The organism is Clostridium sp. Marseille-P7770 (assembly GCF_902143525.1).
Taxonomy (GTDB): Bacteria; Bacillota; Clostridia; order Lachnospirales; family Lachnospiraceae; genus Pilosibacter.
In genome coordinates, this window is the sequence record NZ_CABFVC010000004.1 from 172,603 (window position 1) to 287,945 (window position 115,343).

Consider the following 115,343-nt stretch of genomic DNA (forward strand, 5'->3'; position numbering starts at 1 on the left):
GAATTGTATCCTTTCTGGAGTGCCGGAGCTGTAGATTTCTTTACAGCAGTCTCTCTACCTTTTCTTACTAACTGGTTAAATGTTGGCATTCTTTTCACCTCCTGTGATATTGACTGTTGGTTGCTGCTTTCAGCCTTTATGCGCGCAAAAAAACGGGACGTACCCGATGCACGCCCCATTATTATATACAGAGATTTTCCGCATGTCAAGGTGAAACCTTAAATTTTCTTTGAAAATACGGCATTTTCCGACCATGACACGCCTGGATGAGTTGTCTCATTTTTAACCTTTGTGATTTTTGCTGTTTTTGTCTGTTTTCCAAGCGGATTTTCCATCATTTTTATCTCTCGGGATCATCCGTTTCCTGCCCCATTCCACAGCCGCACATCCCGGGCATGCGCCTGTGTTGTCAGGTACCGCATCCATGGTCCAGTACCATGCTGCCGTTCACAGTATTTTCTTACTATTATTTTTCTCCCAGGCAGAACATGTCCACCGTCACATCTGCAAGGAGATTTCCTTTCTCATCTGTCACCTCACTCCGCACGATCGTGATCGTACGGCCACGGCGGACCAGGATCCCCTTCGCATGGACAGTCCCCTCCGATACGTTCCGGATAAAATTCACATGTGCGCTCTGAGTCACATACTTCTTTCCATCTGCTCTCGCCGTCAGTCCCGTGACCACATCTGCGAGTGCGTAGAGCATTCCGCCATGTACCATTCCCATCAGGTTTGTGACGCCATGTGTGATCTTCATGCTGATCTCGCTGCACTCCGGTGAGATCTTTTCGATTTTCATATTCGTATATTCCATAAAGGGATTATTTTTTACATATTCGTCCGGATCGATCCCGTACTGTATCTTTTCACTCATTTCTGCCTCCTGAAATTCTGTCATAACGTGCTGCGCAGTTTTCTGCTGTCATGAAACACGCATGTTCATCTGCTGTCTCCGACTGCATTTTATCATATGTAGTTCTTCCATGCAAGAACCGGAGAGGAGATCCGGCTGTAGATCTCCTCTCCGGGCATTCTCAATCATCGACTGCCAGAAGACCTGCAGTCCGAAGGCTTGCCAGTAGGGCATTCAGCTGAGCTACCACATCTTCCGTGCTCGTCGCGTCTGCGACCGGAGCTGCCGCTGTCACAGTTCCTGCCGGGCCTGTTGGACCAGTTGCTCCCGTTGGGCCTGTCGCCCCTGTTGGGCCTGCCGGGCCGGTTGCTCCAGTCGGTCCTGTCGGGCCTACCGCTCCGGTTGCCCCTGTTGGACCGGTCGCTCCCGCCGGACCCTGCGCTCCTGTCGCTCCTACCGGACCTGCCGGGCCTACTGCTCCAGTTGCTCCTGTTGCTCCCACCGGACCCTGCGCTCCCGCCTCTCCAGCCGGGCCTGCTGCTCCGGTTGCCCCTGTCGGTCCCGTCGGACCTACTGCTCCGGTCGCTCCTGTTGCTCCCACCGGGCCCTGTGCTCCCGTCTCTCCGGCCAGGCCTGTCGGACCCGTCGCTCCCACCGGACCCTGCGCTCCTGTCGCTCCAGCCGGACCTGCCGGACCTGCTGCTCCGGTTGCTCCGGTTGCTCCTGTTGGACCCTGCGCTCCTGCCTCTCCAGCTGGGCCTGCCGGGCCTACTGCTCCGGTTGCTCCGGTTGGACCAGTCGCTCCTACCGGACCTTGCGCTCCTGTCGCTCCCACCGGGCCCTGCGCCCCTGTCGGACCAATCGGGCCCTGCACACCGTCATATCCGGGGAATCCCTGCGGGCCGGTCGGTCCCTGTGGCCCTATCGGACCCATCGGGCCTGCTGGTCCCATCGGCCCCGGGCATCCCTGCGGACCTCTCGGCCCCGGGCATCCCTGCGGACCTCTCGGCCCCATCGGACCTCTGCAGCAGCAGTTTCCACCCGGCCGTCCGCAGTTTCCGCCGCATCCCGCGCCCTGGCATCCATTTTCACAGCGATTTCGCTCCCCTATACAGCCGGCATCACGATAAGGATCATAATCCATATTTCTCATATCTGAATCTCCTTCTCCTTATTTTTCACGAATATTCCGTAACCGGATATCCGTTTACTATACTTTATGCTGCCCGTCCATATTCGTTCCTGCTCTCTTTATTGCTCCATCCGCGGCCTTGATCCTGCCGCAGCATTTTTATTTTCTCATTCCGATCCGTGCAAAATATTCCCGGTTTTTTCTGCACGCTTCCGTCCCCGGATGGCATCGTTCCGCCAGCTCGTTATACCAGCACGCTTTTTTTCTCTCTCCCATCCGGTCAAGGCATACGCAAAGCTGGAGATACGGAATATACCCGCGGTATTCCGGCATGATAAATCCTTCCTCCCCGGCCAATCTTCCCGTTTTCAGTGCCTGGCGGTACCAGAATTCCGCATCCGCATACCGCTTTCCGGAAAAGAACCACCATCCAAGATCACAGCAGAGTTCCGGTCCCGGAATTCCTTCCCGCAGACCCATGAGCAGAAAAGAAAGTGCCTCATCCCGCTTTCCCAGCTGATACATGCAAAATGCCCCGTGCCTGCACGCGTCTATCCGGTCGATGTGCCAGCCGTCAGACCTTTCCAGATAAGTCAAAAACACACCGGCCGCCTCTTTATATCGTTTATGGTAATACAGTTCCTTTCCATAATAATAGTGTTCACGCGCAGTCAGGCCCGCGATTTTTCCCTTCTCCCGTATCATCTTTTCAAAGATCCTGAGATTGCGGTCTGGATCTCCCGTCCCGATCTTCCGATGTTCGATCAGAATATCTTCCCGCACTGTCTTTCCAAACGGTTCGATCACCTCATGGATCCGCCCTTTCCATACCGCTCTTTCGCATCTTCTCAGAAGACGTTCCCGATAAAAGAAAAATGACGGACTTCCGCTTCCGTCATATCCAACCGCATATTTCATCATCACCACGTCCGGTTTCTCCTGATCCAGACGCATTTTTAGTTTCATCAGTTTCTTTTGCTCTTCTTCCGTGATCACATCATCCGCATCCAGCCAGAAAAGATAGTCTCCCGTTCCTTTCTGAAACGCAAAATTCCTCGCCGCCGCAAAATCATCGATCCAGGGAAAATCATAGATCTGATCCGTAAACAATGACGCAATTTCCTTTGTTTTGTCGTTTGAACCGGTATCGACAATGATGATCTCATCCGCAAAATCTTTCACACAGGAAAGGCATCTTCCAAGGACCTGTTCTTCATTGCGGACGATCATGCATAAACTGACAGAAGCCATACATTCCCTCTGTTGTCCCTTTTTATCAATATATGAGATCCTGTAAAATCTGTCCGAATATTTCATATTTTATACCGACAGCTCTCTTAAAGTTCTCTCATGTTGTGTGAATCCATTGTGTGAATCCATCTGCCCCCGGCGCACCGTATATAAACAGGCGCTGCCTGGATCCATAAGGATTCAAAGGCAGCGCCCGTTTTCTCCGGCATTATTTCCGGCATTCACTCTTCATTTGTATTTATTGCAGGTTTGTCCCGTCTGCTGTCTATCCGCAGAGCCCAGACTGATGTACCGTTTTTACTCCTGCTCCTCACCTGTCAGATCCAGAAGATTCAGCTCCTCAAATCCGTCTGTGGACGGGAGTTCAAAGAGAACTTCCTTACCCGGATTCTTGCAGTCCATGTTCATGTCGATCTTGTAGTTCATCACATCGACCTCAGATGTCTCCATATCTGTAATGTTCATTGTAACATCCATGAAGATCTTCATGTTCTCGTAGTAGCCATCTTTGTTGATCGTCATCTCGCCGTTTGCCTCGTTGACCTTCATGTCCATGCCAACACCGAGAGTCGCATATGTCTCTGCTGTCGCACCGGTGATCGCCTGGATCACTTCATTGATCTTATCTTCGTTGATGCTGTAGGCAAGTTTCTTTGTATCGCCGTTCTGATACATTCTTAGACCTTTGATCGCATCCGTACCCAGGTTCATATCGAGCTGGGTCGCCTGCTTTGCAGCATCTTCCAAAGACATCGGCTGCTTATATTTAATTCCCATCATGTCCACATACATGTTGCCGCCCGTATAGAACATCTCGATCGGCACCTCTGTTCCCAGTGTATTGGATGTTCCGTCGCAGAGGAATTCGATGTTTCCGTCTTCCGTCTCCCTCATCTTGATGTTCATGTCCATAGTCATATCCAGAGTTTCATCAAGATAAGATGTTGTAATCCGGTAGTTCACATCGATATTTTCGCTCTTGAGCGTTTCATTTAACTGCTGCGCTTCCTCGTAAACTTCCATGGCCTCCGGAGCATTCTCTTCCACATCAGTCGGGACCGACTTCACCTGGGTTACACCGTTTACGCTCCACGCGCCATTCTTGTCGATCTCATAACCGTCCGCACGACCGTAATCAGTCATCGCATATCCGGTATTTCCGAAATAATAGCACTGTGCCCAGCCGTCATGATCACCATCCAGCCAGTACCAGCCGTTTCTACAGTAGGAACCGTCATCATTCTGGTATTTCCAGCCGTTCATGTCTTCCTGCCACTCACCCGCAAATGCAGGGAACGAGAGTGCCATTGCAAGCGGCATCGCAGCTGTCAGGACCATTTTCCACTTTTTCATAAGAGAGACCTCCTTGTTTTTACCGTCCGGACGCTTTTCCGGCGCAGGACCTTTTTCGCCTGTATCTTCAGGCAGCATCTATTGACAGTATAACAAGTTCCGCTCTCTTCCGCAATTCATTTGTCTGTCGGATTTATTTTTTTCCGTAATTCTTCAGGATTCTGTTATCATTTCTTTCCTATTCCGTATACGACTGCTCCGCCTGGATCACCGCATAATAGTTGCTCCACTTCTCTGTGATCAGCTTCGCGATCCCTTTCTTTACTTCCTCGTTTGTCTTTTCATATTGGAACGGAACGGCTGCGTCGAAGATCAGGTTCGTATGGGTTGGTCCCTGCACCATCCGGAAATCGTGGATCGTGACACCCGGGAAATTTTCCCGGATCATCTCCACGACCTCTTTTTTCGTCTCGTTAATCTTCTCGTCATTGACAACGATCGGGTCCATATGGATCACAGCTTCACAGCCGAGTTTTCTCTTTAATTCTTTCTCGATCCTGTCGATCACATCGTGGATCTCAAAAATATCGCTGTCACCGGATACTTCCCCGTGCAGGGAGATCATGCGTCTTCCCGGGCCGTAGTCATGTACCACAAGATCGTGGATCCCAAGGATCTCCGGATGCGCGAGTACGATGGACTTGATCTCATCGACAAATTCTTTTGACGGTGCCTCTCCGAGGAGTGGATTTAAAGTATCCTTCGCAGCGCCATATCCCGCGTAGAGAACAAAGCATGCAACCAGACATCCGCACCATCCGTCCACGTTGACTCCCGTCGCATACGCGATCCCCATCGAGACCAGGACTGCCGTTGTCGCGATGGAGTCACTCATACTGTCCATCGCTGTCGCCTTCATCGTCTCCGACTGGATCTTCGTTCCCACGGAACGGTTATAGAAGAACATATATGCCTTCACGCAGATAGAGACAATGAGGATTCCGACCGCCAGAGCGCTTGTCTCGACCAGTTCCGGATGAAAGATCTTCCCGACCGATGTCTTTAAGAGCTCAAATCCCATCAGGATGATGATCATGGAAACGCCGAAGCCGGACACATACTCGATCCTACCGTGTCCGAACGGATGGTCCGCATCTGCCTTCATGCCGGAAAATTTGAACCCCACCAGGGAGATAAATGATGATCCTGCATCTGACAGGTTGTTAAACGCATCCGCCGTGATGGCGATCGATCCGCTGATCACTCCCGCCAGGTACTTGCCGGCAAACAGGCAGACGTTGAGTGCGATCCCGACGATGCTGCAGAGCATTCCGTAGGCGCGGCGCACATTGCCGTCTCCGACCTGATCTCTGTTTTTTATAAATAAGCTCGATAATATTGTAATCATATAAAACACTCCAATCAGTCTGCACTTTGCATACAGACTATAAAACATAAGCCTGAAATTCAGGTCGAACCATCATAAGATCCGCAAATGAAAGAAATCCTTCCAGATATCCCCTGGTAAAAGTTGCCTGTCTCTAACCTTCCGTATACTCAAACAGCGAGGAAAAACATGATCTCTCATGTTCTCCTCGCTGTTTGAGTATGCATCAGCCTATGGGAAAGTTCCTGTTTCCAGGAACTTCCCCACAATATAAACTTGTCTGTTCTGAAAACCTGCACGATCGCCTGTTTTCATAAAGCTTTACACATTATAATCGATTATTCATCAACTTCCTGTGTGTCATCCTCGTTGAGAATGATCTTCTCAGCCTCTTCAATCGGAGCTTCTGTCTCCTCCTGCGGCTCAGCAGCAGTCTGAACTTCCGGCTCCGGCTTCTTCTCCTCGATCTCGCCGGTGCTGAGCTTGATGTTGCGGTAACGCTTCATACCGGTACCAGCCGGGATGAGCTTACCGATGATAACATTCTCTTTCAGACCGATCAGGTGATCTACTTTGCCGTTGATCGCAGCCTCAGTAAGAACCTTTGTGGTCTCCTGGAAGGATGCAGCGGATAAGAAGGAATCGGTTGCAAGGGATGCCTTTGTGATACCGAGCATGACCTGTTTGCCTTCTGCCGGCTGTTTGCCTGCAGCGATGAGCTCCTCGTTCATCTCGTTGAAATCAAGAACATCCATGGATACGCCCGGAAGAACGTCGGAATCGCCGCTCTCCTCGATACGGATCTTCTTTAACATCTGACGCACGATCATCTCGATATGCTTATCGTTGATCTCTACACCCTGTAAACGGTAAACACGCTGTACCTCACGGATCATGTAATCCTGTACGGCACGAACGCCCTTAACCTTTAACAGGTCGTGCGGGTTGATGCTACCTTCTGTGAGAACGTCACCGGCCTCGAGAACCTGTCCGTCCGTAACTTTGATTCTGGAACCATACGGGATCAGATAAGTCTTGGAGTTTCCGGTCTCCGGATCAGTAACGATGATCTCACGTTTCTTCTTGGTATCTTTAATTGTGACAACACCACCAAATTCAGCAATGATCGCAAGTCCCTTCGGGCGTCTTGCCTCGAAAAGCTCCTCGACACGCGGAAGACCCTGTGTGATATCGCCGCCGGCAACACCGCCGGAGTGGAATGTACGCATGGTTAACTGTGTACCCGGCTCACCGATGGACTGTGCGGCAATGATACCAACAGCCTCGCCGACCTGTACCGGCTGACCTGTCGCCATGTTCGCACCATAACACTTGGAGCAAACACCGATATGGCACTTACATGTCAGGACTGTACGGATCTTAACGGTATTTCTGCCGAGCTTCTCAAGAACCTTGATAACGGCTGCGGCACGTTTCGGTGTACACATATGGTTTGCCTTGACAACAACTTCTCCGGTATCCGGATCTGTGATCGTCTCAGCGATATATCTGCCTGTTAATCTCTCCTGGAGAGTCTCGATCGTCTCTTTACCGTCTGTAAAGCCTTCGATCTCCATGTACGGGATCGTTCCTTTTCCTTCGCAGCAGTCTGTCTCACGGATGATGAGATCCTGGGATACATCGACAAGACGTCTTGTCAGGTAACCAGAGTCGGCTGTACGAAGAGCGGTATCGGACATACCTTTTCTCGCACCATGTGCGGAGATGAAGTACTCAAGTACGTCAAGACCTTCACGGAAGTTGGACTTAATCGGGAGTTCGATCGTGTGACCGGTTGTATCCGCCATAAGTCCTCGCATACCAGCAAGCTGCTTGATCTGCTTATCAGAACCACGGGCTCCGGAGTCCGCCATCATGAAGATGTTGTTGTATTTATCAAGACCTGTCAGAAGGTCATGTGTTAACTGGTCATCGGTTGCTTTCCATACATCGATAACTTCTTTGTAACGTTCTTCCTCTGTGATAAGACCACGGCGGAAGTTCTTCGCGATACGGTCAACCGTTGCCTCAGCGTCCGCAAGGAGCTGTTTCTTAGTTGCCGGGACAGTCATATCGGAAATGGATACGGTCATAGCGGCTCTTGTGGAGTACTTGTAACCGATCGCCTTGATATCGTCCAGAGTGATCGCTGTCTGGATCGCTCCGTGTGTATTGATGACTTTCTCGAGGATCTGCTTTAACTGTTTCTTCTTTACGAGGAAATCGATCTCCGGCTTTAACTCGTTGCCCGGGATCGTTCTGTCGACAAATCCAAGGTCCTGCGGGATGATCTCGTTGAAGAGGATACGTCCTACAGTTGTATCAACGATGCCTGTCATCGTTCTTCCGTCCGGAAGTGTCTTTGTCACACGGACTTTGATTCTCGCATGAAGAGTAACGGCTCCGTTCTCATATGCAAGAAGTGCTTCGTTCGGGCTCTTGAAGAACATGCCTTCGCCCTTTGCGCCCGGTCTCTCCTGTGTCAGATAGTAGATACCGAGGACCATATCCTGGGAAGGAACTGCTACCGGACCACCATCGGACGGTTTTAACAGGTTGTTCGGGGAGAGAAGAAGGAAGCGGCACTCTGCCTGTGCTTCCATCGTCAGCGGAAGGTGAACCGCCATCTGGTCTCCATCGAAGTCCGCGTTGAATGCGGTACAAACGAGCGGGTGAAGCTTGATTGCCTTACCTTCTACAAGGATCGGCTCGAACGCCTGAATACCAAGACGGTGAAGAGTAGGGGCACGGTTTAACATAACCGGATGCTCTTTGATTACATCCTCGAGAACATCCCAGACCTCTGTCTGAAGACGCTCGACCATCTTTTTCGCGTTCTTGATGTTGTGTGCAGTTCCGTTTGCAACGAGTTCCTTCATAACGAACGGTTTGAAGAGCTCGATCGCCATCTCTTTCGGAAGACCGCACTGGTAGATCTTAAGTTCCGGTCCAACGACGATAACGGAACGTCCGGAATAGTCAACTCGTTTACCGAGAAGGTTCTGACGGAAACGTCCCTGCTTACCTTTTAACATGTCAGAAAGGGACTTTAACGCACGGTTGCCCGGTCCTGTAACCGGTCTTCCGCGTCTGCCGTTATCGATCAGGGCATCAACAGCCTCCTGGAGCATTCTCTTCTCGTTGCGGACGATGATGTCCGGAGCGCCGAGTTCGAGAAGTCTTGCGAGACGGTTGTTACGGTTGATGATTCTTCTGTATAAGTCGTTTAAGTCGGATGTCGCGAAACGTCCGCCGTCGAGCTGTACCATCGGGCGGATATCCGGCGGGATGACCGGGATCACGTTCATGATCATCCACTCCGGTCTGTTTCCGGAGCTGCGGAATGCATCAACAACCTCAAGGCGCTTGATGATTCTCGCTCTCTTCTGGCCAGAAGCCTCCTGAAGAGCTTTTCTCAGCTCTTCGGAGTCTTTATCCAGATCGATATTCTTTAAAAGTTCCTGGACTGCCTCAGCACCCATTCCTACGCGGAATGTGCCGTAGCCGTACTTTTCAACAGCATCGCGGTACTCTTTCTCGGAAAGGACCTGCTTTAACTGAAGTCCGGTATTTCCTGCATCCAGAACGATATAGGAAGCAAAGTACAGAACTTTCTCGAGGACTCTCGGGGAGATGTCCAGGATCAGACCCATACGGCTTGGGATACCTTTAAAATACCAGATATGGGATACCGGAGCGGCAAGCGCGATATGTCCGATACGCTCACGGCGCACGCTGGACTTCGTTACCTCAACGCCGCAGCGGTCACAGATAACACCTTTGTATCTGATTTTCTTGTATTTACCACAATGGCACTCCCAGTCCTTGGTCGGTCCAAAGATTCTTTCGCAGTACAGACCGTCCTTCTCCGGTTTTAAGGTTCTGTAGTTGATGGTCTCCGGTTTTTTAACCTCACCATGGGACCATTCCAGAATCTTTTCCGAAGAGGCAAGTCCGATACGGATCGCGTCGAATGTCATCGGCTGATAAGTTTCATTTGTCTCAGGCATGAACGGTACTCCCTTCTAATTATTTGTCGTCATCCTCGGTATAATCGTCATCGACATAGTCGTCTTTGGCACCGTCGTTTGTATAGTCATCGTCTTCCACATTGACAAGCTCGTCGCCCTTGAATTCCTGTTTCTGGAATCCGTAGTCGGATAAGTCTTCCTTATCGTTGTAGCGGCGGTCTCCCTCGATGATGGAACGAAGATCGTAGTTTGTATCAGAGTAGTCGATGTTCTCAGACATATCGACTTCCTCACCATTGTCACGCAGCACTCTTACATCCAGTCCGAGAGACTGTAACTCTTTTAAGAGTACCTTGAAGGACTCCGGAATACCCGGCTCCGGAATGTTCTCGCCCTTGATGATCGCCTCGTAGGTCTTTACACGTCCAACAACGTCATCGGACTTCACTGTCAGAATCTCCTGAAGTGTGTAAGCCGCGCCGTAAGCCTCAAGAGCCCAAACCTCCATCTCACCGAAACGCTGTCCGCCGAACTGTGCTTTACCACCGAGCGGCTGCTGTGTAACGAGTGCGTATGGGCCTGTGGAACGTGCATGGATCTTATCGTCAACCAGGTGATGCAGTTTCAGGTAGTGCATGTGTCCGATCGTAGTCGGGCCATCGAAGTATTCGCCTGTACGTCCGTCGCGGAGCTGTACCTTACCGGTACGGCTGATCGGAACGCCCTTCCAGAGAGCACGGTGATCAAGGTGCTCACCGAGATATTCCATAACCTCCGGACGAAGGATCTCTTTATACTTCTCCTGGAATGCATCCCATTCCATGTTTACATAATCGTTTGCAAGCTCCAGTGTATCCTGGATATCATTCTCGTCTGCGCCATCGAATACCGGTGTGGAAACATTGAATCCAAGTGCCTTTGCTGCAAGGCTTAAGTGGATCTCAAGGACCTGTCCGATGTTCATTCGGGACGGCACGCCTAACGGGTTTAATACGATATCGAGCGGACGTCCGTTCGGAAGGAACGGCATATCCTCTACCGGAAGTACACGGGAGACAACACCCTTGTTACCATGACGGCCGGCCATCTTATCACCAACAGAAATCTTACGTTTCTGAGCGATGTAGATGCGGACTGTCTCATTTACGCCAGGAGCAAGCTCGTCGCCGTTCTCTCTTGTGAAGAGTTTTGCGTCGATGATGGTTCCGTATGCGCCATGCGGTACTTTTAAGGATGTGTCGCGGACTTCTCTTGCCTTCTCACCGAAGATCGCACGAAGAAGTCTCTCTTCAGCTGTCAGCTCGGTCTCTCCCTTAGGAGTTACCTTTCCGACTAAGATATCACCGGCACGGACCTCAGCGCCGATGCGGATGATTCCGCGCTCATCCAGGTCTTTCAATGCGTCATCGCCGACACCCGGAACATCTCTTGTGATCTCTTCCGGTCCTAACTTGGTATCACGGGATTCGCATTCATATTCTTCAATATGAACAGATGTGTAGACATCGTTCATAACAAGTTTTTCACTTAACAGGACCGCATCCTCGTAGTTGTAACCTTCCCAGGTCATGAATCCGATTAACGGGTTCTTACCAAGTGCGATCTCGCCATCCTTTGTGGACGGTCCGTCTGCGATAACCTCGCCTTTCTCTACATGGTCGCCCTTGTAAACGATCGGCTTCTGGTTGTAGCTGTTGGACTGGTTGCTTCGTGAGAATTTGATCAGGCGGTAAACGTCGCGGTTTCCGTCGGAATCTCTCTTGATGATGATCTCGTTGGAAGCGGAGCGTTCAACAACGCCGGCATTCTTAGCGACTACGCAGACACCGGAGTCAACGGCAGCCTTGCCTTCGATACCGGTACCAACAACCGGAGCTTCTGTGGAAAGCAGCGGTACAGCCTGACGCTGCATGTTGGATCCCATCAGGGCACGGTTCGCGTCATCGTTCTGTAAGAACGGGATCATGGAAGTAGCAACGGAGAATACCATTCTCGGGGATACGTCCATGAGGTCGATCTGTTTCTTCTGGAAGGAGGAAGTCTCCTCACGGAAACGACCGGATACGTTGTTGTGGATGAAGTGGCCTTCCTCATCGAGCGGCTCATTCGCCTGTGCTACGATGTAGTTATCCTCTTCGTCAGCTGTCATGTAGACAACATCGTCGGTAACACGCGGGTTAGCCGGATCGCTCTTGTCTACGACACGGTACGGAGCCTCAACGAAGCCGTACTGGTTTACCTTCGCATAGCTTGCGAGGGAGTTGATAAGACCGATGTTCGGTCCCTCAGGAGTCTCGACCGGACACATACGACCGTAGTGGGTGTAGTGTACATCTCGAACCTCGAATCCTGCACGCTCTCTGGACAGACCACCCGGTCCTAACGCGGAGAGACGTCTCTTATGCGTAAGCTCGGATAACGGGTTGTTCTGGTCCATGAACTGGGACAGCTGGGAGCTTCCGAAGAACTCTTTCACTGCTGCAGTGACCGGTTTGATATTGATCAGGGACTGCGGAGTGATTCCGTCGATGTCCTGTGTTGTCATTCTCTCACGTACAACGCGCTCCATTCTGGAGAGACCGATACGGTACTGGTTCTGAAGGAGCTCTCCGACTGCACGGATACGACGGTTTCCAAGGTGGTCGATATCATCCTTTACGCCGATGCCGTACTCAAGGTGCATGTTGTAGTTGATGGAAGCAAGGATATCTTCCTTTGTGATGCATTTCGGAACAAGCTCGTGGACGTTGCGGCGGAGTTCAGCTTTTAACTCTTCCTCGTCATCCCCTGCTTTTTCCAGAATGTCTTTTAATACCGGGTAATATACTAACTCTGTGATACCTACTTCTTCCGGATCGAAGGACACATATGCGGAAAGGTCAACCATAAGGTTGGAAAGGACTTTCTCCACGCGCTCTTCTGTCTGGATCCATACATACGGGATCGCAGCGTTCTGGATCGCGATCGCCTGATCTTTTGTGATCGCTTTTCCTGCTTCCGCAAGGATCTCGCCTGTTTCTGTATCAACGATATCCTCGGACGGAATCTGTCCGACGATACGGTTCTTCATATGAAGCTTCTTGTTGAATTTATATCTGCCGACCTTTGCGAGATCATATCTTCTCGGGTCGAAGAACATGCCGTTTAACAGGCTCTCAGCACTGTCGACAGACAGCGGCTCGCCCGGACGGATCTTCTTATATAACTCAAGGAGACCATCCTGATAGTTGTCGGACGTATCCTTTGTGAAGCTTGCGAGAAGCTTCGGCTCCTCACCGAAGAGATCGATGATCTCAGCGTTTGTACCATATCCGAGCGCACGGATCAGGACAGTTACCGGGACCTTTCTGGTACGGTCTACACGTACATAGAACACGTCGTTGGAATCTGTCTCATACTCTAACCATGCTCCACGATTCGGGATTACGGTACAGGAATATAATTCTTTACCGATCTTATCGTGATCGATACCATAATAGATACCAGGGGAACGTACCAACTGGCTGACGATAACACGCTCTGCACCGTTAATAACGAAGGAGCCGGTATCTGTCATTAATGGCAGATCGCCCATGAAAATCTCGTGTTCATTGATCTCATCTTTATCTTTGTTGCAGAGTCTCACCTTGACTTTCAAAGGTGCGGCGTAAGTTGCATCACGCTCTTTGCACTCTTCGATCGTGTATTTGATGTCATCTTTGCAAAGCGTGAAGTCTACAAACTCCAGGCTAAGATGTCCAGCAAAGTCAGCGATCGGAGAGATATCGTCAAAGACCTCTTTCAGGCCCTCGTCGAGGAACCACTGATAAGAATCCTTCTGGATCTCGATCAGGTTCGGCATCTCAAGAACTTCTTTCTGTCTTGAGAAGCTCATTCTTACGCTCTTGCCGGACGGCACCGGACGCATTCTGCTTTTCTCCATTTGACGTTTCACCCCTGTTTTCTTTCTCTATAATCAATAACTAATTTTGGGCATACTGGTACCATATGCACATGATACCACAATAGTGCACATTTCATACTACCATGGGGTTGTCAATCTGTCAAGCACTTTTTTACAAAGTTTTCCTACTCTACGCTTGTATAATACCCCGGCGCATACATCTGAATCGAGTAGAAATCATCCCCTGACGGGCTTTCTTTACTTGCAAAAATCTCCGGTCCATAAGCTGTGGTAAATCCGTTGACACTGTCATCTGTCTTACTAACGATCATATCCTCGGTATTGATCAGTTCCTGATATACCTCCTGTCCGCTTAGATCCGTATCCAGATAGCCGAATTCCTGGAATGTGGCTTCCAGCACGTCCACGATCTGGTAGAAGGCCTCCTCATCGCTGCTGTAGGCACCGATCCCATGGAGATCATCTGTTGCCGTGTCGGCGTAGATGGTAATGCTTCCCACATACTCCCCGTCACGGCTCAGATAACAGGCCTGATCTGTGTTGTACCAGCTCATATCGTCCGAAGCATAGTTGTAGCTGTATGTGTCCTCCAGCGACCACTCAGAAAATCCGTACTGCGGCAGGAGCCGGTCCAGGGCGGCCGTCACATCCGCAAGCTGGGCGTCATAGTGACCGTAGTTTGTACAGTTTGTTCCGATGGCCCGCACCTCCTCGTCGGAGAGCTCGCCCTCCCCAAGGACCTCCACGGCGTTGGAATCGGCAGAGGACCAGAGATCGCCGCTGGACGAGTCAAAGATGTTCTCGATCCCGTAGATCGATTCCCGGATCGCATGGGTGATAAGGAACAGCAGGTTTCCGCCGACGGAAAATACCAGCCAGATGATCACGACGATCAGAATGCCGGTAAACGGCTTCTTCCGTCCACGTTCGGAGTTTACGCGGTCCATGATGTTCTTCGCGGACTGGCTGCTGTAAGTTCCACTCTGGCAGGTATCTGCCTGGCTGCGGTACTGTTCAAGCTGGCTCTTCATATGTTCGAACGCATTCCGCTGTCCCGTCATCCGGTTTCCCATATTCTGGAATGGATCCGCTGTCTTCTTCTCCCGACTTGTCTTTTTCTTTCCGCCCTGTATTCTGGTTGATGTCCCATTCCCTTTAAATATGCCCGCGTACGAATCTGTGCTGGATGCGCTGCTTCCAGGGTATTCGCTTCCGCCATCATGGTACAGGCAGTCTGACTCATGTTGTGGATGTCTCTCATTTAAATAGTAATCCACATCCTGTACATATGGATGCCACACGATCCTTTTGCATCCGCTGCAGTATAGACCCGATGTCATTTTCTGGTCGCAGTATGGACAATATCTCTGTTTCATCCGTTGTTCCTCCTGTCGGTATTCCTCATTTCAGGTCATTTTAATTTTGTATTTTAAGCCCAACAGCTAAATTTCTATCCTCATTTTAACATAGGTTTCCGGTGCACACAATCGAGATTTCACATCGTCAGCCCAATACCTGATTCTTGTTACAGTACACGGGCACTCCTTGCCCGCGCACTGTAACAGGATTTTGCCGATGCTCCGCATTCCGAATCGGCAAAATCCACTACCACCACTGTATTGTACGGAATTTTCAGTTCAGAAAATTCCTACCCATGAAAAGTAACTGATTCTTTTCCCAAAACGAAAAAAGACTCAGAGCAGCCACTTTGCATGGTCTCTGAGTCTTCTCACACTGATATACTGCTTTTACCGGTTCAGGATCTCCATAAATTCTTCCCCTGTGATTGTCTCCTTCTCGAGAAGATATCCGGCAAGTTCGTTTAATTTTGCTGCATGGTCTCTTAAAATTCCCATTGCCTTCTCGTACTGTGCCTTCACGGTAGCGATCACCTCGTCATCGATGGCTTTCGCTGTCTCCGGTGAGCATGCGAGGGAGGTGTCTCCGCCAAGGTACTGGTTCGTCACGGTCTCAAGGGCAACCATACCGAACTGGTCGCTCATACCGTAGCGGGTCACCATAGCGCGGGCAAGCTTTGTGGCCTGCTCGATATCGTTGGAGGCACCGGTCGTGATAGAGTGGAACATAAATTCCTCCGCCGCACGGCCGCCGGTCAGGGTTGCGATCTTGTTAAGTGCCTCCTCCTTACTCATAAGAAGGCGCTCGCCATCCTCCACCTGCATCGTATAGCCGAGAGCACCCGATGTTCTCGGAATAATTGTGATCTTGTGGACCGGAGCGGAATTGCTCTGGCACGCTGCAACGAGGGCGTGGCCGATCTCGTGGTAAGCGACGATCCGGCGTTCATTTTCAGAAACGGACGCATTTTTCTTCTGGTAACCGGCAATAACGGTCTCAACGCTCTCCTCCAGATCAGCCTGGGATACAACGCGGCGTCCCATGCGGACGGCACGGAGCGCGCCCTCGTTGATAATGTTCGCAAGCTCGGCACCGCTGGCTCCGACAGTTGCTCTCGCGATGGCGTTAAAATCAACGGACTCATCCATCTTGACATCTTTTCCATGTACCCGCAGGATCGCCTCACGGCCTTTGAGATCCGGAAGTTCCACCGGAATTCTTCTGTCGAAACGGCCTGGTCTTAAAAGAGCCTTATCAAGGGTCTCCGGACGGTTTGTAGCCGCCAGGATCACAACACCCTTTCGTCCGTCGAATCCGTCCATCTCTGTAAGGAGCTGATTTAAGGTCTGCTCACGCTCATCGTTTCCGCCCATGCCGCTTCCGTCACGCTTTTTACCGATGGTATCGATCTCATCGATAAAGACGATACACGGAGCTTTCTCATTTGCCTGTTTGAAGAGGTCCCGGACCTTCGCGGCACCCATGCCGACGAACATCTCCACGAACTCAGAACCGGAGATCGAGAAGAACGGGACATGCGCCTCACCGGCAACTGCTTTTGCGAGCAACGTCTTACCTGTTCCAGGAGGGCCCACGAGAAGCGCTCCCTTCGGAAGTGTCGCACCGATATCGGCATATTTCTTCGGATCATGAAGGAAATCAACGATCTCCTTTAATGCGTCTTTCGCCTCTTCCTCTCCGGCAACATCCGCAAATGTCACGCCGGTCTCGCTCTCCGCATAGATCTTCGCATTCGATTTTCCGAACGTCATCGCGTTTCCGCCCATCCGCTTTGCCATACTGCGGCTTAAGATCTGTCCGATCGCGATCATGATCACAAACGGAAGGATCCAGTTGGTGAAGAACGACATGATCGCAGATTCCTTCTGCGGGATCACCTTATCAAAGGAAACTCCCTTGCTGTACAGACGCTCCGTAAGATCCGGATCGTCCCAGAGACCTGTCTTGTAGATCTGCTCTTTTCCGCTGCTGTCCTTTGTAACGAATACAATCTCACCGTTTGCGTCATCCTTCTCAACCTGTTTGACCTGTCCATTATCGACCATGGTCAGGAACTCATTATAGCCAACTTCCTTTACCTGCTGCTTCAGCGCAGACGGGAATACGATTCCGTTCAGGAGAACCGTCATCACAAGGATCATAATCATATAATAGAAGAATCCCTTGAACGTATTCAGGTTGTTCGGGTCCGGCTTTTTTCCGCCGTCTTTTGTACCCATATGTTTTCCTCCTTAAATAGTCTGTCCTGCATCCGTCCTTATCGCCAAAAAATATATCGGACCGCGGACAGGAATTTCTGCCTTTTCACATGCTGTTATCAACGGATCATGTGTCACAAATGACACCCTGTCATCTTGTGTGATTTTTATCCTATCTCAGGCAGCCCTGAAAGTCAATGGAATTTATGGAAGTTTCTGAAATATTATATTTTTTTTAGAAATTCTTTTGTCATTTTTTCATGGAGCGGAATTCAAAAAATCAGCTTGACAAACACTCTTTTCCGTACTATGATACCCATAACAAAACAAGAAAAACCGTTGAGAAAGAGGAGTACATTTTCGATCGTGTTTTCACAGAGAGCTGCAGGCGGTGGGATTGCAGTATGGCACTGGAAATGGAATGGACTTTCGAGGGCAGTCCTGAATTTGAGTATGGACTGACGGCTACCGCAGTCGTTAAAAGAGCGGCGTATATGTTGGTATACGAGAAAAGCGGACCGAAAGGTCAAGTTGAGTGGCACCGCGGATATGAAATTCGTCTCAAGCATCAGATTTTAAATCGATATCTGATCCTTGGGATTTTTTTATACCTAAAAGGCCTGCCGACGGCAGCTCCCTACAGATGTATGGCAGCAAAAATACATGCTCTGTACAAGATATCCCACACCACGGCACCTTCGCTCCACACCTCCAACAACTACTGGACCGCATGACCGGATCGGAAAGACCCGGAATGCAGTTACGAATCATCTCAATTAAAAAGTAGAAGAGGAGAACAAAATTATGAAAAAATCGATCAAAGCAATCATCGCAGCAACATTCACCGCAGCACTTCTCGCAGGCTGCTCTTCAAACACAGCTTCCACAACGACTGCCGCTGAGACGACAGCTGCCGAGACAACAACTGCCGAAGCAACAACTGCAGGATCCGCAGACGCAGCGGATACCACTCTCGCAGACGGCTCCTACACGATCGGCATCAACCAGTTCGCAGTTCACGGATCTCTCGACAACTGCCGGGAAGGTTTCATCGAAGGTCTCGCCGAGAACGGATTCGTGGAAGGCAAAAATCTTACCGTATTAGAAGAAAACGCACAGGCTGACCCAGGGTTAGCAGCACAGATCAGTACAAACTTCGCAGGACAGAACGTGGATCTCATCTGCGCGATCGCGACACCGAGCGCACAGAGCGCATACAGCGTCGGCAGAAAGAATGATATTCCGGTCATCTATACAGCAGTTACCGATCCGGTCGCAGCAGAACTTGCAAACGCAGACGGAACACCGGTCGGCGAAGTGACAGGAACAAGTGATAAGCTTCCGGTTGAACAGCAGCTCGAAATGATCCGCGCGATCCTTCCGGATGCGAAGAAGATCGGTATCATGTATACAACAAGCGAAGTAAACTCCGCTTCCACACTCGCAGAGTATAAGGAAAAAGCTGCTGATTACGGTTTCGAGATCGTTGAGTCCGGCGTTTCCTCCACAGCAGACATCCCGCTGGCAGCTGACAGCCTCTTAGAACAGGTTGACTGCTTAAACAACTTAACGGACAACACCGTCGTTGCTTCTCTTCCGCTGATCCTTTCCAAAGCAAACGCAAAGAACATCCCGGTATTCGGAAGTGAGATCGAACAGGTCAAGATCGGCTGCCTCGCTGCAATGGGTCTCGATTATGTTGATCTTGGAAAGCAGACAGGACGCATGGCTGCCGAAGTCTTAAAGGGCGAGAAAAAAGCAAGCGAACTGAACTTTGAAGTCATCGAGGAAGCAGCTTTCTACGGAAACTCCAAAGTCGCTGAGGATCTCGGGATCACATTCCCGGAGGACCTCTCCAAGAATGCAAAAGAATTATTCACTGAGATCACCCAGTAATAATTCAAACAGACACAATGTCAGGAAGTCCGGCAAAGCATTTCATCCGCTTTGCCGGACTTTGCACCAGAATGTAACTGTAAAAGTAACTGTTCAGCAGGGCTGAACACCCACTGCAATAACCGCGATAAAATACAGGTTATTGATTTTCGGAGGATAACATGGCAATCTTATTAGGAATCTTTGAGGAAGGGCTGATCTACGCGATCATGGCCCTGGGCGTATACATCACCTACAAGATCCTGGACTTTCCGGATCTTTCGGTCGATGGAACATTTCCCCTGGGCGCAGCGCTGACCGCAGGGCTGATCGTGAAAGGCATTTCCCCGGTGTGGGCATTACCGCTCTCTTTCTTCGCAGGCGTGCTCGCCGGATGCGTGACCGGCTTTATTCATGTAAAATGCAAGGTCCGCGATCTGTTTTCTGGTATCATTGTCATGACCGCTCTCTACTCCGTAAATCTCCGGATCGCCGGAATGAAAGCCAATCTCCCGTTCCTGTCCCAGGATACGATCTTCGACAATGAATGGACGAGAAACAGCCTGCCGGCATCCGTGAGACCGTACATCGTTGTGATCATTCTTTCAGTGATCGCCCTGATCTGCAAATTCGTCCTCGACTGGTACTTAAACACGAGATCCGGATATCTGCTCCGGGCAGCCGGAGACAATGACGCTCTCGTAACCTCTCTCGCGGAGGACAAAGGCCGCGTGAAGATCATCGGTCTTGCGATCGCGAACGGCTTCGCAGCTCTCGCCGGAGGAGTTCTTGCTCAGAAGCAGGCCTTCTTCGATATCTCCATCGGAACCGGAACCATGGTCTTCGGTCTCGCAAGCGTCATCCTCGGAACCCAGCTGTTCCATCGCTTCGGAAAATTAAAAGCGACCACCGCGGTCATCGCAGGCGCGATCCTCTACAAGGCATGCGTCGCTTTCGTCATTTCCATGCGCATCGTAAAAGCAACTGACCTGAAACTGATCACTGCGGCGATCCTTCTTCTGATCCTGATCATCAGTGATTCCATGAAGAGAAAGGGGGCACATCATGCTTGAATTAAAGAACATCAATAAATATTACAATGCAGGCACCGTGAACGAAATGTGCCTCTTTAAGGATTTCAACCTGAGCATCGCCGACGGCGAGTTCGTCTCCGTAATCGGCAGCAATGGATCCGGAAAGACTTCCATGTTAAACCTGATCTGCGGCAGCATTCCGGTCGACTCCGGAACGATCACGATGGGCGGAGTCGATATCACAAAGATGCCGGAGTACAAGCGCCAGCGCCGCATCGGCCGCGTCTACCAGCACCCGGCAATGGGAACCTGCCCGAACATGACGATTCTGGAGAATATGGCACTCGCCGATAATAAAGGAAAACCATTTAACCTGCTGCCTGGGACAAACAAGTCCCGCATCGATTTCTACCGCGACCAGTTAAAGATCTTAGGACTCGGTCTTGAGGATAAGATGGGCGTGAAGGTCGGCGTTCTCTCCGGCGGCCAGCGCCAGGCGATGGCACTTTTGATGTCCACGATGACCCCGATCGAATTTCTGATCCTCGATGAGCACACTGCAGCCCTCGACCCGAAGACCGCCGACATCATCATGGAACTCACAGGAAAGATCGTTGCGGAGAAACACCTGACAACGATCATGGTCACCCACAATCTCCGCTTCGCAGTCGAGTACGGCGACCGTCTCCTGATGATGCACCAGGGACATGCGGTCATGGACAAAAAGGGCGAGGAAAAGGCGAACACGAAAGTGGATGATATCCTCGACATGTTCAACGCGATCAGTATCGAGTGCGGAAACTGATCGGGAAATATCAAAAATCCATTCCAAATCGGCTTCACCGATGGGATTTTTGCCTTCAGGCCTGTGTTTTATTACGGTCAGCGCAGCAAGTGCGCAGACCTACTGACCAGTTACAAAGTATCAGTAAAATCCAGTTACAATACACACACTGAAAATCCCCACACACGGTAACGAAAAAGAGCGATGAACTCCGGGATCCGACATCAGATTCCAGAACTCATCGCTCTTTTTACTTTATAACTGTTCCTGTGCTTTTCTCAGCTTCTCGAGAATCCCAGCGTCTTCTCCAGCTCTTTCTTAAACGCCAGCACATCCACGGCAAGTTCCGCGATCCGGGCATCCGTCATCCGGCTCACCGGTGCAGAGATGCTCAGGGCGTAGACCGGTTCTTTATGGTAATCCGGAATGCTGACCGCGATGCAGCGGACGCCTTCCTCATTCTCCTCATCATCCATCGCATATCCGACCTTCCGCACTGTCCCGATCCGTTCCATGAGATCCTGAAACTTTGTTACAGTGTACGGTGTCAGGGACACGATCTCTGAGCTGTTCCAGATCTCTCTGATCTCCGGATCCGGCAGCTCCGCGAGCAGCGCTTTGCCGACGCCGGAGCAGTACAGGGGGATCCGGCTTCCGACTCTCGATACCATCCGGATCGAGCTGACGTTGGATTCCACTTTATCGATATACACGGCCTCCGTTCCCTCTCTGCGGACGAGATGGACCGTCTCTCCGGTCTGCTCCGACAGTTTCTTCAGTGACGGATGAACCAGAGAAGCCATGTTCGTCTGTTCCAGGATCTTGCCTCCGATCTCCAGGAACTTCAGAGACAGCGCGTATTTCAGGGATTCCTCGTCCTGCCGGATATAGCCCATATACTGGAGGGAAGTCACGAGCCGGTGCGTCGTGCTCTTATGGAATCCGAGCTGCGCGCTCAGATCCATGATCCCCATCGGACCATTCTCCGCCAGACACTCGATCACCTGGAACAGGCGCTCTGCGACCTGGATCGGATTTTTTCCTGTTTCTTCCATTCTTTCTGTTCTCCTATCTACCCCGACAGTTCAGTTTTCTGTCAGGTATTTACACGCTTCCCCGTAACTGTTCAGTAGCTACCACAACGGTATCATACGGAATTTTCAGTTCAGAAAATTCCTATCCGTGAAAAGTAACGTTCAGTACCCTCACAGTTACGATTTTTCTTAATAAGACTCTGTGTCCGGAACCCGGTCTGAAAAATGACCAACGGATCCCGAGCACCGGCCCGTCATTTATATGAATCGTGTTTTCTTTGTCATTTCCACGAACTCTCTGTTCGTTCTTGTTCGTGCGAACATGTCCAGGATCTTCTCCACGGACTCCTCCGCTTTCATGGAGTTTGTCGCCTTGCGGACGATATCCACAGCTTCCGCCTCCTCGCTTGTGAGCAGGAGATCGTCGCGGCGTGTACCGGACTTTAAGATATCGATTGCCGGGAAGATCCGCTTCTCGGAGAGCTTGCGGTCGAGTACAAGCTCCATATTGCCGGTACCTTTAAATTCCTCGTAGATAACGTCATCCATACGGCTTCCGGTATCGACAAGTGCGGTTGCAAGGATCGTCAGGCTTCCGCCCTCTCTCATATTTCTCGCTGCTCCGAAGAAACGCTTCGGCATGTGGAGTGCCGCCGGATCAAGACCACCCGAAAGAGTACGTCCGCTCGGCGGAACGACCAGGTTGTAGGCTCTTGCAAGTCTTGTGATACTGTCTAAGAGGATCATGACATCACGTCCATGCTCTACCAGACGTCTCGCGCGCTCGATGACCATCTCAGAGACACGTTTGTGGCGCTCCGGGAGCTCATCAAACGTAGAGTAGATGACTTCCACGTTCGGTCCCACAACGGATTCCTTAATGTCTGTAACCTCCTCCGGGCGCTCATCGATCAGAAGAATGATCATATGCATATCCGGATAGTTGGTCGTAACTGCTTTTGCAACCTGTTTTAATAAGGTTGTCTTACCTGCTTTCGGCGGGGATACAATCAGACCTCGCTGGCCTTTACCGATCGGAGCAAGGAGGTCCATGACTCTCATCGCTGTCGTATTTTTTCCACCTCTGACTTCCAGATTCAGTCTCTGGTTCGGGAAGATCGGGGTCAGATCCTCAAAGTTCGGGCGGTGCTCCACAACACTCGTCGGATAGCCGTTGATCGTCTTTACATAGAGAAGTGCCGCAAATTTCTCTGTCGCGGATTTCACTCTCCGGCTTCCGCGGATGATATCGCCGGTCTTCATGTTAAAGCGGCGGATCTGGGAAGGTGCCACATAGACATCGTTATCTCCCGGAAGAAAGTTCTCACAGCGGATAAATCCGAAGCCATCCGGCATGACCTCTAAAATTCCGTTTGCCTCGATCCCGCTGTCGAGATCCTGAAGATCTGCCTTCGGTTCCGCGGTATAACTCTGAGCACCCTGGTTTCTTGTCTGGTAACCAGTCTGATAGGTTCTTGAGCTCTCCTGAATTCCCTGGGCATCCGGCATGCCGCCCTGAGTCTGGCGGTCCTGATAGTTTCCCTGAGTCTGGGAATCCTGCGCAGATGACTGCCCCTGGTAAGCATTCTGACGGTCCTGGTAGCTGCTCTGGCGGTCCTGGTAACTGATCTGGCGATCCTGATGACCACTCTGACGGTCCTGATAGCTGCTCTGACGATCCTGGTAATTACTCTGGCGATCTCTGTAATTGTTCTGACGGCTCTGGTAGCTGCCCTGCCGGTCATTTCTCATCTGGCGCTCCCCACGCTCCTGACGGTCATTTCTCTCATATCGTTCCGCACGCTCGGTTTTCTCCGGACGCCCCGTGCGGTCCTGGAAGACCGCCGGTCTCTCCGATGCCATTTTCTCCTGTCCCGCACCTCCGGAAACATTTCCAGCAGCCGGCGCTTTCTCTTTCTGCGCTGCCGCCTGCATCGATGCTGCCGTATTCTCTCTATTTTCATTATTTTCTGCCGGTACTTTTGCGCCGCCGGCACTTTCCGCCGCCTCACAAAGGCGATCGATCAATTCTGCTTTTCTCAAGCCGCTGATATTCCTGATTCCCTGGCTCTTTGCCAGCTCTTTTAACTGGGTCAGCGGTAATGTTGCTAATTTTTCACGCATAATAATACTCCTTCATCCTTATTCCGGTTTTATCATCTCGTTGGGAATCAAAAAAGATCATAACAGCCTCCCCGTCTCCGGATCCGCTGCCTTGGAACCATTAGATTTGAAACTTTTCTCCGATCGGATCACCGCATTTCAGCGATATCGGAGGACTTTTTCGAAACTTCCCGGGAGCAAAGAAGCAAGTATCGTTTCCAATACTTTCCTCCCAGGCTGTTCTGATGAGTATATCTCATTATAACGCACACATAAAAAAATGGAAAGAGGAATTTTCAGTTCAGAAAATTCCTACCCGTGAAAAGCAGCTTCCCGCTTTATAAACTCCATATGCTCCCTGATCTTCTTTTCATACCCATTCTCCGACGGCTCATAGAATCTCATTCCTTCCATCCCGTCCGGCAGATACTGTTGGGTGACATAATGATTCGGATAGTCATGTGCATATTTATAGCCGAGTCCATGTCCCAGCTTCTCCGCGCCTTTGTAGTGCTTATCCTGAAGATGCGCCGGAACCGGCATCGTCCGCATATTCGCTACAGCCTTCATCGCATTCTGGATCCCCACACAGGCCGCATTGCTCTTCGGAGCCGTCGCGACATAGGCGGCCGCCTGGGAGAGGATGATCTGGCTCTCCGGCATTCCGATCCGCTCCACCGCCTGCGCCGCGCTCACCGCGACCACAAGCGCATTCGGATCCGCATTTCCGACATCCTCGGAAGCGCAGATCATGATCCTGCGGGCAATAAACTTCACATCCTCACCTGCATACAGCATTCTGGCCAGGTAATAGACCGCCGCATCCGGGTCCGATCCACGCATGCTCTTGATGAATGCAGAGATCGTATCGTAGTGGTTATCCCCGTCATGATCGTAGCGAACCACCCGTTTCTGGATACATTCCGCCGCGACATCGATCGTGATATGGATCTTTCCGTCCTCCGACTTGTCCGTCGTGAGAATTCCGAGCTCGACCGCATTTAACGCCGCTCTCGCGTCCCCGTTTGCCACATCCGCAAGGAAATCCGCCGCCTCATCCGTGATATCGGCTCCATAAGTTCCCATTCCTTTTTCCGTATCATAGACAGCCCGGATTACCAGTTCCCGGATATCCTGCTTTTCCAGCGGTTTTAGCTCGAAGATCCTGGATCTGGAAAGAAGCGCGTTGTTCACCTCAAAATACGGATTCTCCGTCGTCGCTCCGATCAGCGTGATCGTCCCGTCCTCCACGAACGGCAGGAGATAATCCTGCTGCGACTTATTAAAGCGATGGATCTCATCCACGAAAAGGATCGTCTTCTGTCCGTACATGCCGATCGCATCCTTCGCATTTTTCACGATCTCTTCCATATCTTTTTTTCCGGCAACAGTGGCGTTGATCTGCTCAAAGCGCGCACTTGTCGTATGCGCGATCACCTTTGCGAGCGTCGTCTTTCCTGTTCCGGGCGGCCCGTAAAAGATCACCGATCCCAGCTTGTCCGCCTTGATCGCACGGTAAAGGAGTTTATCCTTTCCGATAATATGTTTCTGACCGACCACCTCGTCCAGAGTCGTCGGGCGCATTCTGGACGCGAGGGGCGATTCCTTCTCCATCGTATTTTGTCTCATATAATCAAATAAATCCATGAAAACTGCCTTTCCCGAATGTTTTAATCGACCATCAGTTCGTCTACTGTAACAAAAGTATACCCTTTCGCCGTAAGGTTGTCAATGATCCGGAGCGCAGCTTCCACGGATGTCCGGAACTCATCATGCATCAGGATGATGTCCCCGTCCTCCGTATCTTTTAAGACTTTTGCGGTCACTTTTTCCGTGTTCTTCAGACGCCAGTCGATGGAATCGACATCCCAGAATACCGGGATCATGTCCACCGCCTCCTCCAGCTTCGCATTCCAGCTTCCGTATGGCGGGCGGACGTACTCCGGCATGACTCCGGTCACTGCCCGGATCTTCTCCCCGGTTTCACAGATTTCTTTTTTGGCATCCGAAAGCGGTTCTTTCGTGAGATCCTTATGTGTCATACAATGGACACCGATCAGATGGCCATCCTCCGCCATCTGCTTTACGAGATCTTCCTTTCCGTCAATGCACTCGCCGACAAGAAAAAAGGATGCACGGATCCCGCGTTCCCTGAGACCGTCCAGGAGCGGCTTTGTGTATCTGGAATTCGGACCATCATCGAATGTGAGCGCCACGTATTTTCTCATATCGGTCTCCTTCTCCCGTACCATGTCCGATTTTCCCGCTGCAACTTCTCTCTCTTTTCTGCCGTTTCTTTTTTCCTGCTCCCCTGACTCCCTCTCTTCTTTATTTCTTTCATGATACACGTCTCCCTTAAAATCCTTTTCCGCACCTTCTCCTTTCCACATCCGCAAGGTCACGCCGCACAGGATCAGATCCACAACCAAAATTGTCAAAAACAGAATGATGTTCTGTCTGAATTTCATTAATACCTCCCGACCATCTGTTTTTCCATCTCATTTTTCATTGATCTGCCGTCTTAAAAAGAACGAATGAAATCCTCAAAATCCGCCGATATTGTGTAATATGGAATGTTCCATCCAGAAACTTTCTGCCTGCGGAGGAGGCAAACCATCCTCTTCTTTCTATAAATATATGCGCATGATCGTTTTCCTTTCCTCTCCCACCAGAAAATGCACATGACACCTCAAAACAGACAGAACCCCTGAAACAGCGATATTGGGGATCGTCTGCCTCAGGGGTTCTGCGCTCAATATGTATCATCTTTTCCCTTATGGGGATCACGGCCGGAAATGCGGATTTTTTCGCTGTGGCGAGGCAGCGGGCCCTTCGGCCTTCCATTTCTCCTGCGGGCATCCATTCCGCAGAAAAACCGGTCTTTATCACATCCACCACGATGTGAATCTATCAAAGTGGGGGAATCTGCAAATTCAGCCAGACAACTTTGCAACTTTCAAAAGCCGGACATCGTTGTCCAAGTGGGTGGGCTCGGGATCCCTGTGAGTGGATCCCGGGTCCGGAAAAGGATGGGTACAATAACTAAAAATTAGTTTGTTTATCTTCCTTTTTGTTTTTGTGTTTTTATTATAGGCCATACTTCATAGAATGTCAATCATTATTTCAAACTTTTTGTATGAAAAAATGTTATATAATTGACAAACAGTTTGTTATATGATATTCTGAGACCAGTTAAAAGTTTCAGAGGTTTGTTCGCCTCTGGTTTGTTAATATTTTCACGTAGTGTTCCGGCGGTGCATTTCGGGGGGAATGCCTGATCCGGTATCTGTCTCCATGGAGGTGCATTTATGGAAATTTCCAAGTATCTTGATTTCGACTTTTTGATCCGTTTTCTGGAAGGTCTCCAAAAATTTCTCGGTGAAAACAGTGAGATCTTAATTCACGACTACCGGAAAGGTTACGATCATACGATCGTCTATGCTTTAAACGCTGCGCTCAGCGGACGCGATGTCGGCGGTTCTCCGAAAGGGGGAATGATCACGCAGTTCGGAAAAGATATCGAACCTCTGAAGGACAGTCTCCAGACTTTCTCAAACGGTCAGAAAGATCAGTTTTACAAATCCTTCACGACCCTGATCCCGGATGAGAACGGCAAGATCATCGGAGCTGTCTGCGTAAATCTCGATGTCTCCGACTTTTTAAATGCCCAGCGTGCGCTCCATGCGTTCGTCCAGTATCCGATGACCCACCATGCGCCGATGAGTGACAAAGACGCGCTTGCGACCAAGAATGTGGACGATATCCTTCAGTACTATATGAATCAGGCGGAACTCCTCGTCGGAAAGCCGATGGGACTCATGAATAAAGAAGAAAAGATCCGCGCTCTGGACTATCTCGACCAGAAAGGTGTCTTCAAGATTTCCAAGACGAGCGTGCTCCTCTGTGAGACGCTGAAGGTTTCAAAATACACGCTTTATAATTATCTTGAGGAGGCGAGAAGCAGCCGAAATACTGCTGATGATTCACAGTAATTATTTCAGATTCTATCTGCATTTTAAGATAGCAGGGTCAAAAGTCGGAAATCCGATGCAAGCTTGCCTGCAAGAGCTTATTTTCCGTAATCTCGCCCATGGCCTTTGCGATGTCGCGGAAGCGGTTCGCATTGCCGATCAGGTTGAACTCTTCCACATGCGGGAGAAGGATCGCGTTGCAGACACCGTGCGGGCGATTGTACATACCGCCGAACTGGTGAGCCATCGCATGGACATATCCGAGGGATGCGTTATTGAATGCGATACCTGCGAGATACTGTCCGTAAGCCATCTTGTCGCGGGCCTTCATGTAAACTCCGTTTGCAACTGCTTTCGGGAGATACTGGGTGATCATCGTGATCGACATCAGCGCTGCCGCATCGGTCAGCGGGTTTGCATTCCTTTTTGTTTTGCTCTGACGTCATGTTATCACGGACATATGTCTTTGTTAAGAGGATTTTCAAACTTTTTGTTTGCTATTTTATTTTTATGTTACAAATAGTTTGTTTTTGTCGTAATAAACAGGACTGTCCTGCCAAACCATCTGCTGCCGGCGGCAGCTCCTACCGCGGAAGTACCTGGATATCAGGAAACAGCAATCTCCGATATCGAATGAACTCTTCTCATGAGGATATTTTCAACGCAGAAAAAGCGCATTCTGTCTGTCATTGCTAATGTTGTAATGACAACAGAACACGCTCTTCCATTGCAGTTTTCTATGTCTATCTCAACAGATCCTGCCTGTTAAAATACGTCGTATGCAGCAGCTTATGCGCTTTCTCGCTGCACGGCTCCCCGAGGTATGTCTCGTAGACGCGCTTTACCGCCGGATTCTTGTGGGAAAGGCGGATCGGGAGGTTCTTTTCGGCCTCGTAGATGGCTTTCTTCCGCTCTTCCATGATCTTCCAGGTCTTCGGCGGATTTCCGCCGCCGCCGATGCAGCCGCCCGGGCAGGCCATGATCTCGATAAAGTGATAATCAGCCTTTCCCTCTTTTATCTTTTCCAGAAGAATCTTCGCATTCTTGATTCCATGAGCCACCGCCACACGGATCTCCGTGCCGTTCAGATTCACAGTCGACTCCTTGATCCCCTTAAATCCGCGCACATCCGTATACTCCAGGCGCGGCATCTCCTGTCCGGTCACAACCGCATAGACTGTCCTGAGTGCCGCCTCCATAACACCGCCGGTCGCACCAAAGATCAGGCCTGCCCCGCTTCCCTCGCCGAACGGATCGTCGAACGGGGTATCCGGAAGTTCAGAAAAATCGATCCCGCCCGCACGGATCAGGTTTGCGAGCTCCTGGACCGTGATCGAGATGTCGACATCCTGATATCCGCTGTCACGCATCTCCGGTCTCGTACACTCAAACTTTTTCGCCGTACACGGCATGACGGACACGCTGCAGATCTCGCCAGGATCAATGCCTTCCCGCTCCGCAAACCAGGTCTTGATCATCGCCCCGAACATCTGCTGCGGAGATTTCGCGGTGGAGAGGTGATCCGTCAGGTTCGGCGCATACGTCTCACAGTACTTGACCCATGCCGGACAGCAGGATGTGATCATCGGCAGAGTTCCGCCGTTTTTCAGGCGGTGCAGAAGTTCCGTTCCTTCCTCCATGATCGTCAGATCTGCGGAAAAATCGGAATCAAACACTTTATAAAATCCGAGACGTTTTAACGCAGACACGAGTCTTCCGGTGCTGACCACGCCCGGCTTTTCCCCGAGTGCCTCCGCAAGTGTGATCCGGACAGACGGGGCCACCTGGATGATCAGCTTCTTTCCGAGCTCCTTCTGCTTCATGAGCCCGTATGTATGGTAATGGACTGTCAGGGCGCCCGTCGGACATACCTGGACACACTGGCCGCAGCCGATACAGTTCGTGTCTGCGAGCTTCTCGCCGTAAGCCGGAGCAACTAACGTATGGAAGCCGCGATTTTCCTTCGAGAGGACGTTGATCCCCTGAATATCGTTGCACATCTCAAGACATCTGCCGCAGAGAATACACTTCTGAGGGTTTCGCATGATTGCCGGGGAAGACCAGTCCTCCTCCTGATGGCGGATCTGTGTGTCATAGCGGATATCGAGGTGCATGCCGAGATCCTGAGCGACCTTCTGGAGATCACATTTTCCGCTCTTCGGACAGACGAGACAATTCTGCGGATGTCTTGCAAAGATCAGCTCCAGGATATTTCTGCGCGCCTTCAAGACCTTCGGGGACGCCGTCTGAACGACCATGCCCTCAGCGACCGGGGTGCTGCAGGCAGTCGGAAGAAGTCTCTGTCCTTCCACCTCCACCACGCAGATGCGGCAGACCGCCTTAATGCTCAGGTCCTCATGGTAACATAATGTCGGAATATGGATACATGCTTTTTTCGCCGCCTGAAGGATCGTCGTTCCCTCTTCCACCTCAACAGGCTGGCCGTCTATGATCAGATGGATCATCGGTAAATTCCTCCTTTCCCGCTGCATACCGGACAGAAATCTTTATCAATATGGTGCAGATATGCGTTCCGGAAGTTCTGAATGCTGGTGCGGACCGGGACCGCCGTAGAATGGCCGAGTCCGCAGAGCGCAGTGAGCTGCATCGTCTCTGTCAGCTCGTCGATCTTTTCGAGATCCTGGATCGCGCCGTGTCCCTGGGCGATGCGGTTCACAAGATTGTAGAGCTGCTGACCGCCTTCCCGGCACGGGGTGCATTTTCCGCAGGACTCACCGCGGAAGAAATCAAGGTTGTTGAGCACGATGTCGACAATACAGTTCCGGTCGTCGATCACGAGGATCGTTCCGCAGCCGAGTCGTCCGCCTGACGCAGACACCGAGTCGATATCCAGGTTCATGTCGATCTGATCCGCATTGATGATCGCGCCGGAGGTACCGCCGGTCTGGACGCCTAAAAGCTTATGGCCGTCCGGGATGCCGCCGCAGACTTCATAGATGATATCTTTTAAATTCACACCCATCGGAAATTCAAAGACACCTCTCCGGACCACGTTGCCGCAGACCGTGAAAAGCTTTGTTCCCGGGCTGTTTTCCGTTCCGATGGACCGGTACCACTCCGCTCCGTTTTTGATGATCGGTGCGAGGTTTGCAAGAGTCTCGACGTTGTTTAACATTGTCGGTTTTCCGAACAGTCCGTGGATGCTCGGGAATGGCGGACGGAATCTCGGCTCCCCGCGTTTTCCTTCGATCGATTCAAACAGGGCTGTCTCCTCACCACAGACATATGCGCCCGCGCCGGACCGGAACTTGATTTCAAAATCATACCCGCTCCCCATCATGTTCTTTCCGAGATATCCGAGCGATTCCGCATGGAGCAGGGCCGCCTGCATGACCGGGAAAAGATACGTATATTCCGCGCGGAGATAGATGTAGCCGACATGGGCGCCGACCGCTTTCCCGGCGATCGCCATTCCCTCAAAGATCGAGCACGGGTCTGTCGACAACAGGATCCTGTCTTTGTTTGTTCCAGGCTCTCCTTCATCTGCATTACAGACGATGTAGCGGACCGGATCCGCCGCATTTGCCGTAAACTGCATCTTTCTCCAGGTCGGGAATCCCGCTCCGCCGCGGCCGCGAAGTCCCGCTTCCTTCACCGTCTCGAGGATCTCCTCCGGGGTCATCGCGAGCGCTTTTTCGAGAGCTGCAAATCCGCCGTTGTCCGCGTATTCCTGCGCATTTTTCGGGTCAATTTTTCCACGATTCTTTAAGAGTACATGAACTTCCTGCATGATCTACACATCCTCTCTGATATATTGTTTGATGATCTCCCGGACAGATTCCGGGGTCAGGTTTCCGTATGCCCGGTCATTGATCATGATCGCCGGGGAGATCTCGCAGAGTCCCAGGCACGGGCAGTATTCCAAGGTAAACCTTCCGTCCTCAGTCGTCTCGCCGATCGAGATTCCGAGCTGATCCTCGATGGCCTCCACGATCTCCTTCGCTCCGTGGACATGGCACGGGGCGCTCTTGCACATGCGGACGATGTATTTGCCCTGAGGTTTCACCGAAAGCATCGCGTAAAAGGTTACAAAGCTGTAGACCTGGTTCATCGGGATGTTCATCTCCCTTGCGATGACACTGGCGACCGCTTTTGAGAATGCCGGCACAACCTTCTGCGCCCGGATCAGGACTGTCATCAGCATATCCGGACGGTCTTTATATTCCGCCGCGATCGCAGCTACCTGTACAAGCTTCGACGCCGGCGTCTTGTAAACATAACTGTCTCTCTCCATGTTGCTTCCTCCCATCTGCATTGAGTCCTCGCCCACTGCTTGTCGCTTTACGCAATAGAAGCAAGGGACTGCCTTGATTCTTCAAACTAAATATTTGTGTGAATTACTTATTGTCTGATTTTATTTCGCATTATATCGCGGACATATGTCCATGTCAAGAGGATTTTCATACTTTTTGTTTGTTATTTTGTTGTCGCATTACAGTTTGTCTGGTTTTTATCAAACACTCCGTCGCAAATCTATCCCTTCCGGTTCCGGGATCCTGTCGGTTCTCACACAAAATCCCGCAATTGACGAACCCAAAAGTTGCCGCTATAATAGCGTTAATTTAAAACGTCTTATCGCATATCCGATTTCATTAAAACAAACGGAACCGAAAACGCCGGCATCGTATTAGCTGGCGGTGTTCTCCCGATCGAAGCACTGAACGCAGCAAAGGGAACCGCATGGGCAGAGGACATGATGAGCCTCATCCAGAAACAGTAGATCCCGGGACTTACCAAATGGTACAACGAAGGCAGCAAAGAAGAGCTTGCAGCAATTCCATGACTCATTACGAATGACAAAGTTGTATACGGACCGCTCTACCGCAACCCGAAGCGCATCTTCGGAATCGTTCTCAACTATCTCGACCATGCCGGAGACATCGGCTGCGCAGCAACTAGGCCGGAACGAATGCTTAACCGGTAAACAAAACAGGATTTCTTTGCAGGGCATGCTGCCGGCGGCTTCTGCGGATGGCCAACAGCAAAACGAGAGACAGGATCTGGTTTTTACCGGATTCTGCCTCTCGTTCTTTATAAAACAGCATTTCCCATTCTTTATCAGAATGCATATCACAGTTACATCTTTCTCTTGCTTCTGTCTTACTCTCCCATACAGTAAAACGTAAACTCTCCCTCTGCCAGCACCTTCCCGGTTTCCGACTCCATCACCTGGGATTTTGTGAAGCAGACGGTTTTTCCTCGCTTCGTGATCTTTGCGACTCCGCGGAGCTTCTTCGCGCTGCTGCCGCGGAGGAACCGGAACGAACTGTCCAGTGTCACGTATTTTCTTCCGTCATTCCTCGTCACAAGTCCTGCTGCGATCTCCGCCATCACAAACATCAGTCCGCCGTGGACTGTCTGCATGGCATTTAAGGAATCCTCCGTAACCTCCGCACACACTTCGGCTGCGTCCTCGGACAAAGCGACTGCGCGGATGTTGTTGTGGATCATGAATGGATTGGTGCGGTTTACGCGCTCCATCTGTTCTACGAATGTTTCTTTTGGCTGTTTTTCTGTATCCATCTTATTCCTCCTGCTGCTCTCTTCGTATTTTTGTGCTGAATGACATGATCTCATCTATTTCGTACAGTTCGCCGCATCGATCGCGATCGCCAGCATGAGCGCCATGACCTCATCCTTCGGATCCACGATGTCGATCACATAGGTATCGCCCCATTGAAACGGCTTTTTTGAAATATGGACCGCCACACAGCACGCCTCATAGACATCATATTCCCACGCCAGAAAGTCTCCCTCACACCGCCATCCGTTGTAATCCAACTCATAGCGCGGCTTGAAAAAGGAAAATTCTTTCTGAACACTTCCGGCCTCTTTTCCTCCGATTTCGATATCAAAACACGGCAAAACCGCAAACAGCCGCTGTTTCACCATGCCGACTTCCTTTCCACTCTTATCATACACGTGGATCTGATGCCCCAGCGCAAAAAATTCCGCTTTTACGAAATACTTTGGGTTCTCATGTTCATCATAGACGTCATAGGTATCGGTCCATGAGAAGACTCTTTGTTTGATCAGTAACTGCATAGTGGCCTCCTTTCCGACTATCTGTTTGCATCCCATCTTGCAAATACTTCCTCCACCGCCGCCAGATATTCCGGCACATGCTGCGATTTACGGATCTTTTTGGCGAGTTTTTCGCTGTCCGGCACTTCTGCCAGCATGTAGCTCCAGAGATCTTTCATCCGGAACAGAAGATTCCGGTCGCCGGACATGGTCTCGCGGTAGTGTTCAAAGAGGGCGTCATGGAACTCGCGGATCCTCGGCAGGATGTCCCCTTTGTTTCTATTCCCTTGAGTCTGTAACTGCCCATCTGCTTCAAAAATCCTAACTCCGTTTTCAAGACGATCCGTACAAGCTTCCGTCTCTTCCTGCAAGATCATCTCCGCCAACGCCGGATTCCGGATCAGTCCTCTTCCGATCATAACCGTCCCGACTGTTGGAAACTTTTCCCGAAATTCTTTTGTCTTCTCCACCGTAAACAGATCCCCGTTATACACGACCGGATTTCTGCTCTCCTTCAAAATGTCTGCAAATACATCGAGATGCGGGGTTCCTTTATAAAATTCCTTCTGGATCCGGGGATGGACCGTCAGTTCATGGATCGGGTAGCGGTTATAAACCTGCATAAGTTCCGGCCACTCTTCCACCTCATTCTTCCCGATCCGTGTCTTTACCGAAACGAGGAATTCACCATTCCGCACTGCTGCGTCTGAAAACACCTCATCAAAAAAGCGGTCCAGATCATCCGGGTAGAGAAGAAATCCGGAACCTTTCTTCTTTGCCGTGACCGTTCCGGACGGACATCCGAGATTCAGGTTGATCTCCCGGTATCCCATCTCTGAGAGTTTCTTCGATGCAAGAAGAAAATCCCCAGCCCTGTTTGTCAGGATCTGCGGAACGACCGGTACCCCGGCATTGTTTTCCGGCAATACATCCCTCATCTCCTTCACGCTCATCCCCTGTTCCGGTCCCGGCGCCAGAAACGGAGTAAAATATTTCTCCACACCGCCAAAATATTTGTGGTGCAGGTTTCTGTATGGATAGGTTGTAATCCCCTCAAGCGGGGCAAAATAGATATGCATGTCTTATGTTCCTCGTATCGTTCGTTTGATTTTTCATTATCGTACCACATTTTATTGCTACAGGCAAATTTCTCTCCTTTTCTCTGGAAAACCTGTCCCATTTCCACTATACTATAGGTACACGGAAAGATCATCTTTCCGCTACCACAGCACTTTCCTTCTGCGGACCTTTCCTGAGCAACCTCCGCAGAACTGTTATGGCAACATGCGCTTGGCTTGAATATTTTTGGAGGTGTTTTCGTTATGACAGATTTAAGTATTCATGAATTATCCCTTGGATTCGCTCACGATAAACAGATGCTGACCGATTTTCTCGCAAAGCATCATTTAAATTATGAAGATGATATCGAGGCGGCATTCGGCGTGTTCGATGCCGATGAGAATCTGACCGGCTGCGGATGCTGTGCCGGGAATCTTTTGAAATGTTTTGCGGTCGATGAAAGTCTGCGCGGGCAGAATGCGCTCGGAAGTCTCGTCTCCCGCCTTGTGGAAAACCGCTTTGCCGCCGGTCATTACGATCTTTTTGTCATCACCCGGCCGAAAAATAAGGTACTCTTTACCTCCTGCGGATTCTATCCGTTAGCGGAGACAGAGTCCGTTCTGATGCTGGAAAACAAGAAAAATGGACTCGACAATTTCTATAAAAAGTTTCTTGCCGGGACCGAAGATTCCGACAACATCGGCTGCATCGTCATGAACTGCAATCCGTTCACAAAAGGCCATCTTGCACTGATCACCTACGCGGCCAGAGCCTGCGACCTGCTCCACATCTTTGTGGTCGAGGAAAACCGCTCCCAGTTCCCGTTTGCGGACCGCCTGCGCCTTGTCCGCGAAGGAACCGACCACCTTGCGAACGTCATCGTTCATCCGTCCGGCCCATATATGATCTCCAATGCGACCTTCCCGACCTATTTCTTAAAGGAAGGCGAAGACGCCGCAAAGATCCAGAGTGAGCTCGATATCACCCTGTTCGCCTCCCGGATCGCACCGCTTCTTCATATTAAAAAGCGCTTTGCAGGGGAAGAACCGTTCGATCCGGTGACGAGAAATTATAACGAAGCCATGATCCGGATCCTGCCCCGCTATGGGATCTCCTTCATAAAGATCGACCGGATCACCACCGAAGGCCCGGACGGAAAACCGGAAGTTATCAGCGCTTCCCGCGTCCGCAAGCTCCTCGCCGAGCATGGCGTAACGGATGAAGTACTTTCCCTGGTGCCGGAATGTACTGCGAAGTATCTGAAAGAAAAGTTTTCTGCTGAAAGTACACACTAAGGCAGGAATCCGTTTCAAATCGGCTGCGCAGACGGGATTTTTGCCTTCAGACCTACTGAACAGTTACTTCTTTTACAACATGGGAGGTATCCATGAACCTGACCGACGTGATCACCGGCACTCCGGTGACTTCCGAAGAACTCCGCGCCGCAAGAGACCGGCGTATACTGAAAAAGTGGGAGCTGCTCTCCGCAGGAGACGGCTCCTGCCTTGTGGAATTTTCCTTAAATATTGCCGGAGCGGTGAAAGTGTTTCCTTTCTCCCGTGCCGCGTTTCGCGAGGAACTCCGGGAATTGCAGGAAAAACTCGGCCGCTTCTCCATAAAAAATACAAAGATCTGTGAAGAGCCAACCGGCGATCACGCCTTTTTTCTCCTGGATTCCCCGGAAATCCCGGTCAAACAGTTTCTCGTCTCCATCGAGGAGAGTCATCCGCTCGGCCGTCTCTTCAATCTCGATGTGTGCGGACTGGACGGAGTTTCCGTAAAGCGGCAGGATCTTCATCTCCTTCCCCGCACCTGTCTGGTGTGCGGCGGGGATGCGAATACCTGCCTGGCCCAAAAACGCCATTCCATGGAACTCATCCAGTGGCAGACGGCAAAACTCTTTAACGATCATTTCAGGGACCGCTCGGCAGATCTTGCCGCCTCCGCAGCGGTCCGCGGACTGCTCTACGAAGTATCCACAACCCCGAAACCGGGACTTGTGGACCGGAACAACTCCGGTTCGCATTCGGATATGGACTTTTTTACATTTCTGGACAGCAGCGCTTCCCTGATCCCATGGTTCCGGGAATTTTTCTGTCTCGGGTGGGACCATGCAGACGAGGCGGACGAACAGATCTTTGAGCGGCTCCGCTATGCCGGGCAGCGCGCGGAGACCGCCATGCTCTCCGCCACGCACGGGATCAACACCCACAAAGGTCTTGTCTTCGCCTCTGCGATCCTCTGCGGGGCGCTGGGAAAAGTCCATGCAGGAAAGAGTCTGCCGCTTCCGGCCGGGGAAGTTCTCAGCGAATGCAGGAAGCTTGGAAGCTGTTCACTCGGTGATCTGGCAAAACTTTTCAATCATCAGAACAAGTCGTCCCACGCTTCTTCCATTGATGTGAACTCGCAGGATAGCCGGGGTTCTATGCCGATGGACACCAAAAATCATCCCCCACAAGCTGAACCATCCGCCTTGTCGAACGGCGAGCGAATCTTCTCCGCCTACGGAATCCAGGGAGCCAGAGGAGAGGCTGCTGCTGGTTTTCCTTCCGCTGTCCGGATCGGACTTCCGGCACTCAAAAAATGGCTTGCCGCCGGTTTTTCCTTAAACGATGCGGCCGCCATGGCACTCCTCACCCTGATCTCGGAGGCCGATGACACCAACATGGTGCACCGCGGCGGTCCGGAGCTCGCAAAAAAAAGCAAAGAGCAGGCAAAACACCTGCTCTCTGCTGTCACGAATGATTCATTCAAAGAAATATTGTCTTCACTGGACGAACAGTACATCGCCATGCACTTAAGTCCCGGCGGATGTGCTGATCTCCTGGCCGTCAGCCTGATGTTCCATTTTCTGGAAACATGCGGGATGATCAGCCCTGTTATTTCATCGTCACTTCCACACCGTCGTCCTCCGTCCATGTGATCTCGTAGGTGTCCGCTGTGTAAGTGAATCCCTGGATCTCCACCGATGCAGTGTCGATCTTCTTTAAGGAAACCGTAAAATCCGTACAGTCATCCGTGTCCTCTCCCACATATTCGTAGAGGAGACTGTCCGGATCATTCGGTTTCTTCATCAGATCTCCCGAAATCGCTGACAGGCGATCCAGGCTGATTGTTCCGGAAAGACCGTACTCCGCCTCGCAGATCTTCAGTGCCTCCGCGATCCGGTGTCCCTTTTCATAAGCTACCGCGTTCTTCGCGCGCTCCACATATCCATTGTAGACTCCGATGCTCACAGATGCAAGGATCACCATGATGACGATGACTACCATCAGTTCCACCAGGGAATATCCGCCCTGATCTTTTTTCTTTCGTTCTCTGAAGTTTCTGAAATCCCATATTTTCTTCGTCATACTCTGCCCCTGCTTTCTCTCTGCCCGGAGCAATCCGATGACGCGCCTATTCTGTTGTCACGAAACCTGCTTTTTCATGTTCTCGCCCCGGTTGATCTTCATCGTTACAGTTTGTTTATAACATATGGTCATATCGCATTCTATTGTCCGAATTCCGTCAATCATTTCGATTCCAGCACTGCCATCGCGATCTTTTCCGGTGTGATCGGCAACTCATAAAATCTTGTCCCTGTTGCATTGTAGATCGCGTCCGCAACTGCCGGGAGCGGGGTGTTGATCACGACTTCACCGATCGATTTCGCGCCGAACGGTCCCTCATTCTCATAGCTCGACTCAAAATCGACCCGGATCTTTCCGATATCCACGCGGGTCGGGATCTTATACTGCATCAGGGAATTTTCCGCGAGCTTTCCAAGTTTATTGTAGGTAATATTTTCCGTGAGCGCCATTCCGATCCCCTGCAGGATCCCGCCTTCCGCCTGGACTCTCGCAAGGTTCGGGTTCACCGGCGTTCCGCAGTCGACGGCGGCGGCATAATCGATGATCTTCGCCTCACCTGTCTCAAGATCCACCTCGACCTCCGCGGCTCCGACCATAAACGGCGGCGGAGAGATCGGGGAGCTGTTCGTCACGGTCGCCTCGAGAGCGATCCCATTTCCGCACATGGAGGCGGTGGCGATATCTGCAAGGGAAACCTGCTGTTTTTCTGCTGAGCCTAAATTCTCAACATTTTCCGGCTGCGGATTTGAATTCTCTCGTTCGTCCACGACATGGATTCCTGCCGCTTTTTCCGGATCGACCGCACTTTTTTTCTCTCTCCGTACAACCTTCCCGTCAAACACGACCTCATTCTCCGGGCAGTTCATCATCTGTGCACCGAGTTTGCAGATCTGTTCCCGAACCTGCAGTGCACACTTTTCGACCGCTTTTCCCGTGACATACGTCGTACTGGACGCGTAGGAACCGGAATCATACGGCGAAGTATCCGTGTCCGCGCCGAACACCGTGATCTCATCGACAGAGCACTCGAGAACCTCCGCCGCGATCTGCGCCAGGATCGTATCACAGCCGGTTCCCATATCGGCTGCACCGATCGACAGCGTGTAGAATCCGTCGTCGTTCACCTTGATCGTGGCACTTCCCACATCGACGGACGAAATACCGGATCCCTGCATCGCCATTCCCATGCCGACCGCGCGGACCTTTCCGTTGCCCATATCGCGGACCGGATATTTTTCGTCCCAGTGGATCATCTCTTTCACACGCGCAAGACAGCGATCAAGCGCACAGCTCGTATTGACCTGACCGTAATAGGCCGGCATCACGTCGCCCTCTTTGATGATGTTCTTCTCGCGGATCTCAAACGGATCCATGTGAAGCTTCGCGGCAAGTTCGTTCACCGCGGACTCCACCGCGAACAGTCCCTGTGTCGCCCCGTATCCACGGTACGCCCCGGCAGACATCACGTTCGTGTATACAACATCACTCACAAACCGGAATGCCTTCGCCTTCCCGTAGAGCGGGATGGATTTATGCCCGGAAAGTCCGACCGTTGTGGGACCATGTTCCCCGTAAGCGCCCGTGTTGGACAGCGTGTACATGTCGATGCCGTTGACGATCCCGTCCTTACTTGCACCGAGACGCACATGGACTTCCATCTCATGGCGCGGTGTAGAGGCGGTCATGCTCTCCTCGCGGGTAAAGATGATCTTTGACGGTTTCTTTGTCATCCAGGTCACATAAGCCGGATAAACCTCGCTGATCGATGTCTGCTTCGCACCGAATCCGCCTCCGATCCTCGGCTTGCTGACGCGGATCATGGACTTCGGGATATGGAGCGCATTGGCGATGATCCGGCGGCAGTGGAATACGATCTGGGTGGAGCTGACCACGTTGAGGCGTCCGTAAGCGTCGATCGTACAGAACGTCCGGAATGTCTCCATCATCGTCTGCTGACATGCCTTCGTGTGATAGACATGGTCGATCACAACATCGCTCTCCCTCAATACTTTCTCGATATCTCCCTCTCCCGATTCGTCATGGGCGCACAGATTTCTCTTATTGTCCGCCCCGACCGGAACAAGACTCTCCCAGTTGTCCTCCGGATGCACCAGGATCCTGTTGTCCTTCGCCTTCCTGAAATCAAGGAGCGGTTCCAGGACCTCGTACTGGACTTTGATGAGCTTTAATGCCCGGTCCACGCATTTTTCATCGCGACCGGCAACGATCGCGACCACATCCCCGACGTAGCGGACATGCCGGTCAAGCAAGAGTCTGTCATACGGACTCATCTCCGGATATGTCTGTCCTGCCTGCGTGTACCGCTTCGCGTCCTGCGGGATATCTTCCCAGGTATAGATCGCCTCAATCCCGTCCACTTTCATCGCAGCCGTCTTATTCAAGGAAGTCACGATCGCGTTCGCATGCGGGGAGCGCAGGAGTTTTACGATCAGACAGTCCTTCGGAGTGATATCGTCCATGTATACAGGCTGTCCGGTCACAAGCTGCATCGCGTCCTTTTTTCGGACAGGTTTATTTACATATTTCATAACTTTCGTCCTCTTTCTGTATTTGTAACAGTCTCACATCATTTGTTCTGCGTGTTGTCACGGTCCGACCGTCACACGCGCGCCTCACCGGACCGTCACCCGTTCTTTTCTTTCTTCCATGCGAGAAATGCCTGGATACCGCGAAGCTGTCCCTCGTAGCCGGAGCAGCGGCATAAGTTGCCCGCCAGATACTCCTTGATTTCCTCCGTATCCGGATATTCGTTTTCCCGGAACAGCGCCAGCGCGTTCATAATGAAGCCAGGATTGCAGAATCCGCACTGCTCGGCGCCCTGATCCGCGATAAAAGCGCCGAATTCCTTCGCTTCGTCCTGAAGTCCTTCCAGCGTCGTCACACTTCTTCCGTCTGCCCGCGCCGCAAGAACGGAGCAGGAAAGCACCGGCTTTTCATCTAAAAATACCGTGCAGAGCCCGCAGTTCGACGTCTCACATCCGCGCTTTACACTGTAACAGCCGTGATTCCGCACAAAATCGATCAGAAGAAGGTCTGCGTCGATCTCCTCCGAGATCTTTTTTCCATTTAATGTTATCGTGATGTTCATGTATGATTCCTCGTTTTTATCTGTTTCCAGTTTCTTTATGCTCCATAACGGACTGAGTTTCTTTCAGTCAGACAAAGCTTTCTTCTTTCAAACCGTTCTTCATCCGTCTGTTCTTATTCCCCCAACTTACATACCGCTCGTCTCACCAGCACCCCGGCCAGATGGTTCCGGTACTCCGCGCTTCCTCTCGTGTTGGAGCCGGTCACGATCTGTTCTTTTACACACTTGGCAGCATACTCCGCGATGTTTTCCACATTTTTGTCCTTCATATCCTCATTGGACAGCTCAAAGAGAACCGCTTTTCCCGGTCTTGCCCCGATCGCAAACCGGTATCCGGCTTCTGTCTTTGCCGCGGCACAGGTGAGGACCGGAAAATCGGTCTGCGTGTTGCGGACGGACTGGTAATCAAACGATGCCGCTTCTTTTTTTACGATCAGCCGGACCAGGATGTCCCGGTCATACGGCATTTTTGCGTACTCTCTCAACGGAATGATCCCGCCTTTGTAAAGCTCCACATAGCTGTCCATCGCCAGAAACATCGTCAGCACGTCGGAAAATCCGTATCTTCCGTAAATACTTCCTCCGACCGTCGCGAGATTCCGGAACTGGACGCCGACGATGTGACGCACCGACTCCCGCACAGCGCCGTCCGTATACCCGTTAAGTCCCGAATCAAGTTCCAGATCTCTCAATGTGACCATGCAGCCGATCCGGAACTCGTCCTCCGTCTCCTCGATCGTGTCAAGTCCGAGTCCGGACAGGTCGATCGCCGTACCGATCTGCATCTTTCCCATCTTCAGCCAGACCATGCCGCCCAGGACCCGGTTGCTCTTTTTCTGGTTTAACTGCCACGCCTCTTCCAGGCTTTCCGCTTTTTTATATTCCCTGATGACTCTCATACCATTGCTCCTCATGATCCCTCAGAATATGCAGTTGTTCCCGCCTTTTCCTGCTCTCAAAAAAGTCCGGATCCCTGTATTCTGAAGCGTTCTTCAAAAATTACTTTTATTTTAACATACTTTCTGCTATAATTCCGTTATAGTTGGAAAAATACAACGATATTCCAGCAAAAAAAGATCGAAAGAGGACAAAAGATTATGAAAAAAAATCTCAAACAGCTCTCCGCTCTGCTCTTAGCTCTCGCATTATCTGTGAGCGTAACTGCATGTGGAAGCAACACCGCATCAACAACAACTGCTGCCGCTGAGACGACCGCAGAATCCACCGAAGCAGCTTCTGAATCCGCTTCTGAGACTTCCGAGGCCGCTGCCTCCGACATGGAAGTCACCTATCCGGTTACCATCACTGACCATCTCGGCCGTGAGGTTACGATCGAGAAGCAGCCGGAATCCTTTGTCAGCGGCTACTATATCTCCACAAGCCTGATGATCGCGCTTGGTCTTGACGACAAGTTAGTCGGCGTCGAGGCAAAAGCGGACAAAAGAAATATCTATAAACTCAGCGCTCCGGAGCTCACAAGTCTTCCGTCCGTCGGAACCGCAAAAGAGTTCGATCTGGAAGGCTGCGCAGCATTAAAGCCGGATCTTGTAATTGTTCCTGTGAAATTAAAGGATTCCATCCCGGCAATGGAAGAGCTCGGTCTCACCGTGATCGCTGTCAATCCGGAGGGTGACGCAAAGCTGATGGAGACGATCGACATGATCTCCACCGCAGCAAACGTAGTAGAAAAAGGACAGACACTCGAATACTGGATCTCTGATACCACCGCAGAGCTTGTCCAGTCTCTCGAGGGAAAAGAAACTCCGTCCGTATATCTTGCAGGAAACAGCGCTCTGTTACAGACTGCTGGTCCGGAAATGTACCAGTCCACTCTGATCGAGCATGCAGGCGGCGTCAATGCAGCTTCTGAGATCACAGATACCTACTGGGCTGATACTTCCTACGAGCAGATCCTTTCCTGGAACCCGGATTACATCATTCTCGCAGCTGATGCAGACTACGATGTGGACTCCGTTCTGAACGATTCCGCTCTTGCTGACTGCACAGCCATAAAAGAAGGACATGTTTACCAGATCCCGAGCGACATCGAGGCACTCGATTCTCCGGTTCCGGCAAGCTTTTTAGGAAGCTACTACGTCGCTTCCGTTCTTCACCCGGACGTTGTAACTGAAGACGATTTCAAGACAGCAGAGAAGAATTTCTATGAAACATTCTATGGATTCACTCCGGAAAGTGCAAACTAACTCAACCCGAACCATGGCAATCTTAACACTGGCGATGACTTTTGTGGTCATCGCCTTTGTTTCTGCCCTGAGTACCGGAAAATATCCGATCACATTATCTGACCTGGCCGCCGGGGATCCGATGGCGCTCCGTACCTTCACGGTTCTCCGCCTGCCGCGCGCTGTCATGGGACTCGTCGGCGGTTTTGGACTCGGGATCGCAGGATTCGTCTACCAGACGGTCTTCCGGAATCCGCTGGCATCCCCCGACATCATCGGTGTCTCCTCCGGAGCCAGTGCCGGTGCGGCTTTCGCGATCCTGTTCGTCTCCGCCGCCGCGCCGTCCACAACGCTCTTCGCATTTTTCGGTGCTCTTCTCGCCGTCTGCCTTTCCCTCGGGCTCACCGCTCTCTCCCCGGTCCGGGACCATTCTTCCATCGTTCTCGCGGGGATCGCGGTCCATGCTCTCGCGCAGACCGTTCTCATGCTCTTAAAGCTCATGGCAGATCCGGAAAAACAGCTCGCCTCGATCGAATACTGGATCATGGGAAGTCTCTCCGGCGTCACCGCATCGAAGATCCCGTTTCCGGTCGCGATCATCCTGAGCTCCTCCGCACTGGTCTTCCTGCTCCACCGCCATCTTCTGGCACTCTCGGTCCGTGAGGATGAAGCCCGCATGCTCGGCGTATCTGTCCGGAAAACACGTTTTTTCATTCTTTTTCTCGCTACACTCACCGTCGCAGCCGCCGTCAGTGTGACCGGACTCATCAGCTTCGTCGGTCTTCTCGCTCCGCACACAGCAAGACTTCTGACCGGTCATAACCGGAAGTCCGCATGCTTTCTCAGCGGTCTCATCGGGGGGTTCCTGCTCCTGACCGCGGATATTCTTGCAAAGTCACTCGCCGCAGTGGAGCTTCCTGTCAGTATCTTTACCTCGCTCCTCGGAGCGCCGTTTTTGATCTATCTGATCCTCTCGGAAAGGAGGCGCTGATCATTATGTCTGAATATTTTTCCATTCAGGACCTCTCCGTCTCTCTGGGCGGTCATCAGATCCTGGATCATCTTTCCCTTTCAGTTGAAAATCCCGGGCATATGATCGCGCTTCTCGGACCGAACGGGAGCGGAAAGACTACCCTTTTGCGGGCCATATGCGGAGAGCTTCCCCACAGTGGCCATGTTCTCCTGAACAGGCAGGACCTCACAGCTCTCTCTCCAAAAGCTCTCGCAGGACTCGTAAGTTATATTCCACAGCAGAGCGGGATCTCCATTTCCATGAGTGCGCTGGATGTCGTGCTCATGGGATTTTACTCCCGGTTGAAACTCTTCGAACAGCCGTCTGCCAAGATGCGGGAGGCAGCCCTCCAGGCGCTCGCTTCCGTCGGAATGGACGATTTTGCGAATCGGGATTACTTAACACTCAGCGGTGGGGAACAGCAGCTCGTGATCCTGGCGAGAACACTCATTGAAGATACTTCGCTCCTGCTCTTTGATGAGCCGGACAGTTCGCTGGACCTTGGGAATAAGTACCGGATGATGGGGCTGATCGCAGATATCGTACAGGCGGCACAGGGCGGTAGATCTGCTTCCCCTGCCTTTTTTCCCTATAAAAAAGAACCTGTCTCGACACATTCTCACATTGGGCCCGATTGTTTGCAACAATCTCACTCTTTGCGTGAATGCACATCATTGGCATGTAGCGCCGATGAACCAGGTGGGCTATCTTACTCAACCGGAAAAATTCTCACAGAAAAAACTGCAATTCTCTGTCTCCACGATCCGACACTCGCACTCGCATACTGTGATATCCTGCTGCTCCTAAAGGACGGCACGCTGATTCACACGCTGCATCCGAAGACGGATCCTGTCTCCGTCATGGAGCAGGCTTTTTCTGAGATCTACGGGGAGGTGCGTCTGGTTCCGCTTCCTGATCCATCAAAATGCGCAGGGAATCGACTCGTTCTCCTGCCGGTTTTATAGCTATAGCCCCGTGATCCTGGTTGTATTTTCCATAAAACCGGCTCATGATCCTGTTCATAGGAAACCTCTGGATTTTCCTCATGATCCCTGCGCACCATACCACTGATGTACCCGAAAGAAGGTGATCTTTTCATGAAATCTGACATCCGCGTCTTTCTATGTGACAACGACAATCTCCGCTTCTTCGGCGAAGGTCCCTGCCGTCTACTCCATCTGATCGAGGAGACCGGTTCGCTGCGGGCAGCAGCACTCTCGATGGGGATGGCATACACAAAAGCGCTCCATCTCATGAAGCGTGCGGAAAAGAATCTTGGTTTTTCACTGACCGCCAGAACGATCGGCGGAAAAGGCGGCGGCGGGAGTGTCCTGACACCGGAAGCAAAGGAGTTTTTACATGATTATGAAACCTGGCGGAACGCCTGCATTCAGAGCAGCCGCGAGTTCTATACTCAGATCTTTTCTAAATATAGCCGAAACAACAGCGGCGCAGACGGCGGAAGAGAATTCCCTGGGAACTGATAGCGATCCGGTTCCGGTCAAAAAGCGGCATCTGATCATCACCGGAAGCCGCGGAAGCGGGAAGAGCACACTGCTGCGGGAGATTCTGGCATTGCCGGAGTTTCCGGCTGATACGATTTCCAGTGAAATATCTGAAAATCTCCGGAATGCGGTCTCCGCCACCTCCTCTCTGCCTGGATCCTGCCTGCCGGTGTTTCACGGATTGGAAATACATACCTCAGACATTCCGTTTTTGCCTGGTCAAGCCGAATCCCGCCTGCAGATGTTTCCCGGCTTTACAACACATGCTTTCAAACAGGACCGCGTTGAGCTGACTGACAATCTGACCGGAGAAACCTCGCGGATCGGAATTTACCGTCCAAAGTTCTCTTTCCATGCCTTTCCGGCAGATTCTGATTCCGGGAAATCGGCGGCTTCATCCGCTTCTTCCGGCAATCAGATGGCTCCGGATCTCAACGGTTTTCTCGGCGGCGGTCTTGCTTCCATAAAACGGGCGATCGACTCTCCCGCCGCTTTCGCCGTCATCGACGAACTCGGCTACCTTGAAAGCTCCTGCCCGGAATTCTGTGATGCCATTTTCCACCTGTTCGATACAAAGCGGGTGATCGCTGTTCTCCGCAGCCAGTCCACACCATTCCTCGACACCCTGCGTGCCAGAGACGATGTCTATGTCTATGATCTTGACCATCCGGTTCTCCCCGTCGGCTGTGTGATCATGGCATCGGGGCTTGGAAAACGATTCGGGTCCAACAAACTGATGGCTGATTTTAACGGAAAACCGCTGATTACCCGGATCCTGTCCGCCACAGACGGACCGCTCTTCGCGGCGCGGATCGTCGTGACGAGATCTCCGGAGGTCGAGTCTCTCTGCCGGGAGCGCGAGATTCCGGTCCTGCTCCACACGATGCCGTACCGGAACCACACGGTAAAGCTCGGTCTCTCCGCGCTGTTGGGAAAAAATCCAGATCTCGCCGGATGCATATTTGCACTCGGGGACCAGCCGCTTCTTTCGCGCGAAACGATCGAAGCGATGGTATTGACATTTTCCGGTCAATCTTCCCATCCGTGCGGCGAAATTCTCCGACTCGCATCGATGGACCAAGGCGAGATCCAATCTCCCGGAAATCCGGTTCTCTTTGATCGCTGGTATTTTAATGAACTTCTTACACTTCCGGACAACTCCGGAGGAAATGTACTCCTGAAAAAATATCCGCAACATGTCCGTTATTTCCCGGCTGCCTCTCCGCTGGAGCTTGCAGATGCCGATACACCGGAGGAATTGGAATATCTGAAAAATTTTTAGAAGTCTCTAATGTTTTTTCTTCATGTACCACAACAAGTGAAAACACGCTTCACGAGTTTCCCCTTGTTATCGCGACAGTCGCCAGGGTCTCGCGCAAGCGCAGACTTTGGCTCGTTGTTCGCGTAAATAAAACCGGAGATCATCCAGGACATACATTCATCCTGGATCACCTCCGGTTTCTTTTTATCATTCTATTATCTTTTTATCTCTGACTTCTACAGGTTCTTATCATCCTTCGGAAGCAGCAGGTTTAACAGGATTGCAACCAGCGCCGCCGGAACGATTCCGGAACCGCCGAAGATCAGCTGGACAGCCTGCGGTGTCTGCGCAAGAATTGCCGTGTTCGCTCCCATTCCATATCCGACACCGAGTGCGACTGACACGATCGTCAGATTTCTCGGAGTCATATGTTCCTTTGTGATCAGCTGGATTCCGCTGACAACGATCGAGGAGAACATCATGACTGCAGCGCCTCCTAAAACAGCCTGCGGCATAATGGAGATGATCGCGCCCAGTTTCGGGATCAGTCCGCAGAGGATCAGGAAAACTGCTCCGGATGCCAGAGCTGTTCGGTTTACGATCTTCGTCATCGTCACAAGTCCCACATTCTGGCTGAAGGAAGTATTCGGCAGAATTCCAAATAATGCTGCAAAAGAAGAACCGATTCCGTCACAGATCACGCCGCCGGAAAGTTCTTTGTCGGTTGCCTCCCGGTCCATTCCGCCTTCAATAACGCCGGAAATATCGCCGACCGTCTCAACAGCGGTCACGATAAACATGATGATGATCGGGGCGATCGCACGGACATCAAAGACCGGCTTTACCGGAAGAAATTCCGGGATACTGATCCAGCTGGCTTCCGCCACTTTATTCCAGTTTAATACCCATGCTTTTGTATATTCTGCTCCATCCGCGGTAATCCCTGAATTCGGAAGGAGCAGTCCCATAATAACCGCTGCCGCATATCCGGCAATGATCCCGATGAGGATTGCAGAGTTGCTCGCAAGACCTTTCGTCCAGTGTTTCACCATGAGGATTACGATCAGTACGAACAGCGCCAGCAGCAGATTTTCCGCCGATCCAAAGTCTTTTGCACTGCTCCCGCCGCCAAAAGAATTCACTCCGACAGAAATCAGGGACAGACCGATCGATAAAACAACGGTTCCGGTTACGACCGATGGAAAAAATTTCCGCAGCGGCTTGATAAAAGCACCGAGAACTCCCTCAAAGAGACCTCCGATGATCGACGCTCCCATGATCGCGCCGTATGTTGCAACTCCGCCGCCCATTGTATCTGCGACACTCTTAAATACGCCGATGAATCCGGAGCTTGTTCCCATGATGATCGGGACTTTTCCTCCGATCGGTCCGATCGCATAGAGCTGTACCAGAGTCACAACTCCTGCGACAAACATCGCATTCTGCAGAAGGCTGACCTGCAGACGTGCAAATTCTTCGCTTCCGCTGATCCCACACGCACCGCAGATGATCAGAAGCGGTGTCAGGTTGCCGACGAACATCGCAAGGACGTGCTGGAGTCCTAACGGGATCGCCTGCTTCAACGGCATTTTTCCATAAAATTCATAGGGTGCCCGGTTGGATGTGTTTTCTTCACTCATACATTTTCTCCTTTACGTAAAGTTCCGGTTCTTCTGTTATCATTCTGCCAGACAGTGTGACCGGATTCTTTTTGTTTTTTCTGCCACGATCTGCGGTCGGGTTCCCATTTCCGCAGTCTTATTAGCAGTATTTATGTAGTGCATCGTTATTATAAGCACAAGTTTGAAAGATGTAAATACGTAAATGAGAAAAATTTCATTTAAACCTTACAACAGTTGTAGAGTCAATGTTTTTATTGCTGGTATAAGCACTGGAAAATCATGGTCAAATATGCTATCCTAAATTGATCAGACACCAGGGTCAAAAGGTCGGAAATCTGATGCAAGCTTGCTTGCGAGAGGATTTTCGAACTCTTGACCCGCCAAAAACATGAATAAGTAGCCATTTTTCGTAGAAAGGTCTATACATACCATGGAACCATACTACTATAACCACATGGACCGGGAACGCCAGTCCGTCTACCGCGCCATGCACCAGGGACTTTTGAGTCTCGCTGACTCATTTCAGGTCCCGAAGATCGACGGTCATGCGCTGAGCGACATCTTCTTTGAACTCCGCCTGGACCACCCGGAACTCTTCTGGGCCGCAAGCTTCAAATATAAATATTACGCAGACTCTCCCAATCTGATCTTTATTCCGGAATATCTCTTCGAAAAGAGCAAGATCAAAGATCATCAGAAAGCGATGAATGCTCGGGTAGAAAAACTTGCCCGTCCGGCTGCAAAGCTTTCCGAAATCGAGAAAGAAAAATATATCCACGATTTCATCTGTGAAAACATTCATTACGATAAGCTGAAAAAGCCGTACTCCCACGAGATCATCGGTCCCCTCGGACACGGCGTCGGCGTCTGTGAGGGAATTGCCAAATCCGTCAAGATCCTCTGTGATGCTCTGGGAATCTGGTGCATGATCGCCCTGTGCGGGAATAATCCGAAAAAAGGCATCAAATACCGCCATACCTGGAATATCGTAAAGATTGGAAAAACTTATTATCACCTCGATGCAACCTTCGACAACAGCCTCGGAAAATGCTTCGAGACCGGTGCGGAGATCCGATATGACTACTTTAATCTCGATGATAAAGCCATCTTCCGTGACCATGAACCGCTGATTGCCCCGGCTCCGGCCTGCACCGACGGCGATCATTTTTACTACAAGGAGAAAAAACTCTCCTTCACAAAGCAGGAGGAAGTCTACAAACGTGCCCTGCAGACTGCGAAGAAAAACAGGACCTTCACCTTCCACTGGCGAGGCGGCTATCTGACCCGCGAAGTCTTAAAAGAGCTGATCGAACTCATCGAAAAAGCCGGAACCGAGCAGAATAAGACCGCCCACATCCAGCTAAACTGGCCCCAGGCTGTACTCAGGTTCCACTACGCTGATGATGTTTCACAGGCTGTCGTCACGATGGACGAGGCGAATGAAGGGGAAGATGGTACCATGTTATCTGACATATAAGTTATCACATAATCTCTACTTTCTTGCTACTTTCTTGCTAATATCCCGCGCAATATTAGCAAGAAAGTACACTACAAAAAACCGCCCGCTGCCAGCAACTTTACTGGCAACAGGCGGTTTTCGCATACCTACATATGAAATTTTTATTTTCCCGTGCTCTCCAACAGCTGTCCGATCTTCGATACGAAGAGGTCGAACGCCACATCGTTCTTTCCGCTATTGATCACGATATCCGCGAGAGCTCTCGTCGGCTCTACATACATGTAGTGCATCGGTTTTACGGTCGTCAGGTACTGGCTGATAATGCCTCTCAAGTCTCTGCCGCGCTCTTCCACGTCACGGACGATCCGTCTTAAAATTCGTTCATCCGCATCGGCCTCCACATATACCTTGATGTCCAGAAGATCCCGGATGCGCTCATCCGCAAGGAGCAGGATCCCTTCCACCAGAATGATCGGCCGCGGCTCGATCTTTATGATCTCGTTTGAGCGGTTGTGCTGGCTGTAATCATAGACCGGACATTCGATCGCTCTGCCGTCCTTCAATTCCTTCAAATGCTCCACCAGAAGATCCGTCTCCAACGAATCCGGATGGTCATAGTTGACCTTCACACGCTCTTCAAACGGAATCCCGTCCTGTCTGCGGTAGTAATTATCATGATAAATAACTGCCACATCATCCCCGAAATACTGTTTGATCCTGTTCGTAAATGTCGCTTTTCCGGAGCCGGAACCTCCGGCAATTCCGATAATAACGCTTTCCATTTCTGATCACCTCATAAAACGAATGTACCCGGTGCATCCCGGGTACGCTGCTATCCTACTGCACAAGACCAAATTCTTCCGGCATAAATCTCGGGCAGATATTCTCCGAAGTACAGATCACGGTCGCTGCAAGTCTAGTTCCGATCCTGCAGGAATCCTGCAGGCTCTTTCCGTAAGTCAGACCGATGCAGACACCTGAGAAGAATGCATCTCCTGCGCCTGTCGTGTCGACAACATCCACTTTTCTTGCCGGATAGATCCCGGTACTTCCGTCTTTATCCACATAGAGAGCGCCGTCCCCGCCCATGGTCACAACCATGCGGGCAATCTGCGCTGAGCGGACGCGCTCCGGAAGGACCTTCGCGAGCTCCGCCGCTGTCATGTGTTCATAATCCTCGGAAAAAAGGATCCCGGCTTCCTGCTGGTTGCAGACAAAACATGCTGTTCTGCGCAGGAAGTCCCGTCTCTCGACTGCGATCGTCATGTTGGACACGAGTGCGTAGACCTCTTTCCCATACTTTTCCGCATATGCAAATGTCTTTTTCACGATCTCCTTATCCGTGTCGATCTCGATCGCGATGCTGTCCGCGTCCTTGAAGATCTCGTCCCCATACTCATCGAGGATCTGCTCGATCGGCTTATGATCCGGTCTCTTGGAAATGGAGGCGACAACATCTCCTTCATGGTCGAAAACGGCAAGCCATGTTCCCATGCCGTTTTCGACCTTTTTCATATACTTTGTCTCAACTTTATGGCGTTTCAGCTTCTCGATCACATCATCACCCATCGCGTTGTTGTCCACAGCGCTGATGAACGTCGGCTTTAACTCGATGTTTGCGATATTCTCCGCCACATTTCTTGCTACTCCGCCATGGATCTGAATGACCGTTCCGGCATTTCTTCCCTGCGGGATATACGGGGATAAGGAATATCCCTTAATATCAATAAAAACATCTCCGATTACAACGATTCCCATCTTATATATTCTTCTCCTTTATCTCTAGCATAACGCTTTCACAACATCTGGGGCAGTTTCCCATTCCAGACTGCCCCAGACAAAAATTTTTCCCTGATCTTATCTCTGTCCCTTATCATACGGGATTCCTTCCGCCTTCGATGCTCTCGACTTCTTCGAAGAAACCGCCAGGACCAGCTGTGTGGTGTCCTCCGGAAGTCCGACATAGTTCTGGGACATGTCGTCTTTGGAGACAAGACCGAGATTCTCCACTTTGCCGACATGGTCCGCCCATGTGCCGTCGTAGATGATGGAATCCAGTGTGGAATTGACCGTCGCTGTCAGGCTCTTCATCGCGGATGTGACCGTCATTCCGGTGCCGTATGCGTCGATGATCGGAGACTGGTCAGGGTCCACGCCGATGACCTTTCCGCCGACTTTCACCGCTGCCTCCGCCGCAGACGTAAAGATACCGCCGCCGCAGGCGAAAACGACCTCGGTTCCATTGTTATACCAGGTGTCCATCGCCGCCGTGATCTCCGTAGAGCCGTAGAACTGTCCGCCGTAGGCATACTCGATCGTCACGTCATCCGTGATCCCCATCTCTTTCGCTGATGCGTCGATCCCCTGTACATAACAGTAACCATATCTCATAACTCCCGGCACTGCCTGTCCGCCGAGGAAGCCGAGATGGCGGTAGCCAAGCTTCACCGCCGTGTAACCGGCGAGATATCCAGGGATCGCCTCCTGGTAGATCGCGAGGTAGGTGTTTCCTGTATTGTAATAATCCGCAACATTGTAGGCGTCCGGATCATCGTAATAGGCATTTCCGACTGCAGCCGCTCCGATGTCCCCGGCACTCATGTCCAGAACGATAAACTTGATATCCGGGTATTTGAATGTCGTGTCAACAACTGTCTGGGCAAATACATATCCCGGCATGACGATAATATTGTAACCTTCCGCTACCGCAACATCCACCATCGCGGTTCTCGCGTAGTCCGTATCCCCATCCGGCTTTTTGTAGGTGAAATCAATGTCGTGTGCCTTGCAGTAATCTCTGCTGGCCTCATAAGTAGTCTGGTTGAATGACTGATCTGTGATGTCGCCGGCATCGGTGATCATACATACCCGGTAGTCCGAGCTGCCTGTATTCTCCGTCGTCACCTGGTTCGATCCGCATCCGGCAAGCAGAAATGTCATCATGGACGCCGCAAGAAGCAGCGCTACCCCCCTTTTTACATTTTTGCATCCTTCTTCTCCTCCGTTACTCATACTCTTTTTCCAGTCCGTGCAGGAACTGCACAGCCCCGCTGAACAGCCGCTAATATATGCGCTTTACCCAGTATAAAAGGGATTTCGGGAAAAGTAAACAGGTTTCTTCTTTCTGCCGAAAAAAGGGGACAGATGGATTTTTTGTCCATCTATCCCCTGCCTGTTCCGCTTTTGCTCCCGCCAGACACTCTCTGCTCTTCCAGCTCTGCCACGCCTGTGTCTGTTTTGGTTTCTTCGCCATTGTATAACTTCGATCACTTCATTGTCTGATATTCCAATTTTCCGTTCGCATAGCAATAATATTCCCCGCCGGCTACTTCAGAAAGATTGAAATGGAATCTCTTCTTGCCATCCAGAGTATCTGCATATTCTTCATTCAGCTTCTGCTCCACAGATGTCGCGATCTTATCCTTTGTCTCTATTGCTTTCTGAAAATCTCCGGAATTGGAAGCGTTATAAGTATCTCCGAATTGCAGGAGAACTGCATAAGCATCTTTTTTATTATTGATCAGATCTTCCATATGTGCCATGATCTGATCGACCGTGCCATCGATATCCGTATAAGAGATGATCGTGCTTCCGGAACGCTCTTTAAAATCCTCCACAATTTCATTTCTCTCATCTTCATCATCGAGTTCCTTTGAAATCTCCGTTGTTCCACGTTTCATATACGCTGCAACAGCAGACGGACCATATTTCGTTCCTTTTGCGGAGATCGTATCCGGAGTCCAGGAGCTATGTGATCTTGCATCCCGGATCGCGCTGTCCGTCAGGTTGATATACCGATTGCGCAGATTTCCGAATCCATAATCGTTGTCACCGAGCGGATCTTCCCATGTGACATCGACATGGTACCAGTCCCCATCCAGTTTGACAAGGTTCCAGGCATGCGAGGCGCTTTGCACGTAACGCACATCAAGACCGCAGAGCTTCGCTGTCTGGAGAAATGCATCCGCATATCCCGAACACTGTGCCTTGCCGAGAACGATGCAGCTATATGCCGTGGATCTTGACCAGTCTTCTCCCTGTTCATAGCTGCAGTTCTCTACCAGCCATTCAACGATCTTGATCTCTTTTTCGAAATCGCTCATTCCATTGGTCAGATATTCCTTTTTGAAATTCTCGATTTCTTTCTTTGCCTCTGCCCACTGGGACGCGGACATCTTTCCGAAGTTGCCGGTTTTGAAGTCTCCGGCGCTTTTTCCCACGGAGCTGTCATAATAGTCTTTCCATGCCGCATCAACCTCGGTGTTTGTTCCCGCAGCCGAAGTACCACCGGACGATGAATTTCCCTTTCCGGAACCATTACTATTCCTGTTTGCTTTCCGTGTTTTGACCGTCTGGCCGTCCAGCCATTTTCCGTTCGCATCTACCTGGTAGCCGTCCGGCGTCTGGCAGGATGAGAGCGCCCAGCCGGCAGCATCAAAATAGTAGCATTCCGCAATTCCATCCTGATCTCCGTCCAGCCAGTACCAGCCGCCCGACGCATAGCTTCCATCCATATTCTGCCACCACCACTTATTCGCGTTGGCCCCTGCACCTTTCCGCCACATTCCATTCGGAACTGTCACACCGGGATCTCCGGAAGTGCTTTTTGTCTTTACAGTTCCATTCTCGACCCATGCACCTGATCCATCGACTTTATAGCCGTCCGGCGTTGTCGTGTTCGCAAGCATATAGCCATTCGCATTAAAATAGTAGCACTCCGATATGCCGTCATGATTGCCGTCGAGCCACTGCCAGCCGCCTGCTGCGTACTCCCCGTTATCCTGTTTCCAGCGCCATCCCGCGCTGTCCTGCTGCCAGGATGCAGCAAATGCCGGAAGGCTGCTGCTGACCGCCAGGATCATCGACAGTGCCAGAACCCTTCCCGAACTTGTTTTTCTCTTCATACCTTTTCTCCCTTGTTTGTGTTTTTTCGTTCTTTTTCACTGTTCCATACTTTCTATTGCCTGCTCTCCTTTGCAAGACACTCCGCAACCACCGCCGGGCCGTACTTCGTTCCTGCGGCAGCGAGCTCCGGTGTTTCCCAGGTGCTGTGGTACTCGACCGCACGGATCTGATCGTCCGTCAGATTGATATACCTGTTAGACAGGTTTCCGAAACCGTAATTCTGCTTACCGATCGGGTCCTCCCATGTCACATCAACATGGTACCAGTCACCGTCCAGTTTGACAAGATTCCACGCATGTCTTTCATTGTATACATAGCGCACGTCAAGTCCACAGAGCTTCGCAGTCTGTAAAAAGGCATCCGCATAGCCGGAACACTGCGCTTTTCCGAGAACGATACAACTGTATGCCGTTCCTCTCGACCAGTCTTCACCTTTTTCATAGCTGCAGTTTCCCACCAGCCATTCGATGATCCTGATTTCCTTTTCCAGATCGCTCATACCATCTTTGATGTACTGCTGTCTGAATGCCTCGATCGCGTTCTTTGTCTCTTTCCACTGGTCATTTGTCATCTTGCAGAAGTTGGCGTGCTCAAAATCGTTTGCACGCATGTTACCCGGTCCATAAGGATATTTTATATCCCCGCGGATCTTAATCATCAAAGCTCCGTTTTGGATCCATTCGCCCAACTCGTCTACCTGATATCCATCCGGCGTTGTCGTGCTTGAGAGCATGTAGCCGTCTTTATCAAAGTAATAGCACTCTGAAACCCCGTCCTGATCTCCGTCGATCCACTGCCAGCAGCTCACCGGATAGGAACCATCGTCTTTTACCCAGCGCCACTTGTTTCCCTGCTGCTGCCAGGAATCGGCAAAAACAGGAAATGCATGAAACATCGCCATGAGCAGTGCCAGTACCAGGATCCCTCTTACGCTTTTTCTTCTGTTTTTCATATACATTTCTCCCTTTCTTCTTTCTATGATTCCATTTTAGAAGACAGGGCTCATAAGTTTTGGACAGCCGGGATCCGTTACATTTTCGCGTTGTGCAGGCATAACTTGAATTCTTCTATAATATAACAAGAAAACCAGAAAGTTGTTTCAGGCGAAGTATACAGTTCCATTCGGACAGATTGTTATTGTTCACGTGTGGCGCAAACAGTAACCTCAGATTATACAAATGCAGCATACCGGTATCGCCGTTCCATCTCCTCAACAGAGTGTGCATCGACTCCGACAAGATAATTCTCATGGCTGAATTTCCAGAATTCATCCGGATAGAAGCAGTTCCGCTCCATGGAACTCACGTTTTTTTCGAGCAGGACATGATGTTCTTTCGCTGTATCGATCAGCACCTTTGCGAGTGAATGGTCCACATCAGCGATATTCTTCGCATAGCGGTATCCGCGGTCCGGATGTGCCACGCAGGAAAAGAGTCCGCTCTCCACTCCTTCGATCTCCGCCTGAATGATCCCATCTGCTTTTTTTGCATCGCTTTTCGCCGAAAAGCTGTATGATCCCGGCTCGATCTCGCAAAAATGCTGTCCGATCATGAGGAATTCGATCTGTTTATCCTCCTTTAAGGTCTCATAATAGGTCCGGTACCCCGGAAGGTATTCGATCTCAAGTCCAATCTGCACATGGATCTTTTCACCGTATTTCTCCTTCAGGTTCCAGATCGTATTCTTATAATCCGCAAGCTGTTCCATCTTCATGCGGGACCGGAACGGATCGCCCGGAAACGGGGCATGATCCGTAAATGTGATGCTCTTTGCTCCAAGCTGGATTGCTTTTTTTACATACGCCTCTTCCCGCTCCTCCCCCGCATGTCCGCATCTCCATGTGTGAACGTGGAAAATTTCCTTCTGGTTGATACAATGTGAATTTAAATCTTTCATTCTTTTTCTTCTCTCATCTATCCTTATCATAGCTTTATTTTACGGTTCCATATTCACTGTCTTTGGACATCCAGATAGAATGATCGGGCTGATCCCATTTCGGAACCAGCCCAATCCTGCAATACCAGCTTTTCTCTTTTTCCTATTCTACCTTCACGCAGGGAATCCGGAATGTCATGTTATCCTTCTTCAACCAGCAGGTATAATTTTCCCATCCGTCAGCAAGTCTGTAATCTTCTCTCCACGGTGCATCCAGATAATGGACTCCTGTATCCGCCTGATCCTCTCCTTTGATCCTGTGAATAACCTCGTTGGTATCCTTATCATAATACTCGACTATATACTGGTACTGCTTTTTCTCCTGCGTACGATCCGCAGTGTTCGTCTGATCTCCTGTGTTCGTCTGCTTCGCTGTGTGCGTATAATTCACAGTGACCGTACAGGAATCACTATCGATCTTAAAACTCCTTTTCTGCCCATCAGCCAGCTTGTGACCTTCAAAGGTTTTCTGCGGAATATTCACGGTGCTGCCATAGCGCGCAGTTCCTGTTACCTCGTCAAGATCCTCTCCATCAACTGTACAGTGGTACACGATCCGGTAGTCAGTGAGCTTTGCATACGTCACATTAAACATGTTTTGGCTATTCACCGACTTCAACGTATGCGCCTTAATTTCACTCGTATACGCCAGCTCATATCCGTCGAAGGATTTCTTTTCCGGTGTGACCGTCCCTCCGATCGCTCCTTCCCCCACTACCTCATCAAGTACATTTCCTTTTGTATCCCGATAAGTGATCCAATAGGAAACCATCGTCGGATCGCGAAGCTCCACAGTAGCCTCAATCGCATCTCTTCCCCTCACAATAATGTATGAGGTGCTTGTTGTTATTCCCTCTCCTTTCTTGATCTTGCAGGATTTGACTTTATAATTTTCCGGCACATCAAACGTGATGCGGCCATTGCGCTCTGACACACCTGTATCAGTTTTCATCTCTTTGCCGTTGCATACATAATGAAGCGTATACGGGACTTCCACATCATGACCTTCCTGATACGTGAGATTACTATAATCATAGCAGTAATATTCCCCATTTGTTCCTTCTCCCTGATACAGGATCAGTTTCAGTCCACTTCTCACGACATCCCCATACTTTTCATTCAGCTTCTGCTGTGCACGTTCAGCGATCTTATTCCTTGTCTCCGACATCTTACTATAATCGCTTGTTTTGGACGCATTGTAGGTATCTCCGAAACGTAAAAGGATCGCATAGGCATCTTTTTTATTGTCGATCAGATCACTCATATGCGCAACAATCTTGTCCGCTGTATCATTGACATTTGTATAGAAGATCGTGGCACTTCCCGGGCGCTTTTCCATGGACTCAAAAAACTTGTTTGTCCTTTCCGCATAGCTGGTTCCCAGTGAGGTATCAACCGATCCGCTCTTCAGATATTTGGATACAACGGGCGGTCCATACTTGGTTCCTTTCGCCGTTGCAGACTCCGGATACCAGGTACGATGATAGGAGGCATTTTTGATCTGATCGTCCTCCAGATTGATATATTTATTGCGCAAATGATTAAAACCATAATCATTGCTTCCGAGCGGATCTTCCCATGTAACATCGACATGATACCAGTCACCATCCAGTTTGATCAGGTTCCACGCATGGCTATTATTGTATACATAGCGCACTTCAAGTCCGCAGAGCTTTGCCGTCTGAAGAAATGCGTCTGCATATCCTGCGCACTGTGCCTTTCCGAGAATGATACAGCTGTACGCCGTCGATCTTGACCAGTCTTTTTTTGATTCATAGCTGCAATTTTCCACCAGCCATTCAATAATCTTGATCTCTTTTTCGAAGTCGCTCATTCCAGCTTTAATATATTTCTTTTTGAATTTTTCGACCGCAGCTTTTGTCTCTTCCCACTGGGAATCAGACATCATTCCGCGGTTTCCATTTTTGAAATCGTTTGCAGACTGGCTTACCGAATCATCCGAATAATTCTCCCAGGCAGTGTCCACTCCACTATTTGTCTGCTCCGCTGAACTGCTGTTTCCGCCTCCTGCACTGTTTCCGCCTGTACGATTCGCCTTTCTCGTCCTGATCTTCTGACCGTCCAGCCATTTTCCGTCTGCATCCACCTGATATCCGTCCGGGGTACGTCCGGAAGTAATTGCCCATCCGGATGCATCAAAATAGTAGCATTCTGCGATCCCATCCTGATTTCCGTCCAGCCACTGCCAGCAATTAGACGGATAGCTTCCATCGGAGTTTCTCCACCACCATTTGCCGGAGTTCGCACCGGTGCCGCCCATCCAGCTGCCGTTCGGCACGTTAACCGCAGAGTCAACCGACTGGTTTCTCGTTTTTACGGTTCCGTTTTCCGTCCATGCACCGGATTCATTGACATGATAGCCGTCCGGAGTCGTCGTGTTCGCCATCATATATCCGTTTGCATCAAAATAATAGCATTCTGCAATGCCGTCCTTGTTTCCGTCAATCCACTGCCAGCCGTTGGATGGGTAACCGCCCTCATCCTTTTCCCACCACCAGCCGTACTGATCCTTCTTCCAGGAAGCCGCAAATGCCGGAAGACTGCTGCTCACTGTCATCAGCACCGCGAGAGCAAGAATTCTGCCTGCGCCTTTCCGCCTGTTTTTCATATGCATTTTCTTATTCCTCCCCTGTATTCATACTTCTATTGTAGCTGTTCAGTCTCCTCACACCTGCAGAAATCTTCCCTTCGGATGCATGACCGGTTACAAGCAAAAATTCATTCCAGATCGGTCCCTGCCGGTGGGATTTTTGCCTTCCGGCTTATGTCTTATTACGGTCAGCGCAGCAAGTTCGCAGACCTGCTGAACAGTTACCATTATTTTACAATATCATCACTCTTTTGTACATATGACTTCTTCCTGCTCCGCAAGCCGGGCATCCGCCTACGCCGACTGTACCTTCTTATGATGATCCTTCCAGCATTCCGCATCGAATTTTCCAGCCAGAATCCATCCCAGCCGCTCTGTCGACTGTGCCATGTCTCTCACATTGTCCCAGGGCGATCTTTCATATGGAAACATTGGAAATTTTACAGTCAGTCTGGACATGCTCTCACAGATTCCCTGTGCAGCGCTCTGTGTCAGAGAAATTCCAAATACATTTCCGAGTGAAACCGCCATCGAGACATGGATCGGAAGGACCAGGGTCTTCCCGTCTGATGCCAGATCTTTTTTCACCATCACCGCTGTTCCCGCCTTCAGTCCGGCCCGTAAAATGATCTCCTCACATTCCATTCTCTGTTCTGTTGTCATAACCTCACCTTTCTGTATTAACACCATATATGTTTCCTGTTCCTGCTGCCCGTTCCTTTTCTCCCTCATGATCCCGGTTCCGATCAGAAAATCACCCCTGCGTTTGCCTGTCGTTCAAAATCGTGCGCGATGACCCAGCCGATCGCTTCTGTTACAGTAGCCGCAGTTCCGGCATTGATCACATTTCCTACTCCCGGGATCCATCCGCACAGCACCTGGGATGCAGTTCTTCCCATCATCGCTGCGGCAGCGCTGGCGCATGTTGCCTTCGCGACAGTGGAATTCAGAGAAATTCCAAACACCTGTGCAAGCAAGACCGCCATCCCCATCTGGATCGGTGTGATGAACGTGTTGTCACTTCCCGGCACCTGCGCAAGCCCCGCTCCGATCGCTCCTGCGGAAACACTTGCTGTGTGAATGATTGCATTACATTCCAGTTTCTGTTTGTTTGTCATACTCAAATACCTCCTGTCATCAGCCTTTGTTACAAGTTCCGTCATGCATCTATGGAAATCCCGGTTTTCTCTCTATTTTCCTTTTTTCGTTCTCATCCTATTTCTTGTTTAGATGTTTCTCAACTCGTTATTTTTATTTTACAGTATCTGCTTCATTGCTTTTGGACATTTCGTTTATCTGTATTACATCATCTCCGTTATACGGATCATTCCTTTCTCCTCTGGTTCTCTCTCAACCTTGTGATCATATTGTACGGCATGGGATTTACTGTTTTTGGACAGATACGATTTCAGAATAAAAGAAAAGACCAGGGAACTTTCTGTTTATATAAGGAAAGTTCTCTGGTCTTATGTTGTTGAAGTCGTTACGACTCGTGTGTTAAGGCCCTGAATGGGGGCGACACTCATTTCCACAAAAGTAGAAAAGTATTATAAAAAATTTGAGGAAGTGTGTCAATGCCCTGAAAGGGGCGACACTCATTTCCACAGACTTCGATGCAACGGAAACCGGTCTTATGCTCTACATGTGTCAATGCCCTGAAAGGGGCGACACTCATTTCCACACTTGCCTCCGGGAACCTGCATGAATAAAAGGTTTGCGGACCCGTTTTTTGCAAGTATTTTCCAGAATATTCTGAAAAAGGCTTTTTTGAGGGTGATTTTTGGCTTGTTCACAGTTTGTTCATATTTGCGGCCGAAATGAGGGATTTTCCCGTTTCCCACTGAAACCTATTATAACAGACTTTTTCCTGCCCTACAAGCACAATTTCCCACTGCACACGCTGCCCTAAAATGAAAATTTAAATTCCACTTCTCCAAAGGGCGGTGGAGTTTACTCTTGCACAGTTGATATTTACTCATGCATACTGATATGATACTTTAATCGTCCTTCTGACAGCAGTAGAAGGAGTTTGACTATGAGTNCCTAAAATGAAAATTTAAATTCCACTTCTCCAATGGGCGGTGGAGTTTACTCTTGCACAGTTGATATTTACTCATGCATACTGATATGATACTTTAATCGTCCTTCTGACAGCAGTAGAAGGAGTTTGACTATGAGTAAATATATCCCAGGCAACCAGAAGCATCTCACCATAGAGGATCGTATCTATATCCAGAATGAACTGGATAAGGGTACATCCTTTAAAGATATTGCCCGCTTTCTCTGTAAGGACCCTACTACGATTTCAAAAGAAGTGAAGGCCAGAAGAGCCTCCGATTGGTTTCACAAAGGGACTTTTCTTAATGTGAAGAACTTCTGTACCAAGCGTTTCCGTTGTAAGAAAACGAATGCCTGCAATAAGATCCTTTTTTGCGGCGTTAAATGTGCTTCCTGTCCCACCTGTAACCAGACCTGTCCGGATTTTCAAAAAGAACGCTGCAGCAAACTTGATCGGGCTCCCTACGTCTGCAATGGATGCAGTAAAAAGATCAATCATTGTACGATTGCCCACAAATATACCTACAATGCCAGGTTCGCTGACCGGAAATACCGGGAGTGTCTCAAGGATTCCAGGTCCGGAATCGCTATGACCAGACAGGAACTCCACAAAAAGGATAAGATCATCACTCCTCTGATCGATCAGGGCCAGTCTCCTTACCAGATCGTTGCAAACCATCCGGAATTGAATCTTTCCGTCCGCAGCGTTTACAACTACCTTGATATGGGACTTCTGACTGCCAGAAACGTTGATCTGAAACGTAAAGTGAAGTTTAAACCCAGAAAAGTCCATAAATCACAGATATCTGACCGCCGTGTCTTTAATGGCAGAACTTACGCTGATTTTCAACAGTTGCACCTGGAATCTTTTGTAGAGATGGACACCGTCCACTCCGCTGTTGGTTCCTCTAAAACACTGCTTACCTTCTTTTTTACAAGGGAAAAGCTGTTTCTTGCGTTCCTCATGAACCGGAATACGGAAGGATCTGTACGACTCGTTTTGGACCATTTAGAAAAGCGTTTTGGTACCTTCGATTTCCTGACTCTGTTTGAATATATACTCACCGACAGAGGCGCTGAATTCGGTGATCCTGATTCTCTCGAAACCGGTGTTACTGGTATCCAGAGAACCAACATTTATTACTGTGATCCCATGAGAAGCGGACAGAAAGGCGGCATTGAACAGGCACACACCATGCTCCGCATGATACTGCCGAAACGAACTACCTTTGAATTCCTGACTCAATGGGATGTGAATTTAATCACCAGCCACATCAACTCAACACCGCGGGAGAGTTTGAATGGGCGTACACCGTATGATGTCGCCCTGGAGGCTTTTGGGGAAGACGTCTTAAAAGCATTTCAGCTTAGGCGTATTGACCCTGACAAAGTCATCTTAACACCTAAGCTGATCCGCTATAACCACTAACCCATGAAGAAATCTGCTGTCAGACTGGAAGTAAACTTTTCACATTTTTCAAATGTGGCTGGTGGAATTTAGTCGTGCACACCGACCTCCAGCAGCTTGTTTGCCATACAGAAAAACAGAAAATTTCGCCATAGATTACTTGTATTATAGCATAGATTCCGCTTTTCTTCTTAAAAATCACTAGATTATAAGCAACTTTTAAAAGAGCGGTGGAATTTACTTTTGCACTGGAATTTACTTTTTCAAGTCAGCCTGCACACGCTGCCTGTTTGCACCTATAATTTCACAAGATCCACCTCCCCATTTTTTCTGCGCACCGCGATAAATTCCTGAGTAACTGTTAACACCTCATCGCCCTTATTCATAATTCCGATCTTGATCAAAAAATCACCCCCATACTTGCTATCACATGTTTTCTGTTTCGATTCTTATGGATCATGTACCTGTGATTGCCGCTTACTGCACCAAAACTCCGGAGCTTCACGCAAAGCGATCAGTCAAACAGGTCAAAAACAGCTCCTAATGCAAAGCCAATCCCCGTTGCGATCGCAACAGCCGGAAGAACAGGCGCTGCCGCCACCGCTGCAATCGCTGTTCCTGCTGTTCCGACCGCTGCCGCTGCCGCGCCGCCGACGGCAGTTCCTGCGAGAGCTGCAGATGCGCTGGTGGCTGCGGTGATGGCTGCAGCTCCTACTGCTGTCTCGGCAGCTGCTGCGCCTGCCGCACTGGCCGCTGTACCTGCAGCTGTGAGAGCTGCGGTTCCAAGATAGGTTGTTCCTACGGCAATAGCGCCATCCACCACCGTGTCAGCCACAGCATCCTCGATCTCCTTATTGCCTGCTACCACATCATAGAGATTGGCTCCGGCCTGCAATGGAACAAACACCTTTGCAGTGACTCCGGCTGCCGTCTTTCCGGCGAAATGGGCGCTGGACATCGTACCAGTAATTGGAGCCGTTGTGCTCTTCGTGATGGTCGATTCCAGGCGCATCGCATCCGCCACTGCTTTCGCCTCCGCGTTCGATACTGCGGACTCTTCCACGGCATATCCCGCTTTTCCGGCTTTCTGTGCCAGCTGCATGTTGCCTTTATCAACAACGACCTTTTCATAACCGGATCTCCATTTCGGCTGATTATTATGGTAGCCCATTTTCAGCTGTACCGGCATTCCGTCTACGATGAGGTCTGCCGCGCCATTGTTGTTGACCACATTGCAGCTATGTCCTTTCACTCTCACATCCGCCGCGTGCATCTCCTCAAAGGCAAAGCCCTTTAATCCTTTTTCACCTCCGCGTCCTGTATTTAAGGAGTTCAGTCCTTTCGCCATCTGAGAATACGATTCCGCACTCTTTACGCCTGCTGTTGTTCCGATCACGTTTTTCTTTTCTTTATTGTTCATCATAGTCAATTCCTCCTGTGATTAAGCGTTATTGTTTTCTTTGTTTTTATGTTTCTCAACTTGTTGTCTTTATTCTACGACATGTTCTTCATTGCTTTTGGACACTTCGTTTATCTGTGTTGCATCATCTCCGGCATACGAATCATTCCCTTCTACTCTGGTTCTATTTCAACCTTGTGACTATATTGTACGGCATGGGATTCACTGTTTTTAGACAGATGAGATTTCAGAATAAAAGAAAAGACCAGGGAACTTTCTGCTTATATAGGGAAAGTTCTCTGGTCTTATGTTGTTGAAGTCGTTATGACTCGTGTGTTAAGGTCCTGAATGGGGCGATCCTCATTTCTACAGTGCAGCTCCGAGTTCTCCGATGGGAGACGGCTTTATGTGTCAATGCCCTGAAAGGGGCGACCCTCATTTCTACAGTAACCGAGTTAATAGTAACGGAACCGAATATAAATTTTGTGTCAATGCCCTGAAAGGGGCGACCCTCATTTCTACACTTGCCTCTGGGAACCCGCATAAATAAAGGGTTTGCGGACCCGTTTTTGCAAGTATTTTCCAGAATATTCTGAAAAAGGCTTTTTTGAGGGTGATTTTTGGTTTGTTCACAGTTTGTTCATATTTCCAGTCGAAACAAGGGTTTTCTCGCCTTCAGCTAAAGTCCATTATAACAGACGTTTTCCTGTTCCACAAGCAGAATTTTTTCTCCTGCTACCTAATGATAATTCCGCAGACCTTCTTTCTTTCCTTCTTTCTCCTATCATAACAAGAACGAAAAAAGAGGAAAAATTCCCTCTGCACCCCTGTTACTGTCAGCCACTCTCACATCCATAACACCCCACGGCCGGGCTCCCCCATCCCCGGCCGCAAGCACACATCTTCTCAGATCTCGATCAGCCACTCATACCCCTGACCTTTTTTCCTTCTCACCAGCATCCCCATATCGACTTCCAGACAATCGACTCCGGCCTGATCGTAGATCGTTTCCAGCTCATTTTCCACCTTCTGGATTTTCTTCTCTACTCCGCGCTTCTGCTTTTTCATCTCCACGATCCGCACCGCCAGATCCTGTACCTTCTTATGGATATTGATCTCCTCGATGACCTTCTCCTCAACCTTTTTCGTCAGGGTCCGGCTTGTCGGGATCGTAATGTCATCCGCGACATCACTGCTGTTTTTTAACGCATGGAGCACCGGAGACGGATAACAATTCTTCGTCCGCCTGAAATTACAGCTGCACCCATATTCCGCAGTGATCTGCTTGTACTGATCGCGCAGCTTCACACAGCTGACGGGCTTTGCCGGAAGTTTCTGGATAAACTTCTCCGTGACATGATACTGGTAATTGAGCGTAAACTCCATCACGGTATGCACAAACGTCTTTCCCTCTTCCCCGAGATGCCCGAATACATACAAAATCGTCAGCCGCTCAAAATGTGACAGATATCCCGTTGTCTGCGCCTTCTGGCAGAGATAGCGGACTAGGTTGCATTTTTCCAGAACGACCTTCACACTCGGCGGAAGCTCCGCAAAACCTTCCAGCTCCAGGGAAAGTTCCCGCTTTTTCGGCTCCTTTTCCGCGCCGGACATGGTCCCCAGGATCTTCTTCACCGCCATCAGCGTATATTTTGCGATCCCGGTCAGAAACTCATACGACATCTCGACCGGCTCAAACTGCTCATTGCAGAATCCCGACCGTTTCCCGCTTTTGATATGCATTCCGCCCGGAAGTTTGATGCTCTGCCCATAAGATCCATTCCGGATCCGCGACCGGTTTGGGAAAAACTCGATCGAGATATCATCATCTGTTTTCTCGCGCTTTTCCTCCAGAACATCCTCCAGCATCACAACATAGCGCACCGGGATCCACTCTGTAAAAAACACCCATATATGGTAGCCCCTGTAACCACTGTTTTCGACATAGCCGTGAAGTCCCATTCTCTCCAGGATCTTCAATACCTCCGCTGCCCGTTCTGCCGCTCTCGGAAGATATTTCCGGATCTGTTCCTGCTCGGCGCCCATGAGAAGAAGCCGTTTCGACACGTCCACATCGATCACAAGATACTTTACCGTCTGGTTCGTTCTCTGCACATAGGATGCGATTGTTTTCTTCCCGGAAAAATGTGTTTTCAGGACCTCGTCCGTCAGCGGTTCCAGCTTCGGGACCACCTGTCTCTTATTTCCGGTGAGAATCTCCTCCTCCCCGTAGACATCATCCCTCGCCACAAAGAGCGCCGAATATGCCGCCAGCCATTCTCCTGTCATCTGCCCAGGTCGGATCGCGTCTGCTTCCGCTCCTGCCGCCTCACCGGAGAGATCGAGCACCGCCGGTCTCGTCTTCAATCTCTCGATCTTCTTCATGATCGCTGCCGCCCGGTTGTAAGCACCCGCATCAGAATACTCCTGCATCAGTTCTGTCCAGATCTCTTCCTGCTCCCGGACGATCAGTTCCTCAAAATACGAAAGGAAACGCTCCGGATCTGCGATCTTCTGCTCCCCATCCAGTCCGGTCAGCTCAAAAAACTGCTCGTACTCCCACAGAGCATCATCCAAACGATCATGCATGTTCCAGAACTTTGCCATATATTCGCAGATGCTCTGGCTGACATTTGTAAATTTCCTCCGTGTTTCCCGAAGAAAATCGAGTTTTCCATCCACATGATTCTGCATCATATAGACAACGACAACAAATTCCTGAATACTGCCGATCGGGCGCTGATCCTTATAATACTGCTCCCAGCCATTTAAGATCTCGGAGCCCTTTTTCAGCTTTTCCTGTAGCGTCGTCTTCCTGTTGAAAAAAACATCCTCAAGACTGGTGCTCAGGTTTTCTTCCGCCTTCGCGGGGATCTGCTTTCCATCCTTCCCGAGTGTATAGCCCAGGAAATCGACACGTTCCGTAAGCGGCACGATCTTCGTTTTGTCCTCATGAAGCGTGAGCCCTAGTTTTTCCAGATATACACCCATAAAATTCCTGATTTCCACAAGTTCCTGTTCCGTCTCCCCAAGAACCAGGATATCGTCGGAATACCGGACATAGCATCTGCATTTCTGAACCACTTCATGGTCAAACTGCATCAGATAAACATTCGACAATACCGGTGCGATCCCGGATCCCTGGTAGACACCACGCGTCTTCTTTGTCAGCGCTCCGTCTTTCCCCAGAGATGGCGCCTCACAGCAGCGACGGATCAGTTCGATCACATCGCTCTCCTTGATCCGTTCCCCGAGGATCTGATACAGTTTGGGCAGCATGATATAGTCAAAAAAGCTTTTGATGTCCGCTTTTAACGCCCAGTGAAAATTTTCCTTTCCGATCATGCTGTTCAGATGATCGATCGCCTGCAATGCCGCTCTTCCCGGCCGGTAGGCGTATGTGCTCGGCGACATCAGTCCGTCGTACATGCGGACCAGCTCCGATGCGAGCGACTGCTGGACGACTTTATCACGCATGGTATACAGGCTGACTTCCCGGACCTTTTCTCCCTTATAGAGCGGAACAAGTTTGACCGGAAGAGACTCATATTTATGCTCAGACAGCTCAATATTCAACTGCCGGATATTCTGCTTCCGGTTTCCGTCAAAATCTTCCCATGTCATCTCATCTACGCCCGGTGCCGGTTTATTTCTTTTTACCCGGTTCCAGGCTTCCGTCAGTTTCTGCTGATCGATCACTTTCGAAAATAGACCCATAGGCTGCCTCCTCAGATGATGATGATTTTCTCCTTCTCTATCTGTTCCTTTTCAACTCCGATCACCCGGATCTCCTCCACACAGTTTTTGCATAGCTGATAGATCCGGATGCTGTTGACGCTCCCGTTCTTTTTCTCGTCCTCTTCGTCCTTCTCCTCCTGTTTTTCCTCGATCTGCAGTGCCTGTTGGAGAAGATCTGCCAGTTTCGCGTAAAGTTCCCGGAAGCGCCGGTCGGTCAATTCACACTCGAACACACTGTACTGGACCCGCCGCCCGTAATTCTTTAATTCCTCCGCGATCTTGTTCCGGATCCGGTTCACGGTGATGTCGTAACTGATGATATAGAAACTTTCCCGTTTAGCTGGTATGGCTGGTACACCTCTCTCTCCTGGACCGCTTGCTTTAGCTTTTCCGCTTGTCTCTGGATCAGCTGGCGATAGCTTTCCTCTTCTCCCGAACAATTTTTATCCGTCATCCAGCGCTCAAATTCACGGCAGAATTTCCGGAACCCGTCCTCATTCAGGATGACCGAATCTTCTTCGAACGTAAAATCATATTTCTGGATCATCTGCTTGTTGAACATCCGGATCACCATCCGGTCCACGACCGGCTGACGGAATTCCTCCACCATATCGAGCGGCAGCGATTTTCTTCCATACCGGATCCCGTGAAGAAAGCCCATATACATCTCAAACGACTGTCCCTCAAGCGCCTTCGATACTTCCTGGGTCAGGAAGGTATAGCCCAGACTGATCATCACATTGATCGGATCCCGGGGCGGCCTCCGGTTTCTTCCGTCAAACCGGAATTCACATTTGAACATTCTCCCGAAAGACCGGAAATAAAGATTGCTCGCCATTCCTTCCAGCCCCATCAGCTTCCCTGTCCGTTCTGCCGTGAACACCTTTTTCTGAAGCTCTTCGATCTGCTTTATCTCCGTTTTCCATTCCTGATCCCCGGGATCCCACCGCCAGTTTTTGATGAGCTGTCTCTGATTTTCTATCTTTGAAAAAACGATCTGTTTTGCAAACGCGAGGCGCTTTTCCATGTTCTGATAGATCTCATACTGTGCAAGCCTGAGAAAGATATTTTTTGAGGATTCCGCCGCCGTCCTCCCAAGATATTTTCCGGAAAATGTCATGTATACAACATCGATCCCGTTCTGGAGCAGCGCCTGGACTGCCTGTGAAGTGAGCTGCACATTGCCGATCACCATGATGCTCTCGATCTGGTACAGCGGCATTTCCAGAAGACTCTTTCCATTTTTGGAGACGAGAAGCCGCTCGCCCCGTTTCTGAAGGATCGCCCCCTGTTCCTTGACATAAAGGACAGCCATGGACTACACCCCCAGTTTGGAATAATAGACGGATTTCGTCGGATTCAGCCAGGTAATATCCTGGAGATGCTGGTCAAAATTGACTTTTTCGATCTTGCAGAATTCACGGAACAGTTCCACAACAAAAAGTTTGAACCGCAGGAAATCCTGTCGGGAAACCGGTCCAAGACCATGTGCAAAAATACTGTTATTCCGCAGAAATACCATGGAACGGATCCGTTTTAATTTTTCGATCGGATCGCCGTGCTGCACCGCCATGATCGGATCATTCAACGCTGACAGGATCATAAAACCTTCCAATAAGGAAACCTGGTCAGGAAGATATTTTCCTACGTCATTCCGGAACATTTTTGACTTGATCTGGTAGACTTCTTCCTTGATCCATTCCTGTTTTTTCGCCGGTTCCATCTGATTGTTCTGGAGCTGATCCGGCGCAAGGAATTTGATATTGAGATAGCTCATTTTGGAGACATAGAGGTTATAGAGTGCTAACCGCCGCTGTTCGATCATTTCCAGAAGTCGGTACAGGAGAAGTGTCGCCATATCGTACTTTTCCTGCTGTTCCCTGAGACAGGCATTGGAGTACATTGTGAACATCAGCGGCAGCATACACTCCCGTTTCTGAAGGACGGAAAAGTTCTGTTTTTCTTTGATCTTCTCAGCCACTTCGTTCAGATGTCCCAGGATCTCTTCCTGTTTTTTGAACTGTGTCCGGTAGTCCATCATCACATAGGTCCGGTGGAGACGTCCATCCCGTTCCAGTTCATGATTTAGCTTTTTGATCATATCCCACGCTTTCGGAAAGTCGAGTGCGTCCCAGTATTCGTAGACGAGCGCAGAGAGATAGATAAAATTCAGCTGCTGCCGAAGCTCCGGATCCGGGATCGTCTCTTTTAAGACTCCAAGTTTTACCCGCGCTCCGGAAAAGTTTGCCCGGTCAAACAATACCATCGCACGTTCCACTTCCAGATCCCCGAAGACCGTCAGCGGATTGTCTATATAGTACAGCCGTTCGGAGCCAGGATATGGTTTTCTGAAATCTGCAAGATACTGTTCTGTTCCGATATAGACCATCTGGACATCGATCATGGCTGCTGCCATCGCCGCTGCTGCCGACATTGCTTTTGTTCCTCCGGTAAAGTCGATGTAGAGTTTTTCCGGTTTTCCCCAGGAGAGATATGCCTGTTTGATCTCCCGGTAAATATCGATCGGATCCGTCTCATGAACCCGGTGCTTTTCGTATTGTGCCGCTTCCAGGGAACAGTGTCTTACGACCTTGTTCAGGGTATCTTCCGTCAGTTCCGTATATAAAAACAGGATCCGTCTCGGCTGAAAATACTTGATGCTCAACACCAGCGGTTCATACGCGACTCCGACGGAGATGATCAGGTAGTCTACCTTTTCTTTTAAGGCATTCTTGTTATTCTTCTGAAATTCCGCGACGACAAGTGACATCAGCTTCTCCTCATAAAACGTCTCCGCAACCTGTCTCTGCTTTGAGGTTTTTCTCTCAAGTTCCATCCATTCCTGCGTGATCTTCTGAAGCTCATTTTTCATGCAAGGCTCCTTTCCGCGCTGATAAACAGGCGATGCAATTTTTACAGTAATTTTGTGCATGGCTTTCGAGGGAATTTTTTAATTCGGATCTGATATGTTTGTCTGAGAAATTTGAGTATGAATTATGTTTGAATTTCGGCCATCCGGCTGTCTGATTTGAGTTTGTCTGATCGGAATAGATACGATGATCGAAGTGTTGAATCCGTTGACTATGAGCGACTGGATGCGTCTGCAGGTTACACGGAGCAGAAAAGTCGGTAATGCCCTGAAAGGGGCGACCTTCATTTCCACAGTAGCTTTATGTCCATCGCAGTAGGTTACAAAAAGTGTCAATGCCCTGAAAGGGGCGACCTTCATTTCCACTTGACTGCATGGAAATCAAAAATACATACGATACACGGTGTCAATGCCCTGAATGGGGCGACCTTCATTTCCACAGAAGAACCTTAAAGAAACTCGCAAACCGTACCCTTGGTGTCAATGCCCTGAATGGGGCGACCTTCATTTCCACCTACTGTGACAACAAAGTGTAGTTTTGTAAAGTCGTGGATGTGTCAATGCCCTGAATGGGGCGACCTTCATTTCCACACTATTACTTTTGGAACAGTATCCAACAAGAATCTGTTGTGTCAATGCCCTGAATGGGGCGACCTTCATTTCCACACTTGCCTCCGGGAACCCGCATGAATAAAGGGTTTGCGGACCCGTTTTTGCAAGTATTTTCCAGAATATTCTGAAAAAGGCGTTTTTGAAGGTGAAATCTGGCATGTTCACAGTTTGTTCATATTTGGCGGCAGAAATGAAGGTTTTTCTATCTTTCAGCTGTCCTCATTATAGCAGACTTTTTTCTTCCCCACAAGCAGATTATTTCACATCCCCTCCACCGGCACCTTTCTTCAAATATCCCGACGCCATAAAAAGAGCCAAAGCAGACAGGTCCTTTCCCCTATCTGCCTCCGCTCTTTCTTCCTGACCATTATTTGATTTCCCGAATCGTTCCTGTCCACGCATTGCGCGGACAGGAACCCCAAAGCATCACTCCTCTCTACTTTCTTATTTGTATTCTTTTTCACATCCCCCCATTCTCTTTCATCCACACCTTATCTGGCGCTCTATACCTCACCTACAGAGTCCTCATGATTCCAGCCATCAAGGTTGGCGGTCACGGTACTGCGATAAAGGTCGTCCAGGCTCATGTAGCCGTAATAGTACCATTTCTGGGTACTCCACCAGCCACTGTCAACACCGGAATCCACCTCGACACGATCGTTCGGTGTGCTGTAGTATGTAATATCCACAGTCACATTTCCGTCCGCATCGGCAATGAGATCCTCATACCGGATGTACCAGTAGATGTCGTTGGTCTGATCATATGTGCTTTCCCCATTGCTGTAATTGTTATGAACCTGTGCTTTATAGACAAGGAACAGATAGTTGTCATTGGAGTTTTTCGATGTGAGAAGATAGTCCCCCATGTAGGTGAGAGATTCCAGGCTCTCCCCATCGCCCCAATCCTTGGCTGCTTTCGCATTATAGACATCCTCTGCCTGCTTCTGCATCGACGCAAGGGAATCTGCGCTGATCTCGGAGAGCTGTTTCACATAGTGTTCCAGGCCTTCGACCGTGTACTTCTTCGACAACTCTGCCGGAACCTTTCCAATCTTCTTCGCACAGTCGGAAATATTGTTCTTGCTGATGGAAACTGTCACGGTATCCCCGTTGCTGAGACCGCTCATCTTGTCACAGCTGAAATCGTACGGACTCAGCTCCGTCCCTGTGTAATTCACCTCTGCCCGTCCATCGGAGTCAAGTCCTGTGAAAGAGACATCCAGATCAGCGAACGCATCGAATGTATCGACTTCCTCGAGCTTTGATACCTTCTTGCTTCCGTCTTTTCCTTCGACCTTATAGCTTAAATACTTGCCCGCATCATCACTGATCTCCCAGCTGTAAGTGACTGTATCATCGTTGGACAGATCATACGCGTTATCAATGGAGACAAAGACGCAGCTTTTCAGCTCTTCGATCGGGCTTGTATACTGCAGCAGGTTGCCGAACTGCTTTCTGGCAGCGTCCGTGAACTTGAGCTTTGTACCGTATTTCTTTTCGATCGCATCCCAGTCGATCGTAGCCGTTGCTGTTCCGTAGCCGTCATATCCCTCGATATCCACCGTGAGATAATGATCCAGGTTGATCGTCTTATTGGACCCGAGCGCCATTCCGCCGACAACAAGGATCGCTCCGGCTGCTGCCACGCCGATCAGGGCATTCTTCGGGAGCGGTTTCGATGACGGAGCATTTTTCTGCGGATCTGCAGCCTGGGAGACCACTTCCGGAACTGCTGTTTCCGGTGCTGCCTGGGAAGCACTGCCCATGCTCTCTGTCTTGCTTTCCTCTAATAAAGCTCCGCAATTCTTACAGAATTTTGTACCGTTTTCGTTCTCTGTTCCACAATTTTTGCAATACATACTCATACTCATTTTCCTCCTGTTGTAAACGTGCCGTCAGCAGACCGTTCCTTCGGTCATCACGGCTGAACACTAGTATTTATCTGTAAAACGATCATTCCCCGCCGGTCACGCGCCGCGCAGCCGGCAGATCATGATTTCATGGTTTTCAAGCTTCTATCGTTAATTCTCAGAGGAATCAGTTCCCTCCTTTCCTTCCGCTTTCGGACTGTCTGCCCCGGTGATCACCTTCTCAGCTTCTGCAGTCTTTTTCGCTGCCTCCGCCTCCGCGATCATGCTTTCCGGAACAGGTGTACCGCAGGATGTGCAGAACCGGCTTCCATAGGAGATCGGTTTTCCGCATTTCTGGCAGTAGCCGATCGGTTTTTCCTTCGGTTTCCTGTTTCCGATGTTCTCAGTGACATCCCCTGCCATCCGGGTGACTGCTCCGGACATCTGGCTGACCGCCGATGACATCTGGTCGAGCGCCTTCTTTGCCTCCGGGTTCATCCCTGTCGGGATCAGTTCCCCGTCGAGATGTACCTTTCCGAGGAGGACCAGTGCGCCCAGCGCGATCGTGACTACCAGGATCACCATGTTGAAGGTGTACCAGCCTGTCGTCTCAAAAGAGCAGTAATACTGTTCCGCCGCATTCTTAAACGCCGCTTTCACGATCATCCAGACCGCCGTATCCGTTCCTGCACATACCATTGTGATCAGGGCCGATTTTCTGGCGCCCAGTGACTTCATGAACATGATTCCGAAGATCACTGCCGGCAGTGCCAGGGCGATCAGCATGGCCGGATACGGGTCAGATTTTTCGCCGTACACGGAAATGCCGGTCACGAGATCCATCGCGCTGACATCCAGCTTCTGTCCAGAGCACGATACCAGGAACGTCGGGCAGAAGGTGATCACGATGCACACCAGTGAGAGCATCTTGAAAATATTTCTCATACTAAAGATCGATTTCTTTTCGTTCATACAATTTCCTCCGTTTTTCTTTGCTTTTTTTGAAACGATTACAGTTTAGACGATTTTTTTCACTTCTTTTGGACATTCCACCTTTCTGTCTGCGCTTACTTAAATTTATCTGACCCGTTCTTTTCCTCCTTCATTTCTCAACCTTATGTCATTATTTTATAAAACCATCCTCACTCCTTTTGGACATCTGCTCTTTCCGGCAGTTCACTTTGTTTTCCCTCATCAACTTCATGTCTTGATTTTACAAAACCCTTCTCATTCCTTTTGGACATCTGCATCAAAAAAAGACCGGAAGTCCTTTCCCCTCCGGCACATCTGCTTATTCAGACATACCTTCGTGTGAAAGTCTTCTGGTCTTTCTTTTTCGTACTATTTTCCCTTTTTCGATTTTTCTTTCAGCATTCTGTAAACTACCTGGACAGCAAGTGCGATAATTCCCACACTGAAGCAGAACTGAAGAACCGTAACCACTTTTTCTGTCGGAGTCCAGGGGATCACGACATTAACGATCTTCGGCACCGCCTCCAGATAATCGATGCAATCGATCAGTGCTGAAAATACTGCCAGGATCGACAAAGTGCCTAACGTGCTCTCCATTCTCTTATCCTGCTCATCCCGGTCCTTTTCCGCCTTTTCCGCCCGAAGACTGCTCAGCTTGCTGACCGGTTCCATCACATCGGCAAACAACTCCGCCAGCTCCATCCGCTCCTCGATCTTCTTATAAAGCCGATGATACTGCGGGACCTCCGTGATCCGCTCATAAGCGTAATCCGTCTGGTAACTGTTCAGCTGATCCTGATATGTATTTAACGTTGGAAGATCATTCATCTCCCCGACTCCGAGATCCGTCAGGATCTTGTAGAGTTCAAATTTCCGATGAAGCAGAATAATGTAAGTGAAAAGATACTCCTCCTGAAACCGCAGGATAAAGCGGTTCAGTACATGCTCCGTCTCCTTCCTGACAATACAGGTAAGATTCTCCCCTGTCACACCCCATGTATAATCCTCTGTTGTCATCAGGATCTCATCCGGATCGTCGAGCTCCTCGCTGTAGGAAAATCCCTTTGACCGGAACCCGTTTCTTAAAAAATACAGGTCCCGCTTCCAGTCACCGTTCTTCGGCTCACAGGCCATGACCATCATATTTGCCCGCTCCATTCCCTCATTCACATGTGGGAAAAACCGGAGATTCCTGATCAGAGAATCGCCAAACAGCTCCTTTACAGCTTCCAGGATCGTCTTTTTCTGTTCCGGATCCCCGTCCTCCGCACCTGCCGGGACCAGCCGTGCGCGCTGTACCTTTTTTAAATAGTACAGCCCGTTGGCGATATATCCCGGATCATTCTTCAAAAAAGAAATCTGGATCGCCAGGATACTCACTTCTGTCCGGAACGTGTACAGATGGACCGTCTGGATCCGGAAGCAGAAGGTTTCCTCCAGGGAATTCTCCCCCGCCTCCTGTTCCACCTGATAGATCGTTCCGTCTTCTCCCCAGCCGCGCTCATGCGCTGCCTGATCCGAAAGACAGTAGTGAAGATACAGACATTCATCTTTCTGCTCCGGATTCATCTTGTCCGTAATATAACGGTAGATGTAGCGGTTTTTGTCCCGATCATCCATGAAACACCAGGCGTCATTTACTTCCAGCCGGGACTGGAAGTTGTCGTAGTCCATATTTACAAGATCCATAGGAAGGAACAGAAACGCTGTATTCGAAACTGTCTGAAATTTATCCTGATCCATACTCTTCTCCTTTTATCCCGGATCCGGAGACATGTTTCATCTGACGGATCCGGGATCCCTTATTCTGTCTGGCTGCCCCCGCTTAATTTTTCCACTTCGCTCTTTATCGCCTCCGGGTCAACCGGCGGGAACGATGCAAACGGAGTATTGCGGATCGCTGTCATATCTTTCACAAGCGGATATTTTTCTGCATACAGACGGAATCCCGAGCCTCTCACGTCTTCCCGGAGCAGATTCATCTGTTCCTCAATTCACTGACCATCGTCTCGATCGCAGCAAGTCTCGGACTTCCGTTTTCGATCACGATCTGGTACATCCCGTTTTTCTTCTGCACAAATCCTGTTATGCGGGAAGTCTGCTTTGTTCCCGGTTTAAATACGGCACTGCTCCGCTTTGCGATCTCCTCCGCATCCGCGACGCGTACCTGAACAGGTGCATGGAGCTTCATCCCAAACAGGATCTCCATAATACAGAGGGAACGCTGAAAGATCTCCTGAAATTCGTCTACGGTCTCCACCGCGCTCGATGCGCAGTCATTGCAGCGGATCCTGCCGTCATCCAGGCATTCATAGCTGACATCTGTGACAGGAAGTCCGCAGAAATCGCAGGTCTTGACCGAAGAGAGATCATAACTGCCGGCGTTGAATTCTTCGCGTTTTCTCGCCTTCGTCAGCGGATTTTTTCCATAACCGCATTCCATGAGGAAATCTCTTACGGACTCCAGCTTTAAGTGTGCGCTGACCGTCTCCCCTCCGAAGAGGAAGAACTGTTTTTTCGCATACTCCTCAGATCCATCCAGCTTTTCGAAATGCCAGGACAGGAAATCCTCAAGGATCTCCAGCATTCGCGGAAGATTCCGGATCACACTGTCTAAAAGACCGAGATCCAGTTCGCTGTCCTCGATGATGTAAAGAGCATCTTTCTCTGCGTCTCCGTCAAAGTCATAGCTCAATGCGCTGAGTTCTTTCTCCAGTCCCTCCGGCTTTTGTGAGCATCTCATGGACCTTTGCGACATTCGCCTTCTGACCGCCCGTCTCGACCATGCTTCCGGAGTCGTCATACACTACATTGATCACGCGTGTCGGGGTGTTTTCTTCTGCTAAGGAAACAAATCCCGCAAACAAGGTCATCAACATGGCCATGAGGCAGATCAGCACGACCCGGCATCTGTGTTTTTGCATTTGCTTCATACCAGTTTTCCCCTTTTCTTTTGGATGATTTTGCGATACACATGTCTCCATGATAGCACAGATCAGGTTGTCCTGCCATGCTGTTTTGACATTCTTCGACAGAAGTTTTTCTGTCGAAGAATGTGATGGAATTTCCAGGCCGAAAGCTCTGTACCATGCAGCTGCGGCAACCGATCTTGTCGGTATCTTTTTTTATGATAACTTCTTACATCCCGTACTTTTGTACAGCATCGGCAAATGTACTTTAGCCGCACTCTGCAGAATTTTCATTCCGGAAAATCTCCTCAAAAATCATATTTCCGACATGTTTTTTCGGAAAATTTTTCAAAAAATCATATTTTTTCATATGATTTTTGTTTTTACTTTGTTATAATGGAGTTGGAATTTCGAAAATTTTCCCTATGATACATATGAGAGGGTTTTAGCTTATGAAAAAGAAAAATGTTGAAGAAAAGCTTGCCGATCTGATCCATGCTTTCAAGGAGAAGAAAGAGTTATCCGTAAAGGATATCACGGATCTGCTCTCCTGCAACCGTCAGAGTGTTTATAACTATATTGACCGTCTGATGGACCGTGGCTTTGCGATCGATCGAAGGACAAAGGACCGCTCCGTCTACTATACTCTCACCTGGAATGATGGGTCTGCCGTGACAGAGAATTATACCTCTCTGACCGACAATATCCTGCGCAAATACACGATCGTCCAGCAGCTCCACAAGGCTGCTGCTTCCCCGAAAAATCTCGAGGATCTTTTTCTTCTTGCTCCTGATGAATTGGAACCGACCTACAATCCGACAAAGATCCCGCTCGATATCGCTTCCTCCACTTTCAAAGTGCTTCTCAACGAGCTGGATGAGGAGGATGAGATCCGTCTCGATGCGAATGGTATTTACCACGCTACCGGCCGGACTATTCCGATCCTTCATCACTTTACCGATGAGGAGTTGTTTACACTCTTAGACCAGTTAAAAACACTTCCGGAAGGTTCTCCTTATCACAGCCAGCTCAGATCCATCGCCAAAAAGCTGGAAATTCTGGAAGCTTCCTACGATATGGGTGATGTCTCCAGCTCAAACTATGTGACTTACGGAAAAAATCATGGAATCCTCAATCAGATCAGCCTCTGGATGGAAAAGCTGTCCAAGACCAATTACAGGGAAAAGCTGCTCTGGATCGATTATCTGCCGCGTACGGAAAAGCAGCCGAAAAAGGTTCTTTTCCAGATCGGAATGGTGATCTACAGTGTTGAAAAGGCCGCCCTGTATCTCTTCGGAAAGGTATTTACAGAGGATCCTGTCCTCACTCCGGTATCCAATTCGATCATCGATCTCAGCACGGTTACAGACTTCGAGGAGACCAAATATCCGAACAACAATTACCACTCCGCTGCTTTCCAGAAGATCTTTTCCGAAATGTTCAGCATTTCCGTGGAGGAGCCGGTAAATGTAACGGTCCGTTTCGACCTGACTGCAAATGTAAAACGAAAAGTCCAGTATTTAAAGCAGCAGAGAAGCGGTGCATCCATCGACTTCCTTCCGGATGAAAATCAGCTGGAATATACAGACACGATCCGCGGTCTCAATGACTTCGCAAACTATCTCCGCCAGTTCGGAAAAAGCGTCCATGTCATTGCTCCGGCAGAGCTGAAAGAAAAGATGGAATTTTCCGTGGACCGCACGTTATCCAGATACGAGGAGGCAGACCATGAATAATTATACAAACCCTTATATCCGTCTTCAGTCATACTACAGCTGGCTCTCCAGCCGCTGCAGTGAGGGACTTTATACCGGAATGACGATCCTTGAGCTTCACAAGGCGACTCAGGTCCCTCTTACCGTTCTCCGCTGGGATATCGTAGTCATGATCAAATGGGCAGCAAAAATTTTTGCAAAATTTTCTGATAATTCCGAGTCCGATTGCGGCATAGAAAACAGAATTTATTTCGATCTGAATGGCCGGAACATGAATCCGGAAAATGAGCCTGAAACCGATGAGCCTGAAAATGAAGATGAGAACAGTCTCGAGGGCATGCTTGGGGCACTCGAGAGCGGAAAATTTTCTCCGAAATTAGAAGAAATGATCGTTCAGGGAAAGCTCGATGAGATTCCGCTTTACATCAGCCATTCCTGCTACTCCGAGTTCGATGTCGCCCTGAGCTACGACGAGACCCTGGCGTTAAACGCCGTCCTTAAGGACCTGGATGCAAGACCGGCTGCAATGCGAAAAGATCCGTTTTTCTTCCAGATCAAGGACAGCTACCGCGCGATCCACAATTACCACGAGCTTTCAGACCGCCTGCAGCTTGTCGAGGACGCGATCGAGAATCAGACTTCCCTGTTCATGAGATACCAGAATTCAAAAAACGAGATCATGCAGTTTGATTTCCAGCCTTTAAAGATCTCTTATGATGAAAATGAGAATCTCTACTGTATCCTCTCGATCCATAAGGGAGCGATCCAGGTTCACCGCTTTGACCGCATTCTCGGATTATGGCCGGGTCACACAAAAGTCGAGGGCGGCGATGTCTCCCTGATCGAAAATCTCGCTCCTCAGGTATGGGGAAACTGCTTCTCCGAGGAGCCGGAACACGTAAAAGTTCGCTTCTACAACGAGGCAAATGTCTGGAATAAGGTAAAACGCGATCTTGCCTGCCGTACGAAAGGAAAACTGTACGAGGAGGACGGTTTCCTCTATTACGAAGATACCGTCTACGGGATCAGCAAATTCCGCACCTGGGTTTACGGTTTCGGAAGTTCCGCAATCGTGCTTGAGCCTGTGAGTCTCAGGGAACATATCATTGAATCCTTGAAGGAAAGAAAAAATCGCACAGAATAATGTTCTGGGGAGCTGCCAACGGCAGCCCCCTTTTTATTGTCATGCATCCGTAAGGAAGGTCCTGCAGATATCTCCATGGCACATGGGAAAATCTCCGACAGAAAAAGGAGCCCGGATCTGTACACGGATTCTCGATCATCTGTTTTTATCTGACTTTTCGAGACCGGTGCACAGGATCCTGGCTCCTTTTTATCGCTTATGATCCGTCAGCCCCTAGTTGAGCTTGAGTCCTTTTAACAGATCACCAAAGGAAGTAGACGCGCTTCCGCCGCTGCTGTAATCGTGGCTTTCCGAATCGTTTCTTCTGCCCGACTTCTGGTTATTCCAGCCGCCGTTTCCGCGGTTCTGTCCATTCTTATTATTTCCGTTATAGCCACCTTTGTAGCCGCCGTTACCGTTTCCATAACCGCCCTGCTTATTGGAAGACGTTGCTTTCTTCTTCTCTTTTCCGAGAACGACTCCGATCGTCGGAAGTACTTCCTGCTTTTTCTTGCGCTCCTGATATTCATTGATCTGACCGCTGTTTTTGTCCCCCAAGTGCATGTATCGGGTCTGATCGTCAGCCGGGATCTCCTTCGAATTCTTCATCCAAAGGAAATCGCGGACAGGCGGATACTTCATGATGTCATATCCTACGAATGCTGTCATATCCTGTTTTGCCTTTCCGATATATGCCTCGCACTGTTCCTTCTGGTCCTCGTACGGGTCCAGGCAGAGATTGTCGCTGCCATAAAGAGCATCGGTATTCAGGATATTCAGGTGTTTCAGGGAAACACTGACCCGACCATAACCGTATGGCTTTCCTTTACCGATGTTCTGCTGGCTGTCCTTTTCCAGGAGCAGACTCCACAGAAGCATTCCGAGTTCTTTCTCGCTGAGGTTCGTGAAACGGATGCAGCCGGTAAAACATGTTCCCTGTGGGCACGGATAAAATCCAGAACCAACATTTTTATTATTTCCTAAAGCTGTTTCTAAAAGTTCTTTATGAAGCCAATACTGTTTTATTCCTCTAAGAGAAAAATCTCCATCATACGCAGCTTCCGTTTTCTTTTCATCTTGTTCCATCAGATAATCCAGATAACTCGTTGGTTTTGGTTCTCCAAGAATCATTGTTCTTTTCCCGATCTCAGAAGCCTCTCTGTCAATGACTGCTTCCTGGAAGGAAAGTCTGGAGCGGTAGCTTTCCTTGTCGGTCGTGAAACCAAACAGGGATTTGCAATAATCCAGGCTGTTGTCTCTCTGTTCCGGTATAAGTCCATCATGGATTTCTTTATTATAGAAAAGACGCAGATGCGGAGTGAATCCAAAACATAACTGATTGTTTTCATTCTTGGCTTTAATGTAGAATACCGGCTTTGTTTCTCCTTCTTCCGGCAGTGCAAAAAATCGCTTTGCTTCTTCCACCAGATCTTTTCTGTTTCCATTTCCGACTGCAGCTGAAAACTGATTTTTTCGTCCTTCATAGTCACGTTTAAAGCTGTCCACGTCCGTACTTGAAATCGGGAACCGCTCGCTCTCATCTGCTTTTTCAGGAATTATATAGAATGCTTTCTTATCGTTCATGAAGCCCGATGAGATCATTGTTCCTTTTTGATAGTTTTTAGGTGGCTGGGAGCCTGGTTTAATGGATACAATTCCATCTACCTGCCCCTTCTCCTGGCATGCAATATAATACACTTCTTCAAAACGCGGGCAGTAAGAGTTGTTTTTCTCTCCTACCCATCTCTTACCGCGTTTCTCGAACTTCGTATCATTTTTATTCTGCAGGATTCCTGGATTTCGTTTCAGCATTTCAAAATTCTGAAACTTGTCTTCGATGATCGTATGCTCACTTAATCGGTAGTAATTACACTCGCCCCAATCCACTTTACTATTTTTATTCTCTTTCTTCACATTTTTATTCTCACTAGACGGATCAAGTTTATCTACCTTTGACGGAATAATATAATATTTTCCATTTTGACAGGTAATATAACCACCCTTGACTTTTTTTAGGAAAGAAAAACTTTTATTATATTTATCCTTCGCTGTAGCAGACTCAAACACCTCGTCATAAGGTTTCTTATTTTGATCTTCTTTGGCTGCGCCGACACTCCGGTACATCAGCTTCGCATTTCCGATATCATCCACGATCGATGACTGGCTCAAAATCTGCATGTTGCTGCGGACGAGTCCGCGCATCGTGCTTCCCGGGATCGCTGCCTTTCCGTCTTTATTTTTGTAAAAATGCTCATCTCCGCCATCCACAAGGATCGGGGTCTGGGCTGTCACCTGGTACTCCAGGCTGCCGGAGAGACCGGTGATCTCATTATGTTTTGTGATACTGTCCTTCCGGTATACTCTTGATCCAAGCGGTACAAAGTTATAGGGAGCTCCTACATAACTCATTCTGCCTTCGCCTCCAATCCAAACGGTCTTGTGTATACAACAACGGCCTGGCCGTCCTCATCTTCCTCCAGATACTCCTTCACTGCAAGGACACATCGTTTTGCCGATGCGCATACAGCTTTGCGGACCGGATAATATTTCACTACCGTATCCTCTTTGCAGTCTTCTGTCTCCGTGATCTCCACAGCCTTCAGACCGCCGTTCTGCTCATAGATATGCAGCTCGCCTTTTTCATCAAACGCCCGAAGTTCGACAAGTTCATCCCAGTTGATCTTATCATGCACATTCTCTCCGCACTGAATATCGCTGTACATATGGGCGATCACATACGGGTACTGTGCCGCTCTCTTTTTAAGTTCCTGAAGTTCTGCGGAGATCTCCCGGACCTCAAGATGCTTGTATGTTTTCATCCTCTCACCTCACTCAGACTGCCTTTACATAATCTTCGATCCGCTCCGCGCCCTCTGTGATCTTTCTCCCTTTAAGATCGATCTTCGCGATCATATCGGTTCCCTTCCAGACGGAGAGTTCAGTTCCGGAAATATATCCTCTTCCGATATTGCTTCCACTTCCAAGCGGCAAAATACCAAGCCCCAGATCACGCAGAGCCATCAAAAGAAGTCCTGCCGCCTTCTTGTTTTCTTTTTCCAGATCCACCCGGATCGTAAGTTTTCCGTAAGCCGGCGTCTCGCTGAACAGTTCGCCGTACATCACTCCGCCGGTAAATTTATCAATATGGATCCGCATCTGTGACGGACGCATTCCTCCGTCTAAAATTGCATCAAAGAAATGGATGCAGCCAAGGAATCCTTTTTCGCCTTTGTCTGCGCTTGCATTCTTTCCGAAGACTGATTCAATCTCTGACTCCGGTATTCCCTTGAACTTTGCGATCTTTTCCATCTGGCTTCTCAATACGCCTTTGATAGATGTCGCAGGGATCACAAGTCTTCCGTCGGCAGTCCTCATCTGCTCTGCATCCGGGGATGCCTGATCATAATTGCTCACTGCGATCGATTTTACAAGGATCTCACTGTCTACCTCTCCGTGAAGCTCAAAGTGAATCCGTTTCTCCTGTTTCGAGGTCTGTTTCTCTAACTCTCCGAGAATGGAAGTTCCGCCTTTTTTCTCATCTTTCCAGAGTTTCCGGTCCCCGGCATTTGTCATATCATAATCCGTCTTTACCACATCGCTCAATACGATATAACCGCATCCGTTGCTCTTCTGTCCGCCAATCTGGATTTCTCCTGCATGGAGAGCGCAGAGAAGCTTCTCCAGCAGCGCCTCATATTCATGTTCCCGTTCATAAAGATATAAGGAAAATTTAAGTACCGACCCTGCAGCGATCAACTCTGTCTCAAATTTCTGACCGGACCAGTTTGCTCCTCTTTTTGTATTATAGGTCTGACAGGTGCCACTCTCCCGGTTGATCTTCACACGCGGTCTCAGCTCTATATTTACGGTATTCGCATGTTTTTCATCTGCGACATTCTCATAAAAAAAGGCGTCACTGATGCGTACCTTGCTTCCATTGTCCCCGCCATCTGCGCTCGAACCGAAAAGAGTCTTCCGGATCTCCGAATCCGGATCCAGTTCCGGATTTTCGGCAAGATAATCTCTTAAAGCTCCGGCGATCCCGGTTGCCTGAATAAAAGGAATATTTTCTACCGGATGTACAAGAATCCCGCCATTCCTCCCATCTCCACCGCCAACATGCAGCGGTTCTCTGCACATCGCAGTGATCTTGTATGATACAATATGGTCATATAAGCTTCCGTATTTATCAGCCACGATTTCTTTCCTCCCTGTTCGCATAACGAATCTGACGCTCCATCAACTGCAGTTTGTATCTGGTCTTCTCGTCATCGCTGAGCAACTTCTCAATCGGTATTTTCATGATCGGTGCTTTTGAAATTCCAAGCAAATCATACAGATCAGAACCAAGCATATTTGTTAAGTACTTATAGAGCTGTACCGGTGTTTTTTTGCCATCCTCTCTTTTTTTACTCGCTCCCTTTTCTTCTGAATGTGTTTTATATTTTTCAAGCTTCTCATTTGCCGTTTCCGGCTCGTACTGCCAGCTGATACACATGGACGCGACCTGACCAAGCTGACTCCCCGTGATCCCCTTAAGTTCATTTGTATGTTCTACAATATAGCGCTCGATTCCTCTCTCGATCCGGTGCTGTAAGAGTCCCCTTGCAGTCACACGGACATCGTCTCTTATATGCTCTTTTGCAAAGGACGGTGTCTCAGTCTTTTCCGTTCCTGCTGTTTTCCGCTCGATCGGGTGTTTTTTTGTAAGTTCCCCGAAATCCGCCATAAAAGCAACCTGTCCAAATCCTTCAGCCGTGCGGATTCCAAGTCCTTCCTGCTCCACCTTCCGGAAATTTTCTTCCGGGATCACTTTGTCTGCTTGCAGTCTGAACACACTTCCCGCTTCATACATATTGGCGGACGGGATCGTTCCCTTCCAGATCCGGTTGTAACCATAGACCTGTGCCGTCGATGTCGCACAGCGCACCAGTTCCAGCTTTCCGCAGCCGAGACGTTCTGCGAGCTCTTCCAGATTTAATCCGACCGGCTCGCCGATCCCGCTTCTCATCGTCAAATGGGAAAGGAGGATCATATAGAAGGTCTTCCCGCTCTTCTGTGTGCGGACGGAGGCATATGGGAGCATTCCGTTTTTCTCCGTGCAGGAGGACTGACAGGTTCCATATCCACCGGAACGGCGGTTTCCGATCCGGACTTCTTTCCGGAAAAGATCTTTGATCTCAGAAACAAGCTTCGGATCGAGATCGTCCGCTAACATAATGTATCCGGTAAAGTCCTGCCCCTTGCAGATATACTGGCTGCGGTAGATATTCCGGTTATCCGCCCGCCCGTTTTCCACTGTTCGCCCGTTATTGATATTGATATCCTCACTCAGCTCGATTCCTGTGTAGTTGATCCGGATCCCATCCACATAACAGTAACTGCCGAGTGATGCACGCTTATATCCGGAAGTGACGTCCTCTTTGACAAGCACATTTTCAATATCCTTTTCATTCACGCATGGCGTTTTATCTTCATAAAATCCCTTCAGAGACGGGATCATCTCTTTTCCGTCCACAGTCAGATATGCGTTTAAGAAACGGATCTTTCCGTTGAAAAAGGCCGGTTTCCAGGTTTCAAAATCTGCTGCACGCTTTGCCAGTTCTGACATGACATATCCGCGCAGGGCGCTGCCCGGAATATAGCGGAGTGTATCAGTCTGACCATGCTGGCTTGTCCTGTCATCTGCGATCCTTAATGGGTCCAGATTCTTAAGATCGATCTTTAAATATCTACTCATACTGTTCCTCCACAACGATGCTTACCTGTCCAAATCCGCGGTTTCTCATAGTGCCGACCCATTTGATCAGGGAAAGTACTTCTTTTACGAGCTCTGCGTCCTCTTTTGCACAATCGCAGGTACCGTAAAAATGGAGTCCACTTTTTACCGCACGGCACTGGCGCAGCGATCCTTCTTTTGCCATCCCGTTTTCCAAGCTCGTGAAATCACGGGTATAAGTAAACATGGCGATCCGCTCCCGAAGATCATCCGTTTCTTCCTCTACGGCCTTTCGAAGCTCCGGATGAACGACAAAGTCTGAAAAACGCACTTTTCTCGTCTCATCAAACTGCTGCGATCCGCCCTCTCCCATCAGTGTGCAGACTGTCTCATCCGTCTCTTTTTCACCTTTTCCGGACCAGCTAAGCAGATTGATCAGCTCTTCCCGGAAGATTCCTTTTAATGTATTTCCCTTCAAATAAGGGAATCCCTGATCATCCATCTGTGTTGCAATATCTTCTCCGCCCGGAATGCTGAGTCCGTTTCCGAATACCGCATCCGCGCGCAGCGTCATTTCCATTAAAAGCTTCATGACTGCGCTCCTTTCCCGTCCAGACTGATAAAGGTATCGAGTATCTCAATCGCATCGAAATAGAGAGAATGCTTCTTTCCATTGATCTCCTGAAATGTGCGGCGTTCCAGTCCCCTTCCGGTTCCGATACTGTCAAGCTGCTTTTTCTGATCCCGGTCTTCGAAAATATCAAAATCCAGAGGATCCATCAACGAAGACTGCATATAATATTCTGTTGCTTTTTCTCCCTCTTTCAATACACCTCGAAGTTCCTTGATCTTGCCTCGCGCATAAATTTCCTGTTTCCGGGATTCCTCATTTTTGTCTTCAGAAAAAGTTTCCTGCTTATTCTGAAGAAGAGTGACGAGCCTTTTAAATGCACTGTAACGACGAAGTTTTTCTTTATCCCAGAGGTCTTTATCCGCCCGGATCAGATACGGCCTGAGCTCCAGAGTTCCTCCGTCTGAAGTCTCATATTTCTGTCGCATATCAGAAAGATCATCGATGATCTCACCAAATTCAATATGCCAGTCGATCGCGCAGCCTTTTGTTCCGGCATTTTCATCTGACGGATCCAGTGCCGCAAGAAAACGTTTCGAATTCGAGCAAAGCATCTCGGAAAGCTCGTACGCCTTATAGAACGGATATTTCTGGTGAACGATCGCGACCCCGGCACACGCCGTGTACTTCCTGTGGTCCACCGCATTTTCCAGCTCCGAAAGTTTCTCGATAAAGATACGGGCTGCTTCAAGTCCGATCCGTCCTTCCGTTACAAAGCATACATCATCACCTGCAAGGATCAGCTTGCGGACCGGGAATACATGCTCTTCCAGCTTCAGTCCTTTATCCTTCAGATCCCCGATCTGGTCAGCGATCTCATCAAGCATACCGCGGAATGCCATCTTAAAATCGGAATCGATCGCGTCACTGAAATTTTTCAGTGTTTTTTTGTACTCGTTCCATTCAGCTTTTTCGATTGAGCTACGCAAGTTCTGCACACGTTTTCCCATGCCGTTTCCGTCAATATGTATGACAGCAATAAAGCTGGAATCATCCTTGCTGACACCAAGATCCTCCAATTTTTTCGGCATCACGTATCCCGCCGGAACATATTCATTTTCTTTTTTTCTCGCGATTCTGTCCGGTACAGGTACATCAGGTTTTGGACGGCGAAGATTCGTTTCATTTTCCTCGACTCCAAAAGTTCCCTGATGGAAGGACGCTGCACGTACTGATTTTTTCTTTTCGAGTTGTTTAGAAAGTTCGGACAGGTTACTACCCGGATCATCATCCGGACCATTTTTATATTCCATGATTTTTATGAAATACTCCAATTCCGGGAACTCTCTGCGGACTCTCGATGATACCGCATACGCAAATTTTTTCGCAGATTCTCTGTCTTCAAATTCCAGCACCGTATGACCGCCGCCGGAATAAACAAGATTTTTTTCTTTATCAAACGCAAGACCACTCTGCTTCGCCACTGCCTTAAAATAGTCCGGATCTGTCACCCAGCATATTTCTTCTGATCGTTCCACATTGTCGCTCAGCCTTGTACTTTCAAAAATGTACGCCTGCTTCTGGGAAACTTCCAAGATCATCAACTGTCTCATGAATAGATTCTCCCTTCCGTATTTTTCAAACTTTTTATACAATTATAACATATTATTGCTATACGAGTCTATGTATTTCCGTATTATCGGCAAAACATATTCTTTTCCGTTTTTTATTCGCACATCATGCGGACAAATATGAATTTCGTCGATGCTCTTCGTATTCCTGATCTGCAGAATCTTCTGCTACAGCGGTAGGATTCCCCCTTTCTGTATGTATGCAAAAGCTTTTATCTTGCATTCAGACAATTGATGAACACCAGATAACTTGCAAAATCGCCGATCCGTTTCCGGCTGCTGGCACTCTCCTCCTCATATCCGAGGACATCTCTCCATCCGGCTTCTTTTCCCTGCATTTTTAAATATCGGGAAAGCTGGTTGAATTTTACGATCAGGGAGTTATGGCAGGATGTCCGCGCTGCATCACGTTCCGTTCTCTCTTCCCTGCTCCATAGTGCCCAGGAGGCCCGGAATACCTGATAGCGGTTTGCCTGCTCGATAAGCTCCGCATACAGCTCCAACGCATCCTCATCAGTTCCGATCTCATCCATCATCTGCTGATGGAGCTTCGTCATTTTCTCGAGAGGAAGACTTTTTTCCATCGGAAGGTAATCTTGGTACGTAAAAAACATGATTTGTCTCCTTATCCTATCCTTTTCTTTCCTTTGCATTCCGCTCAGGAATCTTCATCTTTTTCATTTTTGATCCCGCGCAGATTTCCGTTTTCTCTTATGCGCCGGTTCCCTCCGCGCCTGGTTCTTATTTTTTCTTCCGCGCCATTTTCCTCTGCGTCCAGTTCTTCTGTTCCTTTCTGCGTCGGTTTTCTCTCCATCTGATCCTTATTTTCTCTTGTGCGTCATTTTTATTCGCACTTGATGCTTATTTTTCATTCTGTGCCATTTCTCTTCTCGCCCGGTCCGTCCGGATCCACTCCTCTAATGTCAGCGGGACGTAATCCGAAAACATGCAGAAACAGTTGATCATCTGGCATGACGCCGGTTCCGGCTCTCCGGTCTTCCGATTTTTCTTCTTTCTGTCTTTTACCTGTTCGAGATATTCCATGATGACCTGCTCATCCGGACCATTGTGGACATGACCATACAGCATAAAAGTTCTCGGTTTTCCATCCTGGTCTAAGAGATACTGTTCGTTGTAGAACATAATCGGATAATGGGACAGGACAACCTTTTTTCCGTTGTCCCAGAGTTCCAGATACGGTGTGATCCGGGTGAAAAGTTTCTTATCAAAAGCCGGATCTTCCAGGTACCTGTCATGGTTTCCGACCAGCAGTGTCTTTTTCCCGGCAAGTCTGCCAAGAAGCTGATTGACCTGTTCTCCATCTGTAAATGCTGTCAGATCGCCCAAAATGAAGACTTCGTCCTCATTCTTTACTCTCCGGTTCCATTGTTCGATCATATATTCATCCATGGCTTCCACGTCTGCAAAGCCGCGGCAATCAATATCGCTGTTCATTCTGACGTGACCAAAATGGTGGTCAGAGATATAATAATTCATTTCCTTCCCCCTTAAATATCCATTTTTCCACGGAGTGCTTTGAGACACTCCATTTTCCCGTTTCTGCGGGAGCAGGTGCGTCGCTTGTCGGCAAATACTGCCGGACGGCTGTTCCAGACCGGACCGCGCTCTGCCGGTACTGCCATGCTCATTTCGATCGATTTCTTCTCATGTCTTGTCAGTTTTGCCATATTCATTTCCTCCGTTTTCTTTTCCTTTGATGCTCTTATTATATCTTACCAGATTTTGTGGTTTTGTACACATCGCCGGCTAACCGTTTTTTAGTGGTTGTGCGTCTGTGGCTTTATGAGCGATCCGGTTGTGTGCTTTGTGCGCTCATAGAAGCAGGGTCCAATCGGGATATGTGCTTGTGTGTTGGTGCTCGTCAGTATTTGTTGGTGTCTCTGTTGATGATTTTATTCTAGCAGATGGGGATTTCATATTTTGGACATGTGAAGATGGGATAGAACGATTATATGGAAAGGGAATAAAAAGCCTGGCGCGTGAGCGCCAGGGATGGACGGTTTTGATATGCCCTGAGTGGGGCGAGGTACATTTCTTCCAGTCGTATTCAGACCGGCAGCTACACGAACCATGACGGGTGGCAATGCCCTGAAGGGGGCGACCCGCATTTCTACGGCCACTATATGAAAAATGGTTCTATGTTCCGTGATGTGTGACAATGCCCTGAAAGGGGCGACCCGCATTTCTACTAGTTTAAAATTAGCAGAGAGAATTTGTGATTGTATGTGGCAATGCCCTGAAAGGGGCGACCCGCATTTCTACAGAGAAGATCGATATGCTGTTAGCTGCTCTTTCTGATCTGTGTCAATGCCCTAAAAGGGGCGACCCGCATTTCTACACTTGCCTCTGGGAACCCGCATAAATAAAGGGTTTCCGGGCTCGTTTTTGCAGGTATTTTCCAGAATATTCTGAAAAAGGCATTTTTGAAGGTCATTTTTGGCATGTTCACAGTTTGTTCATATTCGACCTGTCTCTAACTGTTTTCAAGTATAACTCATTTTTCTATTTACGAAAAGTATTTTTTGTCGATTTTGTTGTTTTTTTTGGGGATCTATCCTATAATTTTTTTATAATGACAATTCCCACCAGGCATTATCAATCATCCTGTTTTTATGGAGGACACACTATGGAAAATATTACTGTCGAAAAATACATTGCCGGAATCCGGCAGGAACTGCTGCCGAAATATCATCTGAGCAGACATTCCATCGATGATATTACTACCTTCTATCGGCATCGTCTGAGCGATAAATGGAATCCTTCCAGCCTTCACTACCATTTTCTTGTCAGCACCTCTACCGAGGAGACTAACCAGGAACTCGCTTTATCCATCTGTCGTTCCTTTGTTTCGCCTCATAAGGAAATCACCATTCTCTTTCCCAGTGAAAAAGAATTCCTTGCTTCCCCGGAGCAGCTTTTAGAAAAAGGAAACAATGCCTTTGTTATCATCGGTGAATGCATAAAAGAACCTCTGGATGAGGATGGGATCAACCAATGGACCGCAGCAAGGAAAATTCTGAATAATCCGAAGTGTCCGACCTGTTTTCTGCTACTTTCCATAGACGAATTTCAGACTAGATTTAAAGATACACCTGTTTACGAACCTTTATTCAACCAGGTCTTCAGGTACCATCTCGAAACAAACACCAGCTATTCTCAGAAAGATTACCTGGATGAACTGAACAGCTGGCTGGACGAACAGTTCCCTGTAAAACGCACAGAGTCCTTTGACCGCGGAATGAATGACTATCTCAGTGCAGTTCTTGCAAAACCTCATACAAATGAGGGCATCGAATTCTTAGAAGACTTAAAGAAACGTTTCCAGTACGAATACTACAAATACGAAGATCTCGATGTGATTGATGAGCGCTGTGTGCCGTATTACCATAAGGTAGTTTCGACCGTACCTGAAAAATCTGCGAATCATATACCTCATACTTCCAATGAAAAAGAAGTCAATACAATTTCTGTCAAAACTGAGGATGAAAAAAAGGCTGAAAAAGAAAAGAAACTAGCTGCATTAAGAGCGAAGTGCAGAGAATTAAAGGAAACGACACCTATTTTTACCGTGCCGAAAAATGGTGATTTTTTTGACTTGGATCAGAAACCTGACCCTGATGAAGGCACTAAAAACCTTTTGTTGCTGACTTTAAGTACCCTCAGAGAGCCAGAAGCTGATGCTTCTTTACGTCCATCATATGTGAGGCTCGATCCGACTGAAAAGCCATTTGAATACCGCTATCAGCTGGAACCTGTCCCTGCAAAATTGATGCACGATTTTGCTAAAAGTACTTCCGGTGAAAAGCTTGATGGAATTCTTATGATCTGTTCTCCACAGGTACTTGCAAAACGTAATGAAGATGAAGAAATACATGATGAGCGCTTTCATTTTTTAATTCGATCTGCATATGATTATTTCATATGCGCGACTTCAGATTATGCACGCAAACAGAACAAGGACCATTCCCTCTCCTACAAGGAAATTCCCACGGACGCGGATACTTCTTCCAAGTCACCTGACACCCCGGAGCAACGTACACAAAGGACTGTACAGTTCATCAACAAAGTTGTCACTGAAATTCGTAAGCTTAAGAAGCATTACCCAAATATGAATATTCACGTAGACACTCATGGTGGTCTTCGAAATGATCAGGAAATTCTGAACAGTATCCTTTCCCTGCTTCAGATGGAGGGCATCTCAATCCCAGAGAGCAATATTCACAGTGTTGAATACTCTGGTTCTCAGGCTGTTGTTACCTCTGATTCTGAAATTTTTAAGATTATGAATTTCGTATCTGGCATTCATGAATGTATCTATTACGGACAAACTGCATCGCTGAAGCAGGCGATGGATCCTGAAAAGTCCGAACAGGCAGACAGTTCAAACAATACGAACGAGTATGAACAGGCTGTTTTGACAGATATGCAGACAATTGCAGAAGGTATTCAGCTGTGTGATGTTAATAAATTTGAAAAAGGGTTAGAGGATCTTTCAAATGCTATTCTGAAATTAGATAGCAATCATACGGGAGCTGGTTATCTCACGATGTTCAAGGATCTGATCTCTAACAGTTATGGGGAACAGCTCCTAAGTAGTAAACGCCAAGTTATTGATGAGGTTAGATGGTGTACAGAAAAAGGCTTCATTCAGCAGGCGCTTACGCTTGTGGAAAGCAAAATGCCCAAAAGTATGATTCAGCATAAATTTTTGGTTTCTGAGACTGATGCCAAACACAAACGTCTGTTTTCCAATGAAGGAACAGCAATCAACGCTGAAATCAAGGAAGCATTAAAGGACAAGGGGATTCCTAAAGACACTATCAGCCCTCTTGAAAATGTTGTTGTACAGCAGACCGGCTATAAGCGATGCAAATGGAAAAATGACGTTCCTATTTTTATTAAACTTAATGAACTTCCTGCCTCCAAGGATATTTTGGAAAAGGGAAATTTACCTGACATCCGTCTGCCCAAAAAGAAGACTCAAAAAGAGCTGGAAAGGTATGAGGTAAAGCTTACCGGTTCCATAATCGATCCAAACGATCCTAAGGAAAAGAAGAAATTACCAACAGAAGAATTTTTCTATATTAGAGAGAACCCCGCTGTTATCAAAGAAAAAACTGCTGATTCCGATAAGATTATTAATGTTTCCGATATGATCAATGTTCTTATCCGCCTTCACATGCAGTTAAAGCAGGAACGAAACGCTACAAATCACGCAGGTGAGAATGAAACTCGGAGCAGTGTTGCATTGATCAAGAATGCATTGGAATGCTATATTGCCTTATATAACAGAATTGTAGAACTCCTGGAACCTAAAGATGTTCCCACACATTCTTCATAAGTTGCTCAAGGCCGCCTTACTAAATGGCGGTCTTTTCTGTTTTTAATCTCCGCCTATTCCACCTCCCTAATCTCCACCTCGCCGCCCTCCTCGCTCAGCAGCCGGTTCATCCTCGCCCGTCTGACACTCTGGCACCGATTTTCTATTCTCCCGATCACCTCTTCACTTTTCCGTACCTCCTCCTGGTACTCTCTCGTGATCCGCCGGTAGTACTCGTCCTGAAAGACATCGTACCGTTCCGTCACGACCGGCTGCTGACCTCTGCGGAAAACAATCTCCCGCCCGACCGGCATGTGCAGCACTTCATTTACCGGGACATTCAGCCGAATACTGATGCTCTTTGCGGTATCGATATTGTTTCCGCCGAGATATACATAGCTGTCGCAATTATCCAGGATCGTGATCGCGTCGCTCCCATACATCTGGTGAAGCTGCGCCTCCGACTGGAGAAGGATCGTCGAGGACATTCCCTTTTCCCGGAAAATCGAGATATACTCCGGAAAGTTTGCACACCGCCCGCCGGTGGCAAAATCGTCGAAGGAAATATGGACCGGCCTCTTCAACGTACCGGATGGCTTTTTCTCCGCGATCTCAAACAGCTCTTTCACCGCCTGGGAGATGAACATCTGGGCAAGAGCGTGGAGTGATTTTTTTACCGGACTTGTCGTCACGAAGATCACGCTCTTTTCGTTCGCCACATTCTGGAAATCGATAACCGGTCTTGTCTTCATCACTTTGCAGATCCTGGATGTGAACATTTTATCCATCGCAGTGTTTAATGATGTATAAATGCAGCGGGCAGTCCGATCCGGATTCTCCCGGAATGTATTCCAGTATTTTTCGATACAATACTCCGGCCGGCTGGCAGCCGCTTCTTCCATCACCTTATCGAAGCTGGTCGTGATTCCTGCATTTCCTGCTGAATAGATACCCATGCTGCTCTGAAACCGGACAACATCGGCAAAGCAGTCCTTACCAAGTGCCAGAAATGCTGCACACTCCGCAGTGAGAAGCGAGATCGCGCTGTCATCCCAGAACGGGTCCATTTTCGAGTTGCTTTTTTTCGCATTTGCGAGCACGATCGCAGATGCCAGATCTGTGATGTCCTCCTCGGTTTTTGTATATTTTAATGGGTCATAGCAGCAATTCGAATTTTCCGGCTCCGCGAAATTCAAGTCATACACAGTGTATCCGGCATTTTTTAATGGATTTCTATACTTGTCGACCAGACGCCGCTTCGTCGCAACAACGATCATGTTGGAGGATCCGGCTCTCAGAAGCTCCAAAAGCTCCGGCTCCAGGATGGAAACCGTTTTTCCGCATCCGGAACCGCCGACGATCACGCGGTTATTGTTGACTCCTGTGATTTTGCTGTCCGCGCTGTAGGAACAGTTCTTTCCTAAAATAACTCGTTCTTTTTTCATATACGCATACCTCCAAACTATGTAACAGAATTTTAAACTGCATCTTTACTGCACCGGCCTGTACACTCCCCCTGCATGTGCCTTTTTGCGCCGCAGCAGTTCACAGTCTCATGTTTTCTCAGACGTGGATCAAAACCATCCCGCATCTGCTGCACCGATGGCTTTGCCTTCTATCTCCGGGCAAATCTTATTTCCTTGTACTATGGAATCCCAGATAACTCCGGCAAGGAGCATTTACAGAATCGGTTCCAGGATCTTCTCAAATCCCACGATCTCATCGCACAGTCCGAATTCGACGCTTTCCTCCGGGCTGAAAAAATGGTCGTAGGCAGTTGCTTTTTCAATTTCCTCCTCACTCCTTTTTGTGTGCTTTGCAAGAAGACGGTTGATCCGCCCCTTCATCTCCAAAAGTCCCTCCGAGATGGAACGGATCGAGGACGAATTCCCGGCAACCTGCTGTCCAAGCATCGGTTCATGGATCATCATCTCCCCATGCGGCAGGATATATCTTCCATGCGATCCGCACGCAACGATCACGGCCGCCATGCTGTACGCATGTCCGATGCAGTAGAGCTCGACCGGTGCCCGGCTTCCCTGGATCGCATCGTAGATCATGAGACCGGAGCTGATCTCCCCGCCAGCACTGTTGACCAGGACACGGATCGCCTTCTCCGTGCTCTCCTGATTCAGGATCAGGATCTGACGGACAAACTCCCCCGCACTGCCCGCATCGATCTTTCCCTCCAGAAAGATCAGCCGATTTGACAGCAGTCTGGAATCTGCCGAAACCTGTGTGATACCGCCTGCGCTTTTCAGTAATGTGTTCATATGTGTCCTCCTTCATATCGTAAAGTGTGCTTTCTGTTATGCTCTGTGATTTTTATTCTATGCTCAGGCTCTCACAAATTTTGGACACAAAAAGGCAGGGGCAGATGAAACACGATTGCTTCATCTGCCCCTGCCTGTGATATTTTTATTATGATGTCTTACATATCTGTTTTCTCTTCCCTATTTCGTCTGCACCACTCCATTGACCGTCCATACACCGTCTGCGTTCACGGTACTGCCATCAATGACAGTATTTCTCAGCAGTTTTCCGCGGTAGCCATCGGAAACCGGGTTGAAGTAGTAACATCTCTTAACACCATTGGCATCCGGGATCCATAACCATCCGGTCTGCATTTTACCTTTGGTGTTGTCAGAGATCGGATTCAGGTAGTAAATGTTGCCATCCGGATCAGTCACCCAGCCTGTCATCATCTGACCTGCCGCATCAAAGCGGAACCAGTCAAATGCAGACTGACCTGCCGCAGTATTCGCATATGGGTTGACTACAGCTGCCCAGGTATTCTTATACGCTTTTCCGGAAGAATCCTTAAAGCTCCACTTATCACCCTCCTGTTTCCAGTTTCCTCTCACGACATAAGACGGAATTTCGGTGCCATTATTCGTATTGGTAGTGGTTACCTTGCGTGAGGAACTGCTGCTGCCTCTCGAGCTGCTGGAACTGTGGGATCCGCCGGAACTGCTGGAGCCGCCGGAACTGCCCGAGCCACCGGAACTACTGGAGCCGCCGGAGCTTCCTGATCCACCGGAACTGCCCGAGCCACCGGAACTACTCGATCCGCTGGAGCTGCTCGATCCACCGGAACTGCCTGAGCCGCCGGAACTGCCCGAGCCACCGGAACTGCCTGAGCTACCGGAACTGCCTGAGCCACCAGAACTACCGGATCCGCCGGAAGTCCCGTTCATGCTAAAGAATGTAACGGTATACTCCAGCGGAACATCATTACCGTATTTGTCCTGGATTCCTTCGATTTTTACAGTTACCACATCGGATGCGGAATATTTAACCGATGGCTGGAACACAATTGCCGGTCCCATACCGAATCCCTCAGCATTGTAATTTAAGTATTTTCCACTCTTACTGCTGCAGCTGCTGTCCAGGACAACACTGCTGCCGTCTTTTTTCGTCAAGGTAACCTTAACTGCTGTTTTATCCGGGACCTTCAGCTCACTTCTATTGAGGGAGACAGACCATGGACCGCAGAAATATTCCGTCGGCATGTTCTTCGCCGGCCATGTCACATAGGAAACATCCGTTGTATTTTTCCGGTCAAACGAATACATCGCCGTATAACTTCCACTATGTCCAAAGCCTGTTGCTCCCATCGTCGGATTGATACACCATCTGCGATGTCCTACCCGGTCAATGTTGCTGCTGTCTCCATCATTCATCCAGCCTCTGATCACTGCATCTGCTAGATTCGAATACCCCCATCCAAGATTGCTGGAAGAGGTTCCCTGATACCCAAGATCATAAAACTCCTGAGAAACAGAAGATGGTTTTTTCGGAGTATGCTCCAGTTTTCCCACTTCAGTCAAAAGTGTAGTTCCAGCCTGTGCTTTCTCTGCATATTCCGGATCGACCGTTACATCTGCATTGATACCGGCAATATAACGGATAAAATTCAATGCATTTAAGGCATTCTCCACGGTTCCTTCTGTCAATTCACCTGCTACCCCATTTTTCGCATTTGGCGCAACTGTCCATGCATCCCGGTAACTGGTAGAAAACGGATGTGCAGCATAAAAGCTTTTGATTTCCTCTGCTGTATGGGTTTCCACCGTCTTTAATGTTACCTTCTGCGTTGTTACCACCAGATTCACATCCGGATATGTATAATAATCGCCTTCTGCAGTAAACGGGATGCTCACGCTCGCACCATTCCCAAGCTGCTTCAGGGTAAAATGGATCACGCCATTTTCATCAACCTTCGGAAGCTGCTCAAATTTTGCCTTATCCTCTTCAGAAAGATCCTTTAATATAATCTTTGTTGGCTTTTTATCATTTATCCAATAGCAAAGGCTCGCTGCATTTGCGGTCTGTTCTTTTCCGTTATCCGGAATATTCACCTTGCGATCTGTAACCGTTCCGATCGCTTTTTTCTCAATTACAAAATAAGAACTCTCCTCAGCCAACTTTAATTCCCCGTTTGGATATGCATCGCAGGAAATACTGGTGATTTTATATTTTCCGGGTTTTTCTCCCTCTTCTCTTGTATATTTGACATTATTAAGATATCTCTTATTAGAAACATTGCCTCCAACGATCTCATAGTCGCTTGCAGAGATCCCCCTTACCGTTGGATCATTCTGTCCGTAAGTTTTTTCGAAATACTTTTTATTTACTCGAATTGTAAGAGATACCTGATCCGCATCCGGGTTTTCATCCAGCGTCTTCACATTTTTCACCAGACCATCCCCTGATGTCTGCGTTTTGCTTACAGGTGTTTCCTCTCTTACCAATGCGTTGCTGTCAGTCGCAACCTTGATCTGTTCGCCAGTGATCTGATGTTCAGAACCTTTTCCCTGATCCCGGACATCCGCATACGCAACACTGCTAAGTGCCATTGTACCGGCTAACATCGCTGCCATCAATCTTCTTTTTTTCATATGTATCCTCCCTCGTAAATTACGATATCACTATATTAACTTGTGAATCATTGACTTATCAATATTGACTGTAATGTGGGACATGCTTGTGTGAACATTACCCAACTTTTTTATATTAGCTATAATATCATCATGATCATATAGATTTTGGACACCAAAAAAACAGAGTCAGATGAATCTTTGCTGATCCATCCGGCTCTGTCTGTGATGTTTTATTCTTTATGACTCTTACCATCAATCATTTAATAGATTTCTAATTATCTCTTTAGATGTTCTTATATGCCGGTATAGCCCGTTATTCCGGGCTTTTCCGGCACTTTTCATATCGGAAGAACCTCACAAATCTTTTTATTACCCCTTATGTTTTCGCTCTCAAAAGTAGTAAAAGCAGTAGTAAATTCTGCGTACTACTTATGCCGCCTTGGTTTCCTCGGCGCTTTCCGCCGCAGGCTCCGGCTTGGCCTCTGCGGTGGTTTTTGCCTTGGCTTGCAGCCGTTCCATTTCCTCCTGTGCGGAATGGAAAGTAGCGTGGGCGTAATAGTTCAGCGTCATTACAATGTTGGCGTGTCCCATGATGTACTGCAATGCCTTGGGGTTCATGCCCGCGTTTGCCATTCTGGTACAGAATGTATGCCGCATGGTGTGCGGCGTCATCACATCGGGCAGCGGCTCCTTGTGGCACTTGTTGTACTTCTTGGCAAGGCACTTGAACATGGCGTCATAGTTGACGGCGGTTTTGGGCAGACCGTCCCGGTTCAGGAACAGGAAGTCCTTATAACCGTCAACCTCAATGCACCTGCCGTCCCTGCGCTTCTTCAACACGCGCTCAAACGCTTCATAGGCGGCTGCGCTCATAGGCACTTGACGGAATCCGCTTTCTGTTTTTGGCGCTTCGGTATAGTAACCGTCCTCGGTGCTTCTCAAAAGCTGGTGGTCTACATTCACAAAGCGCTTCTCAAAATTCAGGTCGGCTGGCGTCAGGCCGCAGAGTTCGGAAATACGAAGCCCGGTTTCCAGCAGGATCACCACCTCGTCATAATACTTGGCATAGACGGGATCGTTCTGCATGAAGTCCAAAAGCTCGTTTTCCTGTGTAGGGGTAAGCGGCACCTTTGGTACGGTATCGTCGTTGATAACCTCATTGATCTGGAAGTCAAAGGGATTCTTGCGGAGGCAATCGTCCTGTACGGCCATATAAAAGATGGCTTTTAAGGAACGCTTGCTGTTGCAGATGGTGTTGTAGGCAACGCCCTTTTCCTGCATACGCAAGGCCCATTCTTTCGCGTCAGACAGCTTCACGCTGTCAATGCTGGCCGCGCCCAGCTTATCTTCGGACAGAAGTTTCATCAACTGCTGGCGGCTCTTTTGGGTTCCTTTCCGCACATTCCCGCGCTGCCGGGTGTACTTTTCATAAAGCTGGCACACGGTCATTTTCTTGCCGATGGTGTCTATCCCGTCGTCAAGGTCTTTCTGTATCTGCTTGATTTTCTCGCGCAGGGAAAGACAGGGCCGTTTCCCGGCAGGTACTTTGTCGGTGGGTACTAACTTCCATGAGTAAACAAACTGGGGTTCTCCAAAGGTGTTAATGTATTTGTAAGCGTATCTTCCATCTGATCGCTGGCTCTCTCCAGACTTCAAAAGGCGGCCTTTGTTGTCCCGTCTTTTTTCATCTCGTTCTTTTCTTGGCATTTCGTCATGCTCCTTTCCATGACGGAAAGAGCCTTGACACGCTTATAACCTATTATAACACGCGCAAGGCCCTTTTTCACTATATTGTGTCAAGGGAATCAATGATTTTTTCAAACTGCTTCCGCTTGATCTGGATGCGGTTGCCGTTCAGGATCACCCAGCCAGCGGTGGGGTTTTCCTCGGAAAGCCGACGCAGTTTGTTTTCCCCAATCCGAAAATATTTGGACGCTTCCTCAATGGTAAGCGTGTATTTTTCCCAAATAGGCACATCGTTATTACTCATAACAAGGCCCCCTTTCTTTTCAAAACAAAGGTTGTTTTTGTGAAAGTGGGCAGAAAAGAACGGACGGCTGCTGGCACAGCTCCACGGGAATCTCACCCCCGCGTGGTTCTCACGCGGCCCTGCTCGTTGCCTGCGACGCTTCAAACGCTCGGACTACGACGGCAAGGGAGTATCATTGTCCTATCTGCGCGTCGTCGCCCGCAGGCTGCCACACCTGCTTTACGGCACGGTAAAATCGCTCCGCTTACCCCAATGAGGGAAAGCCTCTTGGCGCACCTGCCGCCCGGCTCGGCACAGACAGAATGTATCCGTCTGCCCTATGACGCGCCGCCATTGTCCTGCGGGCGTATTTGTCAAGGAGCAAAGGGGCCGCCAGGAAAACAGGCAGGCGGGGAAAGGGAAAGCCGCCTGTCTATGGCCGGGGCCTTAACCGTCAGTCGCCAATGGGACTAACGATGGAATGGATCAGCTTGATTTGCAATCGGCGCTTCATATACTCGTCAATGCAGATATGAGGCTGGCCGCTGCCGTCATAGAGCGTCCGGGTACACAGCTTATTGATATAGCCGTCGTAATGCTGCAAGACACGCTCCACGGCTTCGGCGTTACCGGCGCAGGCCGCGTCGATCACAAAATCCGGCAGAGGGCTTTTGCCCTTGTAACTGGATTGCTTCATCCGCGTTTAACCTCCCTCCGGCATGAACGCCATCAATTTTATACGCAAGTCTTTCAGGGTGCTTGTCCTGTGGCGCTGTACTGCGCTGCGGGACATTCCCATCAGGCGGCCGATTTCTTCGTCAGTCAAATCCAGAACAAAGCGGAGAATCAAAATACTCTGCTCGTCTTTTGGCAGGCTGGCAAACGCTTCGGCCACAAGCTCGTTGTCGATATGTAGGTCATAGCCATGCGAACTGAATGTAAAGCTGTCGCAGGAATACCGATCTACGGTCGAGAGCTTGTCCCAATCAGCCGGGGAAACAGCGTCCAGCGACACTTCACGGTCGCGGCGGCACTTCATTTCCCGCAGATAATCTATCGCCTCATGGTACAGAACCAGCTTGCAGTAGCGGTCAAACTGGCTCCATTCACCGTATTTGCGGGGGATCGCTTCCATCTTCTCACCCCCTTTCTATGGGGGATGTGGTGGTTCTCTCCCTTTCCGCCAATAGAGCGAATGGAATCTCTCTGGCTGCCCGCTAAACGCCTCCTTTTTTCACTTTTTTGAAATTTCTTTTTGCGCCGGATAGCAGGCCGCAGGAAACAACAAAATTCGCCCGGCAGGTCAAAGACCCACAGGGCGAAACAAAAAGCAATATGTTCTTTCCCTACATGGTATAGTACATACGCACAGCCGCTTGTCCCCGCTGCCGGGGGACGGCTTTTTTTGACAGGCTAATCCCTGTCGGATTTTGTCGAAGTAGTTTTCGTTGCATAGCGGCTCCCTCCTAAAGCCGCCATGCCAGAACACGGTGCAGGGGTCGTCGAAGCAAAAAAACGGCGGCCTTGATCTACTCAAAACCGCCGTATCCGTCAGTGATACAGGAAAGCGCACGAAATCCTCTGCCCGTCAGCGGTTTTTTTCTTTTCCCCGCTGTGGAGGCAGATGTTTGAATATGTAGGCTCGTTTCATTCCACAAAGAACAGAACCTGCCGGATCAGCTCCGGGATATTGACCGGGGCGGTGATATAGTCGTTCACGCCCTCATGCCGGTATTCATATTCCGTGGCAGGGTCGTTGTTCTCGGTGAGGATAAAGAACGGCAGAAGCCGGACAGGGGGATTCTTCATTTGGAACATCCCCGCCACCCGCCGTAGCGTATGAAACAGCTCCATTGCTGTGCCGTCCGGCAGTTCCAGATCGCACAAGATCAGTTCTATTTCCTTATCCTCAAAAATCCGGCGCTTGGCTTCCCAAATCGAGGAAACCAGAATCAGGTCAAAGCCCTTTTGTAGCATAGCAGCCCGCAGCACTTCGGCGCTGGTATCTTCTGCATAGACAAAGAGCAGCTTGTGAAAAGTCGGGGCCTTTTCGCCGGATAACTGCCGGTAGGCGTATTCCACCAGCTTATCTTGTAGTAGCAGTCCTTTCATTTTGTCCATGCACAGCGTCGCGCCCCGGCGCATAGCTTCCTGTTCGTAGTCGTCCTTGTCATGACAGGACGCCAGAATAAAAGGCAGCTCCTTGTCTGCGGCCCGCACCTCGTCCAGAAAGTCCATGCCGGAACCGTCCGGCAGGTCGAGATCACAGCAGACCACCAGCGGCATTTCCTCTTGGATGGCGGTCCGCGCTTCTTTCAGCGTACAAGCCGTTTTTACCGGGTAGCCCCGGTGCTGTAAGTATTTTTGCAGGCACCATGTATAGGTGTCGCTGTCGTCGATCAGCAGTATCTTTTTCATGTGTCCTCACCCCCAATATTGATTTACCACAAGCATAAACTACAAATGTTACACAAATGTCCGAGGTGCCTTTGATTTCGACAGAAAAACAGGCTGAATTGTTACAACGCTCGGACATTTCAAAAATTTCTTTGAGAAATGGCGAAAAAAGCGGGGCAGCACACGCCGCCCCGCCGATCCCATACGGCTATTCCATCGTCCTGATTTGCTCAACAAGAGATTGCTTTTTCAGATTTCCAGTTGTGTAAGAAATCAAGGTGAATTGCACAATCAGCAGGATTGCTAAATATATCAATACGATCAGCCACGGAAATGAATAGTAAAAGTATGGATTCATCGTTTTCACAACGACCTGTACGGATAGGAAGCCCAGTCCAGTCCCCAAAACCAATGTTACCAGCGTAGCAAAAACTGAATACATTAACCCCTCATAGCACAGCATTTTGATAAGCTGCTTTTTACTCAAACCAATCGCCTGTAACATTCCAATTTCCTGCCTACGGGATAAGAAGTTTGTGATTGTCGTATTGACAAGGTTGATTAAAGAAAAGCACACAACAATAACAGCCACGATCAACAATACCCCGAAAGAAAGTTGTTGAAGTCCGCTATAATAAGTGATACTTTCTTTTATGGTTTCCATAACCAAATCGCTATTTCCGTCTATCAGTTGATTTAATGCAGCTTCAACCGTATCATATTTTTTCATATCGGTAATTACGGAAATCGTACCTGTGCAATCTATCCCGGTCGCTTCATTCATAAACTGCTCCGGAAGCGCAAAGCATTTTGAGAAGCCGGAGTAAGAATATTCGTTTACAATGCCCATGACGGTATAGGCCTTTGTGCGAATTTGGCCGGATTCGGTTTTATAGTCCACTTCGACGGTATCACCCAACGCAGCCTCAATATCATAGAGATCGGCACGCTCTTGAAGCAAGACAATTCCATTGCCTGCCACCAGTTCATCATAATCAGTCGTTCCCGCAATTCGCTCTTTCTCCAAATTCTGCTGTTCATCTCGGCAAAAGCCCTGAATCCATTTTCCAGAATTACCATTTACACGATATTCTGCGTCCGTGTAATACCAGTGCTTGATTCCTGTAACGCCATCAATAGATTCTACTGCATTTATAAAATCGGCATTTAGAAAATTCTTTTGCTGCAATCCAGACAAAGAAATACCAGCAGTGTCCCACGATTGATTTGCGTTGAGCTGAATGTTAAATTCACCGACAGGGAAAGCCCTGCCTCTTGCCTCTGCAACGCCATCATAGGAAACTAACATTGTCGAAATCAATACAACCAATACTCCGCCGAGTGAAAGAGAAAGTATTGTTAAAGTGGACTTTGCCTTTTGTCTGGACAGATTCATTTTAGCAAGTGAAGCAGGCGTTATTTTACGGTGCAGCACGGAACTTTCTTTCATTTTTCCCTGATAATCGGAATATCGCAATGCTTCCAGCGGAGATACTGCCGCAGCTCTTTTTACAGGAGTATGAATGGCAATCATCACAATAATAAATGCAAAAAGGCCAACCCCGACCGTCACACATAAAGTAGTCAGCCAGTACCAACCGGCAGGAATCAGGAAGTACCCAATCACATTTCCAATAACCAGACCAATCGGGATAGCAATGGCAGCAAGTAATTTCCCCTCGCGGTAAACCATCTTTTTGATCTGTCGTTTTGTAGTTCCGATTGTGCGAAGCTGTCCATAGTTACGGATACTGCTTGCTACTGAAATATAAAAAATCGAATAGATCACAATGCCGGAACCAATGAAAGTTACAAAACCAATCAAGAAATAGAACAGCATATCGCTTCCGTGATTTTCGTCCTTTAAGTTAAAATATGTGGAACGGACAATCACATTATCATCGGAAATTTTTAATTGCTGCGCCAGAGTGTTTGCATAGTTGGTGGCTTCTTCCTCGCTCATATTTTGAGCGCCTTTCAGCCCAATGTAATAATCAATCATGCCCTCGTCGCCATACTGCTGTCTTACTAATTCTTTCGATATAATGGCTGTATAGCGCCCAATATCGCCGGTTTTCACATCTAAGATTCCCGTCAATTTGAAATCATGGGTAGTGCCGTCAGAAAAGGGGATTTGAATTGTCTGTCCCAATTCATTTGAATAGCCCAAACTATCCAAAAAGGATTCTTGCACTACAATTTCATTCTCCGAAGCTGGTAAATCTCCCGAATAGGGCATACTTTGGGATTTTAGCATATCTGCATTTGCATAAGTAAAATTCACGGTTGAATGGTTTACCTGTTCAGAAAATGCGTTAAAAAATTCCCCAACCCACGCAATTTCTTCTTGCTTGTATAGTTCCTGTCCCTGTTGTTCAGAAATCGCATGATACATAATCTGCGCTGTTTTTTGGTTGCGGTTCTGCGTTTCCTGCATAACCCCAAAGCCATAGAGGACAATAGCAGATAGCAATGCGCTGGCAAGTGCAATCGTCAAAATAATAAAGATATTTCTTTTTCGATTTGCCGATATACTGCGGTTTGATATGCGCTTTACTATGCCGCTGGTATCATTTTCAAAAGGCCATGTCATAGCCTGCCACCTCCTTACTCCACAATCTTTCCGTCCTCAATGCGGACAATCCGATCTGCAAGGCGGGCTATGTCGTCATTGTGGGTAATCATCACAACAGTTTGCCGGAACTCCGCACTGGTGCGCTTGATAAGCCCCAGCACCTCGGCGCTGGTCTTGCTGTCAAGGTTGCCGGTCGGCTCGTCGGCCAGCACGATAGCCGGTTTGGTAATCAAGGCGCGGGCGATAGCCACACGCTGCTGCTGTCCGCCGGAAAGATTGTTCGGCATATTTTTCAGTTTATCTTCCAGCCCCAGCAGGTGAACGATCTCGTCCAAAAACTTCTGATCCACCGTGTCCCCGTCCAGCTCCACCGGCAGGACGATGTTCTCATACACATTCAGGATGGGAACAAGGTTATAGTTCTGGAAGATAAAGCCGATGTTGCGGCGGCGAAAGATGGTAAGCTGTTCGTCGTTCATCTTCGACAGTTCTTTGTCCCGGACAATCACATTGCCAGAAGTAGGGGTGTCCAGCCCGCCCATCATGTGAAGCAGGGTAGACTTGCCGCTGCCGGAGGTTCCCACAACGGCCACAAATTCGCCGTCCTCCACGGAGAAGTTCACACCGTCAAGGGCGCGGGTGATGTTCGGCTCTGTGCCGTAATACTTTTTCAGGTCGATAGTCTGTAAAATGCTCATAAAATTCAATCCTTTTTTTGTTTGTTGTAAATGCGGAACGCTGCTGCGCCGGTGGCAGCCAACTGCACCAGAATCAGCACAGCGAACAGGCCGAAGCTCTCATAGTAGAACAGTTCATCCCAAAATAGGAGAACATCACAGAGAGCAGTCAAGGCAACCGTCCAGCGGATGTGCCGGGCCAGCCATTGCCGGAACACCAGCACAAGGGCAACGGGCGGGACGATCAGCAGCGCCAGATTCAAAATCAATGTCGGGGTCAGTTCCATTGCGTCGCCTCCTCACTTTTGTTGATAAGGGTATTGTAAAACCCAAATGTCCGCGAAATGTTACAGCGGCCAAAAAATTTCATTGAAAATCGGGGTGAAATGTTACAACGCTCGGACATTTCAAAAAAATTCACGGCGGACAGCCGGAAATGGTCGTCCGCCGAATCATACTACACAATCTTTTAGATAGATTGATTGTGAAATAATTTCAATCCAATCACCACATCTATCATAAGTTCCACAATGAGAATTATACTAATGGCAACATTAAAATTACATAGGTTATATAATCCGATATAGATTTCACAAGTAAGAAATACAACTTGCAGACACAAATTTAAGTATGTCACTAAATGCTCGTTAGTTCTATTCCACAATCTAAACAGGAACATTGTAAAAATAGGTTTTCCCGTAAAAGCAAAAAGCACTGACAATACCGGCACCAAAAATACATAGTAAGAATCTACTGCATTGCTGGGGGATGTACCTACCCATTGAATTGCTATTTTATCAGGAACAACGAAAAATAAAACAATAGATAAAATAACATTGATTATTAAGATGATTGTTGTTGCTTTGCAAAAATTGATTTTTTTCATGGTGTTTTCTCCTGTTATAAGTGTGCTTTATTTAGTCGGCAACATAATGGAAAATTCCGAACCCTTGCCCGGCTCCGAAACCACTTTGATATAGCCGCCCTGCCGTGTTACGATCTCGCGGGCCAGATACAGGCCAATGCCCACGCCCTGCTGTTCGTGTACTTCTTCCTCACGATAGAAGCGCCGGAAGATGGCAGCCTGATTACTTTCGGAAATGCCCTTGCCGGTATCGGCTACTTTGATCTCCACATACATTTCCCACGGTATCACCGACACCGTAATTTTTCCACCTGCCGGAGTATACTTCACCGCATTGTCCAACAGGTTAAAGAGGGCTTCGGATGTCCACTTGCTGTCATGTGAAAAGGTCAAATTCTCCGGGCAGTCCACAGATACAGCGATTTTCTTTTTTTCCGCTACATACACGATCCCACTCATGGCTTGCGCCACGGTATCAAAGAGGCGGCCCGGTTTCTTGTCCAACTGGATCACGCCTGTTTCCAGACGGGAGGTTTTCACAAGGGCCTGAAAGAGAAAGTCCAGCTTATCCGTCTGGTTGCGGATTCCACGGATAAAATCGGTACGCTCCGCCTCGGTCATGGGCTTTTCCAGCAGGGTGTCCGTCGCCATTTTCAGATTGCTTACCGGCGTTTTCACCTGATGGGAAATATCCGATACAAGGGTCTGTAACTCCTGCCGTTCCTCGTCCACCCGGCGACGGTTCTCCTGCATGATCTGGTAAAGTCTCGCCAGCCGGTGCCCGATTCTGGCGAGCTGGGTTTCACTGTCCTCCGGGCGTTTTGGCGCTTCGTTTCCGGTGATCATGTGGTCTAAGGTTTGGCACAGGTCTACGGTAAACTGCGACAGCCGCTTTCCAAATGCCTGCGTCAGTACAAAGATCCCTGCAAGGGCGCACAGCAGCATCGCTCCGCCCGTCAGCAGCACCGCCGTCTGTTTTGTCACAAAAAACAGGGCTATGGTGATCCCGGACATGGAGAGGACAAGTCCTATTGCCACCCAGCCAAACAGCCGCTTTACCGAGAGGTTTTGAAACTTCATTTTGCCTCGCCTCCCGTCCATTGATAACCCATGCCGTAAACGGTCTTGATGTAGGGGGCACCTCCGTCGGATTCAATCTTGCTGCGAATCCGACTGATGGAGGTTGTCAGGGTGTGTTCGTCCACATACTTCTCGTCTATATCCCACAGCTTTTCCAAAAGCTGTCCACGAGTCAGCACTTGCCGGGGATTTTTGCGAAACAGGTTCAGCATTTTGTACTCCATCGGGGATAGAGTCAGAGGCTTTCCATTTAAGGAAGCCATCTGCTCTGAAAAGTCCAGAAACAGCCGTCCATCGTCGTAAATGTCTTTAGCTGGTTTGTGGTGTTCCAGCATGGCGAACATGGCTTTGATTTTTCGCTGCAAGGCTCTGATCACAAAGGGCTTTGTGATGTAGTCCACCGCGCCCACCTCATAACCCCGTATCTGGTCGCTCTCCTGATCGTTGGCGGTCAGGAAAATTATGATGGTGTCCGGGTGCTGGGGCTTTATTAGCCTGCACAGTTCAAAACCGTTGCCGTCCGGCAGGTTGATGTCCAGCAGCACTAAATCAAATTCCCGCTGGCGTATGGCTTCGGCTGCGGTTCTGGCGTTTAGGGCAGAAGTCACGCCGTAGCCGTCTGCGGTCAGGTTATAGGCCAACATCTTATTCAAAAAACTGTCGTCCTCGACAATTAAAATCTGCTTCATATCCTCACTTCCTTTGCTTTTTGCAGATAGTATAACAGGCAAATGTCCTTAGTTGCAGAAAACACAATTTTCTGATAAAGGAAAATTTACTCCATTGTTTTAATGCGCTCGATCACAGGATGTCTTTTGCTATATCGTACAGAGAAAACGGAGTAAGCTGCCAGTATGAAGAAAAGCGCTACAAAATATATGCTTATTTCTAAAACTGGAAAATGATAAGTCAATGTCCCGAATGTCCCAACCTGATTGAAAACTTTGCAAAGTACAAATCCTGTTAAAGTTCCAATCGTTAAAGTTAGAATAGCCGTACCAGAAACATAATAGAAACATTCTGTTTGCAGCATTTTGGAGAATTGCTTACTGCTCAATCCCACAGACTGTAAAATACCAAATTCCTGCTGTCTTGATATAATGTTTGTCATTAGCGTGTTGATAAGGCTGATTAGCCCAAAAACAGCAATGAAAAATACCAATCCGTATAACGGCATTTTTATGTTATTCATTTCCTCTTGCAGATAAGTAATAATATCGCTGATACTGAAAACTTCTATACCTCCACGATTTTCCGCCAACTGGAAAATCTTATTCTCAACTTCTGTAAGCTGATCTCTTTCCACATCTACAATGCAGGTTATGTTGAAGTTGGAAACATTTTCTTTCATCATAGGTAAGAGTTCCTGCGGAAAATAGAAAGAAGCTGAATCCCCACCGAGATTAGGAGCTTTCCCAATCCCCATTACAGTAAATTCTTCCCATTGTCCATCCGCTGTTTCCACTTTGACTATATCGCCAATTTGAGGAGTGTAATTATAATAGTCGCTTAACAGCTTGGCGGAATTATCTACGATAACTCCTTTTCCGTTGATAAGTTTCTGGCGGTCTGCGGTTCCCTCAATTAGTCCTTGTGAAAAGGCCTCGTACTGATTTTCGGGGATTCCAATTTGGGTAAAGAAATGGCTGTTACCATCCTTGAAAGGAGTGGGAAATTCCATATTTGAAACACAGCCCTGTATAAATTCAATATTCTTTACGCCATTCATATCTGAAATCGTTTCTTCCAAAACTTCATCCAATGGATTTTTCGTTTGAAGTGCATTGATCCCGGCGGGGCGATCTTCCGCATTTGTGTTGGCGGGATCAAGGGAAAGTACAATGTCGCCATTTGCAAATTGCTGTTTTGCCATGCTTTCTACATCAGTTGAATTAAGGTAGGTGGCGGCACACATCAGTAAAACTCCGGCAAATCCCAAAGACAATACGGTTAGTATAGCTTTTTTCTTGTTCCGGGCAAAGCTCATTCGGGCAAGCGAAGATGGCGTGATTTTTCGATGTTCGATCCGCGTTTTTTCTGTCGCCGGTGTATCAGTCGTATTGATTCGCAGCGCCTCAATAGGCGATACCATAGAGGCTTTCTTTACAGGGGTATGGACAGCAATTTTCAAGGCAATTTCTGTAACAAGGGCAATCACAACGGCACATTCCAGTGTAGTCATCCAATGCCAGCCGTCCGGCACGAAACAATAGCCCAAAACACTTCCCAATACAACGCCGATAGGAATTGCAGCACAGGATAACAAAAAATTTTCTTTTCGCACGATACGCTTGATCTGAACCGATGTAGCCCCCAGCACACGCAGTCTGCCATACTCATGTGTTTTCCCGATAACAGAAATGTAGAACAGACTGTAAATAACCAAAGAACAGGCCAGTACAATTAAACTGCTTGCTCCGATAATCACTAATAACTCCTGCGTGGATTTTTCTTCTGCCAATCCAAAATAAGTAGAGCTATACATAACATACTGTTCAGGTACACCGCTTTGTTCCGCAATTTCGTTTATCAACAGCTTCAAAGTTTCGCTGTCCATATTTTCGGTATTTTTCAAGCGAACCAAAAGATCGTAACAGTTTGCTTTTCCATACCGGCTATATAAGCCATTCGATACAATGACTTGATAAATACGGGACGCATTTCTGCTTTGAATAATGCCGCAAACATGATATGTCTGATTTTCTCCAAAAGGCATATCCAGTGTAACGGTCTGATCCAGTTGAACCGGAAGCCCTAAATGCTCCAAATAGGACTGTTCCACAATGATTTCATTTTCTGCCTCCGGCATTTTTCCCAGTAAGTCGGTAACGCCTTTTAGTTCAAGTGCATTTTGATCTCTGTAATACACATCCAAAGTGTAGTCATTGATACGGCTCGTTCCCATTGCAGCCTCTTTGCCGACTGATTCAATCTGGTTGTTATGTTCCAGTTTTTCAAAGACGGTACTGGTACTGTTAATAAAACTGCTCTGGTAGCGTCCTTGCAGATAAAGCCTATTTTCACGGTCTGTTCCGAGATTATATAGTGCTAATACCATCATCAAACTAACTGCAAAAGCAATCGTTATGATAATAAACGCATTGCGTCTTTTATCCGCTTTCATGCTTCGATCTGCTAATTTTTTTACAATGGCGCTGGTGTCATTCTCAAAAGGCCATGTCATAGTTGTATCACCTCCATATTTGATAAGGCCATTGTAAACCCCAAATGTCCGCGAAATGTTACAGCGGACGGATTTTTTCAAAAAAGTGCTTTTTCTTTATTATAGGATAGCCCGCTTTTCCGTACAAGGCACAAAATATGAATTATAAAGTTTAATCTTCCTGCATATAGCAACATTCCATTGAGAAAATATGAAATATACAATGTAGATGGGTGGTGCTATATGGCAAATATCAAAGATTGTCCCGGCTTTGAAACTTTCGGCGCTGATGTAAAAGAGGCGCGGAAAGTCAAGCAGTTATCGCGTAAGACGCTGGCAGAACAGGTCAATATCGACTGGCGCTATCTTGCCAACATCGAAAATGACGGCACGATTCCCAGCCTGCCGGTTATCATACAGCTTATCAAAATCTGCGGGCTTCCCGTGGAACGGTATTTTAACCCGGAGATTATGCGGGAGGAAAGCGCACAGCGGCAGCGGGTCAGCCACAAGCTGAAACTCTGCCCGGAAGAATTTCTGCCGGTCATCGAGGGCGCGATTGACGGGGCCATTCAAATTCAACAGAAGAATGACGAAACGGAGGGTGCATGACAACCCTCTGTTTTGTTTTTGGGAGGACGCAAGCTGCGCCCTCTCTTTTTTTGTACGGTTTTCGGAAAAACCGGGATTTTGCGGGTATTTCCTTGGGGTCAGAACGCTTTTTAGGGGAAGAAGAACAAAGACAGCAAGCATAGGGAGTGTAGCCACACTCCCGGCAAACGGCTTCCCGTTTGTATCTTGGGGAAGTCCCCAAACCCCTGAATGAATGGAGGTGAGAAAGTGGCAAACCGAAAACGGAAGTTTGTGCTGCGCGTCCCGGTGACGCCGGAGGAACGGGCGCTGATCCAACAGAAGATGGCCCAGCTTGGCACAAAGAACTTTTCTGCCTACGCCCGGAAAATGCTGATTGACGGCTATATCGTCCATATCGACACCGGCCCCGTCCGGGCGCAGACCGCAGAGCTGCAAAAAATCGGCGTCAACATCAACCAGATTGCAAGGCGTATCAACAGTACCGGGACTGTGTACGCGCAGGACTTGGAGGACATCAAGGGGGCGCTGGCACAGATATGGCAGTTACAAAGATCCATCCTATCAAGTCAACGCTGAAAAAGGCGCTGGACTACATCGAGAACCCGGACAAGACCGATGAAAAGCTGTTCGTTTCTTCCTATGGCTGTTCCTATGAAACAGCGGATATTGAATTTCAAATGCTGTTAGATCAGGCGTACCAAAAGGGCAACAATCTGGCCCACCACCTGATACAAGCCTTTGAACCGGGGGAAACCACGGCGGAGCAGGCCCATGAGATCGGGCGGCAGCTTGCCGATGAAGTGTTGCAAGGCAAATACCCCTATGTGATTACCACCCACATCGACAAGGGCCATCTGCATAACCACATCATTTTCTGCGCCGTGGATATGGCGAACCAGCGCAAGTACATTTCCAACCGCCAAAGCTACGCCTTTATCCGGCGAACCAGCGACCGGCTGTGCAAGGAACACGGCCTGTCTGTGGTAAAGCCCGGCAAAGACAAGGGCAAAACCTATGCCGAGTGGGACGCACAGAAAAAGGGCAAGAGCTGGAAAGCAAAACTGAAACTTGCCATTGACGCGGCCATCCCGCAGGCCAAAGACTTTGATAGTTTTCTGCGGCTCATGGAGGCGCAGGGCTATGAAGTCAAACAGGGCAAGTTTATTTCATTCCGCGCTCCCGGACAGGAACGCTTCACCCGCTGCAAGACCTTGGGGGAGGATTACACCGAGGAACGGATCACCCAGCGGATCAAGGGCATTGCCATTGACCGGGGGTCGCGCAGAAGAAGCGCCGGGGAAATCTCCCTGCGGATTGCCTTGGAGGACAGTATCAAGGCCCAGCAGTCGGCGGGCTATGCGCGGTGGGCGAAGCTGCACAACTTGAAGCAGGCCGCCAATTCCTTAAACTTCATCACAGAACACCAGATTGACAGCTACGAGGGCTTGGAAAGCAGGCTGGCCGAGATCAGCGCGGCAAACGACGCGGCGGCCTCCGCCCTGAAAGACGCGGAACGCCGCCTTGGGGATATGGCGCTGCTGATAAAAAACCTCTCCGCCTACAAGCAGCTCCGGCCTGTGGCGCTGGAACTGCGAAACGCCAAAGACAAGGCCGCGTTCCGGCGGCAGCATGAAAGCCAACTGATCTTGTATGAGGCGGCGGCAAAGACGCTCAAAGAGGCCGGGGTCACAAAGCTCCCCAACCTGTACGCCCTCAAAAACGAGTATAAAAAGCTGGACGCAGAACGGGAACGGCTGTCCGCACAGTACAGCGAAGCAAAACAGAAATTGAAAGAATACGGCATTGTCAAACAGAATATAGACAGCATTTTGCGGACAGCGCCGGGAAAGGAGCATACGCAGGAACGATGAACATACCGAGAATGAGTTACCCCCAATACCGCAAGGCACGCAGGCTCACCCATGAGTGCTGCAACTACTGTAACGGAAACTGCCTCCTGCTGGACGATGGGGAGGAATGTGTCTGTGTGCAGAGTATTTCCTATTCGCTGCTGTGCCGGTGGTTCAAGGTAGCCGTCCTGCCGCTGGACGCGGCCCTGTGCGCCGAGATCACCAAAGGCCGGGACGAAATCAAACGCTGCGCCGTCTGCGGGGCGGCGTTTACTCCCAACTCCAACCGGGCTAAATACTGCCCGGATTGTGCGGTGCAGGTGCGCCGGAAGAAAGAGGCGGAACGCCAGCGGAAAAGATACCTCCTGTCTACGCATTTAAGGCGGTAAAAGTCCACGGAAATCAAGGGTTTTTCCGCATGGTCGGCAGGCAGGTGGATAAAGTTATCCTGTTCCCCTTAAAACGGGGTTCTAAATGCGGGAAAATGGACAAAAAAGAAGCGCCGGGCGCAGAGGCTTTGACACCTCCGCGCCCGGCGTTTTTTCAGCCTATTAACTGATCTACATAGGTAATCAGGGGATGCAGTTGTTTCAGGCGAAACATCTCAAATAACTTATCTGAACTTACCCATTGAACATCTACAACTTCTGTTTCCTGTAAACGCATTTCTTCAATCTTTATATCCCTATGAAACAGCCAAACATCGTAAAAATCCTGCACATTTTCCCGTCTGGTCTGATAAATCAATTTTTCACTTCCGGGAGTAAGCAGTATTCCTAATTCTTCTTTTACCTCTCGGATTGCTCCTTGCAAGCTGGTTTCCCCGGAAAATACAGAACCACCCGTACATTCCCAATAAAGAGGGTATTGCTTTTTCGGATGCCGCTGTGATAAAAGATACTGCCCCTGCTGGTTGACGATCCATACACTCACAGATAAATGATACAGCCCTTTGGGTATGATTTCTCCACGGCACATTGTTATTCCAGACTTTTCCCGTTTTGCATTATATAAATCCCATTTTTCCATTTTCATACCTCTTTGTGTGGGATCGGTGCTTGCCGAAAATCAAGTAAGTAAATATCCGCAATCCTTTCTATTTCTGTACGCTGATCTGCGGAATACTTATCATAAATCCCACCT

Annotated in this window: 90 protein-coding genes, 1 pseudogene, 1 CRISPR repeat array and 1 other annotated feature (2 of these 93 only partly in view); of the genes and pseudogenes, 20 read left to right on the forward strand and 71 right to left on the reverse strand. The window is 49.1% G+C overall.

The window, feature by feature from the left end; all coding sequences use genetic code 11:
- The 10 genes from rpsL to ftsH form a co-directional block, all read right to left on the reverse strand.
- A protein-coding gene (rpsL, locus tag FN001_RS10995; RefSeq protein WP_118297453.1) for a 30S ribosomal protein S12 crosses the window boundary here: on the reverse strand, positions 1 to 89 show its 5' portion. Its footprint begins 331 nt before the window's first position; the window shows 89 of its 420 coding nt (coding positions 1–89); the start codon lies at positions 87 to 89; the stop codon falls past the left edge of the window.
- A gap of 377 nt (positions 90 to 466) precedes the next feature.
- Complete coding sequence (locus FN001_RS11000) at positions 467 to 877, reverse strand: PaaI family thioesterase (RefSeq protein WP_118297454.1); 411 nt, start codon at positions 875 to 877, stop codon at positions 467 to 469.
- Positions 878 to 1,037: 160 nt separating this feature from the next.
- Positions 1,038 to 2,009, reverse strand: coding sequence for a hypothetical protein (locus tag FN001_RS11005; protein WP_142411850.1), 972 nt, complete (start codon positions 2,007 to 2,009; stop codon positions 1,038 to 1,040).
- A gap of 138 nt (positions 2,010 to 2,147) precedes the next feature.
- A complete protein-coding gene (locus tag FN001_RS11010) occupies positions 2,148 to 3,239 on the reverse strand; it encodes a glycosyltransferase family 2 protein (RefSeq protein ID WP_142411851.1) in 1,092 nt (363 codons plus the stop codon).
- A gap of 297 nt (positions 3,240 to 3,536) precedes the next feature.
- A complete protein-coding gene (locus FN001_RS11015; RefSeq protein WP_142411852.1) occupies positions 3,537 to 4,592 on the reverse strand; it encodes a DUF6612 family protein in 1,056 nt (351 codons plus the stop codon).
- A 178-nt stretch (positions 4,593 to 4,770) separates the two neighbouring features.
- Positions 4,771 to 5,940, reverse strand: a complete 1,170-nt coding sequence (locus tag FN001_RS11020; RefSeq protein ID WP_142411853.1) for a cation diffusion facilitator family transporter — start codon at positions 5,938 to 5,940, stop codon at positions 4,771 to 4,773.
- Positions 5,941 to 6,257: 317 nt separating this feature from the next.
- Entirely contained in the window at positions 6,258 to 9,929 is a 3,672-nt protein-coding gene (gene rpoC / locus FN001_RS11025) for a DNA-directed RNA polymerase subunit beta' (protein ID WP_118530057.1), read from the reverse strand.
- A 19-nt stretch (positions 9,930 to 9,948) separates the two neighbouring features.
- Positions 9,949 to 13,812, reverse strand: a complete 3,864-nt coding sequence (gene rpoB, locus FN001_RS11030; RefSeq protein WP_118321711.1) for a DNA-directed RNA polymerase subunit beta — start codon at positions 13,810 to 13,812, stop codon at positions 9,949 to 9,951.
- Positions 13,813 to 13,958: 146 nt separating this feature from the next.
- Positions 13,959 to 15,170 (reverse strand): hypothetical protein, encoded by a 1,212-nt coding sequence (locus tag FN001_RS11035; protein ID WP_142411854.1) that lies wholly within the window; start codon positions 15,168 to 15,170, stop codon positions 13,959 to 13,961.
- Positions 15,171 to 15,542: 372 nt separating this feature from the next.
- Positions 15,543 to 17,393, reverse strand: a complete 1,851-nt coding sequence (ftsH, locus tag FN001_RS11040; protein ID WP_142411855.1) for an ATP-dependent zinc metalloprotease FtsH — start codon at positions 17,391 to 17,393, stop codon at positions 15,543 to 15,545.
- Between the two features lie 309 nt (positions 17,394 to 17,702).
- Positions 17,703 to 17,939: a binding site (T-box leader), on the forward strand.
- Between the two features lie 237 nt (positions 17,940 to 18,176).
- On the opposite strand from ftsH, the gene FN001_RS11050 reads away from it, so the two are divergent.
- The 3 genes from FN001_RS11050 (at position 18,177) to FN001_RS11060 (ending at position 21,086) form a co-directional block, all read left to right on the forward strand.
- Positions 18,177 to 19,268: an ABC transporter substrate-binding protein gene (locus FN001_RS11050; protein WP_142411857.1), complete on the forward strand. Its 1,092-nt coding sequence runs from the start codon at positions 18,177 to 18,179 to the stop codon at positions 19,266 to 19,268.
- Between the two features lie 161 nt (positions 19,269 to 19,429).
- Complete coding sequence (locus tag FN001_RS11055) at positions 19,430 to 20,320, forward strand: ABC transporter permease (RefSeq protein ID WP_142411858.1); 891 nt, start codon at positions 19,430 to 19,432, stop codon at positions 20,318 to 20,320.
- Positions 20,313 to 21,086 (forward strand): ABC transporter ATP-binding protein, encoded by a 774-nt coding sequence (locus tag FN001_RS11060; protein WP_118321706.1) that lies wholly within the window; start codon positions 20,313 to 20,315, stop codon positions 21,084 to 21,086. The genes FN001_RS11055 and FN001_RS11060 overlap by 8 nt, the downstream gene beginning before the upstream one ends.
- Positions 21,087 to 21,343: 257 nt before the next feature.
- Here the strand turns inward: FN001_RS11060 and FN001_RS11065 are convergent, their stop codons facing one another.
- From FN001_RS11065 to FN001_RS11080, 4 genes are all read right to left on the reverse strand, one after another.
- Complete coding sequence (locus FN001_RS11065; protein ID WP_118297464.1) at positions 21,344 to 22,120, reverse strand: IclR family transcriptional regulator; 777 nt, start codon at positions 22,118 to 22,120, stop codon at positions 21,344 to 21,346.
- 237 nt (positions 22,121 to 22,357) lie between these two features.
- Positions 22,358 to 24,223, reverse strand: coding sequence for a transcription termination factor Rho (gene rho, locus FN001_RS11070; RefSeq protein WP_142411859.1), 1,866 nt, complete (start codon positions 24,221 to 24,223; stop codon positions 22,358 to 22,360).
- Between the two features lie 291 nt (positions 24,224 to 24,514).
- Positions 24,515 to 25,849 carry a replication-associated recombination protein A gene (locus FN001_RS11075; protein ID WP_118297466.1) on the reverse strand — a complete coding sequence of 445 codons (1,335 nt, stop codon included), beginning with the start codon at positions 25,847 to 25,849 and terminating at the stop codon, positions 24,515 to 24,517.
- Positions 25,850 to 25,872: 23 nt separating this feature from the next.
- Positions 25,873 to 26,670: a polysaccharide deacetylase family protein gene (locus FN001_RS11080; RefSeq protein WP_142411860.1), complete on the reverse strand. Its 798-nt coding sequence runs from the start codon at positions 26,668 to 26,670 to the stop codon at positions 25,873 to 25,875.
- An 840-nt stretch (positions 26,671 to 27,510) separates the two neighbouring features.
- Here FN001_RS11080 and FN001_RS11085 point away from each other — a divergent pair.
- Positions 27,511 to 28,194, forward strand: a complete 684-nt coding sequence (locus FN001_RS11085) for a helix-turn-helix transcriptional regulator (RefSeq protein ID WP_142411861.1) — start codon at positions 27,511 to 27,513, stop codon at positions 28,192 to 28,194.
- A 37-nt stretch (positions 28,195 to 28,231) separates the two neighbouring features.
- On the opposite strand, the pseudogene FN001_RS11090 reads toward FN001_RS11085, so the two are convergent.
- The 7 genes and pseudogenes from FN001_RS11090 to FN001_RS11120 form a co-directional block, all read right to left on the reverse strand.
- Positions 28,232 to 28,591: pseudogene (locus tag FN001_RS11090) on the reverse strand (hypothetical protein); the annotation flags it as partial.
- A 325-nt stretch (positions 28,592 to 28,916) separates the two neighbouring features.
- The gene (locus FN001_RS11095; protein ID WP_142411862.1) at positions 28,917 to 30,638 is read right to left on the reverse strand and encodes an NADH-dependent [FeFe] hydrogenase, group A6; all 1,722 of its coding nucleotides are present in this window, start codon (positions 30,636 to 30,638) and stop codon (positions 28,917 to 28,919) included.
- A complete protein-coding gene (locus FN001_RS11100; protein WP_142411863.1) occupies positions 30,635 to 31,924 on the reverse strand; it encodes a complex I 51 kDa subunit family protein in 1,290 nt (429 codons plus the stop codon). The genes FN001_RS11095 and FN001_RS11100 overlap by 4 nt, the downstream gene beginning before the upstream one ends.
- A gap of 3 nt (positions 31,925 to 31,927) precedes the next feature.
- Positions 31,928 to 32,428, reverse strand: a complete 501-nt coding sequence (locus FN001_RS11105; protein ID WP_185911904.1) for a complex I 24 kDa subunit family protein — start codon at positions 32,426 to 32,428, stop codon at positions 31,928 to 31,930.
- 866 nt (positions 32,429 to 33,294) lie between these two features.
- Positions 33,295 to 33,717: a PaaI family thioesterase gene (locus tag FN001_RS11110; RefSeq protein WP_118530076.1), complete on the reverse strand. Its 423-nt coding sequence runs from the start codon at positions 33,715 to 33,717 to the stop codon at positions 33,295 to 33,297.
- 54 nt (positions 33,718 to 33,771) lie between these two features.
- On the reverse strand, positions 33,772 to 34,239 hold the full coding sequence (locus FN001_RS11115; RefSeq protein ID WP_118530374.1) for an LURP-one-related/scramblase family protein: 468 nt from the start codon (positions 34,237 to 34,239) through the stop codon (positions 33,772 to 33,774).
- Positions 34,240 to 34,256: 17 nt separating this feature from the next.
- Entirely contained in the window at positions 34,257 to 35,297 is a 1,041-nt protein-coding gene (locus FN001_RS11120) for a tRNA dihydrouridine synthase (RefSeq protein ID WP_142411865.1), read from the reverse strand.
- A 243-nt stretch (positions 35,298 to 35,540) separates the two neighbouring features.
- Between FN001_RS11120 and citC the strand changes: the two genes are divergently transcribed.
- Together citC and citX are read left to right on the forward strand one after the other, a co-directional pair.
- Positions 35,541 to 36,572 carry a [citrate (pro-3S)-lyase] ligase gene (gene citC, locus FN001_RS11125; protein WP_118530080.1) on the forward strand — a complete coding sequence of 344 codons (1,032 nt, stop codon included), beginning with the start codon at positions 35,541 to 35,543 and terminating at the stop codon, positions 36,570 to 36,572.
- Between the two features lie 92 nt (positions 36,573 to 36,664).
- A complete protein-coding gene (gene citX, locus FN001_RS11130) occupies positions 36,665 to 38,200 on the forward strand; it encodes a citrate lyase holo-[acyl-carrier protein] synthase (RefSeq protein ID WP_142411866.1) in 1,536 nt (511 codons plus the stop codon).
- Here citX and FN001_RS11135 read toward each other — a convergent pair.
- From FN001_RS11135 to FN001_RS11150, 4 genes are all read right to left on the reverse strand, one after another.
- Positions 38,157 to 38,630: a type IV pilin protein gene (locus FN001_RS11135; RefSeq protein ID WP_118530084.1), complete on the reverse strand. Its 474-nt coding sequence runs from the start codon at positions 38,628 to 38,630 to the stop codon at positions 38,157 to 38,159. The two genes, citX and FN001_RS11135, sit on opposite strands and share 44 nt — an antisense overlap.
- A gap of 161 nt (positions 38,631 to 38,791) precedes the next feature.
- Positions 38,792 to 41,179 carry a xanthine dehydrogenase family protein molybdopterin-binding subunit gene (locus tag FN001_RS11140; protein WP_142411867.1) on the reverse strand — a complete coding sequence of 796 codons (2,388 nt, stop codon included), beginning with the start codon at positions 41,177 to 41,179 and terminating at the stop codon, positions 38,792 to 38,794.
- A gap of 95 nt (positions 41,180 to 41,274) precedes the next feature.
- Positions 41,275 to 41,739, reverse strand: a complete 465-nt coding sequence (locus FN001_RS11145; RefSeq protein WP_118297480.1) for a (2Fe-2S)-binding protein — start codon at positions 41,737 to 41,739, stop codon at positions 41,275 to 41,277.
- A 113-nt stretch (positions 41,740 to 41,852) separates the two neighbouring features.
- Positions 41,853 to 42,638 carry an FAD binding domain-containing protein gene (locus FN001_RS11150; protein ID WP_142411868.1) on the reverse strand — a complete coding sequence of 262 codons (786 nt, stop codon included), beginning with the start codon at positions 42,636 to 42,638 and terminating at the stop codon, positions 41,853 to 41,855.
- A 198-nt stretch (positions 42,639 to 42,836) separates the two neighbouring features.
- Between FN001_RS11150 and FN001_RS11155 the strand changes: the two genes are divergently transcribed.
- The 5 genes from FN001_RS11155 (at position 42,837) to FN001_RS11175 (ending at position 47,721) form a co-directional block, all read left to right on the forward strand.
- A complete protein-coding gene (locus FN001_RS11155; protein ID WP_142411869.1) occupies positions 42,837 to 43,943 on the forward strand; it encodes an ABC transporter substrate-binding protein in 1,107 nt (368 codons plus the stop codon).
- 13 nt (positions 43,944 to 43,956) lie between these two features.
- Positions 43,957 to 44,913, forward strand: coding sequence for a FecCD family ABC transporter permease (locus FN001_RS11160; RefSeq protein WP_243121997.1), 957 nt, complete (start codon positions 43,957 to 43,959; stop codon positions 44,911 to 44,913).
- 5 nt (positions 44,914 to 44,918) lie between these two features.
- Positions 44,919 to 45,899 (forward strand): ABC transporter ATP-binding protein, encoded by a 981-nt coding sequence (locus tag FN001_RS11165; RefSeq protein WP_142411871.1) that lies wholly within the window; start codon positions 44,919 to 44,921, stop codon positions 45,897 to 45,899.
- A 132-nt stretch (positions 45,900 to 46,031) separates the two neighbouring features.
- Positions 46,032 to 46,418, forward strand: a complete 387-nt coding sequence (locus FN001_RS18480) for a winged helix-turn-helix domain-containing protein (protein ID WP_142411872.1) — start codon at positions 46,032 to 46,034, stop codon at positions 46,416 to 46,418.
- Positions 46,300 to 47,721, forward strand: a complete 1,422-nt coding sequence (locus FN001_RS11175) for an NTP transferase domain-containing protein (protein WP_243122009.1) — start codon at positions 46,300 to 46,302, stop codon at positions 47,719 to 47,721. Before FN001_RS18480 ends, FN001_RS11175 begins: the two co-directional genes overlap by 119 nt.
- A gap of 215 nt (positions 47,722 to 47,936) precedes the next feature.
- On the opposite strand, the gene FN001_RS11180 is transcribed toward FN001_RS11175, so the two are convergent.
- The gene (locus tag FN001_RS11180; RefSeq protein WP_142411874.1) at positions 47,937 to 49,340 is read right to left on the reverse strand and encodes a uracil-xanthine permease family protein; all 1,404 of its coding nucleotides are present in this window, start codon (positions 49,338 to 49,340) and stop codon (positions 47,937 to 47,939) included.
- 412 nt (positions 49,341 to 49,752) lie between these two features.
- Between FN001_RS11180 and FN001_RS11185 the strand changes: the two genes are divergently transcribed.
- A complete protein-coding gene (locus tag FN001_RS11185) occupies positions 49,753 to 50,799 on the forward strand; it encodes a transglutaminase domain-containing protein (RefSeq protein ID WP_142411875.1) in 1,047 nt (348 codons plus the stop codon).
- A 143-nt stretch (positions 50,800 to 50,942) separates the two neighbouring features.
- On the opposite strand, the gene udk is transcribed toward FN001_RS11185, so the two are convergent.
- The 9 genes from udk to FN001_RS11230 all read right to left on the reverse strand — a co-directional run bounded on the left by udk (position 50,943) and on the right by FN001_RS11230 (position 61,350).
- Positions 50,943 to 51,563, reverse strand: coding sequence for a uridine kinase (gene udk, locus FN001_RS11190; protein ID WP_142411876.1), 621 nt, complete (start codon positions 51,561 to 51,563; stop codon positions 50,943 to 50,945).
- Positions 51,564 to 51,618: 55 nt separating this feature from the next.
- Complete coding sequence (locus tag FN001_RS11195; protein WP_118297490.1) at positions 51,619 to 52,539, reverse strand: carbohydrate kinase family protein; 921 nt, start codon at positions 52,537 to 52,539, stop codon at positions 51,619 to 51,621.
- Positions 52,540 to 52,638: 99 nt separating this feature from the next.
- Positions 52,639 to 53,793 carry a BMP family ABC transporter substrate-binding protein gene (locus tag FN001_RS11200; protein ID WP_142411877.1) on the reverse strand — a complete coding sequence of 385 codons (1,155 nt, stop codon included), beginning with the start codon at positions 53,791 to 53,793 and terminating at the stop codon, positions 52,639 to 52,641.
- 254 nt (positions 53,794 to 54,047) lie between these two features.
- Complete coding sequence (locus FN001_RS11205; RefSeq protein ID WP_142411878.1) at positions 54,048 to 55,685, reverse strand: transglutaminase domain-containing protein; 1,638 nt, start codon at positions 55,683 to 55,685, stop codon at positions 54,048 to 54,050.
- Between the two features lie 53 nt (positions 55,686 to 55,738).
- Entirely contained in the window at positions 55,739 to 56,638 is a 900-nt protein-coding gene (locus FN001_RS11210; RefSeq protein ID WP_142411879.1) for a transglutaminase domain-containing protein, read from the reverse strand.
- A gap of 218 nt (positions 56,639 to 56,856) precedes the next feature.
- Positions 56,857 to 57,582: a PHP domain-containing protein gene (locus tag FN001_RS11215; protein ID WP_185911905.1), complete on the reverse strand. Its 726-nt coding sequence runs from the start codon at positions 57,580 to 57,582 to the stop codon at positions 56,857 to 56,859.
- A gap of 142 nt (positions 57,583 to 57,724) precedes the next feature.
- Positions 57,725 to 60,256, reverse strand: coding sequence for a transglutaminase domain-containing protein (locus tag FN001_RS11220; RefSeq protein ID WP_142411881.1), 2,532 nt, complete (start codon positions 60,254 to 60,256; stop codon positions 57,725 to 57,727).
- Positions 60,257 to 60,526: 270 nt separating this feature from the next.
- Entirely contained in the window at positions 60,527 to 60,922 is a 396-nt protein-coding gene (locus FN001_RS11225) for a hypothetical protein (RefSeq protein WP_142411882.1), read from the reverse strand.
- A gap of 56 nt (positions 60,923 to 60,978) precedes the next feature.
- Positions 60,979 to 61,350 carry a hypothetical protein gene (locus FN001_RS11230; RefSeq protein ID WP_142411883.1) on the reverse strand — a complete coding sequence of 124 codons (372 nt, stop codon included), beginning with the start codon at positions 61,348 to 61,350 and terminating at the stop codon, positions 60,979 to 60,981.
- A 1,055-nt stretch (positions 61,351 to 62,405) separates the two neighbouring features.
- On the opposite strand from FN001_RS11230, the gene FN001_RS11235 reads away from it, so the two are divergent.
- Positions 62,406 to 63,719, forward strand: coding sequence for an IS30 family transposase (locus FN001_RS11235; protein ID WP_142411495.1), 1,314 nt, complete (start codon positions 62,406 to 62,408; stop codon positions 63,717 to 63,719).
- Between the two features lie 493 nt (positions 63,720 to 64,212).
- Here the strand turns inward: FN001_RS11235 and FN001_RS11240 are convergent, their stop codons facing one another.
- The 10 genes from FN001_RS11240 to FN001_RS11290 all read right to left on the reverse strand — a co-directional run bounded on the left by FN001_RS11240 (position 64,213) and on the right by FN001_RS11290 (position 78,071).
- Positions 64,213 to 65,121, reverse strand: coding sequence for a hypothetical protein (locus FN001_RS11240; protein ID WP_142411884.1), 909 nt, complete (start codon positions 65,119 to 65,121; stop codon positions 64,213 to 64,215).
- Between the two features lie 882 nt (positions 65,122 to 66,003).
- Complete coding sequence (locus FN001_RS11245) at positions 66,004 to 68,814, reverse strand: CRISPR-associated primase-polymerase type A1 (protein ID WP_142411885.1); 2,811 nt, start codon at positions 68,812 to 68,814, stop codon at positions 66,004 to 66,006.
- Between the two features lie 11 nt (positions 68,815 to 68,825).
- Positions 68,826 to 69,134 carry a CRISPR-associated endonuclease Cas2 gene (gene cas2, locus FN001_RS11250; protein WP_207705624.1) on the reverse strand — a complete coding sequence of 103 codons (309 nt, stop codon included), beginning with the start codon at positions 69,132 to 69,134 and terminating at the stop codon, positions 68,826 to 68,828.
- The gene (gene cas1, locus FN001_RS11255) at positions 69,131 to 70,150 is read right to left on the reverse strand and encodes a CRISPR-associated endonuclease Cas1 (RefSeq protein ID WP_142411886.1); all 1,020 of its coding nucleotides are present in this window, start codon (positions 70,148 to 70,150) and stop codon (positions 69,131 to 69,133) included. The genes cas2 and cas1 overlap by 4 nt, the downstream gene beginning before the upstream one ends.
- 3 nt (positions 70,151 to 70,153) lie before the next feature.
- A complete protein-coding gene (locus FN001_RS11260; RefSeq protein WP_185911906.1) occupies positions 70,154 to 71,707 on the reverse strand; it encodes a TIGR02710 family CRISPR-associated CARF protein in 1,554 nt (517 codons plus the stop codon).
- A 254-nt stretch (positions 71,708 to 71,961) separates the two neighbouring features.
- Positions 71,962 to 72,370: a CRISPR direct-repeat array (repeat unit 37 nt; unit sequence GTGTCAATGCCCTGAATGGGGCGACCTTCATTTCCAC).
- A 449-nt stretch (positions 72,371 to 72,819) separates the two neighbouring features.
- Entirely contained in the window at positions 72,820 to 74,181 is a 1,362-nt protein-coding gene (locus tag FN001_RS11265; protein WP_185911907.1) for a zinc ribbon domain-containing protein, read from the reverse strand.
- A 156-nt stretch (positions 74,182 to 74,337) separates the two neighbouring features.
- Positions 74,338 to 75,138 carry a zinc ribbon domain-containing protein gene (locus FN001_RS11270; protein ID WP_142411889.1) on the reverse strand — a complete coding sequence of 267 codons (801 nt, stop codon included), beginning with the start codon at positions 75,136 to 75,138 and terminating at the stop codon, positions 74,338 to 74,340.
- Positions 75,139 to 75,507: 369 nt separating this feature from the next.
- Positions 75,508 to 76,881: a hypothetical protein gene (locus FN001_RS11275; RefSeq protein WP_142411890.1), complete on the reverse strand. Its 1,374-nt coding sequence runs from the start codon at positions 76,879 to 76,881 to the stop codon at positions 75,508 to 75,510.
- 235 nt (positions 76,882 to 77,116) lie between these two features.
- Entirely contained in the window at positions 77,117 to 77,881 is a 765-nt protein-coding gene (locus tag FN001_RS11285) for a hypothetical protein (RefSeq protein ID WP_185911908.1), read from the reverse strand.
- A complete protein-coding gene (locus tag FN001_RS11290; RefSeq protein WP_142411893.1) occupies positions 77,823 to 78,071 on the reverse strand; it encodes a hypothetical protein in 249 nt (82 codons plus the stop codon). Before FN001_RS11290 ends, FN001_RS11285 begins: the two co-directional genes overlap by 59 nt.
- A 428-nt stretch (positions 78,072 to 78,499) precedes the next feature.
- On the opposite strand from FN001_RS11290, the gene FN001_RS11295 reads away from it, so the two are divergent.
- Together FN001_RS11295 and FN001_RS11300 are read left to right on the forward strand one after the other, a co-directional pair.
- Positions 78,500 to 79,783 carry a WYL domain-containing transcriptional regulator gene (locus FN001_RS11295; protein ID WP_142411894.1) on the forward strand — a complete coding sequence of 428 codons (1,284 nt, stop codon included), beginning with the start codon at positions 78,500 to 78,502 and terminating at the stop codon, positions 79,781 to 79,783.
- Positions 79,776 to 80,906, forward strand: coding sequence for a helix-turn-helix transcriptional regulator (locus FN001_RS11300; protein ID WP_142411895.1), 1,131 nt, complete (start codon positions 79,776 to 79,778; stop codon positions 80,904 to 80,906). Before FN001_RS11295 ends, FN001_RS11300 begins: the two co-directional genes overlap by 8 nt.
- A gap of 213 nt (positions 80,907 to 81,119) precedes the next feature.
- Here the strand turns inward: FN001_RS11300 and FN001_RS11305 are convergent, their stop codons facing one another.
- From FN001_RS11305 to FN001_RS11345, 9 genes are all read right to left on the reverse strand, one after another.
- Complete coding sequence (locus FN001_RS11305; protein ID WP_142411896.1) at positions 81,120 to 83,294, reverse strand: TIGR03986 family type III CRISPR-associated RAMP protein; 2,175 nt, start codon at positions 83,292 to 83,294, stop codon at positions 81,120 to 81,122.
- The gene (locus FN001_RS11310; RefSeq protein ID WP_142411897.1) at positions 83,291 to 83,704 is read right to left on the reverse strand and encodes a hypothetical protein; all 414 of its coding nucleotides are present in this window, start codon (positions 83,702 to 83,704) and stop codon (positions 83,291 to 83,293) included. Before FN001_RS11310 ends, FN001_RS11305 begins: the two co-directional genes overlap by 4 nt.
- A 13-nt stretch (positions 83,705 to 83,717) precedes the next feature.
- Positions 83,718 to 85,082, reverse strand: coding sequence for an RAMP superfamily CRISPR-associated protein (locus FN001_RS11315; RefSeq protein ID WP_185911909.1), 1,365 nt, complete (start codon positions 85,080 to 85,082; stop codon positions 83,718 to 83,720).
- Positions 85,075 to 86,625, reverse strand: coding sequence for an RAMP superfamily CRISPR-associated protein (locus FN001_RS11320; RefSeq protein ID WP_142411899.1), 1,551 nt, complete (start codon positions 86,623 to 86,625; stop codon positions 85,075 to 85,077). The genes FN001_RS11315 and FN001_RS11320 overlap by 8 nt, the downstream gene beginning before the upstream one ends.
- Positions 86,618 to 87,196 (reverse strand): RAMP superfamily CRISPR-associated protein, encoded by a 579-nt coding sequence (locus tag FN001_RS11325; protein WP_142411900.1) that lies wholly within the window; start codon positions 87,194 to 87,196, stop codon positions 86,618 to 86,620. The genes FN001_RS11320 and FN001_RS11325 overlap by 8 nt, the downstream gene beginning before the upstream one ends.
- A complete protein-coding gene (locus FN001_RS11330) occupies positions 87,193 to 88,788 on the reverse strand; it encodes a Cas10/Cmr2 second palm domain-containing protein (RefSeq protein ID WP_142411901.1) in 1,596 nt (531 codons plus the stop codon). Before FN001_RS11330 ends, FN001_RS11325 begins: the two co-directional genes overlap by 4 nt.
- 230 nt (positions 88,789 to 89,018) lie before the next feature.
- Positions 89,019 to 89,420 carry a hypothetical protein gene (locus FN001_RS11335; RefSeq protein ID WP_142411902.1) on the reverse strand — a complete coding sequence of 134 codons (402 nt, stop codon included), beginning with the start codon at positions 89,418 to 89,420 and terminating at the stop codon, positions 89,019 to 89,021.
- 247 nt (positions 89,421 to 89,667) lie between these two features.
- Complete coding sequence (locus tag FN001_RS11340) at positions 89,668 to 90,303, reverse strand: metallophosphoesterase (protein WP_142411903.1); 636 nt, start codon at positions 90,301 to 90,303, stop codon at positions 89,668 to 89,670.
- Positions 90,304 to 90,314: 11 nt separating this feature from the next.
- A complete protein-coding gene (locus FN001_RS11345) occupies positions 90,315 to 90,494 on the reverse strand; it encodes a hypothetical protein (protein ID WP_142411904.1) in 180 nt (59 codons plus the stop codon).
- A 959-nt stretch (positions 90,495 to 91,453) separates the two neighbouring features.
- Between FN001_RS11345 and FN001_RS11350 the strand changes: the two genes are divergently transcribed.
- Complete coding sequence (locus FN001_RS11350; protein WP_142411905.1) at positions 91,454 to 94,168, forward strand: hypothetical protein; 2,715 nt, start codon at positions 91,454 to 91,456, stop codon at positions 94,166 to 94,168.
- A gap of 53 nt (positions 94,169 to 94,221) precedes the next feature.
- Here the strand turns inward: FN001_RS11350 and FN001_RS11355 are convergent, their stop codons facing one another.
- From FN001_RS11355 to FN001_RS11430, 15 genes are all read right to left on the reverse strand, one after another.
- Positions 94,222 to 95,592, reverse strand: coding sequence for a type IV secretory system conjugative DNA transfer family protein (locus FN001_RS11355; protein ID WP_142411906.1), 1,371 nt, complete (start codon positions 95,590 to 95,592; stop codon positions 94,222 to 94,224).
- 234 nt (positions 95,593 to 95,826) lie between these two features.
- Positions 95,827 to 96,420: a ClpP family protease gene (locus tag FN001_RS11360; RefSeq protein ID WP_118530106.1), complete on the reverse strand. Its 594-nt coding sequence runs from the start codon at positions 96,418 to 96,420 to the stop codon at positions 95,827 to 95,829.
- Between the two features lie 180 nt (positions 96,421 to 96,600).
- Positions 96,601 to 99,048 carry a CAP domain-containing protein gene (locus tag FN001_RS18130; RefSeq protein ID WP_185911910.1) on the reverse strand — a complete coding sequence of 816 codons (2,448 nt, stop codon included), beginning with the start codon at positions 99,046 to 99,048 and terminating at the stop codon, positions 96,601 to 96,603.
- 411 nt (positions 99,049 to 99,459) lie between these two features.
- A complete protein-coding gene (locus FN001_RS11370; protein WP_106999819.1) occupies positions 99,460 to 100,737 on the reverse strand; it encodes a tyrosine-type recombinase/integrase in 1,278 nt (425 codons plus the stop codon).
- Between the two features lie 79 nt (positions 100,738 to 100,816).
- Positions 100,817 to 101,020 carry an excisionase gene (locus tag FN001_RS11375; RefSeq protein WP_055201461.1) on the reverse strand — a complete coding sequence of 68 codons (204 nt, stop codon included), beginning with the start codon at positions 101,018 to 101,020 and terminating at the stop codon, positions 100,817 to 100,819.
- Between the two features lie 433 nt (positions 101,021 to 101,453).
- Positions 101,454 to 101,696, reverse strand: coding sequence for a helix-turn-helix domain-containing protein (locus FN001_RS11385; protein WP_004611627.1), 243 nt, complete (start codon positions 101,694 to 101,696; stop codon positions 101,454 to 101,456).
- 6 nt (positions 101,697 to 101,702) lie between these two features.
- The gene (locus tag FN001_RS11390; protein ID WP_055201460.1) at positions 101,703 to 102,134 is read right to left on the reverse strand and encodes a sigma-70 family RNA polymerase sigma factor; all 432 of its coding nucleotides are present in this window, start codon (positions 102,132 to 102,134) and stop codon (positions 101,703 to 101,705) included.
- A 512-nt stretch (positions 102,135 to 102,646) separates the two neighbouring features.
- Positions 102,647 to 103,417, reverse strand: a complete 771-nt coding sequence (locus FN001_RS11395) for a response regulator (protein WP_055201459.1) — start codon at positions 103,415 to 103,417, stop codon at positions 102,647 to 102,649.
- Positions 103,418 to 103,604: 187 nt separating this feature from the next.
- Positions 103,605 to 105,989, reverse strand: a complete 2,385-nt coding sequence (locus tag FN001_RS11400; RefSeq protein WP_055201458.1) for an ABC transporter permease — start codon at positions 105,987 to 105,989, stop codon at positions 103,605 to 103,607.
- A 14-nt stretch (positions 105,990 to 106,003) separates the two neighbouring features.
- On the reverse strand, positions 106,004 to 106,669 hold the full coding sequence (locus FN001_RS11405) for an ABC transporter ATP-binding protein (protein WP_005362411.1): 666 nt from the start codon (positions 106,667 to 106,669) through the stop codon (positions 106,004 to 106,006).
- Between the two features lie 5 nt (positions 106,670 to 106,674).
- Positions 106,675 to 106,935 carry a hypothetical protein gene (locus FN001_RS11410; protein ID WP_004611617.1) on the reverse strand — a complete coding sequence of 87 codons (261 nt, stop codon included), beginning with the start codon at positions 106,933 to 106,935 and terminating at the stop codon, positions 106,675 to 106,677.
- Between the two features lie 182 nt (positions 106,936 to 107,117).
- Positions 107,118 to 107,534, reverse strand: coding sequence for a hypothetical protein (locus FN001_RS11415; RefSeq protein ID WP_004611616.1), 417 nt, complete (start codon positions 107,532 to 107,534; stop codon positions 107,118 to 107,120).
- A gap of 27 nt (positions 107,535 to 107,561) precedes the next feature.
- Entirely contained in the window at positions 107,562 to 108,593 is a 1,032-nt protein-coding gene (locus FN001_RS11420) for a sensor histidine kinase (protein ID WP_117485236.1), read from the reverse strand.
- A complete protein-coding gene (locus FN001_RS11425) occupies positions 108,590 to 109,282 on the reverse strand; it encodes a response regulator transcription factor (protein ID WP_118761180.1) in 693 nt (230 codons plus the stop codon). Before FN001_RS11425 ends, FN001_RS11420 begins: the two co-directional genes overlap by 4 nt.
- Before the next feature lie 86 nt (positions 109,283 to 109,368).
- Positions 109,369 to 111,777 (reverse strand): ABC transporter permease, encoded by a 2,409-nt coding sequence (locus FN001_RS11430; RefSeq protein WP_106999813.1) that lies wholly within the window; start codon positions 111,775 to 111,777, stop codon positions 109,369 to 109,371.
- 222 nt (positions 111,778 to 111,999) lie between these two features.
- Here FN001_RS11430 and FN001_RS11435 point away from each other — a divergent pair, with 222 nt between their 5' ends.
- The 4 genes from FN001_RS11435 to FN001_RS11450 all read left to right on the forward strand — a co-directional run bounded on the left by FN001_RS11435 (position 112,000) and on the right by FN001_RS11450 (position 114,589).
- Positions 112,000 to 112,368 carry a helix-turn-helix domain-containing protein gene (locus FN001_RS11435; protein ID WP_102289599.1) on the forward strand — a complete coding sequence of 123 codons (369 nt, stop codon included), beginning with the start codon at positions 112,000 to 112,002 and terminating at the stop codon, positions 112,366 to 112,368.
- 228 nt (positions 112,369 to 112,596) lie between these two features.
- Positions 112,597 to 112,926, forward strand: coding sequence for a plasmid mobilization protein (locus FN001_RS11440; RefSeq protein WP_002566656.1), 330 nt, complete (start codon positions 112,597 to 112,599; stop codon positions 112,924 to 112,926).
- On the forward strand, positions 112,887 to 114,221 hold the full coding sequence (locus FN001_RS11445) for a relaxase/mobilization nuclease domain-containing protein (RefSeq protein WP_142411907.1): 1,335 nt from the start codon (positions 112,887 to 112,889) through the stop codon (positions 114,219 to 114,221). The genes FN001_RS11440 and FN001_RS11445 overlap by 40 nt, the downstream gene beginning before the upstream one ends.
- The gene (locus FN001_RS11450; protein ID WP_112115380.1) at positions 114,218 to 114,589 is read left to right on the forward strand and encodes a cysteine-rich VLP domain-containing protein; all 372 of its coding nucleotides are present in this window, start codon (positions 114,218 to 114,220) and stop codon (positions 114,587 to 114,589) included. The genes FN001_RS11445 and FN001_RS11450 overlap by 4 nt, the downstream gene beginning before the upstream one ends.
- A 154-nt stretch (positions 114,590 to 114,743) precedes the next feature.
- On the opposite strand, the gene FN001_RS11455 is transcribed toward FN001_RS11450, so the two are convergent.
- Both FN001_RS11455 and FN001_RS11460 read right to left on the reverse strand, forming a co-directional pair.
- A complete protein-coding gene (locus FN001_RS11455) occupies positions 114,744 to 115,229 on the reverse strand; it encodes an NUDIX hydrolase (protein WP_233104350.1) in 486 nt (161 codons plus the stop codon).
- Between the two features lie 2 nt (positions 115,230 to 115,231).
- Positions 115,232 to 115,343, reverse strand: partial view of an HAD family hydrolase gene (locus FN001_RS11460; RefSeq protein ID WP_142411908.1) — the end only. The gene runs 545 nt beyond the window's last position; 112 of the gene's 657 nt are visible here — the last part of the coding sequence; the start codon falls outside the window, past its right edge — the gene reads right to left on this strand; its stop codon occupies positions 115,232 to 115,234.

Coding starts and splice junctions, on each gene's coding strand:
- FN001_RS11000 (WP_118297454.1), bottom strand. CDS start 877: ATGAGTGAAAAGATACAGTACGGGATCGATCCGGACGAATATGTAAAA.
- FN001_RS11005 (WP_142411850.1), bottom strand. CDS start 2,009: ATGAGAAATATGGATTATGATCCTTATCGTGATGCCGGCTGTATAGGG.
- FN001_RS11010 (WP_142411851.1), bottom strand. CDS start 3,239: ATGGCTTCTGTCAGTTTATGCATGATCGTCCGCAATGAAGAACAGGTC.
- FN001_RS11015 (WP_142411852.1), bottom strand. CDS start 4,592: ATGAAAAAGTGGAAAATGGTCCTGACAGCTGCGATGCCGCTTGCAATG.
- FN001_RS11020 (WP_142411853.1), bottom strand. CDS start 5,940: ATGATTACAATATTATCGAGCTTATTTATAAAAAACAGAGATCAGGTC.
- rpoC (WP_118530057.1), bottom strand. CDS start 9,929: ATGCCTGAGACAAATGAAACTTATCAGCCGATGACATTCGACGCGATC.
- rpoB (WP_118321711.1), bottom strand. CDS start 13,812: ATGGAGAAAAGCAGAATGCGTCCGGTGCCGTCCGGCAAGAGCGTAAGA.
- FN001_RS11035 (WP_142411854.1), bottom strand. CDS start 15,170: ATGAAACAGAGATATTGTCCATACTGCGACCAGAAAATGACATCGGGT.
- ftsH (WP_142411855.1), bottom strand. CDS start 17,393: ATGGGTACAAAAGACGGCGGAAAAAAGCCGGACCCGAACAACCTGAAT.
- FN001_RS11050 (WP_142411857.1), top strand. CDS start 18,177: ATGAAAAAATCGATCAAAGCAATCATCGCAGCAACATTCACCGCAGCA.
- FN001_RS11055 (WP_142411858.1), top strand. CDS start 19,430: ATGGCAATCTTATTAGGAATCTTTGAGGAAGGGCTGATCTACGCGATC.
- FN001_RS11060 (WP_118321706.1), top strand. CDS start 20,313: ATGCTTGAATTAAAGAACATCAATAAATATTACAATGCAGGCACCGTG.
- FN001_RS11065 (WP_118297464.1), bottom strand. CDS start 22,120: ATGGAAGAAACAGGAAAAAATCCGATCCAGGTCGCAGAGCGCCTGTTC.
- rho (WP_142411859.1), bottom strand. CDS start 24,223: ATGCGTGAAAAATTAGCAACATTACCGCTGACCCAGTTAAAAGAGCTG.
- FN001_RS11075 (WP_118297466.1), bottom strand. CDS start 25,849: ATGGATTTATTTGATTATATGAGACAAAATACGATGGAGAAGGAATCG.
- FN001_RS11080 (WP_142411860.1), bottom strand. CDS start 26,670: ATGAAATTCAGACAGAACATCATTCTGTTTTTGACAATTTTGGTTGTG.
- FN001_RS11085 (WP_142411861.1), top strand. CDS start 27,511: ATGGAAATTTCCAAGTATCTTGATTTCGACTTTTTGATCCGTTTTCTG.
- FN001_RS11095 (WP_142411862.1), bottom strand. CDS start 30,638: ATGATCCATCTGATCATAGACGGCCAGCCTGTTGAGGTGGAAGAGGGA.
- FN001_RS11100 (WP_142411863.1), bottom strand. CDS start 31,924: ATGCAGGAAGTTCATGTACTCTTAAAGAATCGTGGAAAAATTGACCCG.
- FN001_RS11105 (WP_185911904.1), bottom strand. CDS start 32,428: ATGGAGAGAGACAGTTATGTTTACAAGACGCCGGCGTCGAAGCTTGTA.
- FN001_RS11110 (WP_118530076.1), bottom strand. CDS start 33,717: ATGGATACAGAAAAACAGCCAAAAGAAACATTCGTAGAACAGATGGAG.
- FN001_RS11115 (WP_118530374.1), bottom strand. CDS start 34,239: ATGCAGTTACTGATCAAACAAAGAGTCTTCTCATGGACCGATACCTAT.
- FN001_RS11120 (WP_142411865.1), bottom strand. CDS start 35,297: ATGCATATCTATTTTGCCCCGCTTGAGGGGATTACAACCTATCCATAC.
- citC (WP_118530080.1), top strand. CDS start 35,541: ATGACAGATTTAAGTATTCATGAATTATCCCTTGGATTCGCTCACGAT.
- citX (WP_142411866.1), top strand. CDS start 36,665: ATGAACCTGACCGACGTGATCACCGGCACTCCGGTGACTTCCGAAGAA.
- FN001_RS11135 (WP_118530084.1), bottom strand. CDS start 38,630: ATGACGAAGAAAATATGGGATTTCAGAAACTTCAGAGAACGAAAGAAA.
- FN001_RS11140 (WP_142411867.1), bottom strand. CDS start 41,179: ATGAAATATGTAAATAAACCTGTCCGAAAAAAGGACGCGATGCAGCTT.
- FN001_RS11145 (WP_118297480.1), bottom strand. CDS start 41,739: ATGAACATCACGATAACATTAAATGGAAAAAAGATCTCGGAGGAGATC.
- FN001_RS11150 (WP_142411868.1), bottom strand. CDS start 42,638: ATGAGAGTCATCAGGGAATATAAAAAAGCGGAAAGCCTGGAAGAGGCG.
- FN001_RS11155 (WP_142411869.1), top strand. CDS start 42,837: ATGAAAAAAAATCTCAAACAGCTCTCCGCTCTGCTCTTAGCTCTCGCA.
- FN001_RS11160 (WP_243121997.1), top strand. CDS start 43,957: ATGGCAATCTTAACACTGGCGATGACTTTTGTGGTCATCGCCTTTGTT.
- FN001_RS11165 (WP_142411871.1), top strand. CDS start 44,919: ATGTCTGAATATTTTTCCATTCAGGACCTCTCCGTCTCTCTGGGCGGT.
- FN001_RS18480 (WP_142411872.1), top strand. CDS start 46,032: ATGAAATCTGACATCCGCGTCTTTCTATGTGACAACGACAATCTCCGC.
- FN001_RS11175 (WP_243122009.1), top strand. CDS start 46,300: ATGAAACCTGGCGGAACGCCTGCATTCAGAGCAGCCGCGAGTTCTATA.
- FN001_RS11180 (WP_142411874.1), bottom strand. CDS start 49,340: ATGAGTGAAGAAAACACATCCAACCGGGCACCCTATGAATTTTATGGA.
- FN001_RS11185 (WP_142411875.1), top strand. CDS start 49,753: ATGGAACCATACTACTATAACCACATGGACCGGGAACGCCAGTCCGTC.
- udk (WP_142411876.1), bottom strand. CDS start 51,563: ATGGAAAGCGTTATTATCGGAATTGCCGGAGGTTCCGGCTCCGGAAAA.
- FN001_RS11195 (WP_118297490.1), bottom strand. CDS start 52,539: ATGGGAATCGTTGTAATCGGAGATGTTTTTATTGATATTAAGGGATAT.
- FN001_RS11200 (WP_142411877.1), bottom strand. CDS start 53,793: ATGAGTAACGGAGGAGAAGAAGGATGCAAAAATGTAAAAAGGGGGGTA.
- FN001_RS11205 (WP_142411878.1), bottom strand. CDS start 55,685: ATGAAGAGAAAAACAAGTTCGGGAAGGGTTCTGGCACTGTCGATGATC.
- FN001_RS11210 (WP_142411879.1), bottom strand. CDS start 56,638: ATGAAAAACAGAAGAAAAAGCGTAAGAGGGATCCTGGTACTGGCACTG.
- FN001_RS11215 (WP_185911905.1), bottom strand. CDS start 57,582: ATGAAAGATTTAAATTCACATTGTATCAACCAGAAGGAAATTTTCCAC.
- FN001_RS11220 (WP_142411881.1), bottom strand. CDS start 60,256: ATGCATATGAAAAACAGGCGGAAAGGCGCAGGCAGAATTCTTGCTCTC.
- FN001_RS11225 (WP_142411882.1), bottom strand. CDS start 60,922: ATGGTGTTAATACAGAAAGGTGAGGTTATGACAACAGAACAGAGAATG.
- FN001_RS11230 (WP_142411883.1), bottom strand. CDS start 61,350: ATGACAAACAAACAGAAACTGGAATGTAATGCAATCATTCACACAGCA.
- FN001_RS11235 (WP_142411495.1), top strand. CDS start 62,406: ATGAGTAAATATATCCCAGGCAACCAGAAGCATCTCACCATAGAGGAT.
- FN001_RS11240 (WP_142411884.1), bottom strand. CDS start 65,121: ATGATGAACAATAAAGAAAAGAAAAACGTGATCGGAACAACAGCAGGC.
- FN001_RS11245 (WP_142411885.1), bottom strand. CDS start 68,814: ATGGGTCTATTTTCGAAAGTGATCGATCAGCAGAAACTGACGGAAGCC.
- cas1 (WP_142411886.1), bottom strand. CDS start 70,150: ATGGCTGTCCTTTATGTCAAGGAACAGGGGGCGATCCTTCAGAAACGG.
- FN001_RS11260 (WP_185911906.1), bottom strand. CDS start 71,707: ATGAAAAATGAGCTTCAGAAGATCACGCAGGAATGGATGGAACTTGAG.
- FN001_RS11265 (WP_185911907.1), bottom strand. CDS start 74,181: ATGAGTATGTATTGCAAAAATTGTGGAACAGAGAACGAAAACGGTACA.
- FN001_RS11270 (WP_142411889.1), bottom strand. CDS start 75,138: ATGAACGAAAAGAAATCGATCTTTAGTATGAGAAATATTTTCAAGATG.
- FN001_RS11275 (WP_142411890.1), bottom strand. CDS start 76,881: ATGGATCAGGATAAATTTCAGACAGTTTCGAATACAGCGTTTCTGTTC.
- FN001_RS11285 (WP_185911908.1), bottom strand. CDS start 77,881: ATGAGATGCTCACAAAAGCCGGAGGGACTGGAGAAAGAACTCAGCGCA.
- FN001_RS11290 (WP_142411893.1), bottom strand. CDS start 78,071: ATGAAGCAAATGCAAAAACACAGATGCCGGGTCGTGCTGATCTGCCTC.
- FN001_RS11295 (WP_142411894.1), top strand. CDS start 78,500: ATGAAAAAGAAAAATGTTGAAGAAAAGCTTGCCGATCTGATCCATGCT.
- FN001_RS11300 (WP_142411895.1), top strand. CDS start 79,776: ATGAATAATTATACAAACCCTTATATCCGTCTTCAGTCATACTACAGC.
- FN001_RS11305 (WP_142411896.1), bottom strand. CDS start 83,294: ATGAGTTATGTAGGAGCTCCCTATAACTTTGTACCGCTTGGATCAAGA.
- FN001_RS11310 (WP_142411897.1), bottom strand. CDS start 83,704: ATGAAAACATACAAGCATCTTGAGGTCCGGGAGATCTCCGCAGAACTT.
- FN001_RS11320 (WP_142411899.1), bottom strand. CDS start 86,625: ATGAGTAGATATTTAAAGATCGATCTTAAGAATCTGGACCCATTAAGG.
- FN001_RS11325 (WP_142411900.1), bottom strand. CDS start 87,196: ATGAAGCTTTTAATGGAAATGACGCTGCGCGCGGATGCGGTATTCGGA.
- FN001_RS11330 (WP_142411901.1), bottom strand. CDS start 88,788: ATGAGACAGTTGATGATCTTGGAAGTTTCCCAGAAGCAGGCGTACATT.
- FN001_RS11335 (WP_142411902.1), bottom strand. CDS start 89,420: ATGTTTTTTACGTACCAAGATTACCTTCCGATGGAAAAAAGTCTTCCT.
- FN001_RS11340 (WP_142411903.1), bottom strand. CDS start 90,303: ATGAATTATTATATCTCTGACCACCATTTTGGTCACGTCAGAATGAAC.
- FN001_RS11345 (WP_142411904.1), bottom strand. CDS start 90,494: ATGGCAAAACTGACAAGACATGAGAAGAAATCGATCGAAATGAGCATG.
- FN001_RS11350 (WP_142411905.1), top strand. CDS start 91,454: ATGGAAAATATTACTGTCGAAAAATACATTGCCGGAATCCGGCAGGAA.
- FN001_RS11355 (WP_142411906.1), bottom strand. CDS start 95,592: ATGAAAAAAGAACGAGTTATTTTAGGAAAGAACTGTTCCTACAGCGCG.
- FN001_RS11360 (WP_118530106.1), bottom strand. CDS start 96,420: ATGAACACATTACTGAAAAGCGCAGGCGGTATCACACAGGTTTCGGCA.
- FN001_RS18130 (WP_185911910.1), bottom strand. CDS start 99,048: ATGAAAAAAAGAAGATTGATGGCAGCGATGTTAGCCGGTACAATGGCA.
- FN001_RS11370 (WP_106999819.1), bottom strand. CDS start 100,737: ATGCCAAGAAAAGAACGAGATGAAAAAAGACGGGACAACAAAGGCCGC.
- FN001_RS11375 (WP_055201461.1), bottom strand. CDS start 101,020: ATGAGTAATAACGATGTGCCTATTTGGGAAAAATACACGCTTACCATT.
- FN001_RS11385 (WP_004611627.1), bottom strand. CDS start 101,696: ATGAAGCAATCCAGTTACAAGGGCAAAAGCCCTCTGCCGGATTTTGTG.
- FN001_RS11390 (WP_055201460.1), bottom strand. CDS start 102,134: ATGGAAGCGATCCCCCGCAAATACGGTGAATGGAGCCAGTTTGACCGC.
- FN001_RS11395 (WP_055201459.1), bottom strand. CDS start 103,417: ATGAAAAAGATACTGCTGATCGACGACAGCGACACCTATACATGGTGC.
- FN001_RS11400 (WP_055201458.1), bottom strand. CDS start 105,989: ATGACATGGCCTTTTGAAAATGATACCAGCGGCATAGTAAAGCGCATA.
- FN001_RS11405 (WP_005362411.1), bottom strand. CDS start 106,669: ATGAGCATTTTACAGACTATCGACCTGAAAAAGTATTACGGCACAGAG.
- FN001_RS11410 (WP_004611617.1), bottom strand. CDS start 106,935: ATGGAACTGACCCCGACATTGATTTTGAATCTGGCGCTGCTGATCGTC.
- FN001_RS11415 (WP_004611616.1), bottom strand. CDS start 107,534: ATGAAAAAAATCAATTTTTGCAAAGCAACAACAATCATCTTAATAATC.
- FN001_RS11420 (WP_117485236.1), bottom strand. CDS start 108,593: ATGAAGTTTCAAAACCTCTCGGTAAAGCGGCTGTTTGGCTGGGTGGCA.
- FN001_RS11425 (WP_118761180.1), bottom strand. CDS start 109,282: ATGAAGCAGATTTTAATTGTCGAGGACGACAGTTTTTTGAATAAGATG.
- FN001_RS11430 (WP_106999813.1), bottom strand. CDS start 111,777: ATGACATGGCCTTTTGAGAATGACACCAGCGCCATTGTAAAAAAATTA.
- FN001_RS11435 (WP_102289599.1), top strand. CDS start 112,000: ATGGCAAATATCAAAGATTGTCCCGGCTTTGAAACTTTCGGCGCTGAT.
- FN001_RS11445 (WP_142411907.1), top strand. CDS start 112,887: ATGGCAGTTACAAAGATCCATCCTATCAAGTCAACGCTGAAAAAGGCG.
- FN001_RS11450 (WP_112115380.1), top strand. CDS start 114,218: ATGAACATACCGAGAATGAGTTACCCCCAATACCGCAAGGCACGCAGG.
- FN001_RS11455 (WP_233104350.1), bottom strand. CDS start 115,229: ATGGAAAAATGGGATTTATATAATGCAAAACGGGAAAAGTCTGGAATA.